General features: G+C 67.8%; 107 protein-coding genes, 3 tRNA genes and 2 pseudogenes (2 of these 112 only partly in view). 37 read left to right on the forward strand and 75 right to left on the reverse strand.

The annotated features are described in order from the left end of the window. The 3 genes in view from G6N28_RS10645 to G6N28_RS10655 are tightly spaced (at most 15 nt apart) and all read right to left on the reverse strand, a layout consistent with a single transcriptional unit that may run on beyond the window. Positions 1-251 carry the beginning of a DUF2786 domain-containing protein gene (locus tag G6N28_RS10645; RefSeq protein WP_163900065.1) on the reverse strand. 499 nt of this gene lie to the left of the window's left edge, so only the first 251 of its 750 coding nucleotides appear in the window; it begins with the start codon at positions 249-251; the stop codon falls past the left edge of the window. Positions 252-266: 15 nt separating this feature from the next. Beyond that, on the reverse strand, positions 267-1,253 hold the full coding sequence (locus tag G6N28_RS10650; RefSeq protein WP_163906097.1) for an alpha/beta hydrolase family protein: 987 nt from the start codon (positions 1,251-1,253) through the stop codon (positions 267-269). After that, on the reverse strand, positions 1,250-2,089 hold the full coding sequence (locus G6N28_RS10655) for an alpha/beta hydrolase (protein ID WP_163900067.1): 840 nt from the start codon (positions 2,087-2,089) through the stop codon (positions 1,250-1,252). The genes G6N28_RS10650 and G6N28_RS10655 overlap by 4 nt, the downstream gene beginning before the upstream one ends. 58 nt (positions 2,090-2,147) lie before the next feature. On the opposite strand from G6N28_RS10655, the gene G6N28_RS10660 reads away from it, so the two are divergent. Genes G6N28_RS10660 through G6N28_RS10670 form a run of 3 tightly spaced genes read left to right on the forward strand, consistent with a single transcriptional unit; the run spans position 2,148 to position 5,191 of the window. Further along, entirely contained in the window at positions 2,148-3,122 is a 975-nt protein-coding gene (locus G6N28_RS10660) for a sigma-70 family RNA polymerase sigma factor (RefSeq protein WP_163900069.1), read from the forward strand. Positions 3,123-3,168: 46 nt separating this feature from the next. Then, positions 3,169-3,921, forward strand: coding sequence for a pirin family protein (locus tag G6N28_RS10665; protein WP_163900071.1), 753 nt, complete (start codon positions 3,169-3,171; stop codon positions 3,919-3,921). Then, a complete protein-coding gene (locus G6N28_RS10670) occupies positions 3,899-5,191 on the forward strand; it encodes a PQQ-dependent sugar dehydrogenase (RefSeq protein WP_163900073.1) in 1,293 nt (430 codons plus the stop codon). The genes G6N28_RS10665 and G6N28_RS10670 overlap by 23 nt, the downstream gene beginning before the upstream one ends. On the opposite strand, the gene G6N28_RS10675 is transcribed toward G6N28_RS10670, so the two are convergent. Further along, positions 5,192-5,470: a GlsB/YeaQ/YmgE family stress response membrane protein gene (locus G6N28_RS10675; protein WP_163900075.1), complete on the reverse strand. Its 279-nt coding sequence runs from the start codon at positions 5,468-5,470 to the stop codon at positions 5,192-5,194. Between the two features lie 229 nt (positions 5,471-5,699). On the opposite strand from G6N28_RS10675, the gene G6N28_RS10680 reads away from it, so the two are divergent. Next, positions 5,700-6,782: a phosphodiester glycosidase family protein gene (locus G6N28_RS10680; protein ID WP_163900077.1), complete on the forward strand. Its 1,083-nt coding sequence runs from the start codon at positions 5,700-5,702 to the stop codon at positions 6,780-6,782. Between the two features lie 230 nt (positions 6,783-7,012). Here the strand turns inward: G6N28_RS10680 and G6N28_RS10685 are convergent, their stop codons facing one another. From G6N28_RS10685 to fadD5, 17 genes are all read right to left on the reverse strand, one after another. After that, a complete protein-coding gene (locus tag G6N28_RS10685; protein ID WP_163900079.1) occupies positions 7,013-8,779 on the reverse strand; it encodes an ATPase in 1,767 nt (588 codons plus the stop codon). Positions 8,780-8,937: 158 nt separating this feature from the next. Further along, on the reverse strand, positions 8,938-9,705 hold the full coding sequence (locus G6N28_RS10690; RefSeq protein ID WP_163900081.1) for a fructosamine kinase family protein: 768 nt from the start codon (positions 9,703-9,705) through the stop codon (positions 8,938-8,940). A 2-nt stretch (positions 9,706-9,707) separates the two neighbouring features. Beyond that, on the reverse strand, positions 9,708-10,538 hold the full coding sequence (locus G6N28_RS10695) for an SDR family NAD(P)-dependent oxidoreductase (protein ID WP_163900083.1): 831 nt from the start codon (positions 10,536-10,538) through the stop codon (positions 9,708-9,710). 38 nt (positions 10,539-10,576) lie between these two features. Continuing rightward, positions 10,577-11,284 carry a YoaK family protein gene (locus tag G6N28_RS10700; protein WP_163900085.1) on the reverse strand — a complete coding sequence of 236 codons (708 nt, stop codon included), beginning with the start codon at positions 11,282-11,284 and terminating at the stop codon, positions 10,577-10,579. A 17-nt stretch (positions 11,285-11,301) separates the two neighbouring features. Beyond that, positions 11,302-12,153: a mammalian cell entry protein gene (locus G6N28_RS10705; RefSeq protein WP_163900087.1), complete on the reverse strand. Its 852-nt coding sequence runs from the start codon at positions 12,151-12,153 to the stop codon at positions 11,302-11,304. Then, on the reverse strand, positions 12,120-12,671 hold the full coding sequence (locus G6N28_RS10710) for an Rv1363c family protein (protein ID WP_163900089.1): 552 nt from the start codon (positions 12,669-12,671) through the stop codon (positions 12,120-12,122). Before G6N28_RS10710 ends, G6N28_RS10705 begins: the two co-directional genes overlap by 34 nt. Beyond that, the gene (locus tag G6N28_RS10715; protein ID WP_163906099.1) at positions 12,668-13,642 is read right to left on the reverse strand and encodes an RDD family protein; all 975 of its coding nucleotides are present in this window, start codon (positions 13,640-13,642) and stop codon (positions 12,668-12,670) included. The genes G6N28_RS10710 and G6N28_RS10715 overlap by 4 nt, the downstream gene beginning before the upstream one ends. Positions 13,643-13,653: 11 nt before the next feature. Further along, entirely contained in the window at positions 13,654-14,307 is a 654-nt protein-coding gene (locus tag G6N28_RS10720; protein ID WP_163900091.1) for an Rv1363c family protein, read from the reverse strand. Further along, on the reverse strand, positions 14,277-15,839 hold the full coding sequence (locus tag G6N28_RS10725) for an MCE family protein (protein ID WP_163900093.1): 1,563 nt from the start codon (positions 15,837-15,839) through the stop codon (positions 14,277-14,279). Before G6N28_RS10725 ends, G6N28_RS10720 begins: the two co-directional genes overlap by 31 nt. Before the next feature lie 3 nt (positions 15,840-15,842). Beyond that, positions 15,843-16,994 carry a virulence factor Mce family protein gene (locus G6N28_RS10730; protein WP_163900095.1) on the reverse strand — a complete coding sequence of 384 codons (1,152 nt, stop codon included), beginning with the start codon at positions 16,992-16,994 and terminating at the stop codon, positions 15,843-15,845. A 62-nt stretch (positions 16,995-17,056) separates the two neighbouring features. Continuing rightward, positions 17,057-18,688, reverse strand: coding sequence for a virulence factor Mce family protein (locus G6N28_RS10735; RefSeq protein WP_163900097.1), 1,632 nt, complete (start codon positions 18,686-18,688; stop codon positions 17,057-17,059). Positions 18,689-18,699: 11 nt separating this feature from the next. Next, on the reverse strand, positions 18,700-20,277 hold the full coding sequence (locus G6N28_RS10740) for a virulence factor Mce family protein (protein ID WP_163900099.1): 1,578 nt from the start codon (positions 20,275-20,277) through the stop codon (positions 18,700-18,702). Next, the gene (locus tag G6N28_RS10745) at positions 20,274-21,305 is read right to left on the reverse strand and encodes a virulence factor Mce family protein (RefSeq protein WP_163900101.1); all 1,032 of its coding nucleotides are present in this window, start codon (positions 21,303-21,305) and stop codon (positions 20,274-20,276) included. Before G6N28_RS10745 ends, G6N28_RS10740 begins: the two co-directional genes overlap by 4 nt. Next, positions 21,302-22,513, reverse strand: coding sequence for an MCE family protein (locus G6N28_RS10750; RefSeq protein WP_163900103.1), 1,212 nt, complete (start codon positions 22,511-22,513; stop codon positions 21,302-21,304). The genes G6N28_RS10745 and G6N28_RS10750 overlap by 4 nt, the downstream gene beginning before the upstream one ends. A 4-nt stretch (positions 22,514-22,517) precedes the next feature. Beyond that, a complete protein-coding gene (locus G6N28_RS10755) occupies positions 22,518-23,387 on the reverse strand; it encodes an MlaE family ABC transporter permease (protein WP_163900105.1) in 870 nt (289 codons plus the stop codon). Between the two features lies 1 nt (position 23,388). Next, positions 23,389-24,186: an MlaE family ABC transporter permease gene (locus G6N28_RS10760; RefSeq protein ID WP_163900107.1), complete on the reverse strand. Its 798-nt coding sequence runs from the start codon at positions 24,184-24,186 to the stop codon at positions 23,389-23,391. 212 nt (positions 24,187-24,398) lie between these two features. Beyond that, the gene (fadD5, locus tag G6N28_RS10765; protein ID WP_163906101.1) at positions 24,399-26,039 is read right to left on the reverse strand and encodes a fatty-acid--CoA ligase FadD5; all 1,641 of its coding nucleotides are present in this window, start codon (positions 26,037-26,039) and stop codon (positions 24,399-24,401) included. 122 nt (positions 26,040-26,161) lie between these two features. Between fadD5 and G6N28_RS10770 the strand changes: the two genes are divergently transcribed. Next, the gene (locus tag G6N28_RS10770; RefSeq protein WP_407664951.1) at positions 26,162-26,854 is read left to right on the forward strand and encodes a GntR family transcriptional regulator; all 693 of its coding nucleotides are present in this window, start codon (positions 26,162-26,164) and stop codon (positions 26,852-26,854) included. Positions 26,855-26,945: 91 nt separating this feature from the next. Here G6N28_RS10770 and G6N28_RS10775 read toward each other — a convergent pair whose 3' ends face one another. Genes G6N28_RS10775 through G6N28_RS10785 form a run of 3 tightly spaced genes read right to left on the reverse strand, consistent with a single transcriptional unit; the run spans position 26,946 to position 29,876 of the window. After that, a complete protein-coding gene (locus G6N28_RS10775; protein WP_163900111.1) occupies positions 26,946-27,386 on the reverse strand; it encodes an SRPBCC family protein in 441 nt (146 codons plus the stop codon). Positions 27,387-27,405: 19 nt separating this feature from the next. Continuing rightward, positions 27,406-29,202, reverse strand: a complete 1,797-nt coding sequence (locus G6N28_RS10780) for an acyl-CoA dehydrogenase (protein ID WP_163900114.1) — start codon at positions 29,200-29,202, stop codon at positions 27,406-27,408. A 2-nt stretch (positions 29,203-29,204) separates the two neighbouring features. Next, the gene (locus tag G6N28_RS10785) at positions 29,205-29,876 is read right to left on the reverse strand and encodes a TetR/AcrR family transcriptional regulator (protein ID WP_179962056.1); all 672 of its coding nucleotides are present in this window, start codon (positions 29,874-29,876) and stop codon (positions 29,205-29,207) included. A 141-nt stretch (positions 29,877-30,017) separates the two neighbouring features. On the opposite strand from G6N28_RS10785, the pseudogene G6N28_RS26825 reads away from it, so the two are divergent. The 4 genes and pseudogenes from G6N28_RS26825 to G6N28_RS10800 all read left to right on the forward strand — a co-directional run. After that, positions 30,018-30,128 (forward strand): annotated as a pseudogene (locus G6N28_RS26825) (CAP domain-containing protein); the annotation flags it as partial. A gap of 163 nt (positions 30,129-30,291) precedes the next feature. Next, positions 30,292-31,824, forward strand: a complete 1,533-nt coding sequence (locus G6N28_RS10790; protein ID WP_163900116.1) for a Re/Si-specific NAD(P)(+) transhydrogenase subunit alpha — start codon at positions 30,292-30,294, stop codon at positions 31,822-31,824. A 3-nt stretch (positions 31,825-31,827) separates the two neighbouring features. Continuing rightward, entirely contained in the window at positions 31,828-33,273 is a 1,446-nt protein-coding gene (gene pntB / locus G6N28_RS10795) for a Re/Si-specific NAD(P)(+) transhydrogenase subunit beta (protein ID WP_163900118.1), read from the forward strand. Positions 33,274-33,284: 11 nt separating this feature from the next. Beyond that, positions 33,285-34,424, forward strand: coding sequence for an acyl-CoA dehydrogenase family protein (locus tag G6N28_RS10800; RefSeq protein WP_163900120.1), 1,140 nt, complete (start codon positions 33,285-33,287; stop codon positions 34,422-34,424). Between the two features lie 49 nt (positions 34,425-34,473). On the opposite strand, the gene G6N28_RS10805 is transcribed toward G6N28_RS10800, so the two are convergent. From G6N28_RS10805 to G6N28_RS10830, 6 genes are read right to left on the reverse strand one after another with little or no spacing between them, the layout of a single operon-like run. Beyond that, positions 34,474-35,682: a sensor histidine kinase gene (locus G6N28_RS10805; protein ID WP_407664952.1), complete on the reverse strand. Its 1,209-nt coding sequence runs from the start codon at positions 35,680-35,682 to the stop codon at positions 34,474-34,476. Between the two features lies 1 nt (position 35,683). After that, complete coding sequence (locus tag G6N28_RS10810; protein ID WP_163900122.1) at positions 35,684-36,325, reverse strand: response regulator; 642 nt, start codon at positions 36,323-36,325, stop codon at positions 35,684-35,686. 44 nt (positions 36,326-36,369) lie between these two features. Further along, positions 36,370-37,689 carry a DegT/DnrJ/EryC1/StrS family aminotransferase gene (locus G6N28_RS10815; RefSeq protein WP_163900125.1) on the reverse strand — a complete coding sequence of 440 codons (1,320 nt, stop codon included), beginning with the start codon at positions 37,687-37,689 and terminating at the stop codon, positions 36,370-36,372. A gap of 34 nt (positions 37,690-37,723) precedes the next feature. Then, positions 37,724-39,196 carry a GMC oxidoreductase gene (locus G6N28_RS10820; protein ID WP_163900127.1) on the reverse strand — a complete coding sequence of 491 codons (1,473 nt, stop codon included), beginning with the start codon at positions 39,194-39,196 and terminating at the stop codon, positions 37,724-37,726. Further along, on the reverse strand, positions 39,193-41,913 hold the full coding sequence (locus tag G6N28_RS10825; protein WP_163900129.1) for a sugar porter family MFS transporter: 2,721 nt from the start codon (positions 41,911-41,913) through the stop codon (positions 39,193-39,195). Before G6N28_RS10825 ends, G6N28_RS10820 begins: the two co-directional genes overlap by 4 nt. 2 nt (positions 41,914-41,915) lie before the next feature. Further along, a complete protein-coding gene (locus G6N28_RS10830) occupies positions 41,916-43,964 on the reverse strand; it encodes an HAD-IIB family hydrolase (RefSeq protein ID WP_197745780.1) in 2,049 nt (682 codons plus the stop codon). Between the two features lie 446 nt (positions 43,965-44,410). Here G6N28_RS10830 and G6N28_RS10835 point away from each other — a divergent pair, with 446 nt between their 5' ends. Beyond that, on the forward strand, positions 44,411-44,662 hold the full coding sequence (locus tag G6N28_RS10835) for a hypothetical protein (protein WP_163900133.1): 252 nt from the start codon (positions 44,411-44,413) through the stop codon (positions 44,660-44,662). Positions 44,663-44,732: 70 nt separating this feature from the next. On the opposite strand, the gene ahpD is transcribed toward G6N28_RS10835, so the two are convergent. After that, on the reverse strand, positions 44,733-45,266 hold the full coding sequence (gene ahpD, locus G6N28_RS10840; protein WP_163900135.1) for an alkyl hydroperoxide reductase AhpD: 534 nt from the start codon (positions 45,264-45,266) through the stop codon (positions 44,733-44,735). A 3-nt stretch (positions 45,267-45,269) separates the two neighbouring features. Next, positions 45,270-45,857 (reverse strand): peroxiredoxin, encoded by a 588-nt coding sequence (locus G6N28_RS10845; RefSeq protein WP_046753046.1) that lies wholly within the window; start codon positions 45,855-45,857, stop codon positions 45,270-45,272. A gap of 198 nt (positions 45,858-46,055) precedes the next feature. On the opposite strand from G6N28_RS10845, the gene G6N28_RS10850 reads away from it, so the two are divergent. From G6N28_RS10850 to G6N28_RS10860, 3 genes are read left to right on the forward strand one after another with little or no spacing between them, the layout of a single operon-like run. Further along, complete coding sequence (locus G6N28_RS10850; RefSeq protein ID WP_163900137.1) at positions 46,056-46,316, forward strand: hypothetical protein; 261 nt, start codon at positions 46,056-46,058, stop codon at positions 46,314-46,316. A gap of 22 nt (positions 46,317-46,338) precedes the next feature. Further along, positions 46,339-47,574: an acyl-CoA dehydrogenase family protein gene (locus G6N28_RS10855; protein ID WP_163900139.1), complete on the forward strand. Its 1,236-nt coding sequence runs from the start codon at positions 46,339-46,341 to the stop codon at positions 47,572-47,574. Then, positions 47,574-48,371: a tyrosine-protein phosphatase gene (locus G6N28_RS10860; protein ID WP_163900141.1), complete on the forward strand. Its 798-nt coding sequence runs from the start codon at positions 47,574-47,576 to the stop codon at positions 48,369-48,371. The genes G6N28_RS10855 and G6N28_RS10860 overlap by 1 nt, the downstream gene beginning before the upstream one ends. Before the next feature lie 3 nt (positions 48,372-48,374). Here the strand turns inward: G6N28_RS10860 and G6N28_RS10865 are convergent, their stop codons facing one another. From G6N28_RS10865 to G6N28_RS10905, 9 genes are all read right to left on the reverse strand, one after another. After that, positions 48,375-49,535: an LLM class flavin-dependent oxidoreductase gene (locus G6N28_RS10865; RefSeq protein ID WP_163900143.1), complete on the reverse strand. Its 1,161-nt coding sequence runs from the start codon at positions 49,533-49,535 to the stop codon at positions 48,375-48,377. 9 nt (positions 49,536-49,544) lie between these two features. After that, positions 49,545-50,039 (reverse strand): DUF456 domain-containing protein, encoded by a 495-nt coding sequence (locus G6N28_RS10870; protein ID WP_163900145.1) that lies wholly within the window; start codon positions 50,037-50,039, stop codon positions 49,545-49,547. Next, positions 50,036-50,767 carry a methyltransferase domain-containing protein gene (locus tag G6N28_RS10875; RefSeq protein WP_163900148.1) on the reverse strand — a complete coding sequence of 244 codons (732 nt, stop codon included), beginning with the start codon at positions 50,765-50,767 and terminating at the stop codon, positions 50,036-50,038. Before G6N28_RS10875 ends, G6N28_RS10870 begins: the two co-directional genes overlap by 4 nt. Then, positions 50,764-51,483 carry a haloacid dehalogenase type II gene (locus G6N28_RS10880; RefSeq protein WP_163900150.1) on the reverse strand — a complete coding sequence of 240 codons (720 nt, stop codon included), beginning with the start codon at positions 51,481-51,483 and terminating at the stop codon, positions 50,764-50,766. The genes G6N28_RS10875 and G6N28_RS10880 overlap by 4 nt, the downstream gene beginning before the upstream one ends. Before the next feature lie 19 nt (positions 51,484-51,502). Continuing rightward, entirely contained in the window at positions 51,503-52,477 is a 975-nt protein-coding gene (locus tag G6N28_RS10885; protein ID WP_163900152.1) for an NADPH:quinone oxidoreductase family protein, read from the reverse strand. 10 nt (positions 52,478-52,487) lie between these two features. Further along, the gene (locus tag G6N28_RS10890; RefSeq protein ID WP_163900154.1) at positions 52,488-53,351 is read right to left on the reverse strand and encodes an SDR family oxidoreductase; all 864 of its coding nucleotides are present in this window, start codon (positions 53,349-53,351) and stop codon (positions 52,488-52,490) included. Positions 53,352-53,422: 71 nt separating this feature from the next. Then, positions 53,423-54,823, reverse strand: coding sequence for an aldehyde dehydrogenase family protein (locus G6N28_RS10895; RefSeq protein WP_163900156.1), 1,401 nt, complete (start codon positions 54,821-54,823; stop codon positions 53,423-53,425). Positions 54,824-54,926: 103 nt separating this feature from the next. Beyond that, the gene (locus G6N28_RS10900) at positions 54,927-55,865 is read right to left on the reverse strand and encodes a class I SAM-dependent methyltransferase (RefSeq protein ID WP_163900158.1); all 939 of its coding nucleotides are present in this window, start codon (positions 55,863-55,865) and stop codon (positions 54,927-54,929) included. Positions 55,866-55,919: 54 nt separating this feature from the next. Continuing rightward, positions 55,920-56,555 carry a TetR/AcrR family transcriptional regulator gene (locus G6N28_RS10905; RefSeq protein WP_163900160.1) on the reverse strand — a complete coding sequence of 212 codons (636 nt, stop codon included), beginning with the start codon at positions 56,553-56,555 and terminating at the stop codon, positions 55,920-55,922. Between the two features lie 145 nt (positions 56,556-56,700). Here G6N28_RS10905 and G6N28_RS10910 point away from each other — a divergent pair, with 145 nt between their 5' ends. Further along, positions 56,701-57,267, forward strand: coding sequence for a TetR/AcrR family transcriptional regulator (locus G6N28_RS10910; protein ID WP_163900163.1), 567 nt, complete (start codon positions 56,701-56,703; stop codon positions 57,265-57,267). Positions 57,268-57,306: 39 nt separating this feature from the next. Next, a complete protein-coding gene (locus G6N28_RS10915; protein WP_163900165.1) occupies positions 57,307-59,466 on the forward strand; it encodes an FUSC family protein in 2,160 nt (719 codons plus the stop codon). Between the two features lie 11 nt (positions 59,467-59,477). Here G6N28_RS10915 and G6N28_RS10920 read toward each other — a convergent pair whose 3' ends face one another. Next, positions 59,478-60,446 (reverse strand): pirin family protein, encoded by a 969-nt coding sequence (locus G6N28_RS10920; RefSeq protein ID WP_163900167.1) that lies wholly within the window; start codon positions 60,444-60,446, stop codon positions 59,478-59,480. Between the two features lie 88 nt (positions 60,447-60,534). On the opposite strand from G6N28_RS10920, the gene G6N28_RS10925 reads away from it, so the two are divergent. Further along, the gene (locus G6N28_RS10925) at positions 60,535-60,837 is read left to right on the forward strand and encodes a hypothetical protein (protein WP_163900169.1); all 303 of its coding nucleotides are present in this window, start codon (positions 60,535-60,537) and stop codon (positions 60,835-60,837) included. Beyond that, positions 60,834-62,222: an HNH endonuclease signature motif containing protein gene (locus G6N28_RS10930; protein ID WP_308207198.1), complete on the forward strand. Its 1,389-nt coding sequence runs from the start codon at positions 60,834-60,836 to the stop codon at positions 62,220-62,222. Before G6N28_RS10925 ends, G6N28_RS10930 begins: the two co-directional genes overlap by 4 nt. Positions 62,223-62,242: 20 nt before the next feature. Here G6N28_RS10930 and G6N28_RS10935 read toward each other — a convergent pair whose 3' ends face one another. Both G6N28_RS10935 and G6N28_RS10940 read right to left on the reverse strand, forming a co-directional pair. Further along, the gene (locus G6N28_RS10935; RefSeq protein WP_163900172.1) at positions 62,243-62,551 is read right to left on the reverse strand and encodes a hypothetical protein; all 309 of its coding nucleotides are present in this window, start codon (positions 62,549-62,551) and stop codon (positions 62,243-62,245) included. Between the two features lie 7 nt (positions 62,552-62,558). Further along, positions 62,559-63,077 carry a hypothetical protein gene (locus G6N28_RS10940; RefSeq protein ID WP_179962188.1) on the reverse strand — a complete coding sequence of 173 codons (519 nt, stop codon included), beginning with the start codon at positions 63,075-63,077 and terminating at the stop codon, positions 62,559-62,561. A 209-nt stretch (positions 63,078-63,286) separates the two neighbouring features. Here G6N28_RS10940 and G6N28_RS10945 point away from each other — a divergent pair, with 209 nt between their 5' ends. Continuing rightward, positions 63,287-63,598, forward strand: coding sequence for a hypothetical protein (locus G6N28_RS10945; protein WP_163900174.1), 312 nt, complete (start codon positions 63,287-63,289; stop codon positions 63,596-63,598). A gap of 114 nt (positions 63,599-63,712) precedes the next feature. Beyond that, complete coding sequence (locus tag G6N28_RS10950; protein WP_163900176.1) at positions 63,713-65,095, forward strand: acyl-CoA dehydrogenase family protein; 1,383 nt, start codon at positions 63,713-63,715, stop codon at positions 65,093-65,095. 105 nt (positions 65,096-65,200) lie between these two features. Here G6N28_RS10950 and eccD read toward each other — a convergent pair whose 3' ends face one another. The 12 genes from eccD to G6N28_RS11010 form a co-directional block, all read right to left on the reverse strand. Beyond that, positions 65,201-66,730, reverse strand: a complete 1,530-nt coding sequence (gene eccD, locus G6N28_RS10955) for a type VII secretion integral membrane protein EccD (RefSeq protein ID WP_163900178.1) — start codon at positions 66,728-66,730, stop codon at positions 65,201-65,203. Continuing rightward, positions 66,727-68,103: a MinD/ParA family ATP-binding protein gene (locus tag G6N28_RS10960; protein ID WP_163900180.1), complete on the reverse strand. Its 1,377-nt coding sequence runs from the start codon at positions 68,101-68,103 to the stop codon at positions 66,727-66,729. Before G6N28_RS10960 ends, eccD begins: the two co-directional genes overlap by 4 nt. Before the next feature lie 90 nt (positions 68,104-68,193). Then, the gene (locus G6N28_RS10965) at positions 68,194-68,481 is read right to left on the reverse strand and encodes a WXG100 family type VII secretion target (protein WP_046753025.1); all 288 of its coding nucleotides are present in this window, start codon (positions 68,479-68,481) and stop codon (positions 68,194-68,196) included. A gap of 42 nt (positions 68,482-68,523) precedes the next feature. After that, positions 68,524-68,826 carry a WXG100 family type VII secretion target gene (locus tag G6N28_RS10970; protein ID WP_046753024.1) on the reverse strand — a complete coding sequence of 101 codons (303 nt, stop codon included), beginning with the start codon at positions 68,824-68,826 and terminating at the stop codon, positions 68,524-68,526. Positions 68,827-68,913: 87 nt separating this feature from the next. Next, positions 68,914-70,203, reverse strand: a complete 1,290-nt coding sequence (locus G6N28_RS10975; protein ID WP_163900183.1) for a PPE family protein — start codon at positions 70,201-70,203, stop codon at positions 68,914-68,916. A gap of 34 nt (positions 70,204-70,237) precedes the next feature. Continuing rightward, complete coding sequence (locus tag G6N28_RS10980) at positions 70,238-70,531, reverse strand: PE family protein (RefSeq protein WP_163900185.1); 294 nt, start codon at positions 70,529-70,531, stop codon at positions 70,238-70,240. Between the two features lie 166 nt (positions 70,532-70,697). Continuing rightward, positions 70,698-72,458 carry a type VII secretion protein EccCb gene (eccCb, locus tag G6N28_RS10985; RefSeq protein ID WP_163900187.1) on the reverse strand — a complete coding sequence of 587 codons (1,761 nt, stop codon included), beginning with the start codon at positions 72,456-72,458 and terminating at the stop codon, positions 70,698-70,700. Then, positions 72,458-74,686: a type VII secretion protein EccCa gene (eccCa, locus tag G6N28_RS10990; RefSeq protein ID WP_163900189.1), complete on the reverse strand. Its 2,229-nt coding sequence runs from the start codon at positions 74,684-74,686 to the stop codon at positions 72,458-72,460. The genes eccCb and eccCa overlap by 1 nt, the downstream gene beginning before the upstream one ends. Next, entirely contained in the window at positions 74,683-76,161 is a 1,479-nt protein-coding gene (eccB, locus tag G6N28_RS10995) for a type VII secretion protein EccB (protein ID WP_163900191.1), read from the reverse strand. The genes eccCa and eccB overlap by 4 nt, the downstream gene beginning before the upstream one ends. A 3-nt stretch (positions 76,162-76,164) precedes the next feature. Further along, a complete protein-coding gene (gene eccA, locus G6N28_RS11000) occupies positions 76,165-77,886 on the reverse strand; it encodes a type VII secretion AAA-ATPase EccA (protein WP_163900193.1) in 1,722 nt (573 codons plus the stop codon). Beyond that, a complete protein-coding gene (locus G6N28_RS11005) occupies positions 77,879-78,313 on the reverse strand; it encodes a YbaB/EbfC family DNA-binding protein (protein WP_163900196.1) in 435 nt (144 codons plus the stop codon). The genes eccA and G6N28_RS11005 overlap by 8 nt, the downstream gene beginning before the upstream one ends. A gap of 6 nt (positions 78,314-78,319) precedes the next feature. Continuing rightward, on the reverse strand, positions 78,320-79,174 hold the full coding sequence (locus G6N28_RS11010) for an ESX secretion-associated protein EspG (RefSeq protein WP_163900197.1): 855 nt from the start codon (positions 79,172-79,174) through the stop codon (positions 78,320-78,322). Between the two features lie 548 nt (positions 79,175-79,722). Between G6N28_RS11010 and G6N28_RS11015 the strand changes: the two genes are divergently transcribed. Next, entirely contained in the window at positions 79,723-80,973 is a 1,251-nt protein-coding gene (locus G6N28_RS11015) for a MinD/ParA family ATP-binding protein (RefSeq protein ID WP_163900200.1), read from the forward strand. 8 nt (positions 80,974-80,981) lie between these two features. On the opposite strand, the gene G6N28_RS11020 is transcribed toward G6N28_RS11015, so the two are convergent. After that, the gene (locus G6N28_RS11020) at positions 80,982-81,719 is read right to left on the reverse strand and encodes a transcriptional regulator (RefSeq protein WP_163900202.1); all 738 of its coding nucleotides are present in this window, start codon (positions 81,717-81,719) and stop codon (positions 80,982-80,984) included. 351 nt (positions 81,720-82,070) lie between these two features. Here G6N28_RS11020 and G6N28_RS11025 point away from each other — a divergent pair, with 351 nt between their 5' ends. After that, the gene (locus tag G6N28_RS11025; protein ID WP_163900204.1) at positions 82,071-82,361 is read left to right on the forward strand and encodes a WhiB family transcriptional regulator; all 291 of its coding nucleotides are present in this window, start codon (positions 82,071-82,073) and stop codon (positions 82,359-82,361) included. Positions 82,362-82,490: 129 nt separating this feature from the next. Here G6N28_RS11025 and G6N28_RS11030 read toward each other — a convergent pair whose 3' ends face one another. Continuing rightward, the gene (locus tag G6N28_RS11030; RefSeq protein ID WP_163900206.1) at positions 82,491-84,065 is read right to left on the reverse strand and encodes an acyl-CoA carboxylase subunit beta; all 1,575 of its coding nucleotides are present in this window, start codon (positions 84,063-84,065) and stop codon (positions 82,491-82,493) included. Between the two features lie 86 nt (positions 84,066-84,151). Here G6N28_RS11030 and G6N28_RS11035 point away from each other — a divergent pair, with 86 nt between their 5' ends. Genes G6N28_RS11035 through G6N28_RS11050 form a run of 4 tightly spaced genes read left to right on the forward strand, consistent with a single transcriptional unit; the run spans position 84,152 to position 86,713 of the window. Continuing rightward, complete coding sequence (locus G6N28_RS11035; RefSeq protein ID WP_163900208.1) at positions 84,152-84,568, forward strand: EVE domain-containing protein; 417 nt, start codon at positions 84,152-84,154, stop codon at positions 84,566-84,568. A gap of 15 nt (positions 84,569-84,583) precedes the next feature. Then, positions 84,584-85,549 carry a pirin family protein gene (locus tag G6N28_RS11040; RefSeq protein ID WP_163900210.1) on the forward strand — a complete coding sequence of 322 codons (966 nt, stop codon included), beginning with the start codon at positions 84,584-84,586 and terminating at the stop codon, positions 85,547-85,549. Between the two features lie 7 nt (positions 85,550-85,556). Beyond that, positions 85,557-85,889 carry a GNAT family N-acetyltransferase gene (locus G6N28_RS11045; protein ID WP_163900212.1) on the forward strand — a complete coding sequence of 111 codons (333 nt, stop codon included), beginning with the start codon at positions 85,557-85,559 and terminating at the stop codon, positions 85,887-85,889. A 20-nt stretch (positions 85,890-85,909) separates the two neighbouring features. Then, complete coding sequence (locus G6N28_RS11050; protein ID WP_163900214.1) at positions 85,910-86,713, forward strand: acyl-CoA thioesterase domain-containing protein; 804 nt, start codon at positions 85,910-85,912, stop codon at positions 86,711-86,713. Between the two features lie 140 nt (positions 86,714-86,853). Here the strand turns inward: G6N28_RS11050 and G6N28_RS11055 are convergent, their stop codons facing one another. From G6N28_RS11055 to G6N28_RS27050, 4 genes and pseudogenes are all read right to left on the reverse strand, one after another. Next, positions 86,854-87,816 (reverse strand): ferritin-like domain-containing protein, encoded by a 963-nt coding sequence (locus G6N28_RS11055; RefSeq protein WP_163900216.1) that lies wholly within the window; start codon positions 87,814-87,816, stop codon positions 86,854-86,856. A 119-nt stretch (positions 87,817-87,935) separates the two neighbouring features. Then, positions 87,936-88,415, reverse strand: coding sequence for a nitroreductase family deazaflavin-dependent oxidoreductase (locus tag G6N28_RS11060; protein WP_163900218.1), 480 nt, complete (start codon positions 88,413-88,415; stop codon positions 87,936-87,938). Positions 88,416-88,419: 4 nt separating this feature from the next. Beyond that, entirely contained in the window at positions 88,420-88,920 is a 501-nt protein-coding gene (locus tag G6N28_RS11065; RefSeq protein WP_163900220.1) for a pyridoxamine 5'-phosphate oxidase family protein, read from the reverse strand. 97 nt (positions 88,921-89,017) lie between these two features. Then, positions 89,018-89,134, reverse strand: a pseudogene (locus G6N28_RS27050) (hypothetical protein); the annotation flags it as partial. Positions 89,135-89,354: 220 nt separating this feature from the next. Between G6N28_RS27050 and G6N28_RS11075 the strand changes: the two are divergent. Further along, complete coding sequence (locus tag G6N28_RS11075) at positions 89,355-89,954, forward strand: TetR/AcrR family transcriptional regulator (protein WP_163900222.1); 600 nt, start codon at positions 89,355-89,357, stop codon at positions 89,952-89,954. On the opposite strand, the gene G6N28_RS11080 is transcribed toward G6N28_RS11075, so the two are convergent. Next, positions 89,938-91,119, reverse strand: a complete 1,182-nt coding sequence (locus G6N28_RS11080) for a DUF7373 family lipoprotein (protein ID WP_163900224.1) — start codon at positions 91,117-91,119, stop codon at positions 89,938-89,940. The genes G6N28_RS11075 and G6N28_RS11080 overlap by 17 nt on opposite strands. A gap of 130 nt (positions 91,120-91,249) precedes the next feature. On the opposite strand from G6N28_RS11080, the gene G6N28_RS11085 reads away from it, so the two are divergent. Further along, positions 91,250-92,131, forward strand: coding sequence for a hypothetical protein (locus tag G6N28_RS11085; RefSeq protein ID WP_163900226.1), 882 nt, complete (start codon positions 91,250-91,252; stop codon positions 92,129-92,131). Between the two features lie 67 nt (positions 92,132-92,198). On the opposite strand, the gene G6N28_RS11090 is transcribed toward G6N28_RS11085, so the two are convergent. Continuing rightward, a tRNA-Leu gene (locus G6N28_RS11090) sits at positions 92,199-92,281 on the reverse strand. A 257-nt stretch (positions 92,282-92,538) separates the two neighbouring features. On the opposite strand from G6N28_RS11090, the gene G6N28_RS11095 reads away from it, so the two are divergent. The 7 genes from G6N28_RS11095 to pknB all read left to right on the forward strand — a co-directional run bounded on the left by G6N28_RS11095 (position 92,539) and on the right by pknB (position 102,285). After that, positions 92,539-93,990, forward strand: coding sequence for an FhaA domain-containing protein (locus tag G6N28_RS11095; RefSeq protein ID WP_163906111.1), 1,452 nt, complete (start codon positions 92,539-92,541; stop codon positions 93,988-93,990). A gap of 117 nt (positions 93,991-94,107) precedes the next feature. After that, entirely contained in the window at positions 94,108-94,575 is a 468-nt protein-coding gene (locus G6N28_RS11100; protein ID WP_163900229.1) for an FHA domain-containing protein FhaB/FipA, read from the forward strand. Beyond that, positions 94,572-96,128: a PP2C family protein-serine/threonine phosphatase gene (locus G6N28_RS11105; RefSeq protein WP_163900230.1), complete on the forward strand. Its 1,557-nt coding sequence runs from the start codon at positions 94,572-94,574 to the stop codon at positions 96,126-96,128. Before G6N28_RS11100 ends, G6N28_RS11105 begins: the two co-directional genes overlap by 4 nt. Continuing rightward, on the forward strand, positions 96,125-97,537 hold the full coding sequence (locus tag G6N28_RS11110) for a peptidoglycan glycosyltransferase RodA (protein ID WP_163900232.1): 1,413 nt from the start codon (positions 96,125-96,127) through the stop codon (positions 97,535-97,537). Before G6N28_RS11105 ends, G6N28_RS11110 begins: the two co-directional genes overlap by 4 nt. Then, positions 97,534-99,009, forward strand: a complete 1,476-nt coding sequence (gene pbpA, locus G6N28_RS11115) for a D,D-transpeptidase PbpA (RefSeq protein WP_163900234.1) — start codon at positions 97,534-97,536, stop codon at positions 99,007-99,009. The genes G6N28_RS11110 and pbpA overlap by 4 nt, the downstream gene beginning before the upstream one ends. Positions 99,010-99,082: 73 nt before the next feature. Further along, complete coding sequence (locus tag G6N28_RS11120; protein ID WP_163900236.1) at positions 99,083-100,408, forward strand: protein kinase domain-containing protein; 1,326 nt, start codon at positions 99,083-99,085, stop codon at positions 100,406-100,408. Next, a complete protein-coding gene (gene pknB / locus G6N28_RS11125; protein WP_163900238.1) occupies positions 100,405-102,285 on the forward strand; it encodes a Stk1 family PASTA domain-containing Ser/Thr kinase in 1,881 nt (626 codons plus the stop codon). The genes G6N28_RS11120 and pknB overlap by 4 nt, the downstream gene beginning before the upstream one ends. Here pknB and G6N28_RS11130 read toward each other — a convergent pair. Further along, positions 102,263-102,937 carry an aminodeoxychorismate/anthranilate synthase component II gene (locus G6N28_RS11130; protein WP_163900240.1) on the reverse strand — a complete coding sequence of 225 codons (675 nt, stop codon included), beginning with the start codon at positions 102,935-102,937 and terminating at the stop codon, positions 102,263-102,265. The two genes, pknB and G6N28_RS11130, sit on opposite strands and share 23 nt — an antisense overlap. 71 nt (positions 102,938-103,008) lie before the next feature. After that, the gene (locus G6N28_RS11135; protein ID WP_163900243.1) at positions 103,009-103,776 is read right to left on the reverse strand and encodes a DUF881 domain-containing protein; all 768 of its coding nucleotides are present in this window, start codon (positions 103,774-103,776) and stop codon (positions 103,009-103,011) included. An 84-nt stretch (positions 103,777-103,860) separates the two neighbouring features. Between G6N28_RS11135 and crgA the strand changes: the two genes are divergently transcribed. Next, positions 103,861-104,124 carry a cell division protein CrgA gene (crgA, locus tag G6N28_RS11140; protein WP_163900245.1) on the forward strand — a complete coding sequence of 88 codons (264 nt, stop codon included), beginning with the start codon at positions 103,861-103,863 and terminating at the stop codon, positions 104,122-104,124. Between the two features lie 155 nt (positions 104,125-104,279). Beyond that, positions 104,280-104,699: a PH domain-containing protein gene (locus tag G6N28_RS11145; protein WP_163900247.1), complete on the forward strand. Its 420-nt coding sequence runs from the start codon at positions 104,280-104,282 to the stop codon at positions 104,697-104,699. Between the two features lie 6 nt (positions 104,700-104,705). Here G6N28_RS11145 and G6N28_RS11150 read toward each other — a convergent pair whose 3' ends face one another. After that, a complete protein-coding gene (locus G6N28_RS11150; RefSeq protein ID WP_163900249.1) occupies positions 104,706-105,233 on the reverse strand; it encodes a peptidylprolyl isomerase in 528 nt (175 codons plus the stop codon). Positions 105,234-105,338: 105 nt separating this feature from the next. Between G6N28_RS11150 and cwsA the strand changes: the two genes are divergently transcribed. Continuing rightward, complete coding sequence (gene cwsA / locus G6N28_RS11155; RefSeq protein WP_163900251.1) at positions 105,339-105,770, forward strand: cell wall synthesis protein CwsA; 432 nt, start codon at positions 105,339-105,341, stop codon at positions 105,768-105,770. A gap of 31 nt (positions 105,771-105,801) precedes the next feature. Here the strand turns inward: cwsA and G6N28_RS11160 are convergent. The 8 genes from G6N28_RS11160 to gnd form a co-directional block, all read right to left on the reverse strand. Beyond that, a tRNA-Ala gene (locus G6N28_RS11160) sits at positions 105,802-105,874 on the reverse strand. Positions 105,875-106,015: 141 nt separating this feature from the next. Next, positions 106,016-106,089, reverse strand: a tRNA-Ile gene (locus G6N28_RS11165). Between the two features lie 55 nt (positions 106,090-106,144). Then, positions 106,145-107,062, reverse strand: coding sequence for a DUF3566 domain-containing protein (locus G6N28_RS11170; RefSeq protein ID WP_163900253.1), 918 nt, complete (start codon positions 107,060-107,062; stop codon positions 106,145-106,147). A gap of 28 nt (positions 107,063-107,090) precedes the next feature. Next, positions 107,091-109,598 (reverse strand): DNA gyrase subunit A, encoded by a 2,508-nt coding sequence (gyrA, locus tag G6N28_RS11175; protein WP_163900255.1) that lies wholly within the window; start codon positions 109,596-109,598, stop codon positions 107,091-107,093. Between the two features lie 32 nt (positions 109,599-109,630). After that, entirely contained in the window at positions 109,631-111,667 is a 2,037-nt protein-coding gene (gene gyrB, locus G6N28_RS11180) for a DNA topoisomerase (ATP-hydrolyzing) subunit B (protein WP_163900258.1), read from the reverse strand. Between the two features lie 232 nt (positions 111,668-111,899). Then, complete coding sequence (locus G6N28_RS11185) at positions 111,900-112,448, reverse strand: DUF721 family protein (RefSeq protein ID WP_163900259.1); 549 nt, start codon at positions 112,446-112,448, stop codon at positions 111,900-111,902. Then, positions 112,438-113,613: a DNA replication/repair protein RecF gene (gene recF, locus G6N28_RS11190; protein ID WP_163900261.1), complete on the reverse strand. Its 1,176-nt coding sequence runs from the start codon at positions 113,611-113,613 to the stop codon at positions 112,438-112,440. The genes G6N28_RS11185 and recF overlap by 11 nt, the downstream gene beginning before the upstream one ends. A 27-nt stretch (positions 113,614-113,640) precedes the next feature. Next, on the reverse strand, positions 113,641-114,362 hold the 3' portion of the coding sequence (gnd, locus tag G6N28_RS11195) for a phosphogluconate dehydrogenase (NAD(+)-dependent, decarboxylating) (protein ID WP_163900263.1). 172 nt of this gene lie beyond the right edge of the window; only the last 722 of its 894 coding nucleotides appear in the window; the start codon falls outside the window, past its right edge — the gene reads right to left on this strand; it ends in the stop codon at positions 113,641-113,643.

Below are 114,362 nucleotides of genomic sequence, written 5' to 3' on the forward strand. Positions count from 1 at the left end.
ACCGTGAACAACTGCACGAAGGTGCGCAGGCCACGGGTGCCCGCGTTGCCGATGGTGATCGTGCGCTGCACCGGCATCTGCGCCTTGGTCCGCTGCTCGGAATGCGCACGCGCCACCGCCAGATCGATCGACGTCGCCGTGGCCAGCCGCTGCGCCGCGGCCATGAACGCGTCGGCTTCGTGCGGGTTGTCGGTGCCCTCGGCCTGGCGGAGCAGCGCGGCGATCCGAGCCAGCATCTTGTCGTCGCTCATGAGCCAAATCTAGGGCTACTTGCCGACAAAACCATTCAGCGCCTCGACAACCTGTGGAGAAAGTGGCTCCTGGTTGGCGTAGTTGGCGACGTTGTCGCTCGCGTCGTCGCGTAGCACGTGGTTGACGCCGGTGAGCTCGATGACCGTCAGCTCGGTGTGGCCGAGCGCTGCGACGAGCGCCTTCTCGTCCTCGCAGCGGGCCTGGCCGTCGGCGTCCGAACACGTCAGCAACACCCGGGTGTCCGCGGGCACCGCGGCGGCCAGCGCCACCGGGTCGATCTTGTCGGCCTCGACGACGGCCGTCACGTTGCCAGCGTTCAGCAGCGCACCGAGACCTTCCGGCAGGTTCGCGGGCGCGGTGCCGGTGGCACGAACCTGGTCGACGGCGGCCAGCCATGCGGCGAGCACGGCCGGATCGCCGTTGGCGCGCACCCGGTTGGTGATGATGTCGAGGTAGCGGCCCGACAGCGGCTGGAAAAGCCCCAGCGCGTGGACTTCGGGCGCGTCCGGGCCGGTGTCGGCGGCCAGCGACAGCGCGTGGACGGTGCCCTCGCCGAGGGCGTACACCGAGACGCGGTCCTGGTCGGTGGCCGGCTGGTCGGCCAGGAACCGCAGGGCCGCCTTGGCGCCGGAGGTGTACACGGCGCTGACGACGTCGGCGGGGCGCTGCGCATACGGGCCGAGGCCGGTCTTGCCGGTGCCGACCTTGTCGTAGCGCAGGCTTGCCACGCCCCGCTCGGACAGCAGCTCGGCGAGTTGGCGCATGTTGCCCACCGGGCCGGCGACGGCGTTGTCGCCGTTTCGGTCGGTGTTGCCGCTCTCCGTAATCAACAGCGCCGCCGGCCCCCGTGCGTCATCGGGCCGGTGCCGGTAGGTGCCGTGGATGGTCAGCCCGGCGTCGACGAAGCTGACGTCGTCCTCGACCCAGCCGCCCGCATCGTCCGTGGCGCAGCCGGCGAGGACCAGAATCAGCGAAAAAAGCAGGCCGACAGCGGCTTTCAAATCCTGGCCTCGATCCACGCGGTGACGTCGTCGAGCACCAGCGCGCGTTCCGGCTCGTTGAACACCTCGTGGTAGAGCTCGGGATAGACCTTGAGGTGTGCGTCGTCGGACGCCACGCACTCGAGCAGACGGTAGCTGCCTGCGACCGGGATCAGCTTGTCCTGCTCGCCGTGCACGACCAGCAGCGGCGAGGTCAGTTTCGCGGCGCGTTGCGGCATGGTTTCGCCGACCTTGATCAGCGCCTTGGCGACGCCGGCGGGCACCTTGCCGTGGTGCACCAGCGGATCGGCCATGTAGGCGGCCACCACCTCGGGGTCGCGGGACACCGCCTCGGTCTCGAGTTGTTCGACCGGTAGACCCGGCAGGATCGCGCCCACGACCTTGGCCAGCGCGATCCTCGGCGACGACACCATGTCGTGGGCGTACACGGCGGGTCCGGACAGCACCATCGCGGTGTATTCGTCGGGGTGCTCGACGCCGTAGGCGAACACGATCCCGCCGCCCATGCTGTGGCCGAGCACCACGCGGTTGAGGTCGGGGTGTTCGCGGGCCGCGATGCCGACCAGGGTGCGGTAGTCGGTGGTGTACTCGCCGATGTTGCGCAGGTAGACCCGTTTGCCGCCGGAGCGGCCGTGCCCGCGCAGGTCCAGCGCATAGGTGAGCAGCCCGGCCGCGCCGAAGCGTTGCGCGACATGGTCGTAACGGCGGGCGTGCTCGCCGAACCCGTGACAGATCACCACCACACCGCGGGGCTCGGTGTCGGGGGTCCACACGTCGTAGACGATGCGCACACCGCCGACACCGTCGAAGCTTCGTTCGCTGCGGGTTGTGGCCATCCCCGGAGACTAGCGCTCGACGCGTCACTTGTCGGTGACGGCGATTAAGCTCGGCTAGGTGACGGTTCTGGCCCACGATCTAGAACACGAGGACGCCTTTCTCGCGGACGCCCAGCAATACCGCCGCGAGCTTCTCGCGCACTGCTACCGGATGACCGGCTCGGTGCACGACGCCGAGGATCTGGTGCAGGAAACGTACTTGCGGGCGTGGAAGTCGTACAAGAATTTCCAGGGCAAATCCTCGGTGCGCACCTGGCTGTACCGCATCGCCACCAACACCTGCCTGACCGCGCTGGAAGGCCGTCGGCGCCGGCCGCTGCCGACGGGGCTGGGCGCACCCAGCTCGGATCCGGTCGACGACATCGTGGCGCGCGAAGAGGTGCCGTGGCTGGAACCGTTTCCCGACGACGCCACCGACCCGTCGGCCATCGTCGGGTCGCGCGAGTCGGTCCGGCTGGCGTTCGTCGCGGCGCTACAACACCTCTCGCCGCGGCAACGGGCGGTGCTGGTGTTGCGTGAGGTGCTGCAGTGGAAAGCCGCCGAGGTGGCGGAGGCGATCGGCGCCTCGACAGCAGCGGTCAACAGCCTGCTGCAGCGGGCTCGCGCGCAACTCGACGCGGTCGGGCCCAGCGAGGACGATGTGTTGGTGCCGCCGGAGTCACCGGAGGCACAGGATCTGCTGGCCCGGTACATCGCGGCGTTCGAGAGCTACGACATCGACAAGCTCGTCGAGCTGTTCACCGCCGACGCGGTGTGGGAGATGCCGCCGTTCGACGGCTGGTACCGGGGCCCCCACGAGATCGTGCTGCTGTCGAAGACCCACTGCCCCGCGGAGGGGCCCGGCGACATGCGGTTGATCCCCACGACCGCCAACGGTCAACCCGCAGGCGCGATGTACATGCGCAACCCGGAAACCGGCGTGCACGAACCCTTTCAGCTGCACGTTCTCGACGTCGGCGCCGACGGCATCACCCACGTCGTGGCGTTTCACGCCACCTCGTTCGAGAAGTGGGGACTCCCGGACCACCTCTAGGCGCCGGCCGCCTAGGCTGGCGTTGACTGCGCGAGGAGTGAGGCACATGACCGTCGACATCCGTCGAGCGGGCGACCGCGCGCACACCAAGATCGACTGGCTGGATTCGCGGCACTCGTTCTCCTTCGGCAGCCATTACGAGCCCGAGAACACCCACCACGGCCTGCTGTTGGTGAACAACGATGACATCGTCAAGGCAGGCACCGGCTTTGACACCCATCCGCATCGCGACATGGAGATCGTGACGTGGGTGCTGCGCGGGTCGCTGGTGCACCAGGACTCCACCGGGAACTCCGGCGTGATCTATCCCGGCCTGGCCCAACGGATGTCAGCCGGTCGCGGCATCATGCACTCCGAGAAGAACGACTCCTGGACCCTGACGGGATCCGAGACACACGACGAGCCGGTGCGTTTCATCCAGATGTGGGTGATGCCCGACGAGGCCGGCCTCACCCCCGGCTACCAGCAACTCGAGATCGACGACGAGCTGTTGCGCGGCGGCCTGGTCACCATCGCCTCCGGGATGCCGCGGCACAGCGACCACACCGCGATCACGATCCACAACAAGCACGCGGCCCTGCACGGCGCGCGGATGCAGCCCGTCGACAACGTCGAGTTGCCCGAGGCGCAGTACCTGCACCTCTTCGTGGCCCGCGGGCAGGTCACGTTGGAGGGCGCCGGACCGATCCACGAGGGCGACGCCGTCAGGTTCACCGCTTCCGGTGGCCAGCGGGTCACCGCCACGGAACCCGCCGAGATCCTGGTCTGGGAGATGCATGCGAGTTTGGCCGCGGCGTAACCGGATCGGCGTCATTCTGGGTGCGGTTTCGGTGCTTGCCGCATGCTCGACGACACCCGCGCCGGCACCGCAGCCGGCCTCGCCGCCGCCCGCCCAGCCGGCCGCGGACCTGGTGCCGGTGACGGTTCAGGTCGAGCCGGGCCTCGCGCAGGAGCCGTTCGACGAGCCGCGCCAGGCGCTGGTCCCCGAGGGATGGACGTTGTCGGTCTGGGCCCGTGTCCCAACGGCCAGGCTGGCGGCGTGGGCCCCCGACGGCGCTCTGCTGATCTCGGTCCCGAACGCCGGGCAGGTGCTTCATCTGCGACCCACCGACACGCAGCCGCGCGAGACGGTCCTGCTCGACGGGCTCGACCAGCCACACGGCCTGGCGTTCGACGGCGACCGGCTCTATGTCGCCGAAAGCGATCAGGTCGACGTCTACGACTACGCCGACGGCACCGCGAGCAATCGGCGCACCGTCGTCGCCGACCTACCCGACGCGGAAAGCGCCGACCTGCGCGGGGCCTATGCGCATGCCCTGAAAAGCGTTGCCGTCGGTCGGGACGGCGCCGTGTACTTCTCGATCGGGTCGACGGGCAACATCTCGGCCGCAGACCGCGACGCCGATCCGCCGCGCGCCACGATCATGCGGGTGCCTCCCGGCGGGGGTGCGGCCGTTCCGTTCGCCACCGGGGTGCGGAACGGGACCGGGCTGGCCGTCGCGCCGGACGGAGCGTTGTGGACGGCGGTCAACGGCCGCGACAACGTCGCCAACCCGGCGACCGGTGAGGTCGAGAAGGAGTACGTCAACGACCATCCACCGGAGCAGGTCGCCAAGTTGACCGAGGGACGCGAACTGGGCTGGCCGTACTGCAATTCCGACGGCGGCCCGGCCGACCTGCCGTTCATCCGGGACGTTCAGACCAACGCGGACGGCAGCAGGCTCGACTGCGCCGCGCTTCCGCCCGTCGAGCAGAGCCTCGGCGCGCACGCGGCGCCGCTCGGTATGAGCTTCACCGAGGGCGTACTGCCCGCTCCGTTCGACAGCGGCGCGCTGATCGGCGTGCACGGTTCATGGAACCGGGAGCCGCCGCAGCCGCCGGAGGTGGCGTTCTTCGGTTGGCGTGATGGGGATCTGAAGGATCGGCAGACGTTGGCCGGCGGTTTTCAGGCCGACGACGGCTCACGGTGGGGCCGCCCGGTCGCCGCGGTGGCGGGACCGGACGGCGCCGTGTACATCACCGATGACTACGCGGACGCCGTCTATCGCCTGGCACCGCCGGGGCGTTGATCAGGTTCGCGGAGTACCCGCTCCGCGGCGGCCGGTGATCGCCACGTAGATCCCGATGAGGATGACCGCGACGACCAACCCGATGACGAACGGGATCGGCGAGAACATCTTGTCGCCGGTACCGAACGCCGCGTTGGAGATCCACGCGCCCAGCAGAGCGCCGACCGCGCCCAGCAGGATGGTCACCAGCATCCCGATGTTCTGCTTACCCGGCAGGATTAGTCGCGCCAACACGCCGAGGATGGCCCCGACGATGAGAGCAACGATGATCGTCCACATATCTGACTCCTTCGATCTCGGCGCGGGTGCGCCGTCATAACAGTGCCCGGCACGGACCCTTCCTAATCTCGATCGGTCTTGGACACATTCATCGAACCCCCGGGCGGCATGGCGTAGCCCGCGAAGCGAGAAATCGCGATCGGATTGTGATGCAGCTGTAACGCAAGTTAACTGTGCTTCTCGTGTGATTACAGTTGTTTTGTTGTAGGCTCTCCCAGAAGGGACCACCGTGTCGACCCCTTTGGCAAACGTCCGTCGATTCGCGGCGACGGCGGCGGCGCTGGTGCTGTGCGCTGTCGCGCCGGTGACGGCGGCCGTACCCACCGCGCACGCAGCCAGTGCCCGTGAGCTTCTCGCCGATGCCATCGCCAACACGAAAGGGTCCTACCTCGTCTACAACTTCGGCAGCGGACACCCGGCGCCGATGGTCAACGCCGCCGGCCACGCCTACGAGATGAACAACGGCGGTCACCTGATGATCATCAAGGCGGCCTCGCAGCGGCTTGCACCGCGGCTGCTTGTCGACACCCACCGGGGCTATCAGGCCCGGTGTGAACGAGATCCGCGCGCACGCACCGGCGAAGGGCTGATACAGGCATCGGAGATCTTCACGCCCCTGCAGGCATGGCAGGTGCTCGGCCAGCCCACGATCGCGATCAACGCCAACTTCTTCGACGTGCGCGGCCAGAAGGGCGGTTCGTGGAAGTCCACCGGCTGCAGCTCCCCGCTCGGCGCCTACGTCGACAACACCCGCGGCCTGGGCCGGACCAACGCCGCCGTCACCGGCCGCATCGCCTACGCGGGCAAGCAGGGTTTGTCGGGCGGTAACGAGCACTGGAAGGCGTTGTCCACGATGATCCTTCCGGTCGCCGGGGCCCCGTTCGTCGTGGCGCCGAAGAACCCCGACGACTACGACGCCGCGTCACCGGTCATCGAGGACCTGGTGGAGAAAGGTGTCCGGTTCGTCGCGGTCGCCGGCATCGGGCTGTTGTCCCCCGGCGACACCAGCCAGCTCAACGACGGTGGGCCCAGCGCCGCCCGCACGGCCATCGCGTACTCCAAGGCCAAGGACGAGATGTACGTGTTCCAGGGCGGCAGTTACACACCCGACCAGATCCAGGATCTGTTCCGCGGGCTGGGCAGCGACACCGCGGTGCTACTTGACGGCGGCGGCTCGTCGGCGATCGTGTTGCGCCGCGATACCGGCGGCATGTGGGCCGGTGCAGGCGTGCCCCGCGGTTCGTGTGACACCCGGCAGGTGCTGTGCGACTCGCGCGAGCGCGCGCTGCCGAGCTGGCTCGCGTTCAACTAGCCTCAGGCGGCCTTGCCGGACGCCCCGTCGTCCGACTCCTCGCACCGGACTCAGATAGTCGTCGCCAGCGTCAGCCTTCGGTCTTCGTCGGTCTCCGCGGCCACGCCTGCGGATCACGTCGACACAGCGGTTCGTCGCCAGCTGCGCCGACGTCGACAGCATCTGCGAGAATGCAGAGCTGTTCGGCAGAGTGGCGTGAGCAGGTTCAGGTTGTCCCCGCCGGACGTCGGTCAGAAGCGGGAAGGTCTCGAGCGGTTGAGAATCGCGTTCGGGGTGGCCGGGGTCGGGTTCCCGCTGAAGAACTCCTTGGTGAATCCGCGGATCAGCAGGTTGACGATGTCGAACGGCACCTGGACGGGGTTGATTCCGGAGGGGAAGGACATGAACGGCGTCGGAACGCCGGCCTCGGTCAGCGTCCTGGTGTAGGTGCCGTCGGGGTTGCGGACCACGTCGGTGTAACCGAGATTGTTCAGGGCCTCGACCGCCGGTGCTAGCGCATTGGCCAGCGCGCCAACGGGATTCACCGCCAACAGGCCAAGCGACGCGATGCTGATGACATCTGAGATCAGGTACAGCGGCTCGAGCAACGGCTGTGTGTTCGACGGCAGCGTCACGTAGAGGTTCAGCGCCAGCTTCCCGTCGATGAGCTTCTCCAGCGCGTCACCGATCTGCCCGCCGAGTTGCTCCGGCACGGTGTCGAGGGTGAGACCGCGGAGCATGTAGGTCGGCAACACCAAGGCCATCAGGTTGTTCGCCAGCGAGAACGGGTTCGGCCACGCAGCGAGGTCCGATGCCGGGTGATACGCCACGCCGACATCGATCAGGACCGGGATGATGTTCGCGCCGCCGAGGGAGAGCCCGAACGGCAACTGCATCAGACCGCCGCTGGAGCTCACCTGGGTCTGCGGGTTGACGGTATCGATGCCGAGCAAGTCGAACAGCGGATAGAACCGCGCCAGCGCCCCGCCGTTGGGCCGGGCGGGGTTCAACATCAGCAGCATCGGCAGCACGGTGATGCTGCCCAGTAGCGGGCCTGCGCCGGCGTTCACCCCGCCGGGTTGGTTGACCAGATCGGCGAGCACCTGGTCGTAGCCGGTGGCGATCGCGAACGCGCCCATGCCGATGCCCACCGACACCGGCACCCGCAGGTGCGTGACATCGGGCAGAACGTCACCGAGCAGCGCCTCGATCAGGAGGCCCAGCTGCGGGATCAACGGATTGCCCGGCAACGTCTCGGTCAGCCTGTCGAGCACCGTGGTGAGCAGACCGACCGCGCCGACTTCGAGGTACTCGGACCCGTTGATCTCGCCGGCGACCGAGTTGGGCAGCGACGGGGCCCAGCCGAGGTCGGTCCCGAGCAGCTTCAACAACGTGAATATCGGGCTGGCGGTCAGAACGTTCAGCCCCGGGATATCGAGGTTGCCCACGTTCAGTGGATCGCTGAGGTCCAGGCCGACCAGGTTCAACAGGCTCAGCAGGTCCGTAACCCCTTCGGCGTCGGTGATGCCGAGCGCCTGCAGCACCGGAATGAGGAGCAGGTCGGTGACGATCTCGCCGACCAGCGCTTCGAGCACCGGCGACAGATCGATGGGAACTTCACCGAGCAGCCCGCCGAGAACGCTGTCCACCAAGAAGTTCGGGTCGCCCACGAGCCGCTCGAGGAGGCTTTCCGGGTCCATGCCTGCCGCGCGGGCCAGCGCCGCGAGGCTGAGGTTCTCGGCCACTGCCCGAGCGATGGCGTCCAGCACGGTCTGGGTGAGGCCGGAACCGAACGTGCCCAGCCCGGCCGTCACGTCGGGGAGCTGCCCCGGCGACGGCCACTGGTTGACGGCCGCGACGAGGTGGGCATCGGCGGCCCGGACACTCGCGGCGTTCGCCTCCGGCGCCGGCGCCGCACCGATCAGCGCCGTTGCCGTCGCGGTGGCGGCGCTGAAGGCGGTGGCTTTCTTGGCGAACTTCCTGACATTCTGACGGTGGGCGCGATGCCTGCCAGCCACTTGACCTGTCCTCCCGGCCCCCCCGGTTGGTGTCGCCGCGACACTAGCACGAAAACGAAACCGGCCGACCACATACGGCAATTCCGGGAGCCCGCGAACGCCGCAGGTCACGCTCCCGACGGTTTATGGTTGGCTAATTCATCGGCCGTCGACCGTTGTCAGAGCTCCAGCGTGCGGCCCGCGGCCTGCGCGACCTGGCGCTCGTAGCCGGCGCCGAAGATGACGACGTGTGCCAGCAACGGATAGAGCTGGTGCAGCGCCGCCCGTTGGCGCCACCCCTCGCGCAGCGGGCGCCGCGACAGGTAGCCGTCGATGACCGCGTCGAAGAACGGGCAGCCGAACAGCGCCAGCATGGCCAGGTCGGTTTCCCGGTGCCCGCCGTAGGCGGCCGGGTCGATGAGCACCACACCGCTCGACGTCCACATCACGTTGCCGCTCCACAGGTCACCGTGCAGCCGCGCGGGCGAATCGTCGTCGTCGAAGTCCCCGGCCTCACAGCGCGCGATCACCGCGTCCACGGCCGCGCGGGTGGATGCGTCGAGTTCGGTGGCGGCGCGGCTCGCGTTGGGGCGCAACCGTTCTCGGGCATAGAACCAGCCCCAGGTGGCATGAGACGTCAACGACATGGGCAGCGGGCGGTGCAGCGGACCGAAGTAGCCGGGCCCCGACCAGCCGTCAGGTGGTGCCCCGAACCCGTCCGCTCCCGCGTCGTGCGTGACCGCCAGCCGCTGACCGAACTCGTACGCGGCGGAGCGGGTAGGCCCGGTGGTCTCCAAGTGTTCCAGGGTGATGCGGTCATCCGCGTGATCGAGTACCCGAACGCACGGCACCCCGCCGGTTGCTGCTGAAAGCCATTGCAGGCCTGCGGCTTCGAAATCGAAGAGTCCCGGCGGCGCCCCAGCGCGACGTTTGACGAACGCCCTCATACCTAAGGTTGGCCGAACACGCGCCGCATCGCGAGGTCACGGATTCTGGTCGGCAACGCTGACACCAGCGCCACTTGGAGCGCGGGGGCCAGGCCGACGACGTAGCGGGCGCGGGGCCGCCGTGCGGTCAGCGCCTGCTCGACGACGGCGGATACCCGCGCCGGCGGCACCGCGGCCCGCTGCGCGACCGGGATGAACTTCTTCATCCCGGCAAGGTGTTTCGCGTACAGGTCACGGTGCTCCGGTGTCAGACCGGCCTCGACCTCGGCCACCATGTCGTCGGCGGTGCGCCACATGTCGGTGTCGGTCTGCGCGGGTTCGACGACGATCACCGGGATGCGCCACGGCTTCAGCTCCACGCGCAACGCGTCCGCGGCGGCCTCCAACGCGAACTTGCTCGCCGCATACGGGCCCATCAGGGGAGTCGACAGACGGCCGTTGGTACTGGAGATGAACACGATCCGGCCCCGCGACCCCCGCAGCCGGGGAAGCACCTCCTGGGTGACCGCGATCTGGCCGATGACGTTGACCTCCAGCTGCTTTCGCCAGTCGTCGACAGACACCGCCTCCACCGCACCCGCGACCGCGATACCCGCGTTGTTGACCACCGCATCGAGGCGGGCGGGTAGTGAGGTCGCCAACGCATCGATGTGTTCGGCGTCGGTGACGTCGAGTATGACGGCCGATATGCGTTGCGGGTTGGTCGCGGTGACGGCCGCGGCGTCGTGGCGCGTCCGCACCCCCGCGATCACGTCCCAGCCGCGGGCGGCCAAGTGCTCGGCGATCGCCCTGCCGATGCCGCGGGAGGCACCAGTGACCAGTACAGAGGGCATCTCTTCTCCTCGGTCGGCCGGCACAGGCAGTTGTCAGCCTACGGTGTGGGTCCGCCCGCCGACCAGGTCGTCTCGCGGCGGGGACCGAACCAGAAGACGGCGGCCCCTGCCGCAATCACCGCCGCGGCCAGTGCGATGACAGGGGCGACCGTGACCCGTGTCAACGTCGCTCCCACCACGGCGCCACCGCACATCGTGAAAACGACTCCGTAGCGCAGCTTTTCCCGTTCCCCCGTGCCGCCGGCCAACCTGCTGTCAAAGCCCAGGCCGGAGATCGTCGACGTCAGCACGGTGGTGGACAGTTCCTGCACGCCGAACTGGCGCGCGGTGACGTTCTGGATCCCGAACACGACGGCCAACCCCGCGATCAGGATCAGCTTGGTGTCGTCGTGGTAGTCGAGCACGCCGGCGCCCGCGAGGATCGCGAGCACCGACAACGTCACCACTTCCAAGCCGAGGGTGATCCCCAACCAGTGCCGAACCTGCGCGCCGAGGTGGCGGGTCAGCCTGCCGCCGATCACCGCGCCGGCCACGAACGCGACGAAGGCCACCAGCGCGGCCGTCATGTCCACACCGGAGTGCGGCACGAACCAGAAGCCGAGGAAGATGACGTTACCGGTCATGTTGGCCACGAACACATGGCCCAGCACCAGCACGCTGACCGCGTCGACCAGCCCGGTCGCGAACGTGAGCAGAAAAAATGCCAGTACTGTAAATTTCTGCGAGACAGGCGATTCGACGGCCACGGGTCGGGGTTTCCGGCCTACAGCTGAGGTGTCAGGTCCAGCGAGGTGACCGTGGACATGCGGGTGATCAACCACTTCGCGTCGTCACGCTTCATCGTCAGCCGATACGACAGATAGCGCAGCGACGGGATGTTCTTGGTCATCGGGCTGGTGGCCACCGAGTTGGTGTAGACGAGCGCGGTCGCCTCGGTCGGGGTGAGCGTTTCCACCGCCGCACCCATCACCTGGGTTGTGTTGGTGACCTGGGCCTGCTTGTTCGGCGCGACGATCGCGTCGATGTACTTGCGGTACTCGTGCTCGAAGTCGCCGCCGAGAAAGCCGGCCGACCGCTCCGGGAGGGTCTCCATATCCTCGGGCGTGTAGCTCCACAGCGTGGTGATCGCTTCGGTGGCCGTGCGGGCCACGTCGAGTTTGATCTGGACAGTGGCACGGTCGGTCAGATACGGCTGAAGCATCGCGCCTGCGAAACCCGCCGCCCCGACGAACAACACCGCGGCGACGATCGCCGCGATCGCCAGCCGCTTGCCGGCAGGCCGATGCGCAACGAGCACCTGATCTTCCGTGGGCTCTTCGGGTTCCGGCTCGGCGGGCTCTGCAGCCTCGGCGTCGGGCGCCTCGACTTCCTCGCTGTCTTCCTCGTTGTCGCCCGCGATCTTCGGCTTCGCCGCCCGCGCGGCCTTACCGCGCGGCACCGGCTTGGCCTGCTCCTGCTCAGTGCTCGGTGCCTCCGTGGTGACTTCCTCGGGCGCAGCGGTTTTGGTGCGACGGCGCAGGAAGGACCAGCGACGACGGCCCGCGGGCGCCGTCGGCTCGGCTGCGGTATCCGCGTCGGTGGTCAGATCACCTGGATCAGCTGGCTGATCTTCCACTGCTGTCCTTCCTGAATAGCCGTTGCGACCCAACGGCTTCCGCTCTCATAGGTCTGCTTGCCGTCCGGGGACTTCGAGGTGACCGTCGTCGCGACCAGCACATCGGCGCTGCCGTCGTCGTTCCAGCGCTGCACCCCGGCCTCCACCACGGTGCCGGTGGTGGGCTCGGCGCGCGCCACCTGGACCAGGATCTCGTTCTTTCTCTCGTTGAACATCGAGCCGAATTCGCCGGTGCCCTCGGCGAGGATCCGCTCCACATAGTCGTTGGCGTGGAACGGATCCAGCGAGGTGTATTCGGTCATGAACTGTCGGACATAGCCCAGCGCCAACGCGTCCTTCACCGCCGCACGCCGGTCGATCTCATGGTTGACCAGCATCAGCGTGCCGACGGCGACCGCGGCGATCAACACCAGCGACGCCACCGTGGCGATGACCGGCAGACCCCACCGGCGCGGGCGCCTCGGCGTCGCCTCGAAGAAGTCCGGCTCGTCGGCCTCGATCCTGCGCCGCGGGCTCACTGGCCCCCCTGGTTCATCAACGGCTTCTTGAGCACCGTCAGATCAGCAACGCGCCACTGCCCGCCCGTCTTCTCGAAGTCGACCCGCACGGTCGCGGTGATGAACTTCAGGTTGTTGGGGTCGTTGCCGCGCTGCCCCTGCATCGCCAACAACATCGACGCGCTGGTGGGGGTGACGGGCGGGTTCGGCACCACCGCGCTGCTGACCGCCCAGTACTCGTTGGACGTGACCCCGGCGTCCTGAACGGCCTGCTGCTGCTCGATCAACTGCTTGCGGTACTCATCGGTGGTCAGCGACTGCGCGTGAGAGAAGTCCTGCTGCAGGCTTTCCCTCTGGTAGGACAGCATCTGCTCGACAATTCGCGGTCCCTGCTCGATGATCTGCGCACGGGCGTTCTCGATGGCGCGGTCGTGGCGGTACACCACCACATAGCTCAGCGTGACCGCCAGCACGCACAGCAGCGCCGCGGCGATCAACACCCCGGCGGTGAACCGGCGGACATCACGCGGCCCGGACCGGCTCTCGCGCGCCTCGGTGCCCAGCAACAGATCGGCGAACGTGCGCCTGCGCCGGTCCCACAGCGGCCACAACCAGCCGACGGACAGGGCCGCGGTGTCCAGCAGATGCGCCAGATCGCGCGCCAACAACCGCCACACCCCGGCACGGCCACCGGATCGGCGCACCACCTCGACACCGAACAGCGCACGGCCAAGGCTGAACCCCCTGATTGCGGGCAGCACCAGCCGATTCACCGCCATCACCAGCACCACCAGGGCGGCGGCGACGGTGAACACCCACCACAGCCAGCCCCGCAACGGGGCCGTCCACGCCACCAGCGCCAGCGTCGCCAGCACCGCCGAGCCGACCAGCACATCGATGGCGAAGGCGCCCGCGCGGGCCGGCCACGACGCCAGGGTCTGCGGGGCCGCCTCGGCGGTGGTCGTGGTGTCCGAATCGGTGTCAGGCGTCATGGTCGATGACGTCACGAGGTGACCTGGTCCAGCCTGGCCACTTTGTAGGTGCCCTCGTCGGGCGCCATCTGCACGCGCAGCCGGTAGCCCTGCTCCTGGTCGGCGGTCTCGGAGTTGGTCACCTTGACCCGCACGGCGACGAGAACGTCGAACGAGCCGTCGGCGTTGTGCTTTTCCACCGCCGCGCGCATATCCGACACCTGCACCTGAACGTTCGCGGCCTGGTACGCGTCGACGAGCACCCCGCTGTACAGCGAGGCCTGCACGGCGAAGTCGCCCGTCGAGCACTCGATGATCTTGGCCTGCGCCGCGGTCATCGCGGCGATATCGGGCGCATGGGTGGCCGTCACGCAATCTTTCGCGGCCTGCAGCGCGGCGGCCTCCGCACGCGCGGTCGCCTCGTTGTGCTGGTGCGCCCTCAGGCTCAGATATCCGCCGACTCCGCCGGCGACCGCGAGCAGCAGCAGGATGGCGCAGATGCCGACGGCCCAGCCGCGACCGAGCCGGGGCGCGCGGCACTGCTGCTCGGGTGTCTCCGTGGGCTGTTCTGTCGGCTCTTCTTCTGTGGATACTGCTAACGACTCGTCGGGCTCGGGATGCGCTTCGTCGGGCGTTTGGTCAGCATCGGTGGGGTTCAGCTGGCGGGTGCCAGCATCTCCTTCCATCCGTCGTCTCCTGGGTTACTCGAGTTGCTGACGTTGTACCTGACGCCGTCGGGTCCGACCACTTGGCCGCTGGTCGGGCTGTACACCGCCGTCGAGCCGGGTGGCCCTGGTGCCGGAGTGTAGATGCACGGGTTGGGCTGCTGTCCACTGCAGCGGACGGTGCCCTGCCCCGGCGGGCTGAGCGGGTCGCTGACCGGCGACGTCGACAGCGCCGGCGGCAGCTCACTGGCGGGCATCGGGTTCACGCCGCTGTTCACCGACGGTGCCGGAACGACGAAGCCGGGGTTGACGCCCTGATCGCAGCGCGCGCCGGGAGCCGGGCACGACAGGATCTGGTTCGGGTCGCCGTACCACGGGTTGGTGCCCAGCGGCTGGTACGGCTCGTCGCTGCGGCATTCCATCGGCGTCGCCGCACGCTTACCGGGCACGTCGACGCAGGGATAGTTACGTGCCCCGCGCACCACGTTGGCCTGATAGTCCTTCGGGATCTTGCAGTAGGTGCCCTTGGGCAGCGGCGCCATGCTGGTGTCGGCGGGTGAGCGCCACTCCGATGCTGGCAGGAAGCCGGTCAGGCACGGCGGCGGCTGGTTGATGGACAGCGCCAACGGCAGCTGGCCCAGATCCTCGAACAGGGTGCCCGCCTGGCTGGCGGCACCGCCCTGCGGCCAGATCACCAGCGTCTGCTCCAGCCCCTTGTGGTAGCGCTTGAGCATGTCGATGACGACCGACAGGTTGGCCAGCGTCTGGGGCAGCGACTCCTGCACACCACCGAACACCGCGGTGACCTGGTCCAGCGTCGGCGGGGCCTGCTGCAGGCCGCTGCGCAGCGCCGCGTCCTCCTGGGCGGCCTGCGCCGCGATCACGTTGAGGTTGCGTGACCACCGCTCGATGTCGTCGCCCGAGGTCACCTGGCTGTCCAGGATCGGGGTCGCGTTGAGGATGATGTCGTTGACCTGGGGCAGGTTCTGCTGAAAGCCCTCCGCGAGGTTGGTCGTCGAATCGACCAGCCGCTGCAGCGCGGGCCCCAGCCCGCCGACCGCCTTCGACGTCTCGGTGAGCAGGGCGTCGATCTTCTCCTTGGGCAGCACGGCCAGACCCTTGTTGGCCGCGTCCAGCGCCGGGCCGACCTCGCTGGGCACCGTGCTCTCGGTGATCGTCGCGCCCGGCTGCAGATACTGTCCCGGGTCGCCGGTGGACACCAGGTCCAGGTACTGCTCACCGATCGCCGACACCGAGTGCACGTTCGCGGTCGCATCGATCGGGATCTTGTAGCGGCTGTCGATGCTCATCGTGGCCCGCGCACCGGTTTCGGTCGGCTCCACCTCGGTCACCTTGCCGATCTGGGTGCCGCGATAGGTGACGTTCGCCGTGGCGTACAGACCTCCCGAGCGCGGCAGGTCGGCGTGCAACGTGTACTGGCCGATCCCGACCAGCGACGGAATCCGCAGGTAGTACCAGCCCAGCACCACCAACGCGATGATCGTCAGGACGGTGAACAACACCAGCTGGATCTTGATGAACCTGGTCAGCATCGCTCACTCACCCCTTTCCACCAGGGGCCCGCCCGGCACGTTGTGCGGGTTCGGGGTGAACCGCACGTCCGGGATCATGGTGGCCGGATCACGCCCCCAGGCCTGCTCGAGCGCGCGCAGCATGCCGGAGACGCCGGTACCCGTCAGGATGCCGTTGTCCAGAGCGGACAGCGTGAGGTCGACCATCAGCGACACGTTGAGGTAGTCGCCGCGGACCACCTTCGGCACGTTCTCGATCGAGAACGGCGCGGTGAGCAACAGCTTGAGCGCCCCGATCAGGTACGGCGACGCCTTGCCTAGTTCCCGCAGCGGCCGCTGCAGGTTGGCCAGGTTGGTGTTCAGGTCGTCGCTGGCCGGACCCAACGCGTCGTCGGCGGCCGCGCTGATTCGTCCGACGGCCTGCACCGCGTCGGCGAACAGGTCACGGGTCTCGGCGAAATGCTTGATCAGCGGCGGGAACTCGGTGAGCACCCGGTCCAGGGTGTTGTTGCGCTGGGCGACGATCGAAAGCAACCGGTCGGTGGAATCGATCGCCCGGGTGATGTCCTGGCGCTGCTGGTTGAGTTCGGCGGTGAAGGTGTCCAGCTGGTTCAGGAACTCCCTGATCTGGTCGGCCCGTCCGGTCAGCAGGTTGTTGATCTCGGTCTGGATCACCTCGAGGTTCTGCACCCCGCCGCCGCGCAGGATGGTGGCGATGCTGGCCAGCACCCGTTCGGTGGTGGGATACGCCGACGAGTTCTGCAGCGGGATCGTGTCGCCGTCGCGCAACGGCTCCGGCGACGGATCCGGCGGCAGCTCCAACTCCACGTGCTGCGAACCGAGAAGGCTGGTCTGGCCGATCTTCGCGAGGGCGTTCTTCGGCAACTCCACGCTGGGCTGCAGGTCCAGCGTCAGCGTGGCGACCCAGTTCTTCAGCTCGATCGCACGCACCCGGCCGACGTACACGTCGGCCACCCGCACCCGGCTGTTGACGTTGAGCGCCAACGTGTCCGGCATCTGCACGTACACCGTCCAGGCGTCCGATCCGGTGCCGGGCCCGCCGGGCAGCGGAACGTTCGCGATGCCCTTCCACGATCCACACGAGCTCACCACGAGCGCGATCGCACCCAGCGCCACACCGCGCCGTGCGATCCTGCTCAGCCTGCGAGCACCCATGCCTGGTCCTCTGTTCGTGCGAGCCCTCATCCTGAGCCCCGCGATCTTCGCGCGTGCGCCCATCACCCACCTGCCTCTGCTGGTAGCGGGGGTCCTGCCGGCGCCGCGGGCGGCGGTCCGCCCGGTGCCGGCAAGGGGCCGGCCATGGCGGCACCACCCGGGTCACCGGGGATCACTCCCGGCGCGGGCGCAGGCGGCGGGCCGGGCTGCGGATACCACGGCGGCGGCAGCGGCGTGTTCTCCGTGTAGGCGTTCGGCGGGCCCGCCTGATGCGGACCACCGAACGTTGGTGGCGCAGGCGGAATCTGGCAGTCGGGTCCGCCCATCAGCTCGGCGAGGCATTCCGGCGTCATCATGTTCGCGGTGAACGGCTGCACCTCGACACCCTGCATGCCGGGCGCGGCGACCCAGCCCTGCTCGTGGTTGCCATGCGAGAACAACGTGTCCCGCGACCAGATGCCGGGCACGGTGGTGTCCTTGTAGCCGGGCGGCGGCTGCAGCCTCGGCTCCGAGTAGGCGACCTGCTTGGGCAGCGTCAGCGCCGAGCTGAACTGGTTGACGCCGAACGGCGGGAAGTTGAACTTGATCGCGTCCAGGATCGGCGCGAGGTACTGCGCGCACAGCTCGGCCGACTCCTGGTAGCCCAACCGGCTGGCCGCCTGGATCGAACTGCAGACGAACTGCAGCGGGTTGGCGAAGTTGTTGATCACCGGGATGGCCATCACGCCCCCGGTCACCGGCGAGATGATGTTCATCAGGTTCGCGCCCAGGTTCGGGAACACGTGCAGGGCGGTCTCCAGCCCGTCGCGCGGTTCGGGCTGCAGGATCGCCGTGGTGGCCGACGACAGGTTGTTGATGTCGTGCGTCAGCACCTCGGCGTTCTCGTCGAGGAATCCACGCGTGGTGGTCAGCAGTTCGTTGAGGTCGCGCAGCGCCTTGGACACCTCGCGGTCGGTGTTGGTGAACGCGTTGGTGAACTGGGCGAGGTCGTCGTTCAGCGCGACGAACTGCTGATCGCTCTGGTGCAGCGCGTTGACGAACAACGCCAGGCTCTTGACCACCCCGAAGAAGTCGTCGCGCCCCTCGTTGAGCGCGAACAGCGCCTCGGACAGCCCGTTGAGCGTCCTGTTGAGCTGCTCGCCCTTGCCCGCGAAACCGTCGGCGGCCGATTCGATGATCTCGCCGAACGGTCCGGACGGCTGTTCGGGGGTCGGGCCGAGATCGGTCAGGATCCGGTTGATCGAGTCACGCAGCTCGTCGTACTCCACCGGCACCTGGGTGCGCTCCAGCGGGATGACGGCGTTGTCCTCCATCACCGGTCCGCCGGTGTAGGGCGGGGCCAGCTGGATAGTGCGCGACGCCACCAGGCTCGGGTTCAGGATCGACGCGGTGGCGTTCGCGGGCACCTTGAACTTGTTGTCGTAGTGGAAGGTGACCTTCATCTTGTCGCCGGCCGGTTCGATGCTGTCGATCGAGCCGACCTTGACGCCCATGATCTGCACCTTGTCGCCCGGGTACAGCGCCAGCGTGTCGGTGAAGTACGCGACGACGGTGTTGGTGGTCAGCCGCTTGTAGAGGTTGTACCCGACGAACGCGGCCACCACGGCCAGCACCACCACCAGCGTGCCGATGATCAGCGTGGCACGAGAAACCTGGGGTAGCCGCAGGCTTCGGATGTTGAAGATCGTTGACATCTGTTACCCCCCTATCCCTGCGATCCCGGCGGGAGGAACGGCGGATTGCCCAATAGCGGCGGCTGCCCGGCCGGCGCCAACTGCTGGCCCGGTCCCGGTACCGGCGGGGCGGGCAGGGCCGGCGGCAGCGGCGCGATGCCGGGGGTGAAGTCCGCGGGGAGCGGTGGCTGCGAAGGATCCTGCCCCACCGGCACGGTGCGCGCCCCCGGCGGCGTGTCGGGCGACAACTGACCGTGCACGCCCGGCATGTTCGGTGGCAGCTGACCGGGGATGGCCGCGGCGGGCACACCCGGTGACGGCTGCGGACCGTGCGCGTTCGGGTCGGAGGTGACCACGTCGATCGGACCGTAGGCCGGGCCGCCGAACGGTCCGACGGACAGCCCGGCACACGGCAGCGGGTTGTCCGGCCGTGGCAGGCCGCCGGGCCCAGGCGTGTACGAGCACGGATGCCCCTTGAGCACACCGGGTCCCGGATGCTCGGGCGTGCCCTCCAACACTGCGGGTCCCGGCGGCGGGGCGCCGTTGTCGAAGCCCTGCGCGTTCGGGTCCGGGAACCGCCACGCGGGCAGACCCGCGTCGCCCCAGAACTTCTGCGGGTCGATGCCGCGCTTCTTGAACGCGGCGTCGATGAACGGCTGCAGGATCTGGCCCGGCAACAGGTTCACCAACATCACCTTGAAGTACGGACCGGACGCGACGGCCTCACCCAGCGAGGCCACGAAGCTGGCGATCGTGGTCAGCGTGTCCATCAGGTCGTACTGGCGTTCCCGCAGCACATCGCTGACCACGCGCAGCTGCTCCAGCACCCGGTTGAGGTTCGGGTTGTCGTCGATGAGGCCCTTGACCTGTTCGGAGAAGGACCCGACCCGCTCGAGCAGGGCGCCGACGGCGTAGCTGCGCTCGTTGATCGCGCCCAGCAGCGTCTGGGCGTTGACGAGCAGCTGGTTGATCTGCTCGCTGCGGCTGCCGAGCACGCCGGCGATCTTGTTGGCGTTGGCCAACAGCTTCTTGACGTCGTCGTCGCGCTTGCCGATCGTCTCGGAGAAGCGGGCCACCCCGTCGAGCGCGGCGCTCAGATGCGGGTAGGTCTGGTCGATGGTCTCCGACAACACGTTCAGCGAGCGCTTGACGGTTTCGGTGTCCCACTCCGAGGCCGCCTTCGTCACGTCGAAGAACGCGTCGTAGATCTGGTAGGGCGTGGTGGTCTGGCCCAGCGGCAGAATCCCGTTGGCGCGCAACGGATCAGATCCGCGGGGCTCGATCTCGATGTTGCGCCGGCCCAGGATGGTGTCGGTGCGGATGGCCACCCGGCTGTCCTTGCCGATCTGCGTACCGCCCAGCGAGTAACCGATCTTGACCTTGTCGCCTTCGATCGCCATCGAGCGCACCTGCCCCACGTCGACGCCGGCGATGCGGACCTTGTCGCCCTCGTTGAGTCCGCCGGTGTCGGAGAAGTAGGCGTAGTACGTCGGCGTCGCGAACAGCATCGGCACGCTGGCGAAACTCTGCCCCACCCCGATCACGAGGACCAGGATGATGATGCCCATCACCCCGTTGCGGGCCCGGTTCGATCCCTCCAGAGTTCTCATTGCGGCGTACACCTACCCGACGGCTGGCTGAAGAGTTTGATGGTGCGCACCGGCCCGCCGGGCTGCAGCCCGTTCATCCGAAGCGAGATGTCGCAGGCGTAGAAGTTGAAGAAGTCGCCGTAGATGCCGCCCGCACGGCCGATGATCTTGAACGCGGTTGGCAGCCTGACCAGGATGTCGTTCAGTTGGTCGCGCTGGTCGACGAGGGGTTGCTGAACGTTTTCGAGGTGACCGACCGTGCTCTGCAGCAGCGGCCGGTTGTCGGCGAGCAGGTCGGCGACCGTGCCCGCGGCGTCGCTGATGTCGGCGACCGACGTGGCGATCGGGTCCGCCCGATTCTTCAGGCCCGTGATCAGCTTCTCGAAGTCCTGCACGGTCTCGTCGAACTGCTGCTGATGTCGCACCGTGGTGTCGAGCACCGTGTTGAGGTTGCGGATCACCTCGCCGATCGCCTGGTCGCGGTCGGCCAGCGCCGACGTCAGCGACGCGGTCTGGTCGAGGATGTCGTTGATGGTGCCGCCCTGTCCCTGGAAGACCGTGATGATCGACTGGGCGATGTTGTTGACCTTGTCGGGGTCCAGGGCCCGGAACACCGGGCGGAAGCCGCCGATCAACGCGTCGAGATCCAGTGCGGGCTCGGTGCGATCGACCGGGATGGTGCCGCCCGCGGGCATCCGCTCGTCGCTGTCGCCGCGCGTGAGCTCCATGAACCGGTCACCGATCAGGTTCAGGTAGCGGATCGACGCCGTGGTGCCCTCGAACAGCGGCAGCGACCGGTCGACGTTGAAGTCGACCTTCACCTGGGTGCCGCCGTTGATCAGCGTGACGCCTTCGACCTTGCCGACCTCGACACCCGAGGCCCGAACGAACTGGCCGGCGCGCAACCCGCTGGCGTTGGAGAAAATCGCCGAATATCCGGTGGTTCGGTCGAACCGCATCTGACCGAACACCACGACGATGATCGCGGTGAACAGCAGCAGCACCAGTGAGAAGGCGCCGAGTTTGATGGCGGTACCGGTGATTTTCATGGGTTGATCGTGTTCTCCCCGACTTGGCGACCCCAGACGTATTCGATCAGGATCGGCTGGCCCAACTCGAAGTGGTTGTACGGCGCGATCGACGCACCGGTGTCCATGACGAGGTACGGCGCCGGCCAGAGGTCACGGGTGACCGGCTGCCAGCAGCCGGGCCGCCCCTCAGGACCGCCACGCGCGTTCACGCGCGGCAGGTTGTCCGGATACACATACGGGTTGGCGGCACCCATGAGCTCCGACAGCGTCCGCAGCGAGTACCCGTTACCGCCCAGGGACGCAGCGACTTTCGGTTCCACGTCGTGGTAGTTGCGGATCATGCAGTACAGCGCCGGGCTGTACTCGTCGAGGATCTCCGACGGCACGATGAGGTCTTCGGCGCCGCGGACCAGATACGGGCCGCCGCGCTCGAAGATGTCGCCGCCGATGTTGCCGAAGCCGATGGCGGCCATCAGCGCCTGGTCGATGTTGCCCTGCTGTTCGTTGAGGGTCTGCGCGGTGGTCACCGCGTTCTCCAACCCGGCGAACAGGTCGGGCGCCGCGTCGGCGTACACCTCGCCGAGGTCGGCGAGCAGCCTGTTGTCCTCGGCGATGCGCGGCATCTTCGGGTTGATGTCGGCCAGGATCTCGTTGCCGTGGATGATCGACTGCCCGAACCGGTCACCGAGCCCGTCGAGGGCTTCGGCGGTCGCGGCCAGCGTCTGGTTCAGTTTGATCGGATCCACCTGCTGTGAGATCGACACCACGGTCTCGAACAGCGTGTTGAACTCGGTGGTCACCGACGTCACGTCGATCACGTCCGACGAGGTGATCCGCGCCGTGTCGGGGTCCTCCGGCGAGGTGAAGTTCACGTACTTGTTGCCGAACACGGTGGTGGCGTCGATGCTGGCGTCGACGTTGCGCGGGATCAGGTCGAGGTACTTGGGGTCGACGTCGACGACGATCTTCGCCTTCGGCTCGTCACCGACGGTGACGCCGTCGACGGCGGCCACCCGGCCGATCTCCACCCCGTTGTAGGTGACCTTGGCGCCGGGATCCATCGACAGGCCCGCGCGCGTGGAGATCAAGGTGAGCTGCGTGCGCGGCATGAAGTCGCCGCGGAACTGCATGTACACCAGCACCAGCGCGATGATCGTCAACAGCGTCAACACCAGCCCCGCCAACTTGTAGGGCGGGGTGCGAGGAGCGTTCAACGGTGCCGTCATCGCGCTACACCGTCAGGTTGAAGTTCGGGTCGACGCCGTAGAGCGCCAACGAGGCGAACAGGACCACACACACGATCGCGACCAGCGAGGCGCGCATAGACCGGCCGACGGCCTCGCCGACCCCGACGGGACCGCCGCTGGCGTAGTAGCCGTAGTAGCAGTGGTTGAGCATCACGATGACCGAGATGATCACCGCCTGGATGAACGACCAGAACACGTCGTCGGGACGCAGGAACGTGCGGAAGTAGTGCTCGTAGGTGCCGATCGACTGGCCGTAGAAGAATGTCGTGGTCACCTGTGCGGACAGGAAGCTCATGATGATCGCCATCGCGTACAGCGGGATGATCACGATGAAGCCGGCCATGATCCGGGTGGACACCAGATACGAGATCGACTTGATGCCCATCACCTCCAGCGCGTCGATCTCCTCGCTGATGCGCATCGCGCCGAGCTCGGCGGTGGCGCCGGCGCCGACGGTGGCCGCCAGTGCCTGGCCCGCGACCACCGGGGCGGCGATGCGGACGTTGATCAGCGCGGCGAAGAAGCCGGTGAACGCCTCGACGCCGATGTTGCCGAGGGACGCGAAGCCCTGGATCGCGACCAGCGACGACCCGGACAGCGTGACGAAGCCGACGATCGCCACGGTGCCGCCGATGACGGCCATCGCACCGGTGCCCATGCCGATCTCGGCGATCAGCCGCAGGGTCTCCCTGCGGTAGTAGCGCAGCGCGTGGCCGATCGAACCGACCGCCGTGAGGACGAACCAGGCGACGTGCCCGACGCTGTCCAGGAAGCGGGCCGGCGAGCTGACCACATTCTGGACGCGGGAGTATCCCCGCGGAAAGCGTGAACGCAGGACCGTTGTCGTCGACACGTCAGCTCCCCGTTCCGAACCGGACACCGATCGTGGTGAGCACCACGTTCACCGCGAACAGGGCGATGACGCAGAGCACCAGCGTCTCGTTGACCGCGGTGCCGACACCCTTGGCGCCGCCGGAAACGGTCAGACCGCGGTAGCACCCGACCAGGCCGGCGATCAGCCCGAAGGTCGCCGCCTTGACGATCGAGATGACCACCTCGGGCAGGCCGGTGATCAACGTCAGCGTCGAGACGTACGCGCCCGCCGAGACGTTCTGCAGGTACACCCCGAAGATGAAGCCACCGACCAGGCCGACGGTGATCACCGCGCCGTTGAGCAAGATCGCCACGAACGTCGAGGCCACCACGCGCGGAACCACGAGCCGGTGGATGGGGTCGATACCGAGCACCTCCAGGGCGTCGATCTCCTCGCGGATGGTGCGGGCACCGAGGTCGGCGCAGATGGCCGTCGAACCGGCCCCGGCGACGACGAGCACGGTCACCAGGGGACCCAGCTGGGTGACGGCGCCGATGGCGGCGCCGGCACCGGAGACGTCGGCGGCGCCGAACTCCGCGAGCAGGATGTTCAGCGTGAAGATCAGCAGCACGGTCAGCGGGATCGACACGGCCAGCGTCGGCAGGAACGCCACCCGCATCAGAAACCAGCTCTGCAGGATGAACTCGCGCCACTGGAACGGCGGCTTGAACAGCGCTTTTCCGGTGAGCACGCACATGCGCACGAAGCCGCCGACCGCTTCGAGACCCGGTTTGACCTGGTCACGCACGTAGCCGGTCATGCCGGTCGTCGCCGTCACCAGTGCACTCCCACGACGAAATCGCGAGTGTCGTGGCGCAACAGCTGCGCCTGTCGCACGCACCCTCCTTGCCCGAGCCTGGTGTCTGTGACCAACATCTCCTTACTCGCCGGTAGTAAGGCAGACCACCGGACTGTACCCGATCCGATCGCCGCTCTGCACCGCATCGGCAGTATTCGCGGCGTAGCCCGCAGCGCTCGCCCGCTCATCTGTCAGTCCTCTTGCGCTGCTCCAGAAACTGTTGGCGGAGTGGCACTTTCGCGGGCGTCAGAAGAAGGTTTGCCCGCGGCAAAGCGCTCCCGCAGTTCGGTCTTGAGGACCTTGCCCGCGGGGTTTCGCGGCAGCGCGTCGACCACCTCGACGGCCTTCGGATGTTTGTACCTGGCGAGCCGCTCGGACAGGAAGTCCTCGAGATCGCGCAGGTCAGGTTCGGTACCGGCGTCCTGGCCGAGCGCGACGACCGCGACGGGCACCTCACCCCACTTCTCGTCGTGGCGGCCGATCACCGCCACCTCGGCGATGGCCGGATGGGCTGCCAGGGCGTTCTCGACCTCGGCGCAGTAGATGTTCTCGCCGCCGGAGATGATCATGTCCTTCTTGCGGTCGACGACCCAGATGTAGCCCTCCTCGTCCTGGCGGACCAGGTCGCCGGAGTGAAACCAACCGCCTGCGAAGGCCTCAGCGGTGGCCTGCGGGTTGTTCCAGTAGCCGGCCATCAGGGTCGGTGCGCGGTAGACGATCTCGCCCACCTCACCGATCGGTACGTCGTTCATGTCGTCGTCGACGATGCGCGCGGCGACCGTCGGGATGACCTTGCCGACCGAGCCCAGCTTGCGAATTGCGTCGTCGCCCAACAACATGCACGTCACCGGCGACATCTCCGTCTGACCGAACGCAGCCAGGATCTGTGTCCCCGGGAAAGTGTCAGACATGGTGCGCAGCAACGTATCTGAGGCGGGTGCCGCGCCCCACGACAGCACCCGCAGGTGCAGCCGGCGCGGGCGCGCGCTCTGCTCGGCGCACACCGCCTGCCACTGCGCGGGCACCAGGAAGATGCCGGTGACCTTCTCCGCCTCGAGCACGTCGAGCAGCGCACCGGGATCGAACGCGCCCAGCGGATAGAGCACCGTCGGCCGGCCGAGCAGCAGGCCGGGGATCATGTTGCCGATGCCTGCGATGTGGAACAGCGGGACCCCGATGAAGCCGACGTCGTTGTTGATGTCGGCGCCGTTGGTGAACAGAAAGGTCAGCGCCTGGCCTGCGAGGTTGGTGTGGGTGAGCACCGCGCCCTTCGGCCTGCCGGTGGTGCCCGAGGTGTACATGATCAGCGCCGGGGAGTCGTTGGGGATGTCCACCGTGGGGGCGGGTTCCCCGGCTTCCTCGATCAGGTCGTCGTAACCGATCGTGGTCTGGTCCGTCGCGCCACCGGCGACGATCACGGTAGTCAGGGTCGAGTCGATGTCACGAACCGCGGCGGCCACGCCCGCCAGCACCGCCTCGGTGATGATCACCTTGGCCTGGCAGTCGCCGACCAGGTATGCGATCTCCGGCGGGGTCATGCGGAAGTTCACCGGGACCGCGATCGCGCCGAGCTTGTTGACCGCCAGAAACGCCTCGATGAACTCGGTGCGGTTGAGCATCAGGATCAGCACCCGGTCGCCGAACTCCACCCCGCGCCGGTTCAGCGCGCCCGCCAGGTTGGCGACGCGCTCGTCGAGTTCGCGCCAGGTCGTGGTCTGCCCCAGGAAGCGCAGCGCCACTCCGTCGGGTTGCATCAGCGCGTGACGGGTCAGCTGGTTGGTCCAGTTCTGCCGACGGGCCAGATAGGGCTGTTCGGTGGGGTCGGTCAACAGGTGTACTCCCGTTCTTAGGGGTTGCACAACGTTGATATTTGATCAAACATTGTTGTCGCCCCGGTCACACTATGGCCTCGGCGGCTCAGGGACAAGCCCTCGCCAGATGACCGGAGAAGACCGTGAACGCACCGGCCAGACCCCTCCCGGGACCACGTCGCGGGATGCGGCGTGAACAGCTCTCCGATGAGGTCGCCAGCCGGTTGCGCGCCGACATCATGACCGGGATCCTGCGGCCCGGCACCTACATTCGGCTCGACGAGACCGCCGCGGCGCTGGGGGTCAGCATCACCCCGGTGCGCGAAGCGCTGCGCACGCTGCGCGGCGAGGGCATGGTGCAACTCGAACCGCACCGCGGGCATGTCGTCGTCCCCCTGACCCGCACCGACGTCGAGGACATCTTCTGGCTGCAGGGCACGATCGCCAGGGAATTGGCGGCCACGGCCACCGAGCGGATCACCGACGCCGAGATCAACGAGCTCGCGGAGCTCAACGAGGCGCTGGCCGCGGCGATCGAGCGGGGTGACCCCGAAGCGATCGCGGCCGCCGAGTTCGCGTTTCACCGGGCGTTCAACCTGTCCACCGGCCGCATCAAGCTGGCCTGGTTCCTGCTGCACGTGGCGCGGTATCTGCCGGGCCGGATCTATGCCGGCGACCCGCACTGGGGGGCGGCGGCGTTGACCCGGCACCGCGAACTGATCGCCGCGTTGCGCAGGCGCGACGCGGCCGCGGTCATCGGGCTGACCGGTGCCGAGTTCACCGACGGGGCGCAGCGGCTGATCGCACGCCTCGACGAGGCCGGGTTGTGGCGCTGATGCCCGCTTGGCGCCCGCCGCTGTGGCACTAACGGGTTGATCGCATGCACCTGATGGCTGCAATCAACCCGTTAAGTCCGCCGAACGTCGGCTACTTGGCGGCCAGCTGCTCGGCGCGGGCTTTGAGGTTGCCGGCCAGGTAGTCGAGGGTGTCGCCGATCGCCTTCTTCACCATCGTGCCGGGGATCGCCAGCTTGGTCTCGACCTCGAGGTCGACGGTCAACAACGACGTCGCCCCGATCGGCACCACCGAGAACCTCTGCTCCTGCTTGCTGAAGTGGTCGCCCTGCTGCAGCACCGTGTAGATCTGGTTCTCGCCCGGGTAGTACACCGCGGTGATGAACGTGCCCGACTGGCCCTGCACGACCACGTCGAGCCGCAGCTGGCTGGGTCGGCCGTCGTTGTATCGCGCCAACACCCAGCAGCCCTTGATCTCGGCGTTCCACTTCGGATAAGACTCGAAGTCGGCGACGATCCCCATGATCGCCTCGGCGGGCGCCTCGACCTCAACGGTCTTGCTCACGAGCGGCATTCGTCGAGCATATCGACTACTAGAACCAGCCCTCCCGCATGTCGAGGGTGGTGCGGTCCAGGCTCTCCAGCAGGTCGAGTTGCGGCCCGGTCTTCGGCAGCTCGTAGCGGAAGAAGTAGCGGCCCGCGGCGCGCTTGCCGTCGTAGAAGTCGCCGTCGCGGCCGTGCGCGGCGATCAGCTGCTCCAGCCAGATCCACGCCACGACGATGTGACCGAACGCCTCGAGGTAGATCACGCTGTTGGCCATCGCCGCTTCGACGTCGCCGGAGCCGAACATCGCGGCGGTGACCGCGGCGAGCCGTTGCCAGGTGGCGTCCAGCGCGGCCGCCTGCTCGGCGAGCTCGCCGCCGTGCTCGGTTGCGGTGGCCACCGACCGGCCCACAGCCTCGCCCAGCGCCGTCAGCGCGGCGCCGCCGCGGGCAGGGACCTTGCGGCCCAACAGATCCAGGCTCTGGATGCCATGGGTGCCCTCGTGGATGGGGTTGAGCCGGTTGTCCCGGTAGTGCTGCTCGACGTCGTACTCGCGGGTGTAGCCGTAGCCGCCGTGCACCTGGATCGCCAGGTTGTTGGCCTCCACGCACCACTGCGAGGGCCAGCTCTTGCCGACCGGGGTCAGCAGGTCGAGCAACATCGCGCTGGTGTCACGCTCCTCGTCGGACTCGGCGCTGTTCGTCAGGTCGATGAGCCTGGCGCAGTACAGCTGCAGCGCCATCCCGCCTTCCACATAGGCCTTCTGCGCCAACAGCATTCGCTTGACGTCGGCATGCTCGACGATGGCGATCTGCGGCGCGGTCGGATCGCCGGCCGTCAGGGGGCGGCCCTGCGGGCGCTCCCGCGCGTACTGCAGCGACTTGAGATATCCGGTGTAGCCAAGGGCCACGGCGGCCATCCCGACGAGCAGGCGTGCCTCGTTCATCATCGTGAACATGTAGACGATGCCGCGGTGCGGTTCGCCCACCAGATAGCCCACCGCGCCGGGCTTTCCGCCGGGGGTGAACTTGCCCTCACCGAAGTTGAGCAGCGTGTTGGTGATGCCCCGCTGGCCCATCTTGTGGTTGAGCCCGGCCAGCACCACGTCGTTGCGCTCGCCGACGGAGCCGTCGGCGTCGACGAGGAACTTGGGCACGATGAACAGCGAGATCCCTTTGGTGCCGGGCGGGCCGCCGGGAATCTTGGCCAGCACCAGATGCACGATGTTGTCGGTGAATTCGTGATCGCCGCCGGAGATCCACATCTTGGATCCGAACAGCCGGTAGGTGCCGTCGTCCTGCGGTTCCGCCCGGGTGAGAATGTCGGCCAGCGAGGACCCGGCCTGCGGCTCCGAGAGCGCCATCGTGCCCGAGAACCGGCCTGCCAGCATGGGTTTGAAGAAGTTGTCGAGCTGCTCGGCGGTGCCGAACCGGCTCAGCAGGTTGGCGTTGGCGATGGTGAGCATGAGGTAGCCGGTGGTGGCGATGTTGGCGGCGGCGAACCACGCGAAGCACGCCTCGGCCACGGTGAAGGGCAGCTGCGCGCCGCCGAGCTCGTTGTCCATCGACATCCCGAGCAGATCGGCGTCGGCGAACGCGTCCCAGGCCTGCTTGACCTCGTCGATGACGGTGACCTTCTCGCCGTCGAAGCTGGGCTCGTCGGCGTCGCTCTTCTTGTTGTGGTTCGCGAAGTACCTGGCGGCCAACTGCTCGCACAGCTCCAGCGCGCCCTTCAGCGTCTCGCGGGAGTGCTCGGCGAACCGCGCACGCTCGGTGAGTTCGTCCACGCGCAGCCATTCGAACAACAGGAAGTCGAGGTCGCGGCGGGACAACAGGTTCGAGTTCATGGTCAGACCTGCCCGGCGTTCTCGGTGCTCGGTAACTCGATCCCCAAGGGGGACTCCACGCGCACGGTCTCGTCGCGGATCAGGCCGCGCAGCAGCGCCGTGCTGAATTCGACGGCGATCTCCTGGGCGGTGCGTCGGCCCTGCGGCCGCAGCCAGCGGTACGCCCCGAGCGTCATCCCGATGTAGCCGAGTGCCAGCACATGCGAGTCGCAGTCGTAGAACTCGCCGCTTGCGATGCCGCGGTCGATCACGTCGCGGATGTGTTCATACACCTGCGCCTCGGCCTGCCGGATGTAGGCCACCTGGTCCTCGGTGAACCACTCGGTGATGTAGGGCCCCTCCTGGAAGTACACCGCGGCGCGTTCGATGTTGCCGGCGATGCCGACCAGCAGCCGGTGGGTGAAGTGATAGATCGTCTCGCGCGCCGATGCCGTCGGGTCGTCGTGCACGGCGTCGACGGTGAAGTCGGCGGCGCCCTTGTAGATGTCGTAGAGGATCAGTGACTTGCTGGCGTAGTAGTGATACACCGTCGCCTTGTTGAGCCCGACCGCGTCGGCGATGTCGTCCATCCGGGTGCCGTGGTAACCGCGGGCGGCGAACAGCTTGGTGGCGACGGCCAGCAGTTCTTCGCGGCGGGACTTCCCGTTGCCGCTATCGGCGGACGTAATGGACATGGCGACTCACTATATGCAGGCCCGGAAGGCGTTCGGGGCGTCAATCAACTGGTTGGCTAGTTTATGCGGCCAGGGCTATCGCCGACGCAGATGACGGGTCTAGACTTTGGCCACAGCCGGCCGTACTCGAGAGGTGATGACGTGGATCCGAACCCGGACTATGACGCGAGCGACGAGCTGGAGTACGGAATCAACTGGTTCGCCTGGATTCTCCGCGGCGTCTACCCACCCCCGGCCTACCCCCCGGTCTAGTACGCCGTAAGTACGCCCAAAGGGACAAACGGGCGGGAAAGTGCGACTAGATCGCGCCGAAACGTCGATCTCGGCGCCGGAGTGAGTGCGCACTCGGCTGGGGCGAACCGGCAGCGCTGGAGGGGTGCGTAGGTCGCCCAGAGATAGATGGCACACTTTCCGGATGATCATCGGGATACCGCGCGAATCGCATGACGGTGAGACGCGCGTCGCCGCGACGCCGCATACCGTCGGACAGCTCCTCAAGCTGGGCTATTCCGTCGTCGTCGAGTCCGGTGCCGGTGCTGCCTCCAGCTTCGCCGATGCCGCCTACATCGACGCCGGCGCCGAGATCGGTGACCACGAAGAGGCCCTGCGAGCCGACGTCGTCCTCAAGGTCAACGCACCCACGGACGCCGAAATCGCGGCCTTGAAGGACGGCGCGACGCTGGTCAGCCTGATCTCTCCGGCACTGCAGCCGGACCTGCTGGAGAAGCTGTCCGCACGCCGCATCACGGTGCTGGCGATGGACGCCGTGCCCCGCATTTCGCGGGCGCAGTCGCTGGACGTGTTGTCGTCGATGGCGAACATCGCGGGATACCGCGCGGTCGTCGAGGCGGCGCACAGCTTCGGACGGTTCTTCACCGGACAGGTGACCGCGGCGGGCAAAGTACCGCCGGCCAAGGTGCTCATCGTCGGCGCGGGCGTGGCCGGGTTGGCCGCCATCGGCGCGGCAGGCAGCCTCGGCGCGGTCGTGAAGGCCACCGACCCGCGACCCGAGGTCGCCGACCAGGTCCGCTCGCTGGGCGGGGAGTACGTGTCGATCGAATCGGCGGAGGCCGAAATCTCGGCGACCGGTTACGCCAAGGAGATGGGCGATGACTACAAGGCCCGCGAGGCCGCGCTCTACGCCGAGTTGGTACCCGACATCGACATCCTCATCACCACCGCGCTGATCCCCGGTAAGCCCGCGCCCCGCATCATCACCGCCGACATGGTGGCCGCGATGAAGCCGGGCAGCGTGATCGTCGACATGGCCGCGGCCAACGGCGGCAACGTCGAGGGCACGGTCAAGGACCAGGCCGTCGTCACCGACAACAACGTGACGATCATCGGCTACACCGACTTGGCCGGCCGGCTGCCCGCCACCGCCTCCCAGCTGTACGGCACCAACCTGGTCAACCTGCTCAAGCTGCTCACGCCGGAGAAGGACGGGCAGGTGGCCCTGGACTGGGACGACGTCGTCCAACGCTCGATGACCGTGGTGCGCGACGGCGAGGTCACCTGGCCGCCCCCACCGGTGCAGGTGTCGGCGGCGCCTGCGGCGGCCCCCGCCGCGGCGGTCGAGGCCGCACCGGCCAAGGAGCCGATGTCGAACGCTCGCCGGCTCGGCCTGACGTTCGCGGCGGCCGCGGCGGTCTTCGCGCTGATCGCCCTGTCCCCGGCGGCGCTGCAGGTGCACCTGACCGTCTTCGCGCTGGCGATCGTGATCGGCTACTACGTGATCGGCAACGTGCACCACGCCCTGCACACGCCGCTGATGTCGGTGACCAACGCCATCTCCGGCATCATCGTCGTCGGCGCGCTGTTGCAGATCGGCCACGGCGATGTCGTGATCACCACGCTGGCCTTCGTCGCGATCCTGATCGCCAGCATCAACATCTTCGGCGGTTTCGCGGTGACCCGCCGCATGCTGTCCATGTTCACGAGGAGCTAGCCCATGTTCGATCTCGAGACCACCGCCACCGCGGCCTACGTCGTCGCGGCGCTGCTCTTCGTGCTCTCTTTGGCCGGGCTGTCCAAGCACGAGACGTCCCGCGCCGGAATCAGTTTCGGCATCGTCGGCATGGCGATCGCGCTGATCGCGACCATCGCGCTGGCCGTGAACCAGCAGATCGAACCGCTGGGCCTGGGTCTGCTGGTGGTGGCCATGGCCATCGGCGCGGTGATCGGGTTGTGGCGCGCGCGGGTCGTCGAGATGACCGGCATGCCCGAGTTGATCGCGTTGCTGCACTCGTTCGTCGGTCTGGCCGCCGTGCTGGTCGGCTGGAACGGCTACCTGCACGTCGAGGGCGACCCTGCCGGGGCCGAAGCCGTCCAGTTGGCTCGGGAGGGAATGCTCGGCATCCACTCCGCCGAGGTCGTCATCGGCGTGTTCATCGGCGCCGTCACATTCACCGGTTCGATCGTGGCCAACCTGAAACTGTCGGCCCGGATGAAGTCCGCCCCACTGATGCTGCCCGGCAAGAACGTCCTCAACGTCGGCGCGCTCGTGGTGTTCGTCGCGCTCACCGTCTGGTTCGTCATCGACCCGCAGCTGTGGGTGCTCGCGGTGGTCACCGTGCTGGCGCTGCTGCTGGGCTGGCACCTGGTCGCCTCGATCGGCGGCGGCGACATGCCGGTGGTGGTGTCGATGCTCAACAGCTATTCGGGATGGGCCGCGGCCGCCGCCGGCTTCCTGCTGGGCAACGACCTGCTCATCGTCACCGGCGCGCTGGTCGGCTCTTCGGGTGCCTACCTGTCCTACATCATGTGCAAGGCGATGAACCGGTCGTTCATCTCCGTCATCGCGGGTGGCTTCGGGATCGAGGCCGGACCTGCCGACGACACCGACTACGGCGAGCACCGCGAGATCACCGCCGAGGGCGCCGCCGAACTGCTGGCCTCGGCCGACTCGGTGATCATCACGCCCGGCTACGGGATGGCCGTGGCCCAAGCCCAGTACGGGGTGGCAGACCTGACCCGCCGGCTGCGTGACCGCGGCGTCGACGTCCGCTTCGGCATCCACCCGGTGGCGGGACGCCTGCCCGGGCACATGAACGTGCTGCTGGCCGAGGCCAAGGTGCCTTACGACATCGTGCTCGAGATGGATGAGATCAACGACGACTTCGACGGCACCTCAGTGGTTTTGGTGATCGGCGCCAACGACACCGTCAACCCGGCCGCGTCCGAGGACCCGGGCAGCCCGATCGCGGGCATGCCGGTGCTGAAGGTGTGGCAGGCCGACAACGTCGTCGTTTTCAAGCGGTCCATGGCGTCGGGCTACGCCGGCGTGCAGAACCCGCTGTTCTTCCGGGAGAACACCCAGATGCTGTTCGGCGACGCCAGGGACCGAGTCGACGCCATCAACGCCGCGCTCTCCGAAGCGGTCCACGCCGGTCACTAGGGTCGGTAGCCATGCCGGTCGACAGACTGTTACCCACCGAAGAAGCGCACGACCTGATCGCGCTGACCCGCGACATCGCCGACAAGGTGCTCGACCCGATCGTCGACGAGCACGAGAAGGCGGAGACCTACCCCGAAGGGGTGTTCGCCCAACTGGGCGAGGCCGGGTTGCTGAGCCTGCCGCAGCCCGAGGAGTGGGGCGGCGGCGGCCAGCCCTACGAGGTCTACCTGCAGGTGCTCGAGGAGATCGCGGCGCGGTGGGCGGCGGTGGCGGTCGCGGTGAGCGTGCACAGCCTCTCGTCGCATCCGTTGTTGGTGTTCGGTACCGAGGAGCAGAAGCAGCGGTGGCTGCCGCAGATGTTGTCGGGGGAGCAGATCGGCGCCTACAGCCTCTCGGAGCCCCAGGCCGGGTCGGACGCCGCGGCGTTGCGGTGCGCGGCCACCAGGACCGACGGCGGATACATCCTCAACGGGGCCAAATCGTGGATCACCCACGGTGGGCGGGCCGACTTCTACACGCTGTTCGCCCGCACCGGCGACGGCTCGCGCGGGATCTCATGTTTTCTGGTGCCCGGTGACCTGCCGGGGCTGAGCTTCGGCAAGCCCGAGGAGAAGATGGGCCTGCACGCGGTCCCGACGACGTCGGCGTTCTACGACAACGCCCGCATCGACGACGACCGTCTCATCGGTGACGAAGGCCAGGGCCTGCAGATCGCGTTCTCGGCACTGGATTCCGGGCGGCTGGGCATCGCCGCCGTCGCGACGGGGTTGGCGCAGGCCGCCCTCGACGAAGCCGTGAAGTACGCGAACGAGCGAACCACGTTCGGCCGCAAGATCATCGACCACCAGGGCCTGGGGTTCCTGCTTGCCGACATGGCTGCCGCAGTGGCCAGCGCCCGCGCCACCTACCTGGATGCCGCGCGGCGTCGCGATCTCAACCAGCCCTACTCCCAGCAGGCCAGCGTCGCGAAGCTGGTCGCCACCGACGCCGCGATGAAGGTGACCACCGACGCGGTGCAAGTGTTCGGCGGCGTCGGCTACACGCGCGACTTCCGGGTGGAGCGCTACATGCGCGAGGCCAAGATCACCCAGATCTTCGAGGGCACCAACCAGATTCAGCGTCTGGTCATCGCGCGCGGGCTCACCTCCTAGCGCGCGAACAGACGCCAATACCCCCAAACCCGGCTCGAAAAGGGGGTGTTCACGTCTGCTCGCCGGAAGAGAGGGTCGGCTCCGGCGGCGAGGTGGCCGTCACTCGCGTTCCGCCACCCGGCGACGAGGTGATCCGCATCGACCCGCCCATCGCGTCGAAGCGGGCCAGCAGCGAGCCGATGCCGATATGCCCGTCGGCCACGTACTTCTCCACGACGTCGGGATCGAACCCCTTGCCGTCGTCGGCAACGGTCAGCACGATCCGGTCGCCTCGACGCGACAGCCCGACCCGCACCGTCTTCGCGCCGGCGTGCTTGTGCACGTTGGCCAGCAGTTCGCGGGCGGCCCGGTACAACAGCTGCTCGGACTCCGGCTTGCCGACATCCTCGAGATCGGCCTGCACGGTGTAAGGGCCGCGAGTCTCGAACTGCCGCACCAGTTCTCGCACCGCCGGCGTCAACCCCAGCTGGGCCAGCACCTGCGGATGCAGCTGGGTCACGGTGAGGCGCAACTCCGTCGCCGTCTGCTGCAGCGCGGCGTGCACCGAGTCCAGCGCCGCGTCGTCGAGGCGTTCCCTGGCCACGTCGAGATCCAGCCGCGCCGCCAGCAGCGTCTGCAGCGGCCCGTCGTGCAGATGCTCGGCGACTTCGCGGTTGTGCCGCTCGTCGGCGTGCATCGCTTCCGAGATCAGTTGGCGGCGCGTCTCCTGCAACTTGTTGACCCGCGCCTGCCTACGCACCAGCACCAGACACAGCCCGGCGGCGGCGACCGCGGACCAGAGCAGGAACCCGACGTGGAGGTAGACGATTTCGGGCAGGCCGACGGTGTCGTCGCGCTTGGAGTAGACGATCCACGCGGCCAGATATCCCAGCGCCGTGCTGGTCCCCAACACCGCGGTCAGCATCGGGCGGTCCTGGAACGCCACGACGATCGGCAGCACGAAGAACACCGGCAACAACGCCGCCGTGGCGCCGCCGGACACCAGGCACAACACCACGACCACCAGAACGTCCACCGCCGTCGACGACCACCCCGCCCAGCGCGGTACCGGCCCGCTCAGCACCACCCCCAGCCACACCAGCGCGGCGCCTGCGTAGATCCCGAGCACCACCAGGTAGACACCGGGCAGCCAGTGGTCGACTTCCCAGAGCCACACCAGCAGTGCGATCAGCCCGATCAGCGGCAGGCGCAGCACGGCGGTGACACGGACCGGCTCCGCCGTGAAGAAGTCCGCGCCGCGGTCCAGCAGCCGTCGCACGTCAGTCCAACAACTTGCGTCGCATCGCCTCCGCCACAGCGGCGGCCCGGTCGTTCACGCCGAGCTTGTCGTAGAGCCGCTGCACGTGGGTCTTCACCGTCGACGGCGCCAAGAACAGCTCCTTGGCCATGGCGGGAATGCTGCTGCCGGCGGCGATGAGCCTGAGCACATCGCGTTCGCGGGGGCTCAGCACCGGGCCGTCGTTGTCGGCGCGCCTGCGGATCTCGCCTGCCAGCCCGGCGGCCAGGCTGGGCGCCACCACGTCGCGCCCGTTGGCGCAGTCGAGGACGGCCTGCACCAGCTCCGACCGCGTGGACTCCTTGGGCAAGAAGCCGGCCGCCCCGTTCTGCAGCGCCTGGTAGACGATCGCCGACTCGTCGTGTGCCGACACCAGCAGCACCCGGGTGGGCAGCTGGTCGCGTAGCACCGCGGCGGCGACCTCGGCGCCGTCCATATTCGGCATCCGGTAGTCCAACAGGGCGACTTGCGGCTGGTGCGCGCGGATGGCCGCGAGTGCCATCGCGCCGTCGTCGGCTTCGGCCACGACTTCGATCGAGCCACTTGATACGAGCGCGCGGACGACGCCGTCGCGAAACATCGGGTGGTCATCGCCCACCACCACGCGCACCTTCTCGCTCGTCATGACGCAAAGAATTCGCACGCCGAGGCACGTTTGCTCGGCAAATCTCACAACAGTTCTCGCGCCACTTTCCGGAACGCCGCGACAATGTCGTCGATGTCGGCTTCGGCGTAGGTCGAACCGATCGAGAGCAGCGCACCGCGCGACCGCAGGTCGTCGCAGCCCGGCAGCGCGCCGGCGGCGTACTCGTAGTCAGCGGCAAAAGCGTTGGCCGGATGAGTCCACGGTGCGCCGTCGCGGCTGTTGGACCGCTTGTGAACCAGGCTGGGGATGTTGCAATACCAGTGCAGGCCCCACTCCTGCATCGTCACGACGGCAAGGCTTCCTGACGGCCCTGAGATCCCCTCGGCCCGAAGGGCATCGATGAAGCGCCGACACGTCGGCTCGTCGGGAAGAGTGAAGATCAGGACGAGCCCAGAGTCACCCGACGGGTCGATGATGTCGCGGAACTCAAGGCCGTCGGTCCCTTCCAAGGCGCGGCGGATACGCCATTTCGCGTCCCGCATCGACGACACGATGTCGGGGATCTTGCGCAGCTGCGCCAACCCCAGCGCACCCGCCAGCTCCGACATCCGCGCTCCGATGCCCCACAGTTGACAGCTCTCATCGGACGTGTCGATTCGGCCGTCGTCGTCTCGGGCGTAGCCGAGATCGTGCATGGCGACCGCACGCCGGAACAGATCGTCACGCTGTGTGACGACGACACCCCCCTCCCCCGACGTGATGGTCTTGTTGAGTTGCATGCTGAAAATGCCGATGTCGCCGAACGTTCCAACGGCTCGGCCATATTGGCTGGCTCCGGCGGCCTGAGCGCAATCCTCGATCAACGCCACACCGCGGGACCGACAAATCCCGGAGATCCTGGTCAGATCGCCTGGTGCGCCGCTGATGTGCACGCACAGCACCGCTCGGGTCCGCGGGCCGATCTTGCGTTCCAGATCGTCCGGGTTTATGCAGAAGGTTTCGTCTATGTCGACAAGACGCGGAATCGCCCCGGCGCGGACCACCGCCGAAATGCAGCTGACCCACAACAGCCCCGGCACCAAGACTTCATCGCCGGGGCCGACACCGAGCGCGCCCATCACGATGGACAACGCGGCGGTGCCCGAAGAGACGCCGAGTGCATGTCGGTGACCGAACTTCTCGCACCATTCCCGTTCGAAGGTGTCGACCATGTGCTGCAGGTCTGGACCGTAGAAGCGAAACGGGCTCTGTGCCTTGACTACTCGATTGATCAGCTCAAGCTCTTCGGTACCGATGCGGTTTCCGCCGGGAAACTCCCACGGCAGCGGCCGCGACCGTACTGGTGGGCCGCCGTCGATCGCGAGGGCGCTCGCCTCGTCATGGGCGGTGGTGGTCGATGTCATGTGCTCTCCGTTGTGCGCATACCGCTGTCTGGGTTCAGCATTGGTGCCCGAGTGACTCGGCCACCCCGTCCGCATGACGCAAAGACCATGCGGTGATCGTCAAGTAGGGGTTCGCCGAGCCCTGCGAGGGAAACGGGCTTGCGTCGGCCGCGGAGAGGTTTTCGACGCGCCAGAACCGGCCGCGGCAATCCGTGACACCGGATTCGGCATCCTCACCCATCCGGAGACCGCCGATTTCGTGCAGGGCACCGCCGGGCGGATTGACCTGGGTCCTGCCCGGTGTCGCCCCGAGCGCGATCGCGGCCTGCCCCAAGGCGTGTTCCATGGCGGCCAACCGCTTTTCGTCCTGTTCGCTGCGCGTGTACAGGACCCGGCAGTTCAGGATGCCGCCGTACCGGGAGTCGCCGCGGTCGGTGAGTACCACGCGGTTGTCTTTCTCGACAGTCCCGACACCGAAAGCCGCCAGCATCATGTGGGTACCTGCGGGGCTGCAGTTCACCCACATCGTCGAATTGCTCTGGTGATACCAGGTGCCCTCGAAGGGGCCCTGGATCTGTAGGTGAAACGCCCGCTCACGGGTGGCGTCGACCATCACGTTCATGTTGGCGTCCGTGCGGGCCGCGGGTAACTCCGCGGTGCTCTGCACGAACAGGTGGTCGTTGAGATACCGGCCGACCAGTGGGCTCACCGCGTCAAGGCCGGAGGTCAGCGCAAGCCGTGCCGATTGCACCGCCCCACCTGCGAGGACCACGTGGCGTGGCCGCAGCGTCAGGTGCTCGCCGCTGCGTCGATCGAGCACCTCGACCCCGTCGATGCGCTCGCCATCGAACGACATCCGCACCGCAATTGTCTGAGCGGCCAGCGAAACCGGTGCGCCGGAGGCGAAGTCGCCCAGATGCGGGCTGGTCAACAGGCGCGCCGCGGCGCTGTCGAACCCGGCACCCGGGCGACGGTCCGAACCGGTGTCGATCCCCACGGGTGTCGGACGTGCGGGCAATCCGGCCGCGGTCAGCTGCTCGATCGCGGTGCGCTGCCCGGCGGATTGATAAAACGGCGGTCGACGCTCATTGCCGCTCACCTTCATCAGCGATTCGGCCCGGTCGTAATAGTGCGACATGTCCGCGGCGTCGATCGGCCAGTCGTCGAAGTCCCACGGCTTGTAGCGCGGCGCCGTACCGGTCCAGAACAGGGTGCGCCCACCGACCACAAGCCAGGCAGGGATCGGCTCCGCGTGCCCCCCGGCGCTGACCCAGGTCGTCGGGACGGTCGTCGAGTCGCTGAGCTTGGTCGCCAGGCCGGTGCTGTCGGCCAGCGACGCGTTGCCGATGTGCGAGATCAGCTTCAGGGGGCCGGCCTCCAGAATCACCACCCGTAATCCACGCTCTGCCAAGCCAAGAGCCGTCGTCACGCCGGAGGTTCCGCTGCCGATGACCAGACAGTCGATCGCGTCGGAGTCACGCGCGATATCCGCGATGCGACTTTCGAACACCGTGTCGAGGCCGTTCACGACATCGGCACCTCGACGGGTGTGACCGCGCTGCGCCGGCTCTCCCAATACGCGCCGATCTCTTCCAAGCTGCGGCCCTTGGTTTCGGGAAGCGCACGCATGAGATACAGCGCACCGACGATGCTGATCGCCGCATACGCGACCAGTGTCACGGTGAGACCTGGGAAGTCAAGCAGCAGCGGGAACGTCAGCGTGAAGACGATCGCGAAAACGCTTCGCATGCCGTGCGACAGGCTGGCCGCCGGCCCGCGGATCGCCTGCGGGTAGAGCTCGGAGATCACGATTTCACCCACCACACCGAGCGTCAGCGCGAAAGCACCCACGAACACCGCCAGGCTCGCGACCTGGCCCCACTGCGCAACGCCGGACGTGAACGTGGTCAGCCCCGCCATGACAAGCAGGCATGCGGCCATCACGAACAAGCCGACGACGACCATCGGTTTACGCCCGACCCGGTCGATGATGGTGAGGGAGATGACGGTCATGACGAGGAACACGACACCCAGGCCGAGTGTCGCCGCGAAAGACACCGTGGTGTCGTTGAGCCCGATCTCCTTGAGAATCGTCGGCGCATAGAACAGCACCATGTCCCAACCGGAGAACACGATCAGGAACATCACGGCCAGCCCCACCAGGATGGCCGGCCGATAGGTCGGCTGCCACAGGCGCACACGACCGCCGGGCGCGGATTTGCTTTCCGCGTCCCGGACGCGTTTCAGATCGGTGATGGCCGCCAACTCGGCATCGGCGGCCGGACCATACAGCCGCACAAGCGAGCGTCGCGCGGCGCTGAGTTGCCCGGCGGCCGCCAGCCAGCGCGGCGACTCGGGCAACGTCAGCAGCGCCACCCCATAGATGGCGCTGGGCACCGCAAGAAATCCGAACATGGTGCGCCACCCCGCGGGCTGATCCTCCAGCCCCAAGCCGACGCAGTAGGCCAGGATGGCGCCGAGCCCGTAGGCCACGGCTTCGAAAGACAGCAACCGGCCGCGGATCGCCGCCGGCGCCACTTCGGCCACGTAGAGTCCGGCGGTCGGCGAGGTGATGCCGATCGCGATACCCGCGGCGGTCCGGGCGATCACCAACCACCCGAACGACGGGGCGAGCGCCGCGCCGAACGCGCTGGTGACAAACAGTGCCGCCATGGACATCAGCACGTAACGGCGACCGAACCGGTCTGACAGCGGCCCAGCCAGAAACGAGCCCGCCGCCAGGCCGGCCACCAACACACTGGCCAAGATTCCCTGCTGAAGAGGCCCGAGGCGCCAATCCTCTTCGATGAGCACCAGCGTGACGGCGGTGATCGCGAAGCTGTAGCCGGTGAGCAGTCCACCCATGGTGGCCACCCCGGTCGCCATGTAGTGGACGAGGCGGCTGTCGGTGATCCGTGCGGCCCGCTCGGTGAAGTGGCGGTCGATCGCCACAAGTGAGAGTCCGTTGGTCTCCGGCATGGCCCGGCGGAAGACCAGCCAGCCCAGCAGCGCCACGCCGGAGAAGAGCACCAGCAGCAGCGGCCCACCGAACTCCCTGCGCAACAGCAGGCCGGCGGGCGAGGCCAGGCTGTCGAACAGCCAATGTGAGCCGACGACGATGCTCATCGCCAGGCCCCGCACCCGCAGGGGCACCATCTCGGCCGCCGCGACCCAGGGAATCGGGCCAAGCCCGACGCCGAAGGAGGCCACGAACAGGTACAGGCCCGCGGCAGAGACGACGTAGGCGTGGGTGAAGCTCGCGTTGAGGCCCGCTCCGACCGCCATCGTGGCCAGCCCTACCGCCACTCCGGTGAGGCTGAGGAGCAGCAGGGGGCGGCGGCCGACGCGATCGATCAGCGCGACGGCGACGAGCGCCGCGAGCACTCCGAGCGCCGCCAGCGACAGGCCCGCCCAGTCCTGCCCGCCGAAGTGCAGCGATTCGTACAGCACGGCCAGACTCGACGTCGAGTAGTAGATCATCGCGTTGATGCCGACGAACTGCTGAACGAAGAACAGCCCGATCGCGAGGAGCACAGCACCGCGACCCGCGAGCGAGAACACCTCGGCCAGGTCGTCGCCGCGATCTTCGCGCGGCGTGCGGGCGATCGCTTCGACCTCCTCGGTGGAACTGTCCGCATCTATCCGCTTGAGCACCGCTACGGCCGACTGCCGATCTTCCTTCAGCGCCAACCACACTGGCGATTCGACCAGGACCAACGCCAGCCCGCTCAGCAGCAGCGCCGGAATCACACCGCCGGCCAGAAGGTATCGCCAGCCATCGGGCCGGTCGGCGAACACCTCGTTGCCGACGTAGGCCGCGAGGATGCCGATCGTGATCATCAGCTGAAACACGCACAGCAGGGAACCTCGGCGGCGTGCCGGTGCGATCTCGGCGATATACAGGGGTGCCGCAACGGAAATCGCTCCCACCCCGAGGCCGACGACCAGCCGGCCGGCCAGCAGAACCAGGCTGGACGGCGCGATCGCGCTGACGAAAGCACCCAGCGTGAACAAGGCCGTCGTCGCCATGATCACGTCGCGCCGTCCGACCACGTCGGCGATCCGGCCGCCGGCCAGCGCACCCACCAACGCGCCGAGGAGCGTCGCGGTGCTCAGCAGCAGCTGGCCGTCGGACGTCCCCGTCCACGAGAACTCGGCATTCTGCAACGCGCCGGCCGCCACCCCGGTTTCATAGCCGAACAGCAGACCGCCGAGTGAGGCGATGCCGACCAGGACGTTGCGCACCCCTACACCGCCGGCGTAACGGCACGGTTCTTGAAATGCTCGACGCCCTCGATGATTCCGGCCGCATACCCGGTGGAGGCGAAGTAGGCGTGCGCCAACTCGGGCAAGTTCGCCATGTCGTCGGTGAAGTTCTGCACGACGATGGCTTGCGGCAATGTGCGCAGCATCTCCGTGTCGTTGGCCGAGTCGCCCGAGACGAACACCTGGTCCTCGCTCAAGCCGTACCGGCGGCGTACGTGGATCACCGCCGCACCTTTGGAGGCGCGGACGGGCAGGATGTCCAGATAGCGGCCGTGGCTGTGGGTGACTGTGCACTGCAGCCCTTCGGCTGCGAACTTCTCTTGCAGCCGCCGACGGAGGCCCTTGTCGCCGTCGGTCAGGTAGCTGACCTTGAACCTACGTTGCTCGAGCTCCGCCTGAGGGTGAACCCCCGGCTCGGTGCCCAGGATTTCGTTCACGGCATCGGGATCCCAGTTGACGTCGATGATCTTCGCCCACTCGTCGTCACCGACGTAGGTGGTGGAATCGCCTGTCAAGTAGTAGATTTCGGCGCCGACCGATGTGATCATCACCTCGGGGCGCGGCGAGCCTTCTTGCTCGAGCACCATCATCGCGCTGTGGAAACTCCGGCCGGAGGCTATACCGAAACCGACGCCGTTCTGACGCGCCAGCCAGCGGCAGAACTGAGCGTGCGCGGCCTCGTCGCCGACCAGGGTGTTGTCGATATCGGTGATGAGCAGTTGCGCCGGTCTCGCCGGCTCCGTGCTCGGTGTCGAGAGAATGGACCGCATGAGGCCGTGGTAGCGCTTGGCGTGGGCCTTCCAGTCGTAGGCTTTCACCGCAGCCGCCCCGGAGGCGGCGTACTTGTGCCACAGCGCAGGGCTTCTCAGGATGTCCAATGCGGCGTCGGCGATCGACCGGGGCACCGTGGCATCGACCAGCACGCCGTTACCGCAGACTTCGACGATGTCGTTCGGGCCGCCCGAGTCGGTCGCGATGACGGGTATGCCGACCGCGGCCGCCTCCAACAGCGTCAGTCCGAACGGTTCGTTGAACGCCGGGTTGACGAAGATGCCGCGACGTTCCCGGGCATAGGCGTAGAGTCCCGGAAGGTCTTCGGGCCGGTGGCCCTTGGGGTAGGCCACCTTGCCGTACAGGTCGTAGCGGTCGATCGTCTTGAGAATCCTGGTCAGGTTGTCGGCAAGCTCGGGCTCGAGATCGTCGATGTCCGTGCGGCTGCCCGCGATGAGTACCAGGTTCGCCCGGTTCTGCAGTTCGGGGCTTTCGCCGAATGCCTCGACCATCGCGATCAGATTCTTCTTCGTCACCGGGCGCGCGATCGCAAGGATCGGCGGCTTGTCGGGATCGTCGAGAAAGCGGTTGATCATGCGGTCCACCGCTATCGATGACCGAGCGCTGGTGAACATGGTCAGATCGCTGCCGGGCGGGACCACACGGATCTTGCCCGGCGCGTAGCTGTCATAGCCCGCGTATTGAATTTCGGCTTCGTCGCGAGAGCTCGCGATCACCAAGGCCGCATCGGCCAGTGCGCGTTCCTCAGCCGCCAAGCGGTGCTCGAGGCTTTCGGCGGCATCGGTCATCGCTTCACCGCTGCTTCGTGTGAACGCGTCGAGTTTCACCCGGCCGAGGGAGTGTGAGGTGAAGACGAACGGAATGCCAAGGCGCTCACGCACAATGGCGGCCACCACGCCGGCATCCGCATAGTGTGCGTGCAGGATGTCCGGACGTTTTGGCTGGTTCTCGATCCATTCGATCACCGCGTCGGCGAACGACGGAACCTCGCGCCAGAGTTCCTCTTTGGGAAGATAGCCGGGCTGCGCGGTGGGGAACCGAACGATTTCGATCTTGGGGGTGACGGTCTCGCGGGTCTGCCAGTATTCGTCGCCGAGGAATCCGCGAAATGCGCGGGTGGCGATGGTGATTCGCTCGACCGTCGGGTCCTGTTCTGACGCCCCGACCAGTCCCATGAGGTATCGGATGTGGCCACCGGTGTCGGCGGTCACGCCGTACTCGACGTTGCGGCCGCGCAACGCCCCTTGTAACGCCAGGTGGAGAACGAACGACGGACGGGCGGACTCAGCTGAGGCCGCTACCCGCCCGACAGACCGCCGGGACCGCGAGGCGCTGACGCGATATGGGTGAGGTTGCCCGAACAAGATCAATCCCCCTGGACGGGAATGTACCCCAGCCGTTCGGCGCGCGAGATGATTCCCACGGAATATTTACTTTTACGTCAATACAGCCCCTGACCACCGCCTAGGGGATTGTCCTCGGCCCGGATGACCAGTCCGATCCGCCGTCTCGATTCGCTCCGGGCTTGGCCGCCGGTTCCACCGATTGGGGGACAACCGGTTCATCCGATGTATCCCCCGGCCGCCCGACATACAACGCGTTCGCCGTGCAGCACTCTTGAGTCATCGCCGGGAACGACCGGCGGACAGACCGAAAAGCAACACGAACACAGGAGATTTCGAAAATGAACACCAACACCACTCGCCGCTTCGCCCGCTACTTCGCGCTGCCGGTCATCTCGGCGGGGATCATCGCCGGGGCGCTCGGCTTCGCCGGTGCCGCCAGCGCGGGGACCTACTCCCAGGATCACACCCCGCGGCCGGGCATCGTCGCCACGCCGACGCACACCGCGCATCCGGCCCCGGAGGCCCTCCCGGGCTCGCATCACCACCGCACCGAGCACATCATGAACCTGCAGCCCGGCTACCACCCCTGAGCCGAACGACAAAAGCGGGGCACCACTGAGGTGCCCCGCTTTCGTCGTCTTGTGCGGTGTCCTGTGCGATCTAGACGGCGGTCAGCACGTCGGCCGTCTGCAGCGCCTGTGCGACGCCGGAGACGATCGACGCCAGCCGGATCGCCTCGAAGATCACGCTGCGCGAGACGTCCGCGTCGCGCAGCGTCTTCTCGTGCGCGGCCACGCAGTGCCCGCAGCCGTTGATCGCCGAGACCGCCAGCGACCACAGCTCGAAGTCCTCCTTGGCGACCCCGGGGTTGCCGATGATGTTCATCCGCAGACCCGCGCGCAGGTCGTCGTAGGCGCCGTCGAGCTGCCCCTTGGTGCGGTAGAACACGTTGTTCATCCCCATGATGGCCGCGGCGCCGAGTGCCGCGTTGTAGGCCTCTTCGCTGAGGATGTCCAGCGCGTCCTCGGCGACCTCACGAATCAGCCGCTCGGACTTGGTCGCCGCGGCCGTCGCCACCAGCGCACCCCACAGCTGTTGTTCGGACAGCTCGGTGGTCCGCACGATGCTGCCGAGGTTGAGCTTGAGGTCCTTGGCGTACTCGGGAAGCGCTTCCCGGATGTTCTCGATGCTCACGAATCACACCGCCTCGGCCAGCAGCTCGGCCGGCTTGATGGTCGGGTCGCCCTTCTTCCAGTTGCAGGCGCACAGCTCGTCGGACTGCAGCGCGTCGAGCACGCGCAGCACCTCGTCGACGTTGCGGCCCACCGAGCCAGCGGTCACCGACACGAACTGGATCTCGTTGTTGGGGTCGACGATGAACGTGGCCCGGTCAGCGACGCCGTCCGCGTTGAGCACACCGGTGGCCAGGCTCAGCTCGCGGTTGAGGTCCGATGCCATCGGGAACGGCAGCTTCTTGAGGTCCTCGTGCTGGGCACGCCACTGGAAGTGCACGAACTCGTTGTCCACCGACACGCCGATCACCTTGGCGTCGCGGTCCTCGAACTCGTCGTTGAGCTTGCCGAACGCCGCGATCTCCGTCGGGCACACGAAGGTGAAGTCCTTCGGCCAGAAGAAGATGATCCGCCACTTGCCTTCGTGATCGTCGCTGGTCACGCGGGTGAAGTAGTCGTCGGGCTGCTTGGCATCTACCTGGGAGAGATCACCACCGATAACCGCCGCCATGTCGTAACGGGGGAACTGGTCACCGATCGTCAGCAATGCCATGGGTTTACACACCATCCTTGGTCTAGTTTGGAGTCAGTCCAGATTACCTATTCGATTCTGTTGGCTTCTCCGACCAAAGACAAGGGCTACGAACGTGATTGTGGCCACACTCACACCTGAAATAGGTTCGGTTTCAGCCGATTTCGGTGTGATTGCCGACGACGGCGGCTTCGCCCGGCTGTTGCTACCGTCGAAAGGGTGGCCAACATCTCCGAAAACGACCCCATCGACGACGTCGCACCCGGCGACATCGTGCTCGTTGCCCGCACCGATGCCGAGCCCGCCCCGTACCAGGTGGTCCACAAGGACGCCACCACCGACGGCGCCGTCGTCGTCACCTATCAGGCCGGCGACGGCACGACGTTCCAGGTGGAATATGCCGCCGGTGCCCGGGTCACCCGTTCGCTGGAGGCGAAATGGGAATCCGAACAGAGCCCGACGGCGCACAAGCCTGATTAGCGGGTGTCATATCGTGGCGGGCATGGACTTCGCGATGTCGGCCAAGGCGCAGGACTACCACAACCGCCTGACCGCTTTCATGATCGAGCATGTCTTTCCCGCCGAGGCGGAATACCACCGCTATCGCGAAGAAGCCGGCCCCAACGACCACACCGTTCCGCCCGTGGTCGAGGAACTCAAGGCGCTGGCCAAAGAGCAGGGGTTGTGGAACCTGTTCTTGCCGCCGGTCTCGGGGCTGACCAACCTCGAGTACGCGCCGCTGGCCGAGCTGACGGGGTGGAGCATGGAGATCGCCCCGGAGGTGACCAACTGCGCCGCGCCCGACACCGGCAACATGGAGACCCTGCATCTGTTCGCCAACGAACAGCAGCGCACGCAGTGGCTCGAGCCCCTGCTCGCCGGTGAGATCCGCAGCGCCTTCGCGATGACCGAACCCGCCGTGGCGTCCTCGGACGCCCGCAACATCGAGACCACCATGCTGCCCGACGGGGACGACTACGTCATCAACGGCCGCAAGTGGTGGATCACCGGCGCCGCCGACCCGCGCTGCAAGATCATGATCGTGATGGGCCGCACCAACCCCGACGCGGCCAGCCATCAACAGCAGTCGATGATCCTGGTGCCCACCGACACCCCTGGCGTCGACATCCGCCGCTCGCTGCCGGTGTTCGGTTGGCAGGACCAGCACGGGCACTGCGAGATCGTCTTCGACAACGTGCGGGTGCCCGCGGCGAACCTGCTGCACGAAGAGGGCAGCGGGTTCGCGATCGCGCAAGCCCGCCTCGGCCCCGGCCGCATCCACCACTGCATGCGCGCCCTCGGCGCCGCCGAGCGGGCGTTGGCACTGATGGTCGACCGGGCCAAGAAGCGGGTGGCCTTCGGTAAACCGCTCGCCGAACAGGGAGTGGTGCGCGAGTCGATCGCCAAGTCGCGCAACGAGATCGATCAGGCCCGGCTGCTGTGCCACAAGGCCGCGTGGACCATCGACCAGCACGGCAACAAGAGCAAGGACGCCCAGGTGCAGGTGGCCCAGATCAAGGCGGTCGCTCCTCAGGTGGCGTGCGACGTGATCGACCGCGCCATCCAGGTGCACGGCGGCGCCGGGGTCAGCGACGACGTGCCGCTCGCCAGGATGTACGGCTGGCATCGGGCGATGCGGCTGTTCGACGGCCCCGACGAGGTGCACATGCGCACCATCGCCCGCGCCGAAATCGGCAGGGAGCAGAGCGCGTTCGCATCGGCGGCGGTGACGTCGTAGTGGCCGTCGAGATCGGGGAACTGTCCGGGGCGTGGAACTTTCGTGACGTCGCGACGACGGCCGGTGTGCGTCCCGGCCGCCTGTTCCGGTCCAGTGAGCTGAGCAGGCTCTCCGAGGAGGGCCGACGCCGGCTGGTCGAGCTCGGCATCTCCGATGTGGCGGATCTGCGTTCCCCTCGGGAGGTCGAGCGTCGGGGGCCCGGCGCGGTGCCGCCGGGGATCGCGGTGCATCTGCTGCCGTTTCCCGATGTCTCGGCGGTCGACGGAGAGGCACCACACGAGGCCACCTTCCAGAAGATGATGAGCGAGAAGCCCGACGACGAAGACGTCGCGGTGGCCGCCCGGCGGTTCATGACCGAGGAGTACCGTCGGTTCCCGACGCTTGGTGGGGCGCGACGCGCTGTGCGACAGGTGATTACGTTGCTCACCGACGGCCGTCCGGTGATCACGCACTGTTTCGCGGGTAAGGACCGCACGGGGTTCACCGTCGCCACCGTGTTGGAAGCGGTCGGCGTCGAGCGTGACGCGGTGCTCACCGACTTTCTGCGCAGCAACGAAGCGGTGCCGCTGCTGCGGGAGCGCATCCTGGAGTCGGTGCGCGAGCGTTCGGAGACGCCCGAAGTCGTCACCTTCGCCGAGGCCCGGCTGACCGACGAAGTGCTCGGGGTACGCGAGGACTACCTGGGTTCCGCCTGGCAGACGATCGAGCGGGAGTTCGGCACGCTGCGCGCCTATCTCGAGGCCGCGGGCGTCACCGACGAGGACCTCACCAAGGTGCGCGCCACCCTGCTGGACTAGCGGCTAGCCGCCCTTTTCCGCCTCGTACTTCTTGGTCATGTGCTCGATCGCGCTCATCTGCGTGGCCGCCAGGTTCTCCCGCACGTCGCTGGCGCGGGCGGCGGCCTCCAGCGTCGGCTGAGCCTGACCCTGGAAGTGCGGAATCACCTCGGCGGCAAAGAGTTCGGCAGAGCGTCGGGTGGCGGCGGGGTTGGCCCACTCGTGGCCCATCTGCAGCAGGCAGCCGAACCCGCCGGACTGGTCCCACAGCCGCTGCACCTGCGCGCGCGCCCGCTCGGGAGTGCCGATGACGCCTGCGCCTGCTTCGTTGATGATGTCGATCATCTCGTCGATGTGATCGCCCGGCATGGTCATCTGCGGGAACGCCGCGACCTTCTGGAAGTAGTGGAACCACGGCTCGATCCCGAACCGGACGTCGGCGCGGGCCTGCTCGTCCGTCTCGGCGATGTGGAACGGGCCCACCAGCGACCAGTTCCTGCGGTCCACCGTCGTGCCGAAGGTCGCCGCACGCTCCTCGGCGATGCCCCAGTGGTAGGCCAGCGCGTCGAAGCCCTCCACGACCAGGGTGGCGCCGATCGACAGCAGGCCGATGCCGTGCTTGCCGGCCAACCGGGCGCCCGTCGGTGACGCCACGGCGGCGACCGCCAACGGGATGCCGTCCTCGGCGTAGGGCGCCAGCTGCAGCCGCGCGTCGTGCAGTTCGTGGGTGGCGGTCTTGGTGGTGACGGTCTCGCCCTTTAGCAACCGCACGACGATGTCGAGGTTGGTCTCCAGCAGCTCGCGGGTATCGGTGGGCGTCAGCCCGATCATCGCGGCGTCGGTGGGCAGCGAGCCCGGTCCCATGCCGCCGATGATGCGGCCGTGGGTGAGGTGATCCAGCAGCATCAGCCGGTCCGCCACCCACAGCGGGTTGTGGTAGGCCAGCGAGATGACGCCGGTGCCGAACCGGATCCGCTTGGCCCGCTGGGCGGCCGCCGCGATGAACACCTCCGGCGAGCTGATGATCTCGCTTCCCGCCGAGTGGTGTTCACCGATCGACGCCTCGTCGTAGCCGAGCGCGTCGAGGTGCTCGACGAACTCGAGGTCGCGCTGCAACGCCAGGGTGGGGTTGGTGCCGGGGCGGTGAAACGGTGCGATGAAGTATCCGAAACGGAGCTTGGCCATTCCTGCAAGCTAATGCGTCACATATACCCCGATGACCCAAACGGCGGTCGCCAGCACCGCGCCGGCCAGCTCCACCCCGACCGAAAGCGCGACGCCTTTGACCGCCTCCTTGGTCGACGTCCACGCCAGCCGTTGATCGCGGCGGTCGGCGAGCTCGGCCAGGTACACGCCGAGCACGAAACCGAGCACCAGACCCAGCACCGGGATGACGAAGAACCCGATGATGCCGAACACCGCGCCGACGACCAGGATCCGGGTCCGCACCTCGGCGGCCCGCATCCGTTTGACGGGCCACAGGTACTTGACCGCCATGGCGGCCGCCAACAGCGCGCTGGCCGCGGCGAACGTCACCCACGCGGTGACGGGGTATTCGCGGCCCTCGATGACGGCCCATACCAGGATCGCGCCGAACACCAGCAGCGTTCCGGGCAGCACCGGCACCACGATGCCGACCAGCCCCACCGCGATCACCAGTGCGACCAAGATGATCCCGCCGGCGCTCACGGTCGTCGCCCGCGCACCCACTGGATGTTGCCGAAGGTCTTGGTTCGAACTCGCTCGAACCCGACCTGTTCGAACAGGTCGCCGAGCTCATCCTCGCCGAAGAAGTGCGCGCCGCTGCTCGGCAGCAGCCGCAGTGGCGGCGGCATCGTGCCGACGGTCGGCACCATCACCGCGATACGGCGGCCGGCCCGCAACACCCGGAGCATCTCGGCGACCGCGGCCGCAGGCTCGGGTACCAGCTGCAGCACGGCCAGTGACGTCACCGCGTCGACGGTCTCGTCGCGAAACGGCAGCCGTTGGGCGTCGCCGCGCAAGAAGGCCACGTTGGGACCGGCGTGGGCGCGGACCGCTCGGGCCAGCATGGGTTCGGAGATGTCGACGCCGATCGCCAGCCCGTCCGGTCCGGCCGCGCTGCCGAGCGCCGCTGTCACATTGCCGGGGCCGCTTCCGATGTCGAGCGCGACACCGCCCTGCGGGATGGCGAGCCAGTCGATCGGCGTTCGCCAGGCACCGAGAAACCGGCGGGCGAAGGCCTGCGCGTTGTCGTATAGCAGCGACCCGATGCCCGACGCCCACACGGCCTGGATGAACCCGGTGTTCCGCGGCGGTGCCGCGCTCGACTGGCCGCTGAGCAGGTCGAGGTAGCCCCTGCTGACGTCGGGATCCGACGGCGGTTCGATGAACAGGTCGATCGCCCGGCTCAGGGCGGGCGGCAGCGTGGTGGTCACGAACCCACGCTACGCCCGCCCAGCTTGTCGGCGAGGTCCAGGAAATCGGTTGCGGTGAGGTCGAACTCGTCGCCGTCGACCCGATGCGGTAAGCGGCGCGGACCACGCTCAAGCGGACGCGGCACGTACGCGGTCAACAGGCCCGCGCTGCGTGCCGCCCGCAGGTCGGCCGGATGGGCGGCCACCAGCATCAGCTCCGCCGGCGCCACGTCGAGCAGCTCGGCGCAGCCGAGATAGGCCTCGGGGTCGGGCTTGTAATGCCGGAACAGCTCCGCGGAGATGACGCAGTCCCACGGCAGCCCGGCACGCTTGGCCATGTTGGTCAGCAGCGAGACGTTGCCGTTGGACAACGTGGTGATCAGGTACTGCTGCTTGAGCCGTTCCAGCCCGGCGATGGAGTCGGGCCACGGGTCGAGGCGATGCCATGCGCGGTTGAGGTGGTCGACCTCGTCATCACCGACCGAATCCAGGCCGACCGCCTCGAGCAGTTCGACGAGGATCATCCGGTGCAGGTCGTCGATCGTCATCCACGGCAGCTCGCCGCGACGCACCTGGTCCATCGCCGGGACATAGCCGGCTCGCCAGCTGTCGGCGACGGCCGCCCAGTCGCGGTGCGCGTCGTGACGGCGGCCGAACGCCTTGAGTTCGGCGATGACTGACGACCGCCAGTCGACGACCGTGCCGAAGACGTCGAAGGCAAGTGCCCGCGGACGCATCACCCGATGCTCTTCGGGCTCACCGAGAGGGCTCCAGCACGACCTTGCCCAGCACCCCGCCGTCGGCGAGGGCCTGCAGCGCGGCGGCACCCTCGGAAAGGCCGTAGCGCACCGGCGGCGGCGGACGCAGCCCCGCCTTGACCAGCTCGCCGACACCGAACGCGAAGACCGACTGCGACCCCGGTTTGCGGTTGACGTATTCGCCGTAGCCGACGCCGATCACCGCGACATTGCGCAGCAGCAGCCGGTTCACCTTGACGGTGGGAATGCCGCCGCCGGAGGCGAAGCCGATCACCAGCAGCCTGCCCTCGATGGCCAGCGCCCGCACCGCGTCGTCGAACGCCTCCCCGCCGATCGGGTCGACCACCAGATCGACACCCTCGCCGCCTGTCGCGTCCTTGACCGCCTGCAGCCACCCGTCGGCCAGCGGCAGAACCACGTCGGCGCCAAGCGATTTCACGAACTCCATGGCGTGCGGACGGTGCACCAGCGCGATCACCTTGGCGCCCAGCGCCTTTGCGATCTGGATGGCGGCGACGCCGATGCCGCCCGCCGAGCCCAGCACCAGCACCGTCTCGCCCGGGCGCAGCGCCCCGCGCTTGGCCAGCGCGAAGTACATCGTCTGGTAATTGCCCATCAGCGCGACGGATTCGGCGTCGTCGAGGTCGTCGTGTGTGGGCGTGACGTGGGCGATCGGCACGGCCACCTGCTCGGCCCACCCGCCGAGCATCGCCATCGCCGTGACCCGTTGGCCCGGCGTGAACTCGGACTCGTACGGCGCCGACCGCACCACCCCGGCGACCTCCATGCCGGGAACGAACGGCGGCTCCAGCCTCAGCTGGTATTCACCGCGCAGCAACAGCAGGTCGGGAAAGCTGACCCCGGCGGCCCGGACATCGATGATCACCGTGTCGTCGCCCGCAACGGGGTCGTCGACATCGGCGAAGTCCAGACCCGCCGGACCGGAAAGCTCCCGCGCGACAAGCGCTTTCATGCGGTGACGCTCAGCCGAGGCTGAACGTCGCGCGTTGCGCGGCCGACAGGTCGGTGATCTCGCCCCACTTGGCGGCGATGTCGTCGACCGACGGCACCTCGGTGAACGTCACGCCCTCGTTCTGGAACAGCGCGGCGCGCTGCACCTTGCCACCGCCGACGATGAACACCGAAGCGGTGTCGGGGACTTCCTCCGTCATCAGGTAGGACACCACCGGCGCCACGTACTCCGGCGTCAGCTTCTCGAAGACCTCCGGCGGAAGGATGTCCTGCGTCATCCGGGTGGCCGCGATGGGCGCGACGGCGTTGGTCTTGATGTTGTACTTCGCACCTTCCTGCGCCAGCGTGTTGATCAGCCCGACCAGACCCAGCTTCGCGGCGCCGTAGTTGGCCTGCCCGAAGTTGCCGAACAGCCCGCTGGTCGAGGTGGCGACCACGACGCGGCCGAAGCTGTTCTCCCGGAAGTGCGGCCACGCCGCACGGATCACGTTGTACCCGCCGTACAGGTGCACCTTGAGCACCGCGTCCCAGTTCTCGAAGGACATCTTGTGGAAGGTGCCGTCGCGCAGGATGCCCGCGTTGGAGACGACGCCGTCGATCTTGCCGAACTCGTCGAGCGCGGTCTTGATGATGTTCTCGGCGCCCTCGGACTCGGCCACTGAATCGTAGTTGGCCACCGCGCGGCCGCCGGCTTCCTTGATCTCGGCGACCACCTGGTCGGCCATCGCCGACCCGGCGCCGGTGCCGTCGCGGGCGCCGCCGAGGTCGTTGACGACGACGCTGGCGCCCTCCTTGGCGAGCGTCAAGGCGTATTCGCGGCCGAGACCGCCCCCGGCCCCGGTGACGACGATGACGCGGTCCTGCACTCCTGGCATGTGTTTCCCTTCTCAGATTCAGATTTCGGCGTAGTTGGTCAACCTGAGCGTGACCAACTACGCCGAAATCGCTAGAACAGACGTTTGGCGAGCTTAAGCGCCTTCTCTGTATACGGGGGATAGATGAAGGCTCCGACATCGGGTCGGGTCGGCTTGGTCATCACGGTCTTCTTGTGGCTGAACTGCTCGAAACCGTACTTGCCGTGATAAGCGCCCATGCCCGACGGTCCGACCCCGCCGAACGGCAGTTTGTTGGTGGCGAAGTGGAACAGCAGGTGGTTGATCACCATGCCGCCCGCCGACACCTCCTTGATGACCCGCTCGCGGATGCTCTTGGTCTTGGTGAACAGGTAGGCCGCCAGTGGCTTCGGCCGGGAGTTGACGAAACCGATTGCGTCGTCGAGGGATTCGACGGTGACGATCGGCAGGATCGGTCCGAAGATCTCGTCGGTCATCAGCGGTTCGGCCGGGTCGGGGTCGACGACGACGGTGGGCTGGATGCTGACCTTCGCCGGGTCTGATCCGCCGCCGACGACGACGTCGCCCTTGGTCGCGGCCAGCGCGGAGGTGAGCCTGTTGAAGTGGCGCTCGTTGACGATGCGCTTGCCGTCGGGATTGTCGGACTCGAACTTCGTCACCGCGTCCTTGATCTTGTCGACGAGCTGGTCCCGGATCCTCGCGTCGGCCAGCACGTAGTCGGGCGCGATGCAGATCTGTCCGGAGTTGATCAGCTTGGTCCACGCGATCCGCTTGGCCGCCACGTCGATGTCGGCGTCGGCGGACACGATCACCGGGCTCTTGCCGCCCAGCTCCAGCGTGACGGGCGTCAGGTGCGGTGCGGCACCTTCGTAGACCTTGCGGCCGATCTCGGTGCCGCCGGTGAAGCAGATGTGGTCGAAGCCCTGCGCGATGAGCTCCTGGCTGACCGCGCCGTCGCCCTCGACCACCACGATCGCGTCGTTGTCGAGGTACTTGGGCACCAACTCGGCCATCAGCGCCGACGACGCCGGGCACACCTCGGACGGTTTGAGCACGACGGTGTTGCCCGCCGCGATCGCCCCGATGGCCGGCCCGAGCGTCAACACGAACGGGAAGTTCCAGGCGCCGATGATCAGCACCGTGCCGTAGGGCTCGTATTCGACCCAGCCGCGTCCGGGCAGCTGCGAGAGCTCCAGCAGCCGGTAGCGGCGGCGGGCCCACTTACGGACGTTCTTGGCGGCGTCCTTGGCCTCCCCCGCGGTGCTGGCGATGTCGGCCAGCCATGCCTCGAATCGGTTGCGGCCGAGGTCTTGGTGCAGCGCCTCGGCGATGGCGTCCTCGTTCTCGGTGACCAGCCGCTCCATGGCTTGGAGCTGCTGCTTGCGCCAGTCCAGGTCCTTGGTGCGGCCGGTGTTGAACGTCTCGCGGAGCCGACGGACGACGGCCGGGATGTCGGTGGTGGATTGCGCGGGCGCGGCGAATTCAGTGGTCATGGTGGGTGTCCTTCCTGACCTTAGGAATAACCCGATCCTAACCAACCGGTTGGGGCCCCCGTCAGGGGCAAGTTCGTGCCCCTCATGTCGCCCGTTCGGGCGGTCAGCCGATCCGTTCGGCGGTGACGAAGGAGGAGAACGCGTCGTCGCCGTACTCGTCGGCGGGCAGCACCCACCGGCCCAGGCGGCTCATCTCCTCCTGGGCGCTGACGGCCGCGGCCCGCCAGCCGTGCGCGTCGAGCCACTGGTGGACGTCGGCGCGGTCGGGGTCGTTGTACATCAGCTCGGCGACGTCGAGCGTCTGCTCCATGCCGAACTGCGCCGCGATCCGTTCGAACCGCGCCCGCATCTCCGCGCGACGCTCGTCGGCCTGCGTGCCGACGGTCTCGACCGCGACCCGGCTTCCGGGCGCGCTGAGCGCGGTGATCTGTTCGAACAGCCGGTCCTGCGCGTCGGCGGGCAAATACATCAGCAGTCCCTCGGCCAGCCAGGCGGTCGGCGCGTCGGGGTCGAAGCCGGCCTCCCGCAGCGCCTGCGGCCAGTCCGCGCGCAGGTCGACGGCCACGGCGTGGCGCCGCGCCGACGGCAGCGTGCCGTGCTCGGCGAGCCGGGCGGCCTTGTACTCGAGCACCTTGGGTTGATCGATCTCGAACACGACGGTGCCGTTCGGCCAGGACAGCCGGTAGGCCCGCGAGTCCAGACCGGAGGCCAGGATGACGACCTGCCGGATGCCCGCGGCGGTGGCATCGGTGAAGAACTCGTCGAAGAAGTGGGTGCGCACCGCCTGGTAGTTGCCCATGTGCTCGAAGATGGCGGCGACCTCGGGGTCGACCTCGGCGACCTTGGCGTCGAACTCGTCGTCGAGGATCAGTTCCCAGACGCCGGTCCCCGCGCCCTGCACGAGCACCTTGGCGAACGGGTCGCGGATCAGCGGTTCGTCGCGCGCGGTCTCGGCGGCGCGGGCAGCGGCCACCATCACCGCGGTCGAGCCGACGCTGGTCGCGATGTCCCAGGTGTCATCGTCTGTGCGCAGAGAACTCATCGGGCGCCATGGTAATCGAAGAACTTAGTCAGGCTATGCGAGCTGTGCGCGACGTCACTGGTTCAGCTGCCACAGCTTGTTGGCCATCAGCAGCTCGAACTTGTGCATCACCGCGGTCAGCTCCTCGTGCGTGCCGACGAACCCGGCGTAGAAACCCATGCCCCACATCACCGCGACCAGCATCTCGACCAGGTGCTTGACGTCGGTGTCGGTGCTGAGCTCACCGCGCTTGATCGCGTCGTTGATGGCCCACGAGATGAACTCGCGTGAGTTCTTCAGCGCGTCGTGCTCGTCGCCGCCCAGCTCGGGGTGCCGCTGGGACTCCAGCACCGACGTGACCAGGAAGGCCGCCGCGGAGCGGTCCTCGGAGTCGGCCTGCATCGCCGCGGTGAAATAGGCGCTGAGCCGGTTGAGCAGGTTCGTCTCGTTCTCGGCCTTGGCCCTGCCCTCGCGGGCGATCATCGCGTTGGTCTGCTCGACGACTTCCCGCCACAGCACCTGCTTGCTGGCGAAATAGTGGTTGATGGCCGGCCGGGTGAGGTCGGCGCGAATCGCGATCGCCTGAAAAGTCGCGGCGTCGTACCCGAGTTCGCTGAAGACCTCGCGAGCCGCCTTTATGATGCGTTCCCGCGTCTCGGCGGCCTTCGCTGCGGGGGGACGGCCTGGGCCTCTACTCGCGGTATGCGGCACGGTCAAATTGTGCCACACCTCACGTGCGATAACCGCAACAGCCTGGTTGGGGCCGGCCTGACGGGCACGACCAGCAAATACTCCATCCCGACGCGGACGAATTCGCATAGAGAGAATCGGGGTGGACGAACTAGTGTCGCCTCCCATGGCGAGTGTCGTATCGCGCGCGGCCTACTTCGACACCGGCCTCGACGTCCTGTCCGACCTCGGTTACGGCGGGTTGAAGCTGGCCGAAGTGTGCAACCGTCTCGGCGTCACCACCGGATCCTTCTACCACTACTTTCCGAACTGGGCCGAATACACCAAGGAGCTCGTCGCGCACTGGATGCAGGACCGCACTGTGCTCCTCATCGACGCCGTGCGCGCCGAGCCCGATCCGCGTCGCCGCATCGACATGCTGGTGCAGATCGGCTTGGGCCTGCCCCACGGTGCGGAGGCGGCGATCCGGGTGTGGAGCGCGGTCGATCCCGATGTGCACGCGGTTCAGCGCACGGTGGACCAGCAACGCTACGAGATCATGTACGAGTCGGCGTTGCAGATCGTGCAAGACGAGCGCCAGGCGCACGTGTTCGCGGCGTGGGCGGTCTATTTGCTGGTCGGCTACGAACAGGCCACCTTGCCGCGCGATGCCGCCACGCTGGAGTGGATCGCGGCGCAGATGATCGCCTTCCTCGATTCCGGGCGCTTCGCGTCGGTTTCCGACGGTGAATAGCGCACGCGGCACCAGGACGCACCCGGCTGACCGCCTGTCATGAGGCGGTTGCGGCGTCGCGTGTTCGACCGGAGCCGGCAGCGCGACCCCGAGCACGACGCGCTGCGCCGTGCGACGCGGGCGGCGGTGGTGCTGCCGATTGCCGCGGCCATCAGCTTTCTGGTGGCCAGCGACTCGCAGACGCCGTTGTTCACCATCTTCGGTTCGGTGGCGCTGCTGATCGTGTTGGACTTCCCCGGCAACCGGCCGGCCCGCGCGCTGGCGTACGGCGGGCTCGGCGTCAACGGCGTCGTGCTCATCACGCTCGGCACGCTGGTCGCGCCGCATCCGTGGCTGGCGGTCGCGGTGATGTTCGTGCTCGGCGTGGTGGTGACGTTCTCCGGGGTGCTCAGCGAGATCATCGCGGCGGGCCAGCGCGCGACGCTGCTGACTTTCGTGCTGCCGGTGTGCACCCCGGTGGGACCCATCCCCGAACGGCTGCTCGGCTGGCTCATCGCGCTGGCGGTGTGCGTGCCCGCGGCGCTGTTCCTGCTTCCCCCGCGCCATCACGACGAGCTGCGCGCCGACGCGGCGGCGGTGTGCACCAAGCTCGCCGACGCGCTGGAGGGCGCCGCGACGGTCAAAGAGGTGACGCGGGCGATGAACGCGTTGTGGGAGACGTTCCTGTACGCCGACTTCCGGCCCGTCGCGCTGAGCGCGGGTAGCCGCGCGCTGGTGCGCGTCGTCGACGACCTCGGCTACCTGTCGGACCGCCTCACTGAGGACACCGGTCGCCAGCTCGGCGAGATGAGGCAGCCGTTGGTGCGGGTCCTGCGCAACTGCGCCGACGTGCTGCAGATTTCCGATCCCGCGGCCCGAGGCGTCCGCGGCGCCGACCTGAACCTCGCGCTGAGCGAGTTGCGCGCCGTCGCGCAGGGCAACTACCGCGAGGACATCGTCGCGATTCTCGAGTCGCCGGACGACGAGACGGCGACGAAGGTCGGCCGGAACCTGTTGGGGCGACGCACTTTTTCGGCGACGGTCGGGGTGACCGGCCGTGTCATCCGCAACGCGGCCGCCGCCGACGGCCGCCCGGTCTGGGACCGGGTGCTGGGCCGCGGCCTGCCGCCGACCGGCACGGCCGACTGGGTGATGCCCGAGACCACCGCCGTCGCACAGATCACCCGGGGGTTTCTGGCCACCAGGGCCGTGGCGTTCCGCAACGCCGTGCGCACCGGCCTCGGCCTCGCGCTTGCGGTCGCCGTCACGCACCTGCTGCCGCTCGAACACGGCTTCTGGGTGGTGCTCGGCGCGATGTCGGTGCTGCGCAGCAGCGCGCTGACCACCGGGACGCGCGTCGTGCGCGCGGTCCTCGGCACCGGAATCGGTTTCGTGTTGGGTGTGATCGTCATCGAACTCGTCGGCGTCGATCCGGTCGTGATGTGGACGCTGCTGCCGATCGTGGCGTTCGGGTCGGCGTTCGTGCCCGAGGTCGCGTCGTTCATCGCCGGGCAGGCGGCGTTCACCATGATGGTGCTGATCACGTTCAACCTGATCGCGCCGACCGGCTGGAGTGTCGGGCTGGCGCGCGTCGAGGACGTGGCGGTCGGCGCGCTGGTGGGCGTCATGGTGTCGGTGCTGCTGTGGCCGCGCGGCGCCGCGGCGCGGGTGAACACCGCGATCGACCAGGCGTTCGCCGTCAGCGCGAAGTTCCTCAAGGCGGCGGTGCAGCGCGTCACCCGCGGTGCCTCCGAAGAAGCCAGCAACCGTGTGCACACGCTGAGCCACGAGGCGCTGGTCGCGACGCGCACCGCCGACGACGCTGTGCGCCAGTTCCTTTCGGAGAACGGCGGCGTCACCGACATCCGCGCACCCACGGTGCGCGCGGCCAACCGGGCAGTCCGGCTGCGGGCCGCCGCGGAGCTGATCGCCGACGTCGTCCCACCGCCGCTGGGCGTCTACGACCAGACCAAGGCGGTGCTGGAAACCCATGCGAAGGTGGTCACTGAACGGATCACCGGCAGCAGCCAAGAGTCGCTGCCGCCGATCAGCGACGACTTCGTGATGACGCTGCGCGCCGAGGCGGCGCAGGTCGAGACGTTGCAGTTCAAGGCCGACCGCCCCGGCAACGGTGACCTGGCGGTCGCGGCGGCGCTGCCGTTGGTGACCGTCGCCGCGCATCTGGGCGGGCTGGAGTTGTTCTACCCCAGGCGTTCCTGATACGACGGCCGTCAGATCCGGTGCGGCATCAACGCATTGGGCGGGATGGTGCCGAACCTGCCGGCCTGGTAGTCCTCGAGCGCCTGGATCAGCTCCTCTTTGGTGTTCATCACGAACGGGCCGTACTGGACCACCGGTTCGCGGATCGGCTTGCCGCCGAGCAGAAGTACCTCGAGTGCGGGGCGGTGTGAGTCTTGCGTGGTGTCGGCGGCCACGCTGATGCGGTCACCGGCTCCGAGCACGGCGAGTTGGCCCTGCCGGATCGGATGCCGCGCCGGGCCGACAGTACCGCGGCCGGAGAGCACATAGGCCAACGCGTTGAACTGGCGGTGCCACGGGATGTCGAGGCGAGCACCGGGTTGGATCGTGGTGTGCGCCAACGTGATCGGTGTGTGGGTGATGCCGGGGCCCTGCTGCCCGTCGATCTCACCCGCGATGACGCGCACCAGCGCGCCGCCGTCGGCCGATGCCAGCAGCTTGACCTCGTTGCCCTCGATGGCCTGGTAGCGCGGCGGCGCGAACTTGTCACGGCGCGGCAGGTTGACCCACAGTTGGACGCCGTGGAACAGGCCACCGCTCTCGACGAGTTCGGCGGGCGGGGTCTCGATGTGCAGGATCCCGGATCCGGCCGTCATCCACTGGGTGGCGCCGTCGGTGATCAATCCGCCGCCGCCGTGTGAATCCTGGTGGGCGAATCGGCCGTCGATCATGTACGTGACGGTCTCGAACCCGCGGTGCGGATGCCAGTCGGTGCCCCTGGGCTCACCGGGCTCGTACTCGACCTCGCCCATCTGGTCCATGTGCACGAACGGGTCGAGGTCTGCGGCGCTGACGCCGGCGAACGCCCGAACGACCGGAAAGCCCTCACCCTCGTAGCCGCGTGGGCCGGTGGTGATGGAGCGGACTGGCCGTTCGGTGTCCGACGGCGACGGCGGCGTGATCCTGGGAAGGGTCAGGGTGTCAGCGGTGATGGCAGGCATACTCTGGTTAACCGGACTACGGTCCAATTATTCCGTGCCTGTGGATAACTTCGGATGCTTGTCGGCGGGCGGCGGTAGGCTTTCGCACATGCGTTCGAATACGGTGTCCGCGGTCGACGTGCTCACGTCGATCGAAAGCGCCTACAAGGAGCTGGCGGCGCTGCCTCTGGACCGGCTCTCGCGTACCGATCTCTATGCCTTGGTGGCCGGGCTGGACAGGCTGGAGCAGCAGCGCGTCACGCTGAACCGCAAGCTCATCGGCCGGCTGGTCGCCGAAGGCGGCGCCGCCCGACCCGCCGCAGCGTGCTCTGCGAAGGACTTGGCCAGGCGGCTGCGCATCTCCCCTGGAGAAGCGCAACGGCGCATCCGCGAGGCGGTCGGCCAGCCATGACGATGGGCGGCGTCATCTCCTCTGAGGCGGTCTTCGCCGCCGTCGAGGAGGTGGAGGCCGCCCACCAGAAACTGCTTCGTCTGTCGCTGGAGACCTTGACGGGTCGCGAGTTGGTGGCCGTGCAGAACCGGCTGGAACGGGTGCGCCGCTGCGACGCGGTCATCGACCACGCGCTGATCTCACGGCTGGCGCTCGAGGATCCGAAGACGCTGGGGGCGTCGTCGTTGGCCGAGGTGATGTGTACGGCGTTGCTGATCTCCAACGAGGAGGCCAGACGCCGGATCAAGTCCGCGGAGGCGCTCGGTCCGCGCACGGCGATGACCGGCGAACGGTTGGCGCCGCTGCTGCCCACCACCGCGGCCGCCCAGGCCGAAGGCGCGGTGGGCATCGAGCAGGTGGGCATCATCGAGAAGTTCTTCAAGAAGCTGCCCGTGTACGTGGACTATCAGTCCCGCGAGGAGGCCGAGGTCACCCTGGCACACATCGCGACCGGGCTGCGGCCGGAGGAACTGCGTAAAGCCGCCGAGCGGCTGGCGGTGCTGCTGGATCAGGACGGGCCGGAACCCGACGACAGGGAACGCGCCCGCAAACGCTCGGTGCACATCGGCAAGCAGTGCCGTGACGGGATGAGCAGGATCAGCGGCTGGCTGGACCCGGAGACCCGCGCGACGCTGGACGCGGTGTGGGCCAAGATGGCGGCGCCGGGCATGTGCAACCCGAACGACGAAAGCCCTTGTGTCGACGGCGAACCCACGTTCGACCAGCGGTACAGCGATCTGCGCAGCACCGGTCAGCGCAACCACGACGCCCTCAAGGCGATGGGCCGCGCGGTGCTGGCGTCCGGACAGTTGGGGCAGCACAAGGGGTTGCCGGCCTCGATCATCGTGTCGACCACGCTGAAGGAGTTGGAGTCGGCGACGGGCATGGCGGTCACCGGCGGCGGCAGCCTGCTGCCGATGAGCGACGTCATCCGGATGGCCTCACAAGCCCACCACTATCTGGTCGTCTATGAGGGCCACACCGAGCTGCCGCTGTATGTCGGGCGGGCCAAGCGCTTCGCCACCCCGGGACAGCGGATCGTGCTGCACTCGCGCGATCGTGGCTGCACCAAGCCGGGGTGCACCGCCCCCGGCTACCGGTGCGAGGTACACCACGCCGTGGCCGACTGGGTCGCCGGCGGACTGACCAATGTCGACGACCTCACCCTCGCCTGCCCGCCGCACAACCGGCTGATCGACAGACGGGACGGCTGGACCACCCGCCGGCGCGCCGACGGGCGCATCGAGTGGCTGCCGCCGCCCGACCTCGATACGGGCCAGTCGCGCGTCAACAACTACCACCACCCGGAGAAGTACCTGCTGCCCGAGGACGACGAAGGACCGTAGCCAGCGCGGGGGCCAAGGCCCTAGTCGGCCTTGCGTTTCAACGTCCACGCGGGAATCCAGTGTGTGACGGCTTTACGGCGTGCGCCGTAGGCAATCTCGTAGGTGACCAGGCCCCACCAGTAGCCCTGCTCGCACATGCCCCAGCAGGTCAGCCGGCCCTCGACGATCGAGTGCATCTGCAGTCCGGCCGGGTTGTAGCCGCCGGCGCGGTGGGGCTCGCGCGGAAAGACAACGGCCAGGTCGACGAGGACTGTGACGGGCGGGTCGACCCGACGGAAAGCCTGTTGCACCGGCTGCCCGTTGTAGCCGATCGACTGCAACTCGCCCACTGCTCGATCATACGTTCGAATACGGGAGGGCGAACGCGAACGGTCGCGGGTAGCCGAGCCCGGTGAGACGGCCGCGACGTACGTCGGTGACGGGGACCGTGCGCACCTGCCCCGACGACGGCTCGTAGCACTGCAGCCGCGACCCGTCCGCCTCGACGATCAGCACCCAGTGGCGCGGGATGAACCGTCCGATGAGCATCGCGACCGGCCACCCGTCGGCCACCGCCCGCAGCACATCGGTCAGCGGGTCACAGCGTCCGCGCAAGATCCGCCAGCGGTACCGGGCTCTGGGTGTGGTGAGCGCGCGGGCCATGCCCGACGGGGTGGTGCCCAGCCGGCGCGGCCAGATCCGGTTGATCTCGGCGTGCACCCGAGCCTGCTCGGCCGAGAACCACTCGGCGCCCGAGAGCGGCCGGGTCATCGCCGCGCGGCGCTCGGGGTCGATCAGCGCGCCCGCCACCACCGCGACGGTCGGGCCGCATGTCACCCCGTCGCGCTGGCGCAGCCGCATGCCGGCGAGCTTCATCGGCTCCAGTCTGCCGAGTTGGTCCAATCCGGCGGTCGAAACATGGGCCATCGCCTGTCCCGCAGCACAATTGCTGCCAACTAGCAATCAATTTCTGCCATCGGGATTAAACCCTTGCTCTTGAGGTTGAACAGTGCAGCTGCAACTCGAACCGCGACATCCGCCACGGCTCGGAAACGAAGGGTGAGAAGAAAAGAAGGCTGGAAATCATGAAGAAGTTCGGCACTGTCACCACCGCCGCCACCGTCGCCGCCAGCGCATTGACGGCCGCACTTATCGGATTGTCCGCCCCGGCTCAGGCCGCGCCGTCGGGTACCGGAAACGCCCAGGAGACGATCAGCCAGCTCGAGTCGGAGGGCTACAACGTGATCGTCAACCGGATCGGCAACGCCCCGCTCGAAGAGGCCAACGTGCTCGCGGTGCGGACCGGTCAGACCTACACCCAGACCAACAGCCAGGGCGTGGGCCATGACCTCAACACCCGGGTGCTCAACAAGACGGTGTACGTCGACGTGAAGTGACCATCCCCCACGACAAGCCCCCGGATGCGTCCCCCTGGCATCCGGGGGCTTTGTCATCGCGGTCATTGCGCCGACGGGTTTCGCCACGGCGCCGGGCGGCTAATCCAGCCGTCGATGGGCTTCGACATCGCCCCGACCGAGGCGCAGCACGACCTGGCGCGACGAACGCACGAGTTCGCCGCCGAGGTGGTGCGCCCGGTGGCCGCCGACTACGACGCGCGCCAGGAGTTCCCCTGGCCGGTCCTGGAGGAGGCGGCGACCCGCGGCTTCTACAGCCCGCTGTTCTACCGCGACCTGATCGGCGATCCGACCGGGCTCTCGCTGCCGATGTTCATGGAGGAGTTGTTCTGGGGCTGCGCCGGCATCGGGCTGGCGGTGGTGATGCCTGCGTTGGCGCTGTCGGCCATCGGTCAGGCCGCATCCCCCGAGCAGATGCTGCAGTGGGCGCCCGAATGTTTCGGCACCCCTGGCGATCTCAAGCTGGCCGCACTGGCGATCTCGGAGCCCGAGGGCGGCAGCGACGTGCGCAACCTGCGCACCCGCGCCCACCGCGACGGCGACGACTGGATCATCGACGGGCACAAGATGTGGATCGGCAACGGCGGCATCGCCAACGTGCATGTGGTCAACGCCGTCGTCGACGAGGAACTCGGCCACAAGGGCCAGGCGCTGTTCATCGTCCCCGGCGGCACCCCGGGCCTGCAGATGGTGCGCAAGCTCGACAAGCTCGGCTGCCGCGCGTCGCACACAGCCGAGTTGAGGTTCGACGGCGTGCGTGTCCCCGCCGAGAACCTGCTCGGCGGGCAGGAGAAGCTCGACTACAAGCTGGCCAAGGCCCGCGAAGCCGTCGAGGGTGCCAAGCACTCCGGCTCGGCGACGTTGGGCACCTTCGAGCAGACCCGCCCGATGGTCGCCGCGCAGGCGCTCGGGATCGCCAGGGCCGCTTTAGAATACGCCACCGAGTACGCCAACCGGCGCGAGGCGTTCGGCGCGCCGATCATCGACAACCAGGGCATCGCGTTTCCGCTGGCGGAGCTGGCCACCGCGATCGACGGGGCCCGACTGCTCACCTGGCGCGCCTCCTGGATGGCGGCCAGCGGGGTGGCGTTCGAGCGCGGTGAGGGGTCGATGTGCAAGATGGCCGCCAGCGAGGTCGCCGTCCGCGCCACCGAACGCGCGATCCAGACGATGGGCGGCTGGGGCTACATCAAAGACCACCCGGTCGAGAAGTGGTACCGGGATGCCAAGCTGTACACCATCTTCGAGGGCACCAGCGAGATTCAGCGGATCGTCATCTCCAACGCGCTCGGCGCTGCCGACGGCAAGCCGCCGCTGCACTTCGACCTCGAACCCACCGGCGGACGGATCAACAAGATGTTCGGCCGCGGCACACCGCTGCGCGGCCGGGCAGCCGATGCCGCGTTGGCCGCCAAGGACCGGGTGCCCGCGCCGGTCATGCGCCTGGCGATGAAGGTGCTGCGCCCGCCGCGCAAGTGACCGGCGATGTGTCATCGGCTTCGTCGTCTCGCCGACTTCTGCAGCAGGGTTGTGAATCCGCCGTGAGTAACGACCCTCCTGCAGAAATCGTTGTGGCGCGCGGAGCTAGAACCGCAGGTTGCGCAGCACGTCGTACACGCTGGCGATCCACAACAGCAGCGGTATCACCGCCGCGATCGCTGCCCCGTCCACCAGCTCGAGGATCCGCTTGGTCACCGGAGAGATCCGCCGCACCCCCGCTGTCGCGCCGATCGCGATCAGCGCGACGATCCCCGCCGCGGTGTAAAGGCCCAGCACCAGCCACGCCTTGTCGGGGTGCCAGAGAACCAGCCTGACCATCACCCCGGTCGGAATGAGCACCGCCGCGGCCAGCAACGCCCATGCGCACCAGCGCTCGGCGTACAGTCGCGACCGGAACGCGCAGATCGTGGTGACCAACCCGGCGACGATCATGCTGTGCACGAAAAAGTGTCCTTGCACCACAACGCCGATCGCGCCGGCCGACAGCACCAAAGCGCCCGCTGTCACGAACCCGATCAGCAGGCGCTTCGCCAGCTCGCTCCGTTCGTGCAGGCGCGCAGCGGAGTCTGGAACCGAGGCGATGATGGCCTGCCACGTCGGTGACTCCTCATCGGTCAGGTCGAAGGTCGCCACCGGGTCGAGCAACTCGTCGTTGGTCACCGTCTCCCCGGGCGCAGGGATCGGCGGCAGCGCGATCCGCGCCACCGCCACCGTCAGCTTCGCCGCGTTCGTCACGATGATCAACCCGAACGCGACGGCGCCGGACGCCACCCAGTACTGCCATCCGTACCCGAATGCGATCGCCGCCGCGACCGCTGCCAGTGACGTGACCGCCAGAAACGCCGCCAGTTCGGCTCTTCGGCGCGGCCCACCGCGTGACACCAACGTCACCAACAGCACGACGGCCGCAGCACCCGCCGCTTGCGGCGCACCCCACGAATCGAAGCCGCGGGGCAACGGAACCGCCAACATCGCCGCACCAGCCAACGCGGGCAACGCGGCGACCAACAAGCTCTCGGCCGCGTCCAGATTCCCGTACCGGTTGGTCGCGATCACGTTGCCCCCCAACAGCCCCAGGCCCAGCATGGTCAGCGCCGCCGCCCACCCCCAGCCGTGCCCCGTCTGGCGCCAAGTCACCAGCGCCATCACGGCCACCGCCAGCGTCACCAATGGAATCGTCAAGCCGACGAAGCGATTCAACGCGGCGCGGTCGAACTCCGGCGACTCGTCCAGCACCGCGATCGCATCGATGACATCCTCGACCAGTGGCCGGTAGCGCTCCGTGCGACTGACCGAGACCAGCGTCAGAAGTGACCCGTCGACCACTCCCGCGTCATCGAGCGATTCGTTGAACTTCAGTGGCGGAGCGCCCGGCCGGGCGAATGCCCACACGCCCTGGGCCGTGAAGTCGAACCCGGCCAGCACGTCCTTGGGAGTGTCCTCGAGAAGCTCTGCCAAGACTGCCACCGTCTCGTCGATGTACGTCTCGATCGGTGCCGTCGCGGGTAGAACGAGGTCGGTCATCCGACGGCCGGTCAGAATCGTCACACGCGTGGTCGCCGGCCGCCCCGGTGTGACGCCCGAGGTCGATGCTGCGGTGCCGGTGGCGGTCAACGCCGTTCGAGCCTGTCGAAGTCGTCCGACAACGCCGCCGCCAACTCGACGATGCGCCGCTGGAACGTCTTGCCCAGCAGTTCCAGTTGGATCTCGGTGCCCGCGGCGATGTGCCTGTCCCAGGGCAGCACCATGACGCGACCCGGTGGAACATGCCGCTCGAACTGTGCCACCAGATCGTCCACGTCGATGTTGGGCCTACCGGGGACCACATGGTTGATCACAACGCAGGACCGGCCCAGCAGATCCTGATATCCGTTCTGCCGCAACCAATCCATCGTCACCGCGGCCTGCCGGGCACCGTCGATCGATGCGCTCGCGATGATGATCAGGCCCGACACCGTCGACAACACACCACGAGCCGCGGGCTGGAAGAGCCCGGCCCCGCAGTCAGCCAGTACGAGGTTGTAGTAGCGCGACACAATGTTGGTCACGCCTTTCCAGTCCTCGTCGTTGAACTCACGGCGCGCACCGCTGTAGTCCTCCGACGACAGCACCTCCAGGTTCGCCGCGTTCATGCTCGTGTACGCGCGAATGTCGTTGTAGCGCGCCAACTCCTTGTCCGCAAGCAGGTCTGCGATGGTCGCTGCCGATTGCCGGCCGGCCCGGTCAGCCAGGTTCCCGGCGTCCGGATCCGCGTCGATCGCCAGAATCCGGTCCCCACGCACCCTGCTCAGCGCCGAACCGAGCGCCACGGTGACGGCGGTCTTGCCGACGCCGCCCTTGAGACCGAAGATGCCGATCTGGTAGGAGTCCCTGGCATTTCGGCGGATTCGGTGGTGTAGCTCCATCTCATAGAGCTCGTCGGGGGAAAGACCCAGATTGATACGGGTCAACACGTACAGCAGATGTCGCCAGCCCCGTTGCGGCGGCATCTTGACCGCCGACTTCACCCCGACGTGCGACAGCGCGTCGATGGCCCGATGGTTGCCGATGCTCGCCGCGGAAGTCGGCGTCGGCTGGCCTAACCGGCCTGCGCCGACGGGATCCGAATGCGGTTCGGCGAAATGCTGTGTCGGGGCGGGCGCCTGCGCGGGACGCGGTGGTGGCGCCGGGGCGGTCCTGGGCTGTTCGTGGCGAGCACCGGCATTGGCCTCGGCGTTCGGTGTCCGCATCATCCCGTTGGCCTGGCCCTGCGGGGCCGCCGACCGCGTGGGTGGCATCTGGGTGGTGATCTCGGTGTCGCGCACGGGCGGGCTGGGCGCGGCGTGCGTCAGGGTCGAGATGGGTAACGCGGGCGGTGTCACTTCACTGCGGCCAGGACCGCTGTTGAACGTCGCATCCGCGGAAGTTGCGTCGCGCTCGGCTGCTTGGTCAACTGTCTGCACAGCGTCGTTCTGAGCGCGGAAAAGCCGGTCATAGTCGGCCGACATGGGTACCTCTTATCGTTTCAGAACGACGGAACGCGCGTGGCGGGCGGACCTCCCCCGGGGATGAGCCTGCCCACCCCGCGCACCGTCGTGTTAGGCGAACATCCCGGTAACGCCGGCTTCGGTCTGGGCCATGGTCGCGCCGGCCTCGCTGATCGTCTGCGCCAGGTTCTGCAGCGCCGCGTTGAGCTCGGCAGATGTGCTGTCCCAACGCATCTGCACGGCCTGATAGGCCTCCGAACCCGAGCCACCCCACACCGCAGCCAGCGCGGCGAGCGAGCCCTTGCCTTCGTCAAGCAGGCCCGCGGTCTGGCCGACGGCGCCCTGGATCTCGCTTGCTCCGCCTTCGATACCGGCGAAGTTCCATACCTGTTCTGTCATGTCGTGCTCCGTTTTCTCGTGAGTGGAAGGTCAGATACCCGGTCAGATGCCCATTGCGCCCGCGACGATGCCGGCCTGGTCTTCGTCGGTGGCCGTGTACTGCATGCCGGATGTGTGGATGTTGGCCGAAATGTCGTTCAGCTCTTGGATTTGACGCGCGGCAGCCTCGTTGTAGCGCGCCAGGGCGGCTTGTGCGGCGGTGCCTGCCTGGCCCACCATCTGCGCGGCCAACGCACCTGCGGTGGATTCGACATGCGAGATAACCGCTTTCAGCTCACCGGAAATCCGCTCGAAGTTGGCTGCCTCCTTGGCGAGGACAGCGGCATCGGTATTCATCTGTGCCATGCTGGATACTCTTTCTGTTTTCTGCGTGTCCTCACCAACAGATGGCGAGTCTTTCCGACCGGACGGCCGGGAAGTACATGTGGACGACTACCAGTCGTCGTCTTCTTCTTCACCGAGGTCTTGGGGCAGCACCGACGGTGCTTTCAAACCCTGCTTGGAGCCGCCGCTGGTGCCGCGTTGGCCCATGGCGCCGATCGGCCCCATGCCACCCCCTGCGCCGACTGGTGCCACCCCAGCGACGCCCGCTCCGGCCGCTGCGCCAGGTGACACCGCAACCGGTTTGGTCTCCCCGATCAGGTTGGCCAGCAACGGGGTTCGCGCCGAGGTGCCGCCGGTCCCCGGTAGCGATGCGGCGCGAACCAAGCCCGCACCTGCGCTCGCGCCGGACCCACCCGCCAACGGATGGTTGGACAGCGGACCCGCGCCGATCAGCCCCATCTGGGCCTTGTCGCTGCTACCCGCGCTGCCGAACTGGCTGAACATCGACGTCACCTGCTGCAGCGGCTGGGTGAGCTGCTGCATGGGCTGCATGACCATCTGGCCGGCCTGCTGCGGCACCTGGGCCAGCGTCGAACCCAGTTGAGCTCCCATCTGCATGCCCGTCTGCATGCCCTGCTGCATCGCATCCCGCGGCCCGAGCTGATGGGCGTTCTGCGTCCGCTGCGCTTGACCTTCGGCGTGTACCGCAGCCTGATTGACCTGCGCCACAGCGCGACCGGTCTGCAGGCCCGCGGACTCAACCGTGGCCTGGGCACCGACGTGCGCAATCGCTGCATTGCGGACGGCGGCCGCAGGAGCCATGGCGGAGGCCTGCCCGAGCGCTGCGGAGGCCGCGCCCTCACCGACCCCGGGGATGACGATCGGCTTCATCGGCAGGATCGGCTCGAACAAGATGTTCAGCGCCGTCTCGGCCTGGTACATGTCCATGGCACCGGCCGCCTGGTTCCACATCCGGACGAAGTAGTCGAACTCGTTCACCGCGATCGGAACCGTGTTGACGCCGAAGAAGTTGGTTGCCTCCAGCACTGCGTGGGTGATGTGGTTCTGTTCGATCTCCACGAGCGGCGGCGTGGTCGCCATCGCGAGGCTGTACGAGTTGGCCTGTGCCGTCGCCTGTAACGCACGCTTTTGCGCCTGCGCCGAAACCGTTCTTAGCCAGGTGACCATCGGCATGGTTGCGGCAACGGCACGGTCGCACGCCGAACCGCTCCACACGGACGCCAACGCGGCCAGGCTCGCTGCCAATTCGTCGGCCTGGGTTTCCAGGAACACCGCCAGCGCTTCCCAGCCCGCGGCGGCCTGCAGCATCGGCGCCGGACCGGCGCCGGCCATCAGCCGCGCAGTGTTCAGCTCTGGCGGCATTCCATGCCAGAACATCGTCTAGTGCGTCCTCACCAAGTGGGGTCAGCCGTCAGAAATTCGCGGCGTTGGTGCCGTCGACCGCGGTGTAGATGCCGGCGATCTCCATGTAGGCCGCGCCGGCACGAGCCATCTCTTCCTGCGCAAATGTATTCATCGCGAGCGTCTCGACGCCCTCGGCGGCGAACGCCAGCGCCGCCTGCGCGGACACCTCGTCGGCTCCCGCCGGCACCAGCGCCGTGACCTCGGCCGAGGCCGTCGTACCGGCGGCAAGGCCGCGCGCTCCGTTGGCAACGACCTGCGCGCCGATTCCCACGGCCCCGGGATTATGCGTCATTGGTTGCATTTGCGATGTCTCCTCACCTGGATGAAATACGCAGAATATTGATTTGAGTGACCGCGATCGATGGTGGCCACAGCACCAGGGAACCCATCCCCGACCCCTTTGCCAGCACCAAGAATGAAGTTTGCTGGAACCGTATGGGAACATACTAACCGCGCCCGCGGGGTGCTCATGACACCTCTTCTTCCGGGGGATCCACATAGGCTGCCTGGATCACCTCTTTGCCGTCCGGGCTGACGAGAAACGCCTGCCCAGGAGGCCGCTTCTTGAGCCTGATCTCACTCGACGGGAACTCCTGCTTCTCACCGGAGAGAAAAATCGTGGGGGTACCGGCGCCGTAGGCGGCCCCGACGAACTTGTCCATGGTGGCGCGGTGCGCCTGGCTCATCTGACAGGTCACGATGAGGTGCAGGCCGATATCGGCGGCCGCCGGCAGCAACGGAAACAACGGCGCCATCGGCGGCACCACACCGCTGGCGGCCACGATCATGTGCCAGTCGTCGACCAGCAGCACCACGTCGGGACCGCTCCACCACGACCTTGCCCGCAGTTGGGACGTGGTCAAGTCCGGCGGAGGCAACCTCTTCTTGAGGTTGATGGCCAGCGCCTTGATCGCCTCGTCCAGCGTCGCGTTGTTGCGGTTGACCGCACCGGCGTCGAGTAGATGGCTGTCGGGCACCGCGTCGAGTAGTCCTGACCGATAGTCAGCGAGCATGAACCGCACCTGCTGTGGGCTGTTGCGCGCGCAGATCGCCTGCGCGACGGCATGCGCGATGCGCGTCTTTCCCGACTTCGGCGCCCCGAAGATCAGCAGGTGCGGCGTCATGTTCATGTTGTTGTATGCCACCGACAGATCCGCTTCCCGAATGCCCAGCGGCACCGTCCACCGGGTGCGGTAGTCGGCGTCGGGCCCTGGCGGATTCGGGTCGAGCTCATGGAGGTAGATCCGTTCCGGCAGCACCCGCACCCGCGGAGCCTGCTCGGTTGTCCGCGCCTTGATGTGCTGTACCGCGTCCGACATGGCGGCCACCAGGTTGTCGGCGCTGTGCACCCCGTCGAGACGGGGCACGCCCATCATCAGGTGGTGCTTTTCCATCGACACCGCCCGGCCGGGGCGGTCGGTCGGGATCTCACGGGTGATCCGGTCGATTTGGGTTTCGTTGACGTCGCCGAGCCGAAACTCCACCTTGGTCCCGAGGTAGTCACGGACACGGGCCTTCAGCTCGGTCCAGCGCGGGGTGGAGATCACCGTGTGCACCCCGTACGCCAGGCCCTGCCCGGCGATGTCCTGGACGATGGGCTCGAGGTCACCGAACTCCGCGACGAACGCGGGCCAGCCGTCGATGACCAGAAACACGTCACCGAACGGGTCGGCGGCGGCGGGATGGCCGGGATCGTCACGCATCTCCCGGTAGGCCGCCATGGAGCCGACACGGTATTGCTTGAACATCTTCTCCCGTTGCCGCAGTACGGCTTTCATCTCTGCGACCACCCGGTTGACCCGGTCCGGTTCTGACCGGGTGGCGACGCCGCCGACGTGCGGCAGGTCTTCCAGATACATCAGGCCGCCACCGCCGAGGTCCACGCAGTAGAACTGCACCTGCCTCGCGGTGTGAGACGCGGCCGCAGACAGGACCAGCGTCTGCAGAAAGGTCGACTTGCCGGTCTGCGGGGCACCGCCGACGGCGATGTTGCCACCCGCGGCTGACACGTCGATGCCCCAGACTTCCTGGCGGTGGCGCCGGGGCTCGTCCATGATCCCGAGGCCGAAGCGCAGCGGCCGGCGCTCGCGGTCGCGTTCGAGGAGTTCGTTCACCGGTGTCGGATGGGCCAACGGCGGCAACCACATTCGGTATGCGCGAGTCTCGCCGGTGGCCAACTGGTCGAGTACCACCTCACGCAGCACCCGCTGGTCGGGTTGGATGGTCATCAGGTGCCTGCCGAGTCGAAGATCGGCGCAGTGGAGAACCGGTGGATTCGGGGCCGGCTCGAGGTGTGAACGCGCGGCGTGGCCGGTGCGTCGTCCTGTTCCGGTGACGACGGCACATACGGCACGCCCGTGTAGACGCTGTGGAACTTCACCGGATCCTCCATGCCGACGCGCAGGAACCCGACACCGCTTTCCTTGTTCGTGATGTATTGCGCCTCCGGCGTTCCGATCACCGCCTTGGATTCGGCCGAGCTGGTGGTGCGCAGCGCGATCCGGTAGGTGAGGTTGGGCTCGAGTTTGTCGATGCGGACACCGCCGGTGTTCAGCGACTGGGTCGCCAGCAGCAGGTGCACCCGCAGTGACCGACCCACCCGGCAGATCCGATCGAAAAGGCCGATGAAGTCGGGGTGATTCTGCAACAGCTCGGCGAACTCATCGACCACGACGAAAAGTGTCGGCAGCGGGGGTAGTTCGGCACCCCGCTCACGGTGCTTTTCGTATTCGGCGACCCCGGACAGCGCGCCGGCGGCGCCTACCTGCATGCCTGCCTGACGCAGGATCGACTGGCGCCGGTCGAGTTCGCCGGTGAGTACCTCCCCCATGCGGCTGACCAGCTCGGCTTCCTCCTCCATGTTGGTCACCACCGCGGCCGTGTGGGGCAGCTTCTCCATACCGAGGAACGTCGAGCCGCCCTTGAAGTCGGTCAGCAGCAAGTTCACCTGGTCCGGATGGTGGGTGGCCGCCAACGACAGGATGAGTGTGCGCAGAAACTCCGACTTTCCTGAACCTGTTGTGCCGATGAGCATCCCGTGTGGCCCGGCACCGAACTCGGCACCCTCCTTGATGTCGAGGTGCATGATGTCGCCGGTCTTGAGCTCGTGACCGAACGGAATACGCAGCCGGTCGCGATCTGTATCGCTGTACATCCTCCACCGTCTGGGCGTCACTTCCTCCACCGTCTGCGCACCGACGATTTGATGCCACTCGGTGGCCACCTTCTTCTGCACACGCACGCTCTTGTCGATGATCGTGCCGGTGATCGACCAGCCCGCCAGCTTGCGTGCCACGCGGGTGGCCTGTTCTGGACTCAGCCTGTCGGCCGCCGAGGTCACCAACCGAAACGTCTGGTTCGGCAGCCGATCGTCGGCGCTGCCGTCCTCGGCCACTCGGATGCGATAACCCGAGCCGCGGTGGTTGCCGAGCGTGATGACTGTGACGCCGGCACGCCCGTCGACGGGGAAGCCAGCCTTACCGCCCGTGAGGTCGACGACGACGACGTAGGGGCCGCTCGGCATTGCGTCGGCGGTATGCGGCCCGCGTGCGGTCAGGTCACTGAGCCCGTCCGGGCGGGTGAACACCATTCGGGTCGGCCCCGCCGCATCGGTGTCGCTGTGATGCTGGACATGCGGTAACCACTTGAGCCACGCCCAGTTCGGGTCTTCGGGGTTGTCGATGAGCACCCGGATCTGCAGCAGGTCCGGCGGATGGAACACAGTGAGATGGCAGATCATCGCGGTCAGCAGCCGGGCAGCGCCTTCTGGGTCGCCACCGATGGCGATCGTCGGGAAGGTCCGCAGCTGCAACAGCTTTGGGCAGTCATGGATCAGCCCGTGGGTGCGCAAGAACTTGGTCACCCACATGTGGCTGACAGGTTCGAGGTGCGGCTGCGGGGCGCCCTGCGGTCCGGCGAGCTCACCGCCGACCGCGGGCTTGAGCAACCGGTCGACAGCGGGCTCGGCGCCGACACCGATCCGGGTCGCGGCGTAGAAATCCGCGTTGACGGTGCGCGACCACTGCCGGTGGGTGCCGACGATCGACAGCAGATCCTCGGGATGCGGCGCGTGGTAGTTGAAGAACGTGACCTGTGCGGCCGCCGACGAGGTCACCCTGGTGCGCAGGCCCGCCAGATAGCGCAGGTACTCCTTGCGGTCGGCGTTGATCTCGGGCACCCGCTTGCCGCCGGGTCCACCGCCGGCCATGAAGCCGACCGTGGCCATCACCATCATCAGCGGCATCATCAGCATGTACGGCGACAGCTGGCGGATGCCGGTGAAGATCATGATGGCGATCATCCCGAGCATCCCGCCGCCCATCACCCAGGGCAGCGCCTTCTGGATGCCCGACGGCGGGATGTCGACGCCGAGGTCATCCGGTGCGGTGACGCTGATTTCGCCCGGCGTCAACCGCGGGCCACGCTTGATGGTGGGGGTGAATTTCTTGGTTGTCATCCACCGCCTCCGGTGTTCGACGCCGGTTGCGCACCGCCCGGGTTGCCGCCATCGACCCGGCGTGGGTTGGGATCCGGCGGCAGCGTGTCGTGCTCGAGCAGAGCAGCCTGTTTGGTCAGCACGGGGCCGTCGACCAGCATGCTCACCACCTGCCAGGGGGCGGTGGTCGGCCCCGACAGCCCCAGCGCGTTGCCGACCTCCTCGTCGGGCAGCCCGTAACGCACGCCCTGAGGATCGATGTAGTACAGGCTTTCGCCATACCGTGGATCCGGTGACTGCAGCCGGATGTACTTGCCGCCGTCGAGATAAACGGTTGCGTCCCCGCCGATCTGGTCGATGCCACTGTTCATCGCCGACGACGGGATCGGCAGATGGCGTCCGGCGATCACCGTCGTCTTCGGGGCTTGGTCGCCGGGCTCGCGCCGCCACGCCCAGCACAGTGTCGGAGAATCCTCGCGCGACAGAATATCCAGTGGCTTGTCCGCCAGTGGTGAGGCGAAGACGTGTTCGGGAATCTTAGCGACAGCGCTGGCCTCCACCGACGGCGGTGCCACCAACCCGTAGGAGTTGGTGGCCCGCAACGCCGCCGCCGTCGTGTCGTTCACCCTCGCCACGCCGTCGGGAAGCACCACGAAGTACTGCTCACCGTCTTCGGTCAACGCCATGAAGACAGCGCCGATCACCAGATTCGGGGGCAGCCCAACGGTGTTGGGTTCACCGGCGCGCGGTATCTGGGGCAGTCGCCACGGTCCCGCGTTCGGCAGCGCGTTGAACAGACCCTCCGAGATCGGTGTCGCCCTGGCGGTCACAGGTAGGCCCACGGCCGATGTGACGGCGCGATCAGCGAGGTCGATGTCGTGGCGGCCGTCCTCGGTGACCAGCCAGTTGTCGTTCTCATAGGACACCAGCACACCCTGATCGGCGCGTATCGGCCCGACCGAGGAATCGGTGAGCAGCGGCCGGATGATCACCGAGGTCGCCACATTCGGGGTCACGCTCTCCGGCTTGATGACGGTGTCGCATAACGTCCATGTGGAATCGACGCCACCGATCGGGGTGGCATACGGCGCGCCCGGGATTCCGATCGGCTGGCCCTTGGCAATCCGGTTCAACTCGTCGGATTTCACCGCGACGGGCGATCCCGCGTTGCCCAGCACCAGGCGTGCCGACGTCAGGTTGTAGACCGGCCGAAGCTGCCCGGTTCCCGGGATCACCACATACAGCTGGTTGGTGGTGCGATCGACGAGAAGCGTGTCGCTGCCGCGCTTTCCGAGGGGCTTGAAGTAGGCCAGCAAGCCGGCACCGAGACAGACCAGTACCGCGATGATGACGCCGGTGGAAACCGCGCGGCTGTAAAACTGCAGCGGATCGTCGAACATGCGGGTGTCGCGACGCACGATCGCATGCTCGACACGGCGCAGCAGAAACCGCCATCCGCTGACCTGAACCTTGGTGGTGAGCCGGAAACCCGCCATGGCTTACTCGTTCACGTTCAATCGGGCATGCACGGCGGCGATGGCGGCAGCCATGTCGTCGCCGTTGATCTCACTGAGTTGTTCAACGCCGAGGCTGTCGAGGTCCAGGGAGCGAGCCAACCTCATGTCCCGGTTCTGTTCACCTGCCTCCACCAGTTGCCGCGCATAGCGTCCGTTGCCCGCGATGTCCAGCGCCGGTTTGCCGTTCAGTCGGCGCTCGCTCAACAGGGTGGCGGCTTCGAGAACCCGTTTGGCGGCATCTTCGTCGAGGATTGAATCCGTAGATGTGGCAATGACTTTCGCGATCTCCGCGATCTCATCGGCCGAATAGGAGTCGAATTCGATGCGGGTGGCGAAGCGTGAACGCAGACCGTCGTTGGACTCGAGCAGGCGGTCGATGTCCGCACTGTATCCGGCGATGATGACCACCAGCCGGTCCCGATCGTTCTCCATCCGGGCGAGCAAGGTATCCAGCGCCTCGGTGCCGAAGGGATCCGCACGCCCGTCGCGTTCCTGCACCAACGTGTAGGCCTCGTCGATGAACAACACCCCGCCGATCGCACGGTCGATGGTGCGGCTGGTCTTCACCGCGGACTGCCCTTCGTACTCGGCGACGAAGTCCCTTCGGGACGTTTCAACGAGTTTGGGCTCGCTGATCACGCCGAGGCCGGTCAGGATGTTTGCCACCACGCGGGCGATCGTCGTCTTACCGGTGCCCGGCGGCCCGGCGAAGATCATGTGCTTGGAGGCCTGGGTGACCTTCATGCCCTTGGCCGCGCGGATCTTGGCCATCTGCGTCGCCGCCCGGTAGGCCTCCACCTGCTCCTTGACCCGGGTCAGCCCGATCTGGCGGTCCAGTTCGGCCTGCGCCTCGGCCAGCAGCATGTCGCGTCGCGAGGTGTCCGCCTCGACGCTGGCCGGATCCCACGGGTCCTTGCGGGACGCGATTTGCTCGGCGGTGGTGGTGGTCAGCCGATAGGTCGGATCATTCAGCGCTGCGGTCACTTTGGGCGCGGGATGGGTGGCCTGCAGCCATTCCAGCAGCGCCACCGCGGCATCCTCATTGCCTTGGCCCCGTCGCGTCATCGCCAGGAACCACGCGATGGCCGGTGCGCATGCCTCCCCCGCCGGCGACGAATTCGATTCCGTCAGCCGTCGTTCCGCCTCGGTGAACAGGCCCAGGTTTGCCGCCGCGACGCCGTGCGCTACGCCGGCCGCCGCAGCCAGGAACTTGTCTGGCCATCCCCCGGCGCCGCGGACTTGGTCGATGACGTCGGTCCAGCGTTCCGCCGCGCCGTAGATGACGGCCCTGGCCCAGGAGATCAAATGCTCAGCGCCCGAGACCGGTAACTCCTCGAGGGCGTCCATCGCATCGGCGAAATTGCCGAAGGAGGCTTCGTGCACGGCGAAGCCCAGGGTGATGGCCAACGGCGAGTTGACCGGGTAGGTGATGTCCCCGAACTGGCCACCGATCGGCACCCGGGCACCGAGGCTGTTCATGGAGATTTCGGCTGCGCCCGCAAGCTGTCCGAAGTTCGCTCGCGAGTACCACGCCCGAAACAGCGTGACTCGGTCGGTGTCGCCGCAGCGGATACGCCCCACCCAGGCATCGCAGGCGGCGTCGTCCATCGTAGTGATCTCGGTGAAGGTCTCGAAGGAGCGCGCCGGAGCACTCGGCAGCATGCCCACCGCACTTCCGAACAAGCCGGCCAGGTGCTCAGCCATGGCCACCCGCGTATCTGGTCGCGAAGATGCGCTCCCGTTCCGCCCGAACTTGCTGCGGTGTCGGCAATTCGAGATCGCGGGTGAGGAAGTCTCGCGTGGCCGCGTCATCATGGCCACGCGTGCGCATTTCTTCGAGGATGTAGACGTACTGTGCGGCCTTGGCCTCCTGGGCGGCCAGGCCGGCGACGACGACGATCTCCTCGGCGAGAACCGCTTCGGTCATGGCGGCCACCTTCGGCGACAACTCGATGTGCTTCACACGGCTGTCCGAAAGCGCCGTCACGGTGACGGAACGGTCGGGGTTGGCGGCGGTGAACACCTGCTCGTCTCGAGCATCGCGATCCGACCCTGTCGAGGCTTCGTCGGGGACGGAGAAGTCCAGCGCGGCCGCCAGGTCGTCGGCGCCGTGCGGGTGATTGTCTGTCACTGGCGCTCAGTCCCCTTCCGCGTCAACCGTGTTGGCGGCGGCGTGGTCGAACCACGTTCTCGAGGGTAGGAACTCGATCAACCCGTCGAGTGCCCGCTGTAGGTTTTCGGGGCTGCCCGGCAGGAAGCTGCCGTAGAGATCACCGCTCACCCGCCGAGGGATCGACACGATCCGGCCCTGCGCCGAATCCAAAACTCCTGCGGCGACGCTGGTTTGGGTGAAGGTGCCGCCGGGATGGCGCTCTATGGCAGTGAGCTCCACCCAGCCGGCGGGGTCGGCGACGATGTCGGCATATGCACGCGCCGACGCGGGAGCGACTCCGTAACCGGCGATCTGGTTCGCGCTTGTGCACTCGGCCAGCTGAGCGGCCGGCCCGGTCAGCGGTTCCACGTCGGCGGGCGTCGCAGCGCCCAGCACCGTCGTCACCATGCCCGCGAGGCCGACCTGCGGTGCCACCCGTTGCAACGCCAGCATGTCGCCGTCGCGCGCGGCGATGACGTGTCGATCCCCTTTCCGGCTGACTACGAAACGGATCATCTTGCCGCCGACGTCACGTCGCCACCAGCGGGCCTCCAGGGTCCGATCGGACCGGCTGAGCGTGTCGACCATCGCGGCCACCTCGGGGTGGGGTTCGCCGAAAACATCCAGCACGCCTTGGGCCGTCAGATCCCGCCTGACCTGATCCCACACGATGTCGCGCAATTCCGGCTGCGGGATGTTGAGGCGGATGCCGAGCCCCGTCGGAAACTCCATCAACCCCAACCGGTCAGCGATGACCAGCATGCCGTCGATGGTGACCTCGACGCCGACAACATCGTCGATGTGCGCGGCGTCGCGGTGCGCGGACTGCGAAACGCTCATCGCTGAGGTGTCCGCGTTTCGCGCAGATCGCGGCCGGCCATGAGGTCCTCGTCTTCCTGTTAGTCGTCCCGCGGTATCAACCCCGGTGATATGTAATTCCGGTCAGACCGCGATCCAGATCGCCGACGACGCTTTGCCGGTCCGCGCAGGCACACCCCGTCACCGGGTCTGCGAACGCCTCGACGAACGACAGGGTACCAGCGCCCCGGACCTGCGCAGCCCGCCAATTTTTCGAGACGGCGGCAAGGGTCCTCCGCCGAGGACATTTAACTGATAGCAACCACTATTTTCGATGATCAGCAATGCTGTCCTGCGGCAATCAGACCACCAGCTACCTTGCGGTATGTGGGTGACCTATCTTTTTCGCTGAAATCGGCGACCCGGTGCAGCCCCGTCCCGAGCAGTCACGAGATCCCCACCGCATGCCGGGTCGGTGCCGAACGGTTCAGCCTGTGTCCGGATGCACAAACGTTTGCTGAATCGCTGTAGTCGATACTTGGGACGGGCCGACACCTGTATCGCACCCGAGTTCGGTGAGGAGACGTGTAGTGACCGACCGCGATGACGCATTGCGGAGAGAATCCGGCTGGACGGGCGCCGAGGGGGCCGACGTCGAGCCATCCGCTGCCGAACCCCAGCCGACACCGCCGGCGCCGCCGCGGCCGCCAGTCGACTTCCCACCGCCACGCTACGGTCCGCCGCCCGCCGGCCCTCGCCCGGACGCCGGACCGTGGCCCGGCCCGCCCACCAGAGGCCCGCGCCCGCCGCGGCCGTCGGCGCCGCCTCCCCCCGCCGGACCGCAATGGCCTGGCTATCCCGGCGATGCACCGGCCGTGCAGGGGCCACCGAGCGGGTCCTATGCCGAACGCATCCGCGCCGACGAGCTGGTGCCGGCGCGCAGGGTGCCACCGACCCGCGGCTGGCGGGCGGCCCTGTACAAGGCCACCTTCGGGCTGATCAATCTCGGTCCCGGACCCGACGAGGTGCGGCAGGCCCAGCTCGAGGCCAAGGTCAAGGCGCCACTACGGGGCCACTTCAAGATCGGTGTGATGGGCAAGGGCGGCGTCGGGAAGACGACGGTCTCGGCCAGCATCGGTTCGGTGCTGGCCGAGCTGCGCCAGGACGACCGCGTGGTCGCGATCGACGCGGACACCGCGTTCGGCAAGTTGGGCAGCCGCATCGACCCTCGCGCACAGGGTTCGTACTGGGAGCTGGCGTCCGACCAGCACCTGGAAACGTTCGCCGACGTGCGCAGCCGGGTGGGCAGCAACGCCGCGGGGTTGTTCGTGCTGGCCGGCGAGGCGACCCCGGCCCGCCGTCGGGTGCTCGATCCCGCGATCTATCGCGAGGCCACGTCACGGCTGGACCGGCACTTCACGATCTCGATCATCGATTGCAGCTCCACCATGGACTCCCCGGTCACCCAGGAGGTGCTGCGGGATCTGGACGCATTGATCGTGGTGTCCTCGCCGTGGGTCGACGGCGCCGCCGCCGCGGGCCAGACGCTGGACTGGTTGGCCGCCCGCGGGCTGGCTTCGCTGTTGCAGCGCACGGTCATCGTGCTCAACGATTCCGACGGGCACGCCGACAAACGGACGCGTTCGATTCTGCGACAACAGTTTTCAGGTCAGGGGCAGGTGGTCGTCGAGGTGCCGTTCGACGGACATCTACGGCCCGGCGGTGTGATCGATCGCACCGAGGAGATGTCGGCGGCGACCCGACGGCGGTTCTTGGAGATCGCCGCCGCGCTCGCCGAGCATTTTCCGAGCCACGACGACCGCGCTCGGGAGCGGTACTGAGCGCTTGATCAGCGCCAGTCGAGTTGTGCCACCAACTCCTCGATCGCACGGACGGCTGCGGAGGACACCGGTTCTTCGGCTTCGGCGTGAACGATGTCGTCTTCGGAAACCCCTGCGGCTTGGGCGGTTTCGGCGATGGTGAGGTTGGCGCCGCGGCGCGCGGCGTACAGCCGCTGTCCGAGTGTGGCGTGCGGGGACCGCGCGGCGCGCTGCATGAGCTCGTCGTAGCGGCCTCGCACCGCGCTCAACGCTTTGATCAGCGCCGGGGTGACGCGGCTGATCTGGGCCGCGCGCGCCGCGACGGATTCAAGCTGGCGAAGGTCGGCGAGGATCTTGGTCACCCGGGGTGTGAATTCGGGAGCCTCCGGGGACGGCAAGGCCTCGATCGCCGAGCGAAACGTACCCACTGCGGTGACGACCGCCTGAGCGATCAGCGGGATCTCGTCGCCGCCGGTCGCCGCGGCCGGCTCGGCACGCATCGGCGCACTCTCGCCGTAACGGAGCCGAGCGATCGTTCCCGGCGGCCACCGCAGGACCTCCTCGAGCTTTGCTCGAGTACGTGCACGAGGCCAGCTGCGGCCCTTTTCGAACGCGATCAGCGCCCCGGCGTTGATGATGCCGTCGGCGGCCAGCCGACGCTGAGAGATGTTCAGCTCGCGTCGCCGTGCGGCTGCGGCCGCCCCCGCACGCACCATGCCCGCATCCGGCGTCTCGGCCGACTCATCGGTCGAATCGGGCTGTGTCATGGGGCGGCAATTCCTCGAATCACGCAGGACGAACGGCCCCGTAATCCTATCCGTGCTGCGGTCCACCGCTACGTCTTGGGCCCGTGTCGACGGTATGTTTCTGTGGCGAAGCTACGGCTGCCGCTTCCGATCGAACTGAAGCACCGCATCAACTTCTACAGGCGTAGCCAACGGCAAGGTCGCCGCAGTTCATCGGCTAGTTTTTGGTTACCGCTTGCGTCCTTATCCAGTTACTCGGATGATCCGGCGGGCAAATTTCGCCGCTGTAACTGTTGCATCGCTACGGTTTGGTTCGCTACGTTGTCGGTTATTGCGGCGCACCTGCCGCAGACCGGCAGAGGAGCGACAGCAATGAACGCAACGGACTGGGACGAGATGCCCGTCGGTGCCTGTACCCACGATCCCGAACGGTGGACGACGTCGGCCGACGCGGCGGCCAAGGCGATCTGTCGGGCATGTCCCCGTCGGTGGTTGTGCGCCCGGGAAGCATGCGAACTGCCCCGCGCGGAAGGCTTGTGGGCCGGCATCGTCGTGCCCGAGGGCGGTCGTGGTCGCACGTTTGCTCTAAGGCAGCTGCGGTCGCTGGCGGAACGCAACGGGTTTCCGGTTCGCAACCGCCGTCTGTACGCCGAACCCGCTTGATTGAACGTCCGCCGCCGGTTTTCGGGGGGTCGGCGGCGGGCGGCGGGGCTGGCTGCTCAGATCCGCCGCCGAACGTTCCTTACCGCTCGACATTTCGACAATTTTTCGAGTGGTAAGGAACGTTCGCGGTCACCAGGTGTCGACGAAGCGGCGGGCGGCGCGCCGCGGCGCGTGCGCCGTGGCCGCGGTCAGGGTGTCGATGATGAGCTTGCGGGTTTCCGCGGGGTCAACGACATCGTCGATCTCGAAAAGCGCAGCGGCGTTGAGCGCCTTGGCGTTTTCCTGCGCGGCGGTCGTGGCCTGGCGGACCCGCTCTTCACGCTCGTCGTCGTCCTCGATCGCCTCGAGCTCCTTGCGCAGTCCCAGCCGCACCGCGCCTTCCAGCCCCATCGGGCCCAGGTGCGCGCCCGGCCATGCGACGGTGAGCAGCGGCTCATGCAGGCTGCCGCCGGTCATCGCCTGTGCGCCGAGCCCGTAGCCGCGGCGAAGGACCACCGCGATCAGCGGAACCTCAAGCGCCGCACCGGCGACCAGCATTCGCGAGCCGCGGCGCACCAGCGCCTCGGCCTCCGCAGCCGGGCCCACCATGTAGCCGGGGCAGTCGACCAGTGAGACCACCGGCAGCCCGAACGCGTCGCACAGCTGCAGGAACCGGGCGGCCTTGTCGGCGGCGGTCGCGGTGATCGCCCCGGCCATCACCATGGTGTTGTTCGCCAGGACGCCGACCGGTCGGCCGTCGATGCGGGCCAGCGCGGTCACCATCTCCGGGGCGAACTTGGGCCGCAGGAACGTCACCGATCCCTCGTCCGCCAGCGTCTCGATGATCGGTGCCACCTGGTACGCACGCCGGGCACGCTCGGGAACGATTGTGCGCAAACGAGTTTGGTCTGCCACCGCGCCTGGCGCCGTTACGCCCTGGAAGTAGCCGAGCAGACGTTTCGTCACCGCGACGGCCTCGGCTTCGTCGGCCACCACGACGTCGACCACCCCGTTGGGGGCCTGCACCTCGATCGGGCCCACGTCGTCGGGCGCCACGTCGCCCAGCCCGCCGCCGGCGATCATCGCCGGGCCGCCCATGCCGATCGACGCGTCCTCGCTGGCCACGATCAGATCCGCGCACCCGGCGATCACCGCATTTCCCGCGAAGCAGCGGCCCTTGACGATCGCGATGCGCGGCACCACTCCCGACAGCGCCGCCCACAGCTTGAACGCGCGCGCATCGAGCGCGGACACCACGGGATAGTCGGTGTCGCCGGGCCGGCCGCCGCCACCTTCGGCGAAGAACACGGTCGGCAGGCGCATCCGCTCGATCAACTCGAACAGCCGGTCCTTCTTGCGGTGCCCCAGCGCGCCTTGGGTACCGGCGAGCACCGTGTAGTCGTAGGACAGCACCGCGCACGCGCTGCGCTGCTCTCCGAACAGATCGCCGTTGATGCGCGCGGTGCCGGCGATCAATCCGTCGGCGGGGGTGCGGGCGATCAGGTCGTCGAGGTCGCGGCGGTGGCGCTGGGCGGCGATCGCGAAGCGTCCGTACTCGACGAACGAGCCCGGGTCGACGAGGTCGTCGAGGTTCTCGCGCGCGGTGCGCCCGTTCGCGGCGTGCCTGCGCTCGACGGCGTCGGGGCGTGCGGCGTCCTCGGTCAGCGCGCGCCGGCGCAGCAGTTCGGCGTGATCGTCGCGGACGGGCTCCTCCGACTCGGTCATCGCGCTGATGCTAATGCCCGGGAAGTTATCCACAGGCGGCTGTCGGCGTGGGCGTTTCTGTCGGCGCTTCGGCTTAGCGTGCGGACATGAGCAATTGGATCAACACCGTCAGCCGTGACCACGTCGAACGTGGGGTGCGTGGCCGCTTCACCCAAGCCACTCACGGCAAGCCTCACATGTTGCGCCGGATGGCGCGTGGCGACTGGATCGTGTTCTATTCGCCGCGCACCGTCCATCCCGACGGCCCACCGCTGCAGGCCTTCACCGCGATCGGGCAGGTCGTCGACGACGAGCCTTATCAGGACGAGGCCGCGCCCGATGGGCGGTGGCGACGCAACGTCGACTTCCTCGACTGTGCGGAAACGCCCATCCGTCCGCTGTTGGAACAGCTTGAGTTCGTCGAGGACAAGTCCCGGTGGGGATACAAGTTCCGGTTCGGCGTCTTCAAGATCGGCGACGGCGACCTGGAGGTGATCCGTTCGGCGATGACGGGTGCGAAGTAGGCCTACGGTGGGGTGGTGAGCAACACCGAACCGGAGCCCGCCGAAGTCGCTTGTGTCGCATCGCCGTTCGCGGGTGTGCTGCACCCGCGGGAGGTGCCGCTGGGCGGGCCGCGGGCGATCCGGGTGCGGCGCACGCTGCCGCAGCGGGAACGCTCGCTGATCGGGGCGTGGTGTTTCGCCGACCACTACGGCCCACAGGATGTGCGCAGCGGTCCGGGCATGGACGTGCCGCCGCACCCGCACACCGGGCTGCAGACCGTCAGCTGGCTGTTCAGCGGCGAGGTCGAGCACCGCGACAGCGCAGGCGTGCACGCGATAGTGCGCCCCGGCGAGCTGAACCTGATGACCGCCGGTGCGGGCATCTGCCACTCCGAGGTGTCCACCACGGCGACCACGGTGCTGCACGGCGTTCAGCTGTGGGTGGCGCTGCCCGACGCCGACCGTGACACCGACCGCGACTTCGCGCATTTCGTGCCGGCCCCGCATTCTGTCGGTGGCGCGACGCTGCGGGTCTTCCTTGGTGAGCTCGCGGGCCAGCGCTCCCCCGTGCACACGTTCACCCCGCTGCTCGGCGCGCAGCTCGACCTGGACCCCGGCGCCGAGCTGACGATGGAGGTCGACCCGAGCTTCGAGCACGGGGTGCTGCTCGACCAGGGTGACGTCGCCGTCGGCGGCACTCCGCTGGAAGTGGCCGACCTGGCCTTCCAAGCCACCGGCAATCCCGAGTTGACCGTGACGAACCGCGGTGCGCGCCCCGCCCGCGTCGTCGTCCTCGGTGGGCCGCCGTTTCCCGAAGACCTGGTGATGTGGTGGAACTTCGTCGGCCGCAGCCACGACGACATCGCGACCTACCGCGCGCAGTGGCAAGACCACCACGAAAGGTTTGGCGCGGTACAGGGCTACCGGGGCGCGGTCCAGCGGCTGCCCGCCCCCGCGCTCCCCAACGCCACCCTGCGTCCGCGCCGCAATCCCGGGGTATAGATACGGCATGACCACCGACAAGACCGGCGCACCTACCGAGGTCGTCAAGGAATCCGACCGCTTCAGCATCAAGGTGGAGGGGCAGACCGCCGGCTTCACCGAGATCGCGGACCGTGACGGCCAACGCGTCTTCCCGCACACCGAGGTCGACGACGCCTATCAGGGCCGCGGCCTGGCGACGATCCTCATCGGCGATGCGCTGCAGCAGACCCGCGACTCCGGGCTGCGGATCGTGCCGATCTGCGAGATGGTGGCCGCCTACGTCGACAAGCACCAGGAGTTCGCCGACGTCGTCGACACGGTGTCCCCCGACGTGGAGCGCTGGCTGGCCGACAGGTAACGCCCGCTATCGTCTTCGCGGTGACGACGGCGATTTTCACCCCGGATGGAAATGCGTTCGTCCCCGGCCCGCTCGCGCAGGGCCCGTGGGGGCAGACGATCAGCGGTAACTATGTCGGCGGACTGCTGGGCCATGTGCTCGAGCGCGACGCCGGCGAACCCGACTTCCAGCCCACCCGGCTGACCGTCGACCTGTTCCGACCCGCACCGCTGGCCCCGGTGAGCGTCGAGACCGCGGTCATCCGCGCGGGCCGTCGCCTGAAGCTGGTCGACGCGCTGATGCGGCAGAACGACACCGCCGTCGCGCGGGGCACCGCCCTGTTCCTGCGCCGCGGGGACCAACCGTCCGACGAGATCTGGACGTCGCCGGTCACCTTGCCTCCGCCGCCTGCCATACCGAACCCGATCCCGCGTGGGCTGTCCACGCTGGTGTGGACCTACGGCAAAGACGACCACGTGCCCGGTCCCGGCGAAGGGCTGGCGAACTGGCAGCACTCGGGACCCAAACACGTCTGGGTGCACGACTTCCGTCCCTTGATCGCCGGCGAAGAGCTCACGCCGTTCACCCGCGCTGCGATGGCCGGGGACATGGTCAGCTCGCTGACACACTTCGGGCCCAGCGGACTGCAGTGGATCAACGCCGACTACACGCTGACGCTGGCGCGCCTGCCGAAGGGACCGTACCTGGGGCTGACGGCGCTGTCGCATTACAGCGATGCGGGGGTGGCCACCGGCAGCGCGACGATCGTCGACGAGCACGGCCCGATCGGAAGCGGAGTGGCCAACGCCGTGTCCAACCCCGGCTTCTCCCCGCCGCGCATGTAAACCGTCGCGGGCCGACCCGTCACGCCGCGCGAAATCTACACCAGGGTCGTGGTTTTCGCCGATCCACAGCCCTGGTGCAGAAATCGGCGCAAACAGAAACACCCCACGGAATGTCCGCGAGGTGCTTCCGTCGATTCGGGTCAGCTGAGGCCGACGACCTCCTGGGCGATGGCGGCCAGGCGCGTCTGCGCGGCCGACACCAACCGCTGGCGGTTCTTGTTCATCTCCTCGTAGGCAATGATCATGCGGATGTCGCTCGGATCGTCGAGCTCCTTGACCGCGGCCACGGCGTCGTTCAGGTTCAGCTCGTCGTAGTCCTCGATCGGCAGCTCGTCGGCGTCGACGACACCACCGGCCGCGCGGGCCTTGTGCAGCGCGTCGGCCGCGTCGCCGGCACCCTCGCGGCGCACCACGTCCTCGGCCCGCTTCAGCGCGCCGTCGCGCGAGGCGCCCAACGCCTTGAGCGTGATCTCGCTGGCCCGTCGCGCCCGCTCACGCAGGTCTTCGACGGCCGGGCCCGCGGAGCGCACCAGGTCGGCGACCCGCTCGACCGACTGAGCCGACCACTGGCCCGGCAGGTTCACCAGCTTCACCGCGGTGCCGGCCGCGGCCTGCATCGGGGTGCGCTGCAGCGCGGCCGGCCCACCCAGCGCATCCTCAGCCAACACCGTGGTCAGCCAGTGCACGGTCGCCGAGTGCGCGGTGATCAACCGGTCGGCGAGGTCCTGGATCTCCGGATGCTTGGCCGAGACGGCAAGCGCCTTGATGTAACGGGCGCGGTCGAGCAGCTGGTTCTCCAGCGCCAGGTCGCCGAGCAGCGCCTCGTCGAACGGTTGCGCCTGCTCGGTCAGCGCCTTCACCGCTGCGGCGGCGCGGCCGAAGAACGGGCCGACGGTGTCGGGGAATCCGCCGAGGTCGCGGATCGCCTTCTTGATCGCCTCGGCGCGGATGCGGCCATTCTCGGCGTTCTCGGTCAGCTCACGGCGGACGGCGTCGGTCCTGGCCTGCGTGATCCGGGTCTCGGCGACCTGGATCTCGGTGTGGGTCAGGTCGAGCATCGTGCGCAGTTGCCTGAGCAAGGTGGTTTCAGTAGCGGTAGTCATTGATATTGGCCCCTTATGCGTTGACGAAATCGGTCGGCGCTGGGGTGCACCTTGCTCGTTGGCTACCCGGTCGTCGGGAAAGCCGAACACGGGGCGATGTGAGATAAATCGCAGTCGCGTCAGCGCGGCTGCAGGATGACCACCGGGATCTCGCGATCGGCCCAGGCCTGATAGGTGTCGAAGTCGGCGTACGCCTCGACCAGCTTCGGCCACAGCCGGGCCCGCTGCTCGGGGTCGGCGGTCACCGCGCGCACCGGGCGGCGCTCCGAACCGATCTCGATGTATGCGTCCGGATTGGCGACCAGGTTGCGGTACCACTGCGGATCGGTGTCGCGCCCGCCCTGGGAGGCCACCACGATCACGTCGTCGCCGTCGCGGATGAACACCAGCGGTGACACCAACCGCCTACCAGTCTTGCGCCCGATGTGCTCGAGCAGCAGCGTCGGCACCGGCTTCTTGAACCCCGCGCCCACCCGCCAGTTGGCGCCGACCCGTCCGCCGGTGCGGCGGTACACCCACACGTGGGCCTTGCCCGCGTACTTCATCACCGTGGTGACGATCGGCGAGTTGAGCTGTTTCGGTTTGTTCGTCGGGTCCATGCGCTCAACCTAGATACTGGGCGGTGCTGCCGCCGAGCGGCATCTCCGGCATGCCGAGCTTGCGGTGATCCCAGCTGCGGGTGCGGCTGGGCACCACGCGCACACAGATGCGGTTGTGCATCATCTGGTCGACGAACGGGCGCATCTCCTCCGAATACGGTCCGGTGTAGCGTTCCCACACGCTGATCCCCACGCGCAGAGCGGTTTCCGGGTCGTCGACGATCTCTGCGCGGCCCTCGATCGAGACCCCGCGCAGGGTGTCGTAGGTGTGGCCGTCCTCGATCAGCACGGTCACCGTCGGGTTGCGCCGCAGGTTGACGGCCTTCTGCGACTTGGCCTTGGTCTCGAACCAGATCTCCCCGTCGAGCACGCCGTACCACATCGCGACCAGGTGCGGTCGGCCGTCGGGTAGCAGCGTGGCGAGGGTGGCGGTTCTACTGCGTTCGATGTATTCGGCGATCTCGTCGTCGGTCATGACGATCTTCGCGCGTTCGTTCTTGCCCACGCCCCAGATACTTTCAGGTCGCCGCGGCGCTGACGGTCACCGGGATGCCGTTGAGCGCGCCGTTGCCCGACGGTTCGTCGAAGAACGTCGGCGGCGACAGCACGTTGGTGTTGACGCCTTTGGGGCAGAGGTGGCCGCGGCTCCAGGTGTCGTCGCGGTTGCCGCGGATGCCGGCCACCCGCCCGCCCTCGACCTGGATCTCCAGCCCGCACATCGCTTCGCACAGCGGGCAGGTGTACAGATGGCGCCCGTCTTCGCCGACGCCCGCTACGGGCCTGCTGAGTTCAGCGGTCACGGCGGCCTCCTCGCTCCGGGGGCGCGAAATAGCATTCCGGGTCGCGATTCCGGCCTCTGAACAGCCCGGAATGCTATTTCGCGGCAGGGGCAGTTTGTTGTGACAGACTGTAACGACAAATCGGGGTGGAGGGGCGAAATTGGTCGACACCAATGCGCCGCGGCATCGTCGCCAGGGGTCGCGCCGAGACCCGGCGATCGACGCGGCGGTGCTGGCGGCGACGCGGCGGCTGCTGGTCGAGCGCGGCTACGCGGCCACCACCATCGACCTCATCGCCAGCACCGCGGGGGTGAGCCGGCCCGCCGTCTATCGCCGGTGGCGCTCCAAGGCGCATCTGGTGCACGAGACGCTGTTTCCCGACCTCGGCCCCGAGCGACCGGCCGACGACTTCGCGGCCGAGATCCGCCGGCTGTGCCGCGGCGCGCTGGACATGTACGCCGACCCCGCCGTGCGGGAGGCAATTCCCGGTCTGCTCAACGACTTACGGTCAGACCGCCGGATGCGGCGGCTGCTCAGCGACCGGTTGGAGGCCACCGCGCGCAGCCAGCTGGCCCACCGGCTGAGCGCGGCGGTCATCGACGGGACGGCGCGCGACGGCATCAGCGCCGACACCGTGATGGACGCGATCGCCGGCGGCGCCTGGTACGCGGTCTGCGTGCGACGGATCAAGAACGTCGACGCCGCGGCCGCCGAACTCGGCGACCTGCTGCTGAACGGCCTGCTCAGCTCAACAGCATGATGTACTGCGCCGCCGCCAACTGCTGAGCGGTGAGCAGCGTCGGCCCGGCGGCCTCGATCGCGTACTCGTCGGCGGTCACCAGGCAGTAGAAACTGTTGTCCTTCAACTGCATACAGCGGCTTTCCGGCATGTTGCGCACCGGGTTGGCCGGTTTCGACGTCGGCGACACCTCGGCGTAGAACTCGTCAACGACGGCCTTCGCGCCCGCTGGGTCTTCGGCCTCATAAACGCTGGCCTTGGCCATGGCCACCAGGTCGGTCCCGGTGTCGGCGAACAGCTTGGCCGAGCGGGTGGGATCGCTCTGGAAGTGCAGCGCGCCGCGGCGCTCATAGGTGGTGTTCTTCGTCAGCATCGGGTCGGGCGCCTCGACCGGAATCACCCGGGCCAACAACCCGGTCGGATCGATGCTGATGTCGGCGAACTCCGACGGTGCGGTGGCGCGGAAGCGGTCGATCTCGGGGCCCTGCAGATCCAGGGTCTTGGCGACCAGCTCAGCCGCCTGCTCCGCGCTGTCGGGAGCCTGCGCGAGCTGCATCAGCACGTAGGGCCCGTGGGCAGCGAACGAGCGCACCGCATAACGCTTGCCCGCCTGCCGATCGACCGTGGTGTAGGTGTTGGCCTTGGCGTCGGGGTGGCGGGGAACGCTCGTCGTCTGCGCGGGACCGTCGGCGCCCTCCTGCTGCATCGCCGCCTCGCCCAGCGCGGTGGCCGCCGCTTCGGCGGCGTCGTCGTCGGGGAACCGCAGCACCGCGTTCAACAACAGCTTCTTGTTCGCTTCGGTGCGCGCGGTGGCGAACCCGTTGATGAAGTTGTGCCGGCTGACCACCATGCCGAGCTCGCCGGGACCGATCAGCCCGAGCGCCTGGGCCTTCGGCAGCACCATGGCGCCGAAGCCGAACCAGTCGGTCAGGGCGGGGTCGACCTCCCAGGGGCCGATGACGTGGTTGGCCATGCGCTGCGCCTCGATCACCATGCCGCGCAGCGGATCCCCCGCGACGCCGAGCGGCTTGCTGGGCGTGGTCGGGAACGGGCCGACGTCGAGTTGGTCGAAGTCGAGTGCCCCTTGCGCGCCTGTGGCTTTCACCGGGGTTCCGGCGACGGTCGTGCTGCACGCCGCGGACGCCATGACGATGACGAAGAGGACGAGAAGAACTGGGTGGCGCATCATTCGAAACCTACCCTGCCGGCAAGGCAAGGTCCCGTGTCTACCGACACGTGAGTTGTTCGTCGTTCGGCGCCGCTGTGATCAGCATCCGCAGTACGGTTTGCTAGGCACCACGGCTGAGGGGGAAGCGATGCGCAAAGTCCGGGCGCGATTCAGTGTGACGGCGGGCATCGTGCTTGCCCTGGCGATGATCGCTGGTGCCCCAGCGGCGGGCGCCGACTCGGTGGATCCGGGTGCCTTCAACTATGGCTCGTTCGACATCTTTACTGAGCCCGGCACCTACGTGGTGGTCAACGCCTCGAACTTCACGCTCATGAGCGACAACACACGCCCGGAGATGAGTTCTTGCAACACCGGCGCGTGGCTGCAGCCCAAGGGACCGATGACATCAGCCAAGCTGGCCATCGACGCGGCCGGCAACGGCCAGGCCCGAATCGGCCCGCTTGGCAACGGAACCTATACCGTTTCGGTGCACTGTTATGACCGGCGCGCAGACGGCTCGATCATCGGTACGCCAAACCACCCGAGCGCCGCTTTCGCTGACCGCGCCACGGTGGTCATCGACGGCAGCCCGATGCACCCATACGGCCAGATCGAGTTCAATCCCGAACCTCTTCCCGAATTCAATCCGGGCCCCTTGCCACCTCTTCCCCCGGCGTTCGTCGACATCGACTCCAACTTCGCGAACAACGTCGGGTCCAGTTGTAGCGACGGCATCAAGGCGACGTATGAACGCAACAACATCGGAGGCGGCGTCCTCGACAACGCCCTCGCCCTGTTGGGTAAGCGCGGCACCGAAGAAACGGCTCACCAGATATGCGCCCTCGTGGAAGACGACCCCGAAGAGGCGGTCCGCGCGCTTTGTCGAGCGGGCAAGGCCATGGTCCCAGCCGACTGGGCGTACGCCGCTATCGCGAAGTTGGGCCAGACGATCGGACAGAACGACATCGAGCGCTTCGGGCAGAGCGCGAAGGATTCCTGGTCGAAACAGTGCGAAGGGTTCTTGTTCTGAGCCGGTCGCCTGCCCCACCTAGCACAAAGGCCGCGGACACGAAGTCCGCGGCCCCTGCGATTCTGTGTGGGCGAAGGGGGACTTGAACCCCCACGTCCCGAAGGACACTGGCACCTGAAGCCAGCGCGTCTGCCATTCCGCCACTCGCCCCAACAACCGGGGGAGCCTATCACGCAGGCACCCCGTCTCTTCAACCGTACCGATGCTCGCACATATGCCGCCACCTGCGCCGACGCCGACCGGACTCGGGCCTCTGAACTGCGTGAATTCAATTCTCACAGTTCTGTTGGTCCCGCAGCCCTGTGCTGGGCCGATACCATGCAATGGAGCGATGTGCCAGCGACACGCTGGTGTGCCAAGTCGTGAGCAGAATCGACAGATACCAACAAGTGAGGGCGGGCGGTGACATGGGCCTGGTCGACCGCATCGAGCGCAAGCTCGAGTCGACCGTTGGCGACGCATTCGCGCGGGTCTTCGGCGGGGCGATCGTCCCGCAGGAAGTCGAGGCGATGCTGCGCCGGGAAGCCGACGCCGGGGCACGTGAGGTGCTCGGCGGCCGGGTTTTGGCTCCCAACGACTACGTCATTACGCTCAGTGTGCCTGACTATCAGAAGGTGAGCGCCGACCCCGACCTGACATCAGCGACTTTCGCCAAGCACTTGGAGGGCTACATCCGTGAACAGGGATGGCAAACCTATGCTGATGTCGTCGTCAGGTTCGAACAATCTTCCAGCCTGCACACCGGACAGTTTCGCGCGCGTGGTGCGGTCAATCCCGACTCGACCACTGGCGAGCCCGCCCCACCACCTCACGAACTCTCTTCTAACGCAGAATCAGGAGTACCACCGATGAGCGACAACCCAAGCTACCGCGGCGGTCAGGGTCCGGGGCGCCCCACCGACGAGCCCTACGACGACCGGTACGACCGGCCGCCGGATCCGCGCGGTCAGTATCCGCCGCAGGACCAGGCCGGCTATCCGCCTCCCCCGCCGCCGGGCGACCAAGGCTATCCACCGCGCCAGGGCGCCTACCCCGACCACGGCGGTTATCCCGACCAGGGCTACCCGGAGCAGGGCGGCTATCCCGATCAGGGCGGTTACGCCGAGCAGGGTTACCCGCCGCCGTCGTATGAGCAGCGCCCGCCCGCCGGCTACGGCCCACCGGCCGGTGGCGGCTACCCCGATCAGGGCTACCGCCAGGCGCCCGCGGGTTACGGCCCGCCGCCGGGGGGCCAGCCCGGCTACGGCGCGCCCGGCGCGGACTACGACTACGGCCGCCAACCCGGCCACGGCCGTCCCGACGAGGGCGGCTACGGCAGGCCCGAACCGCGTCCGGCCTACCCCGATCAGGGCGGTTACCCCGATCAGGGCGGCTATCCGGACCAGGGCGGCTATGGCGGCTATCCACGCCAGGACCAGGGCTACGGCGCCCCGCCCGACTACGGTCGCTACGGCGAGACCGCGGGTGGCTACGCCGAACCCGGCTACGGCGAGCCCGCGGGCGGCGGTTACGACTACGGTCAGCCCGCCGGCTACGGCGGCGGCTACGGCCAGCCCGACTATCCGGCCACGGGCACCCAGGTCACGCTGCAGCTCGACGACGGCAGCGGCCGCACGTACCAGTTGCGGGAGGGCTCGAACGTCATCGGCCGCGGCCAGGACGCGCAGTTCCGGCTGCCGGACACCGGGGTGTCGCGCCGCCACCTGGAAATCCGGTGGGACGGTCAGGTGGCGCTGCTGTCGGACCTCAACTCCACCAACGGCACCACCGTGAACAATGCGCCGGTGCAGGAATGGCAGCTGGCCGACGGCGACGTGATCCGGCTGGGCCACTCCGAGATCATCGTCCGCGTGCACTGACCGAGCGGCCGTCGACGGGGGGAAGCTGCTCGCTTCACCCTCACGTGGATGGCCGTCCAAGTATCGTGACGTTGCGCCGGGACGGCCAGCACGGGATGGAGACGGAGAGGACGTCAGATGCAGGGGTTGGTTCTGCAACTGACGCGCGTCGGTTTTCTTCTACTGCTGTGGTTGTTCATCTGGTCGGTGCTGCGGATCCTGCGCACCGACATCTACGCGCCGACCGGCGCGGTCATGGTGCGCCGCGGCCTGCCGTTGCGCAGGTCCCTGCTGCCCGCCCGCGGCCGCCGCAACGTGCCCCGGCAGCTGGTGGTCACCGAGGGCGCGCTGACCGGTACCCGGATCACGCTGGGCAGCCAGCCGGTGCTCATCGGCCGGGCCGACGACTCCACGCTGGTGCTCACCGACGACTACGCCTCGACCCGGCATGCCCGGCTGTCGCCTCGCGGCTCGGAGTGGTACGTCGAAGACCTAGGATCGACCAACGGCACATACCTTGACAGGGCGAAGGTGACGACGGCGGTACGGGTTCCGATGGCCACACCGATTCGGATCGGCAAGACGGTAATCGAGCTGCGCCCGTGACACTGGTGCTTCGATACGCCGCGCGCAGCGACCGCGGCCTGGTCCGAGCGAACAACGAAGACTCGGTGTACGCGGGTGCGCGTCTGCTCGCGCTGGCCGACGGGATGGGTGGGCACGCCGCCGGTGAGGTGGCCTCCCAGCTGGTGATCGCCGCGCTGGCCCATCTCGACGACGACGAGCCGGGCGGTGACCTGCTGGCCAAGCTCGATGCCGCGGTCCGGGAAGGCAACGCGGCCATCGCCGCTCACGTCGAGGCCGATCCCGAGCTCGAGGGCATGGGCACCACGCTGACCGCACTCTTGTTCGCGGACAACCGACTTGGTCTGGTGCACATCGGCGACTCACGCGGTTATCTGCTGCGCGACGGCGAACTCACCCAGATCACCAAGGACGACACGTTCGTTCAGACGCTGGTCGACGAGGGCCGTATCACCGCCGAGGAGGCACACAGCCACCCGCAACGGTCGCTGATCATGCGCGCACTGACCGGTCACGAGGTCGAACCGACCCTCATCATGCGGGAGGCCCGCGCCGGCGACCGCTACCTGCTGTGCTCCGACGGGCTGTCCGACCCGGTCAGCCAGGAGACCATCCTGGAAGCCCTGCAGATCCCCGATGTGGCCGAAAGTGCCGACCGCCTCATCGAATTGGCGTTGCGCGGGGGCGGGCCCGACAACGTCACCGTGGTGGTGGCCGACGTTGTCGACTACGACTACGGCCAGACCCAACCCATCCTGGCGGGCGCGGTGTCCGGCAACGACGACCAGGGCGCCCCGCCCGACACCTCGGCCGGTCGGGCGTCGGCGATCAACCCGCGCCGCAACGAGGTCAAACGTGCTCTGCCGCAAGCCGAAGAGCCCATCGCTCCGCCACAGTCACGACGCCGCATCGTCATCGCCGCGGTCCTGGTGGTGTTGGTGGTGCTGGCCGGGTTGGCCATCGGCCGGGAGGTCGTGCGCAGCAACTACTACGTCAGCGGCCACGACGGCGTCGTGTCGATCATGCGGGGCGTGCCGGGGTCGTTTCTCGGCTACTCCCTGCAGGAAGTGTACCGGCAGGGCTGTCTGACCCCGCACAACGGGCTCAACCTCGTCAGCCCCGGGCAGACACCCGAGAACTGTCAACTCTTCCGCGTCGAGGACCTGAAACCCTCCGAGCGCTACCAGGTCGAAGCCGGCCTGCCCACCGGCTCTGAAGACCAGGCCATCAGCCAGATCACCCAGTTGGCCCGTGATTCGCTGCTGCCCGTCTGCCCGCCACCGGCCCCGGCACGGCCCACCACCACGTCACCGCACTCGCCGGGCGCGACGAATTCGCCTGGGCTGCCCAACGTTCCGCGGACACCCGCGCCTGAGACCCCGCGTCCGTCGCCGTCGCCGCCGCCGTCCCCGACCGGGACGCCGTCACCCGCGCCACCGGCACCCGGCACGCCGTCTCCCGCACCGCCCCCACCCGGCACACCGCCGCCGTCGCCGACGCCGGCACCTCCGACCGTCACGGCGCTGCCACCCCCGCCGCCGGAGCCGGGGATAACCTGCCGGGAAGTGGCATGACCACACAGCCGCAGTCCCCCGTCGCCGTGGTGCCCCCACTGCCCAACCGCCGCAACGCCGAACTGTTCCTCCTCGGGTTCGCCGCGCTCATCACGACGCTCGCGCTGCTGCTGGTCGAGGCCAACCAGGAGCAGAGCCTGCGCTGGGAGTTGGTGCAGTACTCGGTCGCCTACCTCGCGTTGTTCACCGCCGCACATCTCGCGGTGCGGCGGTTCGCCCCGTACGCCGATCCGCTGCTGCTTCCCGTGGTCGCGTTGCTGAATGGGTTGGGGCTGGTGATGATTCACCGGCTCGACCTCGCCGAGGGTGAGCTCATCCAGAACGGGTTGGGCGGGACGGCCAACCAACAGATGCTGTGGACGCTGGTCGGGGTGCTGGGTTTCTCGCTCGTCGTGGTCTTTCTGCGCGACCACCGCATGCTGGCCCGCTACGGCTACCTCAGCGGGGTGACCGGGCTGATCCTGCTGGCGATCCCGGCGGTGCTGCCCCGCTCGATATCCGAGCAGAATGGCGCGAAGATCTGGATTGAACTGCCGGGCTTCTCGATTCAGCCGGCCGAGTTCTCCAAGATCCTGTTGCTGGTGTTCTTCGCGGCGGTGCTGGTGAACAAACGGAGCGTGTTCACCAGCGCGGGTAAGCATTTCCTCGGCATGGACCTGCCCCGGCCGCGCGACCTCGCCCCGCTGCTGGCCGCGTGGATCGCGTCGGTCGGCGTGATGATCTTCGAAAAGGACCTCGGCACTTCGCTTTTGCTGTACGCGTCGTTCCTGGTGCTGGTGTATGTGGCCACTGACCGGCTCAGCTGGCTGGTCATCGGGCTGGCCCTGTTCGCCGCGGGAAGCGTTGCGGCGTATTACGTTTTCGATCACGTTCAGGTGCGTGTGCAGAACTGGCTGGATCCGTTCTCCGATCCCGAGGGCGCCGGCTACCAAATGGTGCAGTCGATGTTCAGCTTCGCCACCGGCGGAATCTTCGGCACCGGCCTGGGCAACGGGCAGCCGGGCACCGTGCCCGCCGCGTCGACCGACTTCATCATCGCGGCGGTCGGCGAAGAACTGGGGCTGGTCGGTCTGGCCGCGGTGTTGATGCTGTACACGATCGTCATCATTCGGGGGCTGCGCACCGCGATCGCCGTGCGGGACAGCTTCGGCAAGCTGCTGGCCGCGGGTCTGGCCTCCACGCTGGCGATCCAATTGTTCATCGTGGTCGGCGGTGTCACCAAGCTGATCCCGCTGACCGGTCTGACGACGCCGTGGCTGTCCTACGGCGGCTCGTCGCTGGTCGCCAACTATGTGCTGCTGGCCATCCTGGTGCGGATCAGCCACTCCGCGCGCCGACCGATCGTGTCCAGCCCGCACGGCGCGACGCCGATCGCCGCTGCCAGCACCGAGGTGATCGAGAAAGTATGAACACCTCGCTGCGCCGCATCGCTGTCGCCGTCATGGCGCTGGTGGTGGTGCTGCTGGCCAATGCCACTGTCACCCAGGTCTTCACGGCCGACGGGCTGCGCTCCGATCCGCGCAACCAGCGGGTGCTGCTCGATGAGTACTCCCGGCAGCGCGGGCAGATATCGGCCGGCGGCCAGCTGCTCGCCTATTCGGTGTCGACCAACGGCCGGTTCCGGTTCCTCCGGGTCTATCCCGAGCCGTTCGTGTACGCGCCGGTCACCGGCTTCTATTCGCTGCGGTATTCCAGCACCGGCCTCGAGCGCGCCGAGGACCAGATCCTCAACGGTTCCGACCAGCGGCTGTTCGCTCGCCGACTGGCGGACTTCTTCACCGGCCGCGACCCGCGCGGCGGCAACGTCGACACCACCATCAACCCGAGGGTGCAGCAAGCCGCTTGGGACGCAATGGAAGACGGCTGCGACGGCGGGTGCAGGGGTTCAGTCGTGGCGATCGAGCCGTCGACCGGCAAGATCCTGGCGATGGTCTCGTCTCCGTCGTATGACCCCAACCTGCTGGCCACCCACGACATGGACAAGCAGGCCGCGGTCTGGCAGCGGCTGCGCGACGATCCCGCGTCCCCGCTGCTGAACCGGGCGATCTCGGAGACCTATCCGCCGGGTTCGACGTTCAAGGTCGTCACCACCGCGGCCGCGCTGGAACACGGTGCGAACAAAGACACCCGGCTCACCGCCCAGCCCGAGATTCCGCTGCCCGACAGCACCGCCACCCTGGAGAACTTCGGCGGGACGGCGTGCGGCGGCGGTCCGACCGTCACCCTGCGCGAGGCGTTCGCGAAATCGTGCAACACCGCGTTCGTCGAACTCGGCATCGACACCGGTGCCGACGCGCTGCGCTCCGCCGCGCGCGGGTTCGGCATCGGCGTCCCGCCCCCGATGATCCCGCTGCAGGTCGCCGAATCCACCGTCGGCCCGATCGTCGACGCCGCCGCGCTGGGTATGTCGAGCATCGGTCAGAAGGACGTCGCCCTCACTCCCCTGCAGAACGCGATGGTGGCCGCCACGATCGCCAACCACGGGGTTCCGATGCGGCCGTATCTGGTCGATAGCCTGAAAGGACCCGACCTGTCCAACATCGCCACCACGGCTCCAACCGAAGAGCGGCGGGCGGTGTCGCAGCAGGTCGCCGATACACTTACGGATCTGATGGTCGCCGCCGAGCAGGTGACGCAGCAGAAGGGAGCCATCGCCGGCGTGCAGATCGCATCGAAGACCGGCACAGCGGAGCACGGTACCGATCCGCGCAACACCCCGCCGCATGCCTGGTACATCGCCTTCGCCCCTGCTCAGGCTCCCAAAGTGGCGGTTGCGGTGCTTGTCGAAGGCGGCGGCAACCGAATGTCGGCCACCGGCGGTGAGCTGGCCGCCCCGATCGGGCGCGCGACGATCGCCGCGGCGCTGCGGGAGGGCACATGAGCCCGCGAAGACGAGCACGAGTGAGGATCGCAGCGAGGCACGAGCGAGGACCGGAGCGCGTGGGAGTCGAGCCATGAGCCCGCGCGTGGGCGTGACATTGTCGGGGCGCTACCGGCTGCAGCGGCTCATCGCCACCGGCGGCATGGGCCAGGTGTGGGAGGGCGTCGACTCCCGGCTGGGCCGCCGGGTCGCGGTCAAGGTGCTCAAGGCCGAGTACTCCACCGACGCCGAGTTCGTCGAACGCTTCCGCGCCGAGGCGCGCACCGTCGCGATGCTCAACCATCCGGGCATCGCGGGCGTCTACGACTACGGCGAGACCGAGATGGACGGGGAGGGCCGCACCGCGTATCTGGTGATGGAGCTGGTCAACGGCGAACCGTTGAACTCCGTGCTCAAACGCACCGGGCGGCTGTCGCTGCGGCACGCCCTGGACATGCTCGAGCAGACCGGTCGCGCGCTGCAGGTCGCCCACACCGCGGGCCTGGTGCACCGCGACGTCAAGCCCGGCAACATCCTGATCACCCCGACCGGGCAGGTGAAGCTCACCGACTTCGGCATCGCCAAGGCCGTCGACGCCGCCCCGGTCACCCAGACCGGGATGGTGATGGGCACCGCGCAGTACATCGCGCCCGAGCAGGCGCTCGGCCACGACGCGACGGCCGCCAGCGACGTGTACTCGCTGGGGGTGGTCGGTTACGAGTCGCTGTCGGGCAAGCGGCCGTTCACCGGCGACGGCGCGCTGACCGTCGCGATGAAGCACATCAAGGAGACGCCGCCGCCGCTGCCCGCCGATCTGCCGCCCAATGTGCGCGAGCTGATCGAGATCACCCTGGTCAAGAACCCGGGCATGCGGTACCGCTCCGGCGGCGCGTTCGCCGACGCCGTCGCGGCGGTGCGGTCGGGCCGGCGCCCGCCGCGGCCCAACCAGGCTCCGACCATCGGCCGCGCGGCGCCCACCGCGGTGCCGTCGGCCGCCCAGGCCCGCGCCGCGGCGGAGCTGACCGGCCGAGCCCCGGCGACCGCGGCCCGGCCCCGCCCGGCGACCGGCAGCCACCGCACTCCCCCGCCGCGAAGCAGCTTCTCGTCCGGGCAGCGCGCGCTGCTGTGGGCAGCCGGGGTGCTCGGCGCGCTGGCCATCGTCATCGCCATTCTGATCGTGCTCAACGCGCAGGACCGCCGCGACCGGGAGAACCAGCCGCCACCGACCATCACCACCACGATCACCGAGACAACGCCCTATTCGCCCACCGCGATGGCGCCGCAGCCGACCTCGCCGGGAAGCGACGGTCATGCTGAAGAACAATTGCGGGTAACCCGACACGATGTGCTCGCGTCCGCCCTCTCCGCGTGGGAGCCGGGATTCCGGCAACTGACCGCTTCAGAACAGACACCGCAATGACGACCCCTCAGTATCTGTCCGACCGGTACGAACTGGGCGAGATCCTCGGCTTCGGCGGGATGTCGGAGGTTCACCTCGCCCGGGACACGCGGCTGCACCGCGACGTCGCGATCAAGGTGCTGCGCGCCGATCTGGCCCGCGATCCGAGCTTCTACCTGCGGTTCCGCCGGGAGGCGCAGAACGCCGCCGCGCTGAACCACCCCGCGATCGTCGCCGTCTACGACACCGGCGAGGCCGAGACGCCGACCGGGCCACTGCCCTACATCGTGATGGAGTACGTGGACGGGGTGACGCTGCGCGACATCGTGCACAACGACGGCCCGATGGAACCCAAACGCGCGATCGAGGTGATCGCCGACGCCTGCCAGGCGCTGAACTTCAGCCACCAGCACGGCATCATCCACCGCGACGTCAAACCCGCCAACATCATGATCAGCAAGACCGGCGCGGTGAAGGTGATGGACTTCGGCATCGCCCGCGCGTTGGCCGACTCGAGCAGCGTCACCCAGACCGCTGCGGTGATCGGCACCGCCCAGTACCTCTCGCCCGAGCAGGCCAGCGGCAACGCGGTCGACGCCCGCTCCGACGTGTACTCGCTGGGTTGTGTGCTGTACGAAATCCTCACCGGCGAGCCACCTTTCGTCGGTGACACCCCGGTCGCGGTGGCCTACCAGCATGTCCGCGAGGACCCGGTGCCGCCGTCGCAACGCAACCCCGACGTGCCGCCGGAACTGGACGCGGTGGTGCTCAAGGCGCTGGCGAAGAACCCCGACAACCGGTACCAGACGGCCGCGGAGATGCGCGCCGATCTGGTGCGGGTGCACAGCGGTGAACAGCCCGAGGCCCCGAAGGTGCTCACCGACGCCGAGCGCACGTCGCTGCTGGCGTCGCCGTCGCCTGTCCATCAACGCACCGAGCCCATCGACGAGGTGGCCCGCCCGCTGCCCCCGGAGGACGTCGACCGCGACCGCCGCGGCTCGGTGGGCCGCTGGCTCGTCGCGGTGGCCGTGCTGGCGGTGCTCACCGTGGTGGTGACGGTCGCGATCAACATGTTCGGCGGGGAGACCCGCGAGGTGCAGGTGCCCGACGTCAGCGGGCAGGCCAGCGCCGACGCCATCGCCGAACTGCAGAATCGCGGCTTCAAGATCCGCACGCAGCAGCAACCGGACTCGAACGTGCCGCCCGACCACGTGATCGACACCGAACCCGGCGCGAACAGCTCGGTCGCCGCCGGAGACGAGGTCCTCATCAACGTGTCCACCGGCCCCGAGCAGCGCGAGGTGCCCGACGTGCGCAGCCTGTCCTATGCCGACGCGGTGGAACGCCTCACCGAGGCGGGCTTCGAGAAGTTCAAGTCGTCCACGTCGCCGTCCACCCCGGAGATGAAGGACAAGGTGCTCGGCACCAACCCGCCGGCCAATCAGACCTCGGCGATCACCAACGAGATCACGATCGTGCTCGGTTCCGGCCCGGAGAGCAGGGCCGTGCCGGACGTGTCCGGCCAAACCCCGGATAGCGCGCGCCAGATCCTCAACGCGGCGGGTTTCACCAACACCGTTCCCGTCGAGGTCGACAACACCGCGCCTCAGGGCCAACTGGTGGGGACGGTCCCCTCGGCCGGGCAGACCGTCCCGGTGGACTCGGTGATCCAGCTGCAGGTGTCGCGGGGTAATCAGTTCGTCATGCCCGATCTGACCGGCCAGTTCTGGACCGACGCCGAACCCCGGCTGCGCGCGCTGGGGTGGACCGGCGTGCTGGACAAGGGCGCCGACATCCCCGATAGCGGGCAGCGGACCAACGCCGTCGTGCGTCAGAGCCCGGCGCCGGGCGCCGGGGTCAACTTCGGCGCGACGATCACACTGAGCTTTGCGTCGTAGCCGCGGCCACGGCATCTGCGACCTCGACCTCGAGCCGGTGCACCAGCCCTTCGTCCGGTGCGTCGCCGCAGTAGCCCAGCCAGTTGGCGAGCATCCGGTGTCCGCCCTCGGTGAGGATCGACTCGGGGTGGAACTGCACGCCGTGGATCGGTAGTTCGACGTGCCGCACCCCCATGACGACACCGCCGTCGGTGCGCGCGATGACTTCGAGATCGGCAGGCATCGTCTCGGGCAGGATGGTCAGCGAGTGATATCGCGTCGCGGTGAACGGGTTCGGAAGTCCTTGCAGCACACCGGTATTCGTGTGATGAACGGTGCTGGTCTTACCGTGCAGCAGTTCGGGTGCGCGATCGACCGTCCCGCCGAAGGCGACGCCGATGGCCTGGTGGCCCAGGCACACCCCGAGCAGCGGGGTCCTCGCTGCCGCGCAGGCCTGAACGAGCGAAATGGACGCGCCTGCCCGCTCCGGGGTGCCGGGACCGGGGCTCAGCAGGACGCCGTCGAAGCCCTCGGCCGCGCGTGCGACGTCGGCGTCGGTGCCCAGACGGGCGTCGTCGTTGCGCCAGACCTGCGCGTCCACACCGAGCTGGCCCAGATACTGGACCAGGTTGAACACGAAGCTGTCGTAGTTGTCGACGACCAAGACCTGCACCAGGCAAGGCTACCTACCGCGATTTCGGCGTATTTCGTCACGCCCACCGTGACGAACCGCGCCCGAATCACTCAGTAACCCACCGGGCCCGCCGGCTTGGCGAACTCCATCCGCACGGGTTGCTTGTGCCCGACGATCTCGACCGCGGACCGCGGTTCCTCGGAGTAGCCCAGCCCGAACCGCACGACGTACTGCCGATACAGCTTGACCAAGGGCGCGGCGCCCAGGGCGGCCTGCATGGCCTGTGCGTCCCCGATCGCGGTGATCACGTAGGGCGGGCTGTAGGTGCGCCCGTTGAGCAGCAGGGTATTTCCTACGCATCTCGGCGCCGACGTGCCGATGATGCGCTGGTCCTGCATCTGGATGCCCTCGGCGCCCGCGCTCCACAGCGCGTTGAGCACGGCGTCGATGTCCTGCTGGTGCACGACGAGGTCGTCGGGGGAGGCGTCGCGAGGGAAGCGGCCCTCGGCGTCACGCTGGGCGTCGGTGAGGGTGACGACGAGACCGGGCCCGCGCATCGGGTCCAGCCCGGCCTCGACGGCGAGCCGGTCGGCGCGGGCGGTGATGGCCGCGAGGGCGGCGTCGGCGGCGGGGGTGCCGCCGTGGTGGCTGTCGAGGGTCGCGGCCAGCGCGTCGCGTTCGGCGCTGAGCCGGTCCACCGACTGCTGGGTCTCACGGACCAGGTCGACGAGCCGGGGAGCGTCGCTGCGCCGGATCTCGTCACCGCCGGACACGCCGTGGGTGGCAGCGAGCAGCATCCCGGCCAGCAGACAGACCGCGGGCACCCCGAACCGCCACGCGGTGCGCTTGCGCGCCTGCTGAGGGGCGGTCGGGTCCATCGGCTGGTCTCCTGCGAGGTGGTGGCTGCGATAGGCTAGCTACATCGTCGCACCGTGTGACCCCGATTGCTCGCGAAGGTACCCATGCCCAAGTCCAAGGTTCGTAAGAAGAACGACTTCACCATCAATCCGGTGAGCCGGACCCCGGTCAAGGTCAAGGCCGGACCGTCGAGCACCTGGTTTGTGGTGTTGTTCGTGAGCCTGATGCTGATCGGCCTGGTGTGGCTGCTGGTCTTCCAGCTGGCCGCGTCGGCCATCCCGTTCATGGCCGACCTCGGCCCGTGGAACTACGCGATCGCGTTCGCGTTCATGATCACGGGATTGTTGCTCACGATGCGGTGGCGCTGAGCCCACCCGTCACATAGATGAATTCATCTCGGTCACCCCGCGTTACCCGTTTCGCAACTTCGCTGTCACCAGATCACACGGGTGTGATTCATCCCCATTGGGGATAGCACTTGTGGATAACCCCGTTCCCGGCGGTGAGAGGGTGTGAGCCAAACGTGCAGCAAACTGAATGGAGCCCGCCTACGCTCGGAATCGCAGCTTGCGGCATAGCGGGACTTATCTTGGCTACCCTCGTTGTGACCATAATCACAGACCCGCCGGGGCGCATTCTGGGGGGCGTTGCCGCCGTCGGATTATTGGCATTCGCAACGATGTCGTGGCGTGCGCGGCCCAAGCTGGCGATTGCCGACGACGGCCTGGTGTTCCGCGGCTGGGCCGGCACACGACATCTGCGCCCCGCTGATATCCGGCGCATCCGGATCACCGAATTCAACCGGCTCGCCCGTAAGCAGCGCTTGCTGGAGATCGACACCGCCGACGATCAGCTCCTGGTCCTCACCCGGTGGGATCTGGGCACCGACCCCCTGAACGTGCTCGACGCGCTCACGAAAGCCGGTTACGCCGGCACCCGATGATCTCGGTCAGCTGATCGTGATCGAGTCGATGACCACCGGATCGGTGGGCCGATCGTTGCGGTCGGTGGCGGTGGTGGCGATCGCGTCCACGACCTTCTGCGACTCGGGGTCGACGACCTCCCCGAAGATGGTGTGCTTGCGGTTGAGGTGGGGCGTCTTGCCGACGGTGATGAAGAACTGCGAGCCGTTGGTGCCGGGGCCGCGGTTGGCCATCGCCAGCAGGTAGGGCTTGTCGAACTGCAGCTCGGGATGGAACTCGTCGGAGAACTCGTAGCCCGGCCCGCCCCGGCCGGTGCCCGTCGGGTCGCCGCCCTGGATCATGAACCCGGCGATGACGCGGTGGAAGATGCTGCCGTCGTAGAACGGGCCCGACGAGCCGCCGGATGCGTTCTCACCGCGGTACTCCTTGCTGCCCTGCGCCAGGCCGACGAAGTTGGCGACGGTTTTGGGCGCGTGGTTTCCGAAGAGTGCGATCTTGATGTCACCGCGGTTGGTGTGCAGCGTCGCGGTCGCTGTCTGAATAGGGCTCGTCACGGGAAGCCAGTGTGCCACGCCCGCGCACCGCGCCTAACGGGCACCGCCGGGTAACCGATGATGGCAGTCTGGTAGCAACTGGCGAGCGGCTGAAAGAGGTGTCGGATGCGCACGACGACGGACGAGCGGTTGACCCCGGGGCAGCGGTTGAGCCGCGGGCTGAAGTATTCGGCGGTCGGCCCGGTCGACGTCACCCGAGGCGCGCTGGGTCTCGGGCTCAGCGGCGCGCAGTCGTCGGCCGCCTGGGTGGGGGAGCGCTACCGCCAGGGCCGGCTGAAGGAGCAGTTGAGCAAGGACCTGGCCGCCGCTCAGGAGGTGATCGGCACCGAGCTCGCCGCGGCTCAGGAGGTGGTGTCGGGCCTGCCGCAGGCGTTGACGAAGGCCCGCGCGCGGCGGCGACGGCGGCCGCTGCTGCTGGCCGCGCTCGGCGTGGTGGTGCTGGCCGGGGGAGCGGTGGCGTTCTCGATCGTGCGCCGGTCGACGCAGCCGGAGCCCTCGCCGCTGCCGCCGAGCGTCGAGGTGACACCCAAGCCCTGACCGCAAGCGGTGCAGCACATTTCGTAGCTTGTGGAGCCTAGGAGAATCGAACTCCTGACATCTACCTTGCAAAGGTAGCGCTCTACCAACTGAGCTAAGGCCCCGTGCCGGGTCCGGCCGATGCGGCGGCTAGGCGACGTGCCACACCTCGGGCCCGTGCCGCGACCGCCACACCGTGACGGCCACCACCGCGGCGACTCCCGTGGCGAGCAGCAGCGCCAGCCTCATTGGTCGAAACCTTCCCGTGGGGCTAGGAGGACTCGAACCTCCGACCTCTTCGTTATCAGCGAAGCGCTCTAACCGCCTGAGCTATAGCCCCGTACGCCCTTCGGCCGAGCGACGAGATTACCGCAAGGATAAGCCGCCGCCCAAACTCAATCCCGATCGGCAAGGGTGACTTCGATGCCGCCGACCAAATCGGTGGTGAGGTTGTAGACGAACGCGCCCACGGTGGCCATCGCGGTCAGCAACACGATGTTGACCAACCCGATCAACGCCGCGCTGCCGAAGATGGTGCCGCTGGACACCAATTCGCCGCCGGACGCGCCGCTGGCGCTGGTGAGCAGATCGCCGACGTTGCTGTTGAGCTTGCTCCACACACCCATCCCGCCGAGCGCCAGGTACAAGAACGCGACCGCGATCATCCACACGAAGAACAACGCCACCGACAACACCAGCGACACCTTCAGCGTGCTCCACGGGTCGATCCGGCGGATCTGCATGCTGGCCCGAACCGGGCCGTGGTGCCGGGCGCCGACCTGGATGCGGCCGGCGGGACCGACCGGGCGGGTCGTCGGTTCCGCGGTGGGCCGCTCGGGCGCGGGCTTGCGCTGCGCGGGGCGCGGCATCGGTCCGGACAGGTCCGGCAGCTCGCTGCTGTAGGCCTCCGGCCGACCCTGCCGGGTCTCGGCGCCGGCAGCCGGTCGAGCGTCGGGGGCGGGGGAGGGGCCGCCGCCGCGGGCCGCCTCCTCGGTTTGCTTCTCGGGCGGACGCGGCTGTTCTGGCGGACGCGGTTGCTCCGGCGAGCGCGGCTCCTCACCCCGGGTGCTGGGCCCGCGTCCCGCCACCGGGCGCCGCCGCGGCGGAGCCTCCTGCGGCCGGTGCGCCGCGCCGACGTTGCGCGCCCCTGCGCCCCGCTGCCAGGGCGGAGCGTCACCGCGCTCGGAGACACCCGGACGCGACGCTGCGGCCCCCAGCGCGCCACCGTCGTGCTCGGGCCCACCACCCGCGCCGTTGGCGCCGGTGGGACCATCGACCGCGCGCGGGTTTCCCGGCTCGTTCGGTGAACTCACCTACCGCTCCTCACTGGTGACCGGCTGCTCAGGCGCCGGGGTCGGTGTTGACCTCGTCGGTGCTGTCACCATGCTCGGCGTTGCGCGCGATGGCAACCAGTGTGTCGCCCTCACCCAGGTTCATCAACCGGACGCCCTTGGTTTGCCGCCCGGCCTTGCGGACCTGGCGAGCCGCCGTCCGGATGACGCCCCCACCCGAGGTGATGGCGTACAGCTCCGTGTCGTCATCGACGATCAACGCACCGACTAGCGTGCCACGACGTTTGTCGTACTGGATCGTCAGCACCCCTTTGCCGCCGCGGCCCTGCACCGGGTATTCCTCGATCGCGGTGCGCTTGGCGTAGCCGCCGGACGTGGCGACCAGCAGATACGTGCCTTCGCGCACGACGTTCAGCGACAGCAGCTCGTCGTCGGCGTTGAACCGCATGCCCTGCACACCCGAGGTGGCCCGGCCCATCGGGCGCAGCGCCTCGTCGGTTGCCGAGAACCGGATGGACTGGCCCTTGGCCGACACCAGCAGCAGGTCGTCCTCGGCCGAGCACAACACGGCGCCGACCAGCTCGTCGCCCTCGCGCAGGTTGATCGCCACGATGCCGCCGGAGCGGTTGGAGTCGAACTCGGTCAGCCGCGACTTCTTCACCAGCCCGTTTCGGGTGGCCAGCACCAGATAGGGCGCGTCCTCGTAGGTCTTGATCTGAATGACCTGGGCGATGCGCTCCTCGGGCTGGAACGCCAGCAGGTTGGCCACGTGCTGGCCGCGCGCGGTGCGCGACGCCTCCGGCAGGTCGTAGGCCTTGGCCCGGTACACCCGGCCCTGCGTGGTGAAGAACAGGATCCAGTCGTGCGTCGAGCAGACGAAGAAGTGGTTGACGATGTCGTCCTGCTTGAGCCCGGCGCCCTGCACGCCCTTGCCGCCCCGCTTCTGGCTGCGGTAGAGGTCGGTCTTGGTGCGCTTGGCGTAGCCGGTCTCGGTGATCGTGACGACGACGTCCTCGCGGGCGATCAGGTCCTCGTCGCTGACGTCGCCGTCGGCGGCCACGATCCGGGTGCGACGGTCATCGCCGTACTTGTCGACGATCTCCTTGAGTTCGTCGCGCACGATCCCGCGCTGCCGCTCGGGCTTGGCCAGGATGTCTTCCAGATCGGCGATCTCGGCCTCGATCTTGGCCAGGTCGTCGACGATCCGCTGCCGTTCCAGGGCTGCCAGCCGACGCAACTGCATGTCCAGGATGGCCTGGGCCTGGATGTCGTCGATGTCGAGCAGCTCGATCAGGCCCTGGCGCGCGATGTCCACGGTCTCCGAGGCCCGGATCAACGCGATCACCTCGTCGAGGGCGTCGAGCGCCTTGACCAGACCGCGCAGGATGTGGGCCCGTTCGTTGGCCTTGCGCAGCCGGTAGGTGGTGCGCCGCACGATGACGTCGAGCTGATGGTTGACGTAGTGCCGGATCATCTGGTCCAGCCGCAGGGTGCGGGGGACCCCGTCGACGATCGCGAGCATGTTGGCGCCGAAGCTGGTCTGCAGCTGGGTGTGCTTGTAGAGGTTGTTCAGCACCACCTTGGCCACCGCATCGCGCTTGAGCTCGATGACGATGCGCAGCCCGACCCGGTCGCTGGACTGGTCTTCGATGTTGGCGATACCGGCGATCTTGCCGTCGCGTACCTGTTCGGCGATCGACGTGATGAAGTTGTCGTGGTTGACCTGATACGGCAGCTCGGTGATGACGAGGCCGGTGCGGCCACGGCTGTCTTCTTCGATCTCGGCGACGCCGCGCATCTTGATGGAGCCGCGACCGGTGGTGTAGGCGTCCGTAATACCTTGTGAGCCAACGATCATCCCGGCTGTGGGGAAGTCCGGTCCCTTGACGCGTTTAGAGACGGCCTTGAGTGTCTTCTCCTCGTCGGCATCGAAGTTCTCCAGGCACCAGTACACCGCTTCGGCGAGCTCGCGCAGGTTGTGCGGCGGGATGTTGGTGGCCATGCCAACCGCGATGCCGCCCGAGCCGTTGGCCAACAGGTTCGGGAACCGGCTCGGTAGCACGGTGGGTTCCTGCACCCGGCCGTCATAATTGGGAACGAAATCGACGGTCTCCTCGTCGATTTCGCGCAGCATCTCCATCGCCAACGGGGTCAGCCGCGCCTCGGTGTACCTCATGGCCGCAGGCGGGTCGTTGCCCGGTGAGCCGAAGTTGCCCTGCCCGTCGACCAGTGGGTAGCGCAGCGACCACGGCTGGGCCATCCGGACCAGGGTGTCGTAGATCGACGCGTCGCCGTGCGGGTGGTAGTTGCCCATCGTTTCGGCGACGGAGCGCGCGGATTTCGCGTGGCTGCGATCGGGTCGGAAACCCGAGTCGTACATGGCGTAGAGCACCCGGCGGTGCACCGGCTTGAGACCGTCGCGGACCTCGGGCAACGCGCGGCCGACGATGACGCTCATCGCGTAATCGATGTAGCTGCGCTGCATCTCCTGCTGGATGTCGACCGGTTCGATGCGGTCGCCTGCTTCGTCGCCGGGTGGCAACGTGGTGTCAGTCATTTAATGAGTCCTACTGGTTGATTTCAAATGTTCTAAACGTCAAGGAAGCGCACGTCTTTGGCGTTTCGTGTGATGAAGCTGCGGCGTGCTTCCACGTCCTCGCCCATCAGCACCGAGAACAGCTCATCGGCGGCGGCCGCGTCGTCCAGGGTGACCTGGCGCAGAATCCTGGTGGACGGGTCCATCGTGGTTTCCCACAGTTCCTTGGCGTCCATCTCGCCGAGGCCCTTGTACCGCTGGATGCCGTCGTCCTTGTTGATCTTCTTGCCGGCAGCCAGGCCCGCTTCCAGCAGCGCGTCGCGCTCGCGGTCCGAGTAGGCGAATTCCGGTTCGCTGCGTTGCCATTTCAGCTTGTACAGCGGCGGCTGTGCCAGGTACACGTGGCCGTTCTCGATGAGCGGCTTCATGAACCGGAACAGCAGCGTCAACAGCAGCGTGGCGATGTGCTGGCCGTCCACGTCGGCGTCGGCCATCAGCACGATCTTGTGATAGCGCAGCTTGGAGATGTCGAATTCGTCGTGGATGCCGGTGCCCAGCGCGGTGATGATCGCCTGCACCTCGGTGTTTTTCAGCACCCGGTCGATGCGGGCCTTCTCGACGTTGATGATCTTGCCGCGCAACGGCAGGATCGCCTGGAACATCGAGTCGCGCCCGCTCTTGGCCGAGCCGCCCGCCGAGTCGCCCTCCACGATATAGAGTTCGGACTTGCGCGGATCGGTGGAGCGGCAGTCGGCCAGCTTGCCCGGCAGTCCGCCGATGTCGGTGGCACTCTTGCGACGCACCAACTCACGCGCCTTGCGCGCGGCGATGCGCGCCTGTGCGGATGAGACCGCCTTGTTCACAACGGTTTTCGCCTCGGCGGGGTTGGCCTCGAACCAGTGGCCCAGCTGTTCGTTGCAGATCTTCTGCACGAACGACTTCACCTCGGTGTTGCCGAGTTTGGTCTTGGTCTGACCCTCGAACTGCGGTTCGGCCACCTTCACCGAGATGACCGCGGCCAGGCCCTCGCGGATGTCGTCGCCGGTGAGGTTGGGGTCCTTGTCCTTGAGCAGCTTCTTGTCTTTGGCGTACTTGTTGACCACGCTGGTCAGCGCCGCCCGGAAGCCCTCCTCGTGGGTGCCGCCCTCGTGGGTGTTGATGGTGTTGGCGAAGGTGTGAACCGACTCGGAGTAGCCGGCGTTCCACTGCAGCGCGACCTCGACTTCGTGGCCGTCGCCCTTACCGGAGAAGTCGATGATGCTCTGGTGGATCGGGGTCTTGGTCCGGTTGATGTGCTTGACGAAGTCGACCAGGCCACCGGGGTAGTGGAACGTGCGGTGCTTGACCTTGAAGGGCTCGGCCGCCTCGGCGGCCTTCTCCTCGGCGGACTTCGGCGCCTCGGCGACGTCGCTGACGACCTCGTCGGTGACCTCTTCGGCCCGGACCCGCTCGTCGATCAACGAGATGGTCAGACCCTTGTTCAGGAACGCCTGCTCCTGCAGGCGGCGCGCGACGGTCTCGAAGTCGTACTCGGTGGTCTCGAAGATGTCGGGATCGGGCCAGAACCGCACCGTCGTCCCGGTCTTCTTAGTCTTGCCTCCCTGCTTGAGCTCGCCGGGCACGGATCGGTCGTAGTACTGGAACCACTCGTAGCCGTCCCGCATGATGGTCACCTCGACACGCGAGGACAGCGCGTTGACCACCGACACACCCACGCCGTGCAGACCACCGCTGACTGCGTAGCCGCTGTTCTCCCCGCCGAACTTGCCGCCGGCGTGCAGCTGGGTCATGACCACGTCGACGGTGGGGATGCCGGCCTGCTTGTGCTTGGCCACCGGGATGCCGCGGCCGTCGTCGGTGACCTCGACACTGCCGTCGGCCAGAAGTTTGACGTCGACCCTGGTGGCATAGCCCGCCATCGCCTCGTCGATCGAGTTGTCCACCACCTCCCAAATGAGGTGGTGCAGACCACGCTCACCCGTGGAGCCGATGTACATGCCCGGACGTTTGCGGACAGCCTCCAGCCCCTCGAGAATGGTGATTGCATCGGCGCCGTACTCCTTGGGAGCACTCTTCTTCTGGGCAGCCACGTGGACGGGTCTCCTTAAGTCTCTTGCCGGGGGAGGCATGCTGAGCGGTCGACCACCGCCCGCGGATCTGACACCAGTCTACCGGCAAGTACCGTCAGGACCGATTCTCAGGGGGCGTTTCTACACACCTATTTGCGTCGCCTGTGGAATTTTTCGCCTCAAGGTGCCTGATGACGCTCGGGAACGCGGATCGAAGCGTTCTAGTGCGATTCAGGAACTTCTCGGACCGCCCCTAACCGTAGGTGTCGCGAGGCCCGCGGCCCGCGATGTGATAGGGCCCCTTCCGCCACGACGGGGCCACCGGACCAACGATCTTCAGTGACGTGACCACCCCGTCGCCGACCGCGGCGGCGATCTTGGCCAGAAGTTGCGCCTGCACCATCCGCAGCTGGGTGGCCCATGCCGTGGATTCCGCCGAGACCGTCAGCACGCCGTCGTGCAGCGTGGTGGGTGTGGCGTGCGCGGCGATCTGCTCGCCGACGACCGCGGTCCACCGTCCGAACACCGCACCTTGTGCCACCCGCCCGGACCAGCCGCGGGTGCGGGCGACCTCGCGCGCCGCCGAGCCCAGCGGCTGCGGATCGCGCGAATCCGGTCCCGGGCCCGACCAGCGGCGCCGGCTGGTCCCCGCCACCCGCCGCGGCCGCGGTTGCCGGCCACGGCCCACGTCCTTACCTTGGCGCCGCGCGGCACCGCGCGCCTCCTCCAAGGTGCGCCGAACCAGGTCCATCCCGGCGAGACCCGCCAGATGCTCGGGCGGGCGCAACTCGTCATCGCTCATCGGCGACCCCCCTCACCTCGGAGATCCGGCCGTCATCGCCGTCGCGCATCGACACCTCGATCCGGCGCGCATCCCAGTCAGCGGGGATGTCGTCGGCGACCGCGGCGGTGACCAACACCTGTTCGGCGTCGGCCGCGACGTTGGCCAGCGCCTGACGGCGCGAGCTGTCCAGTTCGGCGAACACATCGTCGAGCAACAGCACCGGGTCGCCGGCCTCCGCCCGCAACAACTCATAGGCCGCCAACCGCAACGCCAACGCCACCGACCACGACTCCCCATGGCTGGCAAAGCCTTTCGCGACTTGATCACCCAACCGCAGCTCCAGATCGTCGCGGTGCGGGCCGACCAGGCACACCCCCCGCTCGAGCTCGGCGTCGCGGCGCCGCGCCACCGCATCCAGCAGCGCCGTCTCGAACAGTTCCACGTTCCCGGTGCCTGCGGCGCTTTCCTGTTCGACCAGCTCGACCCCGCTGCGGTACCGGATCGACGCGGGCCGCGATGACGGCGCCAGCAGTTGGTAGGCCTTCTCCACCTCCGGGGCGAGCTGGTTGACGAGGTCGACGCGGGCCGCGATGAGCCGCGCCCCCTTTTCGGCCAGGTGCCCGTCCCACACGTCGAGGGTGTCCAACACCCCGCGATCGCCGCGATACCGCGCGGCCGCCGCGGTCTTCAACAGCGCGGTCCGCTGCCGGAGCACCTTGTCGTAGTCCGCGCGCACGGCCGCGATCTGCGGACGGCGGGTGGTGGCGAGCTCGTCCAGGTAGCGCCGGCGTTCCCCGGGGTCCCCGCGCACCAGCGCCAGATCCTCCGGCGCGAACAACACCGCGCGCAACACCCCGAGAATCTCGCGTGCCGCGCGTACCGGTGAGCGGTTGAGCCGGGCCTTGTTGGCCCGGCCGGCGGTGATCTCCAGATCCACCGCGAGTTCACGGCCGTCGTTGACCACGATGGTCGACACCACCGCGCGCGCCGCGCCGGTGCGGATCAGCGGCGCGTCGGTCGCCACCCGATGTGATCCCAGGGTCGCCGAATACCACAGTGCCTCAATGATATTCGTCTTGCCGAAGCCGTTCGGGCCGACGAAGACGGTGCGTCCCGGCTCGAGGTCCATGTCGATCCGCGGCCAGGACCGGAAATCGGTCAACCCGAGACGACGGACATGCACGCTAATCGCTCCTCGCGTATGCAGCCACTAGCCCGACTCGCTGATCCGTTTGACCGCGTGCCCGCCGAACTGGTTGCGCAGCGCCGCGACCGCCTTCATCGTGGGTGACTCGTCTTGGCGCGACAGGAACCGCGCGAACAGCGCCGCCGCGATGCTGGGCACGGGCACCCGCAACCGGATCGCCTCCTCCACCGTCCAGCGTCCTTCACCGGAATCCTCGGTGTAGCCGCTGATCTCGGCGAAACCCGGATCCTCTTTCAACGCCTTCGCCAGCAACTGCTGCAACCAGGACCGGACCACGGTGCCGTTGGTCCAGGCCTGATAGACGGCTTGGGGGTCCCGGATGAGATCTTCGGCCTCCAGCATTTCGTAGCCTTCGGCGTAGGCGGTCATCAAGGCGTATTCGACGCCGTTGTGCACCATCTTCGCGAAGTGACCCGCGCCCACCGGTCCGGCGTGCACGAACCCGTCCTCCCGCGGCCCGCCCGGGCGCAACGCGTCGAAGATCGGCATCGCGCGCTCGACATCGACGTCGGCGCCGCCGATCATCAGGCCGTACCCTTCCTTCAGTCCCCAGACGCCACCCGATACGCCCGCGTCGATGAAGGCGATTCCCCTGTCGCCCAACATCTTCGCGTGTGGCACATCCTCGGTGTAGCGCGAATTGCCGCCGTCGATGACCAGGTCGCCCGCGCCGAGTTCCTCCGCCAAACTGGTGATCGTTTCGCGGGTGACCGCGCCCGATGGGA

Source organism: Mycolicibacterium pulveris, assembly GCF_010725725.1.
In the GTDB taxonomy this organism is placed as follows: Bacteria; Actinomycetota; Actinomycetes; order Mycobacteriales; family Mycobacteriaceae; genus Mycobacterium; species Mycobacterium pulveris.

What these genes read in the sequence shown, in the direction of transcription:
- pknB (WP_163900238.1), top strand. Translation starts at nt 100,405, where the DNA reads ATGACGACCCCTCAGTATCTGTCCGACCGGTACGAACTGGGCGAGATC.
- G6N28_RS10970 (WP_046753024.1), bottom strand. Translation starts at nt 68,826, where the DNA reads ATGGCACAGATGAATACCGATGCCGCTGTCCTCGCCAAGGAGGCAGCC.
- G6N28_RS10655 (WP_163900067.1), bottom strand. Translation starts at nt 2,089, where the DNA reads ATGGCCACAACCCGCAGCGAACGAAGCTTCGACGGTGTCGGCGGTGTG.
- G6N28_RS10900 (WP_163900158.1), bottom strand. Translation starts at nt 55,865, where the DNA reads ATGAGTTCTCTGCGCACAGACGATGACACCTGGGACATCGCGACCAGC.
- G6N28_RS11100 (WP_163900229.1), top strand. Translation starts at nt 94,108, where the DNA reads ATGCAGGGGTTGGTTCTGCAACTGACGCGCGTCGGTTTTCTTCTACTG.
- G6N28_RS11010 (WP_163900197.1), bottom strand. Translation starts at nt 79,174, where the DNA reads ATGAGCGTTTCGCAGTCCGCGCACCGCGACGCCGCGCACATCGACGAT.
- G6N28_RS10785 (WP_179962056.1), bottom strand. Translation starts at nt 29,876, where the DNA reads ATGTCCATTACGTCCGCCGATAGCGGCAACGGGAAGTCCCGCCGCGAA.
- G6N28_RS10975 (WP_163900183.1), bottom strand. Translation starts at nt 70,203, where the DNA reads ATGTTCTGGCATGGAATGCCGCCAGAGCTGAACACTGCGCGGCTGATG.
- eccCb (WP_163900187.1), bottom strand. Translation starts at nt 72,458, where the DNA reads ATGACCATCCAACCCGACCAGCGGGTGCTGCGTGAGGTGGTACTCGAC.
- G6N28_RS10750 (WP_163900103.1), bottom strand. Translation starts at nt 22,513, where the DNA reads ATGACGGCACCGTTGAACGCTCCTCGCACCCCGCCCTACAAGTTGGCG.
- G6N28_RS11025 (WP_163900204.1), top strand. Translation starts at nt 82,071, where the DNA reads ATGAACGCAACGGACTGGGACGAGATGCCCGTCGGTGCCTGTACCCAC.
- G6N28_RS10865 (WP_163900143.1), bottom strand. Translation starts at nt 49,535, where the DNA reads ATGGCCAAGCTCCGTTTCGGATACTTCATCGCACCGTTTCACCGCCCC.
- G6N28_RS10790 (WP_163900116.1), top strand. Translation starts at nt 30,292, where the DNA reads ATGATCATCGGGATACCGCGCGAATCGCATGACGGTGAGACGCGCGTC.
- G6N28_RS10950 (WP_163900176.1), top strand. Translation starts at nt 63,713, where the DNA reads ATGGGCTTCGACATCGCCCCGACCGAGGCGCAGCACGACCTGGCGCGA.
- G6N28_RS10730 (WP_163900095.1), bottom strand. Translation starts at nt 16,994, where the DNA reads ATGGGTGCTCGCAGGCTGAGCAGGATCGCACGGCGCGGTGTGGCGCTG.
- G6N28_RS10720 (WP_163900091.1), bottom strand. Translation starts at nt 14,307, where the DNA reads ATGGAAGGAGATGCTGGCACCCGCCAGCTGAACCCCACCGATGCTGAC.
- G6N28_RS10810 (WP_163900122.1), bottom strand. Translation starts at nt 36,325, where the DNA reads ATGACGAGCGAGAAGGTGCGCGTGGTGGTGGGCGATGACCACCCGATG.
- G6N28_RS11085 (WP_163900226.1), top strand. Translation starts at nt 91,250, where the DNA reads ATGCGCAAAGTCCGGGCGCGATTCAGTGTGACGGCGGGCATCGTGCTT.
- G6N28_RS10690 (WP_163900081.1), bottom strand. Translation starts at nt 9,705, where the DNA reads ATGAGGGCGTTCGTCAAACGTCGCGCTGGGGCGCCGCCGGGACTCTTC.
- G6N28_RS10725 (WP_163900093.1), bottom strand. Translation starts at nt 15,839, where the DNA reads ATGCTGACCAGGTTCATCAAGATCCAGCTGGTGTTGTTCACCGTCCTG.
- G6N28_RS10815 (WP_163900125.1), bottom strand. Translation starts at nt 37,689, where the DNA reads ATGACATCGACCACCACCGCCCATGACGAGGCGAGCGCCCTCGCGATC.
- eccB (WP_163900191.1), bottom strand. Translation starts at nt 76,161, where the DNA reads ATGGCGGGTTTCCGGCTCACCACCAAGGTTCAGGTCAGCGGATGGCGG.
- G6N28_RS10695 (WP_163900083.1), bottom strand. Translation starts at nt 10,538, where the DNA reads ATGCCCTCTGTACTGGTCACTGGTGCCTCCCGCGGCATCGGCAGGGCG.
- G6N28_RS10890 (WP_163900154.1), bottom strand. Translation starts at nt 53,351, where the DNA reads ATGCCAGGAGTGCAGGACCGCGTCATCGTCGTCACCGGGGCCGGGGGC.
- G6N28_RS11120 (WP_163900236.1), top strand. Translation starts at nt 99,083, where the DNA reads ATGAGCCCGCGCGTGGGCGTGACATTGTCGGGGCGCTACCGGCTGCAG.
- G6N28_RS10800 (WP_163900120.1), top strand. Translation starts at nt 33,285, where the DNA reads ATGCCGGTCGACAGACTGTTACCCACCGAAGAAGCGCACGACCTGATC.
- G6N28_RS10925 (WP_163900169.1), top strand. Translation starts at nt 60,535, where the DNA reads ATGCGTTCGAATACGGTGTCCGCGGTCGACGTGCTCACGTCGATCGAA.
- G6N28_RS11030 (WP_163900206.1), bottom strand. Translation starts at nt 84,065, where the DNA reads ATGACCGAGTCGGAGGAGCCCGTCCGCGACGATCACGCCGAACTGCTG.
- G6N28_RS10740 (WP_163900099.1), bottom strand. Translation starts at nt 20,277, where the DNA reads ATGAGAACTCTGGAGGGATCGAACCGGGCCCGCAACGGGGTGATGGGC.
- G6N28_RS10880 (WP_163900150.1), bottom strand. Translation starts at nt 51,483, where the DNA reads ATGCGTCCGCGGGCACTTGCCTTCGACGTCTTCGGCACGGTCGTCGAC.
- pntB (WP_163900118.1), top strand. Translation starts at nt 31,828, where the DNA reads ATGTTCGATCTCGAGACCACCGCCACCGCGGCCTACGTCGTCGCGGCG.
- G6N28_RS10885 (WP_163900152.1), bottom strand. Translation starts at nt 52,477, where the DNA reads ATGAAAGCGCTTGTCGCGCGGGAGCTTTCCGGTCCGGCGGGTCTGGAC.
- G6N28_RS10895 (WP_163900156.1), bottom strand. Translation starts at nt 54,823, where the DNA reads ATGACCACTGAATTCGCCGCGCCCGCGCAATCCACCACCGACATCCCG.
- G6N28_RS10670 (WP_163900073.1), top strand. Translation starts at nt 3,899, where the DNA reads ATGCGAGTTTGGCCGCGGCGTAACCGGATCGGCGTCATTCTGGGTGCG.
- G6N28_RS11055 (WP_163900216.1), bottom strand. Translation starts at nt 87,816, where the DNA reads ATGACTACCGCTACTGAAACCACCTTGCTCAGGCAACTGCGCACGATG.
- G6N28_RS11110 (WP_163900232.1), top strand. Translation starts at nt 96,125, where the DNA reads ATGACCACACAGCCGCAGTCCCCCGTCGCCGTGGTGCCCCCACTGCCC.
- G6N28_RS10665 (WP_163900071.1), top strand. Translation starts at nt 3,169, where the DNA reads ATGACCGTCGACATCCGTCGAGCGGGCGACCGCGCGCACACCAAGATC.
- G6N28_RS11020 (WP_163900202.1), bottom strand. Translation starts at nt 81,719, where the DNA reads ATGACACAGCCCGATTCGACCGATGAGTCGGCCGAGACGCCGGATGCG.
- crgA (WP_163900245.1), top strand. Translation starts at nt 103,861, where the DNA reads ATGCCCAAGTCCAAGGTTCGTAAGAAGAACGACTTCACCATCAATCCG.
- G6N28_RS10845 (WP_046753046.1), bottom strand. Translation starts at nt 45,857, where the DNA reads ATGGCATTGCTGACGATCGGTGACCAGTTCCCCCGTTACGACATGGCG.
- G6N28_RS10940 (WP_179962188.1), bottom strand. Translation starts at nt 63,077, where the DNA reads ATGAAGCTCGCCGGCATGCGGCTGCGCCAGCGCGACGGGGTGACATGC.
- G6N28_RS10920 (WP_163900167.1), bottom strand. Translation starts at nt 60,446, where the DNA reads ATGCCTGCCATCACCGCTGACACCCTGACCCTTCCCAGGATCACGCCG.
- G6N28_RS11095 (WP_163906111.1), top strand. Translation starts at nt 92,539, where the DNA reads ATGGGCCTGGTCGACCGCATCGAGCGCAAGCTCGAGTCGACCGTTGGC.
- G6N28_RS10745 (WP_163900101.1), bottom strand. Translation starts at nt 21,305, where the DNA reads ATGAAAATCACCGGTACCGCCATCAAACTCGGCGCCTTCTCACTGGTG.
- G6N28_RS10930 (WP_308207198.1), top strand. Translation starts at nt 60,834, where the DNA reads ATGACGATGGGCGGCGTCATCTCCTCTGAGGCGGTCTTCGCCGCCGTC.
- G6N28_RS11135 (WP_163900243.1), bottom strand. Translation starts at nt 103,776, where the DNA reads ATGGACCCGACCGCCCCTCAGCAGGCGCGCAAGCGCACCGCGTGGCGG.
- G6N28_RS10910 (WP_163900163.1), top strand. Translation starts at nt 56,701, where the DNA reads ATGGCGAGTGTCGTATCGCGCGCGGCCTACTTCGACACCGGCCTCGAC.
- G6N28_RS10715 (WP_163906099.1), bottom strand. Translation starts at nt 13,642, where the DNA reads ATGACGCCTGACACCGATTCGGACACCACGACCACCGCCGAGGCGGCC.
- eccCa (WP_163900189.1), bottom strand. Translation starts at nt 74,686, where the DNA reads ATGACAACCAAGAAATTCACCCCCACCATCAAGCGTGGCCCGCGGTTG.
- gyrA (WP_163900255.1), bottom strand. Translation starts at nt 109,598, where the DNA reads ATGACTGACACCACGTTGCCACCCGGCGACGAAGCAGGCGACCGCATC.
- G6N28_RS10780 (WP_163900114.1), bottom strand. Translation starts at nt 29,202, where the DNA reads ATGAACTCGAACCTGTTGTCCCGCCGCGACCTCGACTTCCTGTTGTTC.
- G6N28_RS11045 (WP_163900212.1), top strand. Translation starts at nt 85,557, where the DNA reads ATGACCACCGACAAGACCGGCGCACCTACCGAGGTCGTCAAGGAATCC.
- G6N28_RS10855 (WP_163900139.1), top strand. Translation starts at nt 46,339, where the DNA reads ATGGACTTCGCGATGTCGGCCAAGGCGCAGGACTACCACAACCGCCTG.
- G6N28_RS10980 (WP_163900185.1), bottom strand. Translation starts at nt 70,531, where the DNA reads ATGCAACCAATGACGCATAATCCCGGGGCCGTGGGAATCGGCGCGCAG.
- G6N28_RS10835 (WP_163900133.1), top strand. Translation starts at nt 44,411, where the DNA reads ATGAACACCAACACCACTCGCCGCTTCGCCCGCTACTTCGCGCTGCCG.
- G6N28_RS10945 (WP_163900174.1), top strand. Translation starts at nt 63,287, where the DNA reads ATGAAGAAGTTCGGCACTGTCACCACCGCCGCCACCGTCGCCGCCAGC.
- G6N28_RS11060 (WP_163900218.1), bottom strand. Translation starts at nt 88,415, where the DNA reads ATGGACCCGACGAACAAACCGAAACAGCTCAACTCGCCGATCGTCACC.
- G6N28_RS10775 (WP_163900111.1), bottom strand. Translation starts at nt 27,386, where the DNA reads ATGCCGCTCGTGAGCAAGACCGTTGAGGTCGAGGCGCCCGCCGAGGCG.
- G6N28_RS10735 (WP_163900097.1), bottom strand. Translation starts at nt 18,688, where the DNA reads ATGTCAACGATCTTCAACATCCGAAGCCTGCGGCTACCCCAGGTTTCT.
- G6N28_RS10960 (WP_163900180.1), bottom strand. Translation starts at nt 68,103, where the DNA reads ATGTCGGCCGACTATGACCGGCTTTTCCGCGCTCAGAACGACGCTGTG.
- G6N28_RS10675 (WP_163900075.1), bottom strand. Translation starts at nt 5,470, where the DNA reads ATGTGGACGATCATCGTTGCTCTCATCGTCGGGGCCATCCTCGGCGTG.
- G6N28_RS10965 (WP_046753025.1), bottom strand. Translation starts at nt 68,481, where the DNA reads ATGACAGAACAGGTATGGAACTTCGCCGGTATCGAAGGCGGAGCAAGC.
- G6N28_RS10915 (WP_163900165.1), top strand. Translation starts at nt 57,307, where the DNA reads ATGAGGCGGTTGCGGCGTCGCGTGTTCGACCGGAGCCGGCAGCGCGAC.
- G6N28_RS11035 (WP_163900208.1), top strand. Translation starts at nt 84,152, where the DNA reads ATGAGCAATTGGATCAACACCGTCAGCCGTGACCACGTCGAACGTGGG.
- cwsA (WP_163900251.1), top strand. Translation starts at nt 105,339, where the DNA reads ATGCGCACGACGACGGACGAGCGGTTGACCCCGGGGCAGCGGTTGAGC.
- pbpA (WP_163900234.1), top strand. Translation starts at nt 97,534, where the DNA reads ATGAACACCTCGCTGCGCCGCATCGCTGTCGCCGTCATGGCGCTGGTG.
- eccA (WP_163900193.1), bottom strand. Translation starts at nt 77,886, where the DNA reads ATGGCTGAGCACCTGGCCGGCTTGTTCGGAAGTGCGGTGGGCATGCTG.
- G6N28_RS11080 (WP_163900224.1), bottom strand. Translation starts at nt 91,119, where the DNA reads ATGCGCCACCCAGTTCTTCTCGTCCTCTTCGTCATCGTCATGGCGTCC.
- G6N28_RS11185 (WP_163900259.1), bottom strand. Translation starts at nt 112,448, where the DNA reads ATGAGCGATGACGAGTTGCGCCCGCCCGAGCATCTGGCGGGTCTCGCC.